The sequence below is a fragment of the Burkholderia diffusa genome (genome assembly GCF_902499115.1).
Lineage (GTDB): Bacteria > Pseudomonadota > Gammaproteobacteria > Burkholderiales > Burkholderiaceae > Burkholderia > Burkholderia diffusa.
On the sequence record NZ_CABVPN010000021.1, the window covers coordinates 54,396 to 144,310 of the forward strand.

Here is an 89,915-nt window from a genome sequence, read left to right on the forward strand (position 1 = left end):
ACCGGATGCACCCAGTTCGACCAGTGCTGCACGTCAGGACATGCAGCGCCGGCCCGGAACGTCAGTTCACCTGCAATTGACCACCGCGGCCAAGGCCGCCCTTGACGTCCTGCGCCTTGTAGCTGCGCAGCGCGACGACCATCTTGTTCCACGCGTCGATAAACGCGACGACCGTCGCCTTGCCTTCCGGCGTCGTCGAGAAGCCGGCGAGACCGCCGCCCACGCCACCGCCCAGGCCGCCCAGCGCCGCGCCGTAGTTGGTCGCCGTCGAGCTGCCTTCCGACGCCGCGATCTGCACGGCCGAGCGCACGTCGAACAGCGTCAGCGTCACGACCGACGCCTTCGTCTGCAGATGCCCGGCCACCGCCGCGATCGCGCTGTTGCCGATCAGCCCGCCGATCATGCTGCCGATGCCGCCGATCGGCGAATCGTTGATCACGATCTGCGGCTCCATGTAGTAGTCGGCCGCGACGCGCTGGCCCTTGTGCTGCTTCGAACCCGCACGGTATTCGCCCGAGTTGCGCTGCAGCTGCGTGATGCGCGACAGGCGCGCATCGCTCTTCTGGTTGCCGATCGACGTGATCACGAAGCAGTTCGACTGCTGGACGGCCAGGCGCAACAGCGGGTCGATGCTCGTCACCTTGGTCGCGCTGCCGAACGGGCCCCACCAGTCGGCATTGCGGCCGTCGTCGACCGCGATCGTGCCGAGCGGCGACGCGCAGCGCCGCAGTTGCGAATCCGCACCGGCGCTCGCGCCGCCCGCGGCAGCGCCCGTGACGCCGGCGTTCTGGCCGCCGGGCGTCACCATGCCGCCGCAGCCGGCGACGGACGCGCAAAGCGCTGCAACCAGCGCACCTTGAGTGAGACGTTGGGAAAGGATGGTCTTCATGTCGTTGTCGATCGATAGAGTCGTTGTTCGGCTTATGTGTTCGTGCGAACTTTGATAAGCCCCCCGGCGTGGCGCGCGATGGTGGTCTCCCCGCAGCCGCCTCCGTTGCTTTCGGCCCGGTCAGTAGTACCAGTACGTCTGATGCCAGACGCCGTAGTACGGATAGCCCGAGTACCAGTAGCCGTAATAGACGTCACGCCATTGCGTGCGCCATTTCCAGTCGTCCTCGTCGTCCTTCTTCGCCTTGCGGGCGAGCTCGAGCAGCTTTTTCGATTCCTTGTCGCCGCGGCCCGCGGCGATCGACAGCCACTTGTCCGCTTCGCGCGGATCGGAGCCCATCTCCTCGAGGCCGAACAGGTAGAAACTGCCGAGCGCCTTCTGCGCGTTCAGGTCGCCGCGCTCGGCGGCATCGCGCATCCACTTGAGTGCCTGGTAGCTGTCCTGGCGCACGCCATCGCCGCGGAAATAACGCAGGCCGAGGTCGTAGGCGGCCTTCGGCTGCGTCTTCGCGGCCTGCTTCAATGAAACGATGCGAGGATCCTCGCGATCGTCGGAATCGTCCCTTTTTTGATAGGAGACCTGATCTTTAGGGCGATAGGAACACCCGGTGTCATCGCAGATCCGCACCGTGTTGCCGGTGACGGACGGATCCTGCGCGCACGCGGCCAACAGCAACAACAGCAGCCCCGGTGCCAGAAAACGGCGAACCATTTTTACTTTTCCCTCGATTTATTTGCGCCGCACTGCTTCGCGCTATCTCACCCCGCGAGCGCGTACCCGGCTCGCGCGCGGCGGGGCGAATACAATTCACCCACGCCGACACGCGGTCCACGGCTCTCTCAGGCTCTCTTCGTATCGTTCAGTCACGCGCGGGCTGCCGCTTTTCGCTGGGCCGACCGTTGTCGACACCGGCGCCTCAACCTGACGCGGCAAACAATAGTGACGTGGTGAGCAATAATAATGGAGAAAAATGGCATGTCAAGGTGATTCGCGATTTCAAAGTTTGCGTATCGCGTCACTTTTGAATATGCTCTTCGTCGCTAAAACCAGGAGACCCCGTCGAGATGTCCAATAGCGAGCAGGCCAATGTCGATCTCATTACCGCAACCAAGGTGCGCGATCTGCTGACGCGCAACGGGATTCCGCCGCGCAGTCACAACACGACGATCGCGAACGTGCTGGGCCTCAGTTTCTCGGTCGTCACGCGCAAGATGAAAGGCCTGATCCCGTGGAACCTGTCGCAGTTGCAGGACATCGCGACGCACTTCGGCGTGCCGCCCGCGATCCTGCTCGACGACAAGGGCACACAGCCGGCCGCCGCCGAGATGATCGACGCGACGCTCGTGATCGAGTCGCGCCGTTTCCGCTGCCGCGCGGCGATCTCGGCGAAGGCCAGCAGCCAGGCCGAAACGGATTTCGTCGCGTTGCAGTGGCAGGGCGAATGGATCGTCACCGAACGCCAGCACGCGCGCGAAGGCCGCCTCTATCCGGTCGACGTCATCGAACTGCGCTCGAGCCAGCCGACCGTGTACGCGGCGCGGATCGCGGTGGTCGACGATTCGCGGGACGTCGCCGAGACCGTGTGCGAATACTTCATCGAAAAAGGCGTGAACGCGATTCCGTACCATGACGGCGCGTCGTTCCGCAAGGCGCTGGAAGTCGAGGATTTCGACGGCTACATCCTCGACTGGATGCTCGGCGACCAGACGGCCGCCGAGCTCGTGCGCGGCATCCGCTCGAGCGAGAACGGCGGCGCGCCGATCTTCCTGCTGACCGGCAAGATCTCCACCGGCGAAGCGAGCGAGGACGAGATCGCGCACATCGTGTCGCACTACAACGCGCGCTGCGAGGAAAAGCCGGTGCGCCTGCCGATCCTGTTCGCCGAAGTCGCGCGCGAACTGAAGATCACGCAGCCGGTGGCCACGGCCGCCGCCGCGAGCTGAGACCACGACGAGAACCGGCCACCACACGAACACGAAAAAGGGAAACACATGCGAATTTCGACCCTCTGGATCAAGACCCTGATCACGGCCGGCCTGCTCGGCATGGCCGCCGCGAGCTGGGCCGCGTCGTTCACGTTCACCGTCGACGGCAAGATCGGCCGCAGCAACCAGCCCGGCAAGACGACGTTCGTCTTTACCGAGCAGGCGCTGATGGCACTGCCGCAGCACACGATCGTCACGTCGACGAGCTGGACACCGAAAGCGACCTTCACCGGCCCGCGCCTGTCCGACGTGCTGAAGACCGTCGACGCGCACGGCACGCAGATCGAGTTCCGCTGCATCGACGAATACACGTTCACGATCCCCGTGTCGGACGCCGACAAGTACGGCGTGATCCTCGCACGCACGATGAACGGCAAGGTGCTCGGCAACGACAACTACGGCCCGCTGTGGATCATGTATCCGCGCGACCAGTATCCCGACGAGCTGAAGACGCCGCTCGGCGAAGCCAAGTTCGCATGGCAGATCATCGGCCTGACCGTGAAGTAAACGCGCGACATGATGCGCGGGCGGTGGAAGAACAGAAAGATCATCCTCATCCTGGGATCGTTGTGGATCCTGGGATTCGCCGCATGGGCATTCCTGCTGTGGGACCTGCTCGCGACCTCGGTCAACGAGGGCGTGCTGGAAGGACCGCGCGAAGGCGTGTTCTGGACGGCCGCGCAATACCGGAACGCCTACACGCGCTTCGACCGCCAGTTGATCCTCTACTCGACGCACGTGGACAACGACTTCGACCACGTGCAGATCCAGCTCGACAGCCTGTCGGTGTCGTTCGGGTTCCTGCAGCGGCCGTCAGAAGTGTCCGAATACTGGCTGCGCATCCCGCGCGCGCGCGCGGAAATCGCGGTGCTCGGCGCATTCATGGCGCGCCTGAAGCACGACGTGCCGCTGCTGCGCGACGCACCGAACGATGCGCCGCACGTGATCGACGACGTCAACGCGTACTGGCCGAAGGTCAATGGCCTTGCGAACTACTTCCGCGCGATCGAGATGGCGCAGCGCGATTTCACGTTCCATCAGCTGAAGGAAAAGCAGCGGGCGATCGTGTCGCTCGGCATCATCCTCGGCGTGATCCTCTGCGCGCTGTTCCTGCTGCTGTTCTATACGATGCGCACGCGCGACGACCTGCTCGAACGACAGGACGCCGCGCTCGATGCGGAGCGCAAGGCATCCGATCGCGCGTTCGAGATGATCGAGGCGAAGAACGCGTTCCTCGGGATGGTCAGCCATGAACTGCGCACGCCGCTGCAGGCGATCTGCGGTTCGATCGAGATCCTGCTCGCGCGGCCGCAGTCCGACGCCAACCTGAAGACGATCCGGCGGCTGCAGAATTCCGCGTCGTCGCTCGAAGCGCTGGTCAAGGACCTCACCGATTACATCAAGCTGCGCTCGACCAAGCGCCTCGCCGAAACCGAAACGGTCGGCATGGCATCGCTGCTCGCCGAGGTGCTCGATCCGCTGCGCGCGAAGATCGCGACCAAGCGGATCGCCGTCGCGCAGCGCGTCGAGCCGCACGACCTCGCGATCCGCTCCGATCGCAAGCTGTTGCGTCAGGTGCTGTCGAACCTGATCGAGAATTCGGTGAAATACACCGTCGGCGGATCGATCGACGTATCGATCATGCTCGTCGACGCGCCGGCCGGCCGGCAACTGAAACTCGCCGTGCGGGACACGGGCGCCGGTATCGCGAAGCAGCATCTGTCGAAGATCTTCGAGCCGTTCTACCGCGCGAACGACGCGGTCGGCCTGCATGTGGACGGAATCGGGATGGGGCTCGCGGTCGTGCGCGAGATCGTGACGACGCTGCGCGGCCACGTGGACGTGCGCAGCGTCGTCGGCGAAGGCAGCGAGTTCGTCGTGACGCTGCCGGCCGAGGTGCCGGATGCCAGCGAAACGACCGGCGACGCACCCGCGTGGCCGGCCGCCGCCGCGCATCGCAACCGCCGCGCGCTCGTGGTCGACGACAACGACAACGCGCGCGAAACGCTCGGCGCGATGCTCTCGGCGCTCGGCCTCGACGTCGACCTGTGCGGCACCGGGCAGGAAGGCATCGCCCGTTTCGGCGAGATGCATTACGACCTCGTCGTGCTCGATCTCGAACTGCCGGACGTGAGTGGCTTCGAAGTCGCGCGCCGCATCCGGATGGTCGCGCAACCGGACGACGACGGAAAGTTTCCGTCGATTCTCGGTGTCAGCGCATACGAATCGGCCGCGCTGCGCGAGAACCAGCGGGTGTTCGACGCATTCCTGCCGAAGCCCGTTCACCTGCGCGAACTTGGCGCGCTCCTCGAGAAGCTGCTCGGCTGAGCGTGGCCGCGGTGCGTGACGGGCAGGCCTTCCAGCGGCCCATTGCGCGTTTCCCGCTTACTCGCCGATCAAATGCAGCACGATGTCACGCCGATGCGCGGCGCGACGATGCTCGAACAGATAGATGCCCTGCCACGTGCCGAGCACCATGCGTCCGTGCTCGACCGGGATCGACAGCTGCACTTGCGTAAGCGCCGTGCGCAGATGGGCGGGCATGTCGTCGGGGCCTTCCGTGTCGTGCTCGTAGCGCGTGTCGTCTTCGGGTGCGAGCGTCGCGAAGTAACGTTCGAGATCGCGCTGCACGGACGGATCCGCATTCTCCTGGATCAGCAGCGACGCGGACGTATGGCGGCAGAACACGGTCAGCAGCCCGGTGCGGATGGCCTGCTGATCGACGAATGCGCGCACTTGCGGCGTGAACTCGACGAGGCCGCTGCCGCGCGCGTCGACACCGATATGCGTGATGGCCTGTTGCATGACGACGACCTCAGGCGAGCGCGGCGAAGCCGTCGGCCTCGATCTGCCTGGCATCGGCGGGGCGCACGACGCGCGCGACTTCGACCCCGTCGCGCAGGAATACCAGCGTCGGCCACAGCTTCACGCCGAACGAACGGCCGAGCGGCCGACCCGGGCCATCCTCGATCTTCAGGTGCCGCACGGCCGGATGCGCGGAGAACGACGCGACGATCGCAGGCTGCGCGCCCGCGCAGATTCCGCACCAGTTCGTGCCGAATTCGATGACGGTCGCACCGGCCAGTGCGTCGACTTCCGCGCGCGTCGGCGCGTTGGCGGTGTAGCGTTGCTCGATGTCCATCGGGCCCCTCGTGTGCAATTGCGGAACGTGGCCGCGGCGCGCCGGCGTGGGCGGCACATGCGACCTTCGATTTCCTACTCTAGCGGAAAAGCACGCGCGATGCCGAGGGCGCCCGCGCCGTGCGGATGACATGACAAGAATCGGAGCGCCGCGCGGCGGCGACGCGATCAGCATGCGAACTGATCCCGTCAACGAAGGACCGACCATGAACGCTGCGCATCGCATCACTGAACCGAACATCCTCTATTTCGGCACGCCCGTCGTGCTGATCAGCACGTTGAATCCGGACGGCACGGCCAATCTTGCGCCGATGTCGTCCGCGTTCTGGCTCGGCTGGCGCTGCATGCTCGGGCTCGCCGCCAGCTCGCAGACCACGCACAACCTGATGCGCACCGGCGAATGCGTGCTGAACCTGCCGTCGGCGGCGCAGGCGCAGGCCGTCGACCGCATCGCGCGCACGACGGGCACGCATCCGGTGCCCGAGTCGAAGCAGGCACGCGGCTACGTGTACGAACCGGACAAGTTCGGCACCGCCGGGCTCACCGAAACGGCCTCGCAGACCATCGCACCGCCGCGCGCGCTCGAATGTCCGGTGCATCTGGAAGCGGTGGTCGCCGCCACGCACGGCATCGGCGACGAAGCACCCGACCTGCGCGGCCACATCCGCGTGTTCGAGGTGCGCATCCAGCGCGTTCACGTACATCCCGACCTGCTGATGGACGGTCATCCGGACCGCATCGATCCGGACAAATGGTCGCCGCTGATCATGAGTTTTCAGAAGTTCTATGGCCTCGCGCCGCATCAGGTGCATGCGTCACGGCTCGCCGAGATTCCGGAGCGCGCCTATCGCAGCCCCGACATCGACCGCGCGCGCGAAGCGGGCATGTCGATCGGATAAGATACTGGCCGATTGACCCATGACCGAACCGACGGAGTGTTTCAGTGATTCAACCGACCCAAGTATTCAAGGACAACCTCGCGCAACTGCCGGCCATCGAAGGTGTCGCGCGCATCGATCTCGTCGGCGCGAACGGCGACGTGGTCGCCAGCATCGAGAATCAGCCGGGCAAGCAGGGCTCGCTCGCGGTGTACAACTACCTGAAGCAGGTATTCGGCACGCTCGACGCGAAGGCCGCCGAGCACGGCCTCGCCGTGTTCGCGGAGCACACCGCCGACGCGCGTAACCGCCCGGGCGCACACCCGAACGTCGATCGTCTGCTGGCGATCGTCGACGGCGGCGAGGCGCTGCGGATCGACGTGGTCGCGAAGGCTTGAATGCCCGGCGACGGGCACGCACGCAAACGGTCGATGCCCGTTCTTTCCCGAAGACCCTCCACATGCGTCGCATGACTGTCCAGCCGATTGCCCGTCGCGTCGCATCGATCGCCGCCCTCGCGTGTGTCGCGCTCGGCGGCGCGGCGTCCGCCGAGACGCTGCGCACGGCTTCCGATATCGCCGGCGCGTCTCTGGTTCCGCTCGGCGCGCTGCCGCACTCGCCGGAGAACGGCACGCTCGACGCGTTCTGTGCGCAATATCGTGCGAAGACCGCAACCGCGGCCGGCCGCGACGTAGCGAAGCTCGGCTGGATCGTGACGTCGGAAGCGCCGCTCGGCCGCTACACGGTCGTCACGTTCGCGAGCGGTTTCAAGCCGGGCACAAGCGCGATCTGTTACGCGCGCAACGCAAATGTCGGCGTCTTCGACGGCACGACGCTCGTCGCGCTCGGCTATACGGCACGCTCGGCCGGCTGGCAGCTCGGCTCGGTCGAGTTGCTGGAAAGCGGCGCGCTGCTCGTCTGGGGTGGCGATGGCCCGTCGGCGCCCGTCGGCGAGTTGCGCGAAGCGCATGGCGGCTTGCGGCTGACCGCGGTCGCCGCCGAACGCACGTACTGCCACGGCCGTGCAGTCGTGCCCAACGTGTACGGCAAGCCACTCGACGCGGCCCGCAAGATCCTGATCTCGCGTGGCTGGCAGCCGCTGCGTCCGCGCGAGAGGCCGGACCCGCTGGACGGCGCGGCCACGCTCGCGAAGCACGGGATCATCGAAGCCGAAGCGTGCTCGGGCACCGGCATGGGGTATTGCGCGCTGCGGTATCGGAGCGCGGCCGGCGTGCTCGGTGTGACGACGGCCGGCGGCGAGCCGGACACGCCGTCGGCGAATACCGTGATCGATTATCAGGTGGCTTGCAGGAAACAGTGATCGGCGCGGTGGCGTTCGCTTGATTCATCGCTCCCGGCCGCCCGTCGCTCGGGCGGCCGGCGCTGCCGCGTCAGCAATCGTCAGCGATTCGCGCCGAGCGCCACGCGCAGCCGCTCCATCAGCCGCGTGTAGTGCCGCACCACATCGGCCTTGTCCGTCACGTTCGCGGTCGAGAACCGCTCGGACCACGCGGCCTTCCACTCATACGTGCCGTGCACGCTGCGGTCGCCGTCCGGCGACTGGATCAGCGAGCGAATCCGCGCGTCGCGCCCCGGCCCCGTATGCATCTCGAACAACGCGTGGATGAACGTGTGATACGCGTCGTACACGTCGTCGTCGAACAGGTAGCGGTAGATGTGAAACGTGCGGTCGAGTTCGCGCTTCGCGCGGATCACGTCGTCCGGCGAGATGTCTTTCCAGTAGCCGATCCACGTATAGAAGCACAGCAGCGCATTGAGCTGCGGCGCGACCGTGTCGTACAGCGTGAGCCGCTTCTCGATCAGCCGCTGGTTGGTCCACTGCACGAGCTCGAGCCGCTTCAGCCGGCGCGCGACGAGCCAGCCGAGACACGCGACCGACAACGGCGTCAGCACGCCGAGCACGAGCTTGACGATTTCCAGCGAATTCCACGGATCGTTGAATGGCTGCATGAATGGCCCGACAAGAAAGACGCACCGCCCGGCGGATCGCATCGCGCTGCGCGCGTATTCGTCGATCCCTTCGCGGTTGACCGTTAGTTGCTTGCGCATCGAAGTCGCACCGTGATGCTGCCGGCGCGCGGCGAGGCGGCTCGTCCCCCAGTGTATCGGCCAAATGTCACCGGCCGGTGACGATTCGCCGGGTCGTCGTCAAGCGCCCGTGCCGCGTCACGTCGGCAGCGCCGACGTGAGCTTGACCTTCTGCATCGGAATGTCGGTCTTCACGCTCAGCACGCCCGGGATGCGCGTCAGGTATTCCATCTGGAAGCGCCGGTAGTCGTCGATGTCGGCCGCCACCACGCGCAGCAGGAAATCGCAGTCGCCGGCCATCAGGTGGCATTCGACCACTTCCGGCATCTGCTGGACGGCCTCCGCGAAGCGGTTCACGGATTCGGCGTCCTGTCCCTTCAGCCACACGCGCGTGAAGATCGTCAGCCCCTTGCCGACCTTCGCCGGGTTCAGCACGGCCACGTATTTCTCGATCACGCCCGCTTCCTCGAGCAGCCGCACGCGCCGCAGGCATGGTGACGGCGACAGCCCGACCTCGTGCGCGAGTTCCACGTTTTGCATGCGGCCGTCGCGTTGCAGCGCGCTCAGGATCCGCCGGTCGATAGCGTCAAGCTTCATTGGCATCAAATTCCAAAAAAATCGCAAATCACTCGCTCAATGCCAAATTCTCGAGAATATCGATCCGCAACGCAACCCGATTCGAGTCAAAAAAGCAGACAATCCTCCTCCCCGTAGGAGGAGTAATGAGCAGTAGCGTTTCAACGTCGTCCGGGCTTCGCGACAAGCCCGCCTATGTCGCCGAGATGGGCCGCGGATTGCGCGCGGCGTTGCCCGTCATGCTGGGTTTCGTGCCGTTCGCGCTGGTGCTCGGCGCGCAGGCCGCGCAAAAAGGGCTGAGCCTGTTCGAGGTCCCGATGATGACGGGCCTGAATTTCGGCGGCGGCTCCGAATTCGCGGCGATCCATCTGTGGACGTCGCCGCCGCACATTGCGCTGATCGTCGCGATGTCGTTCCTCGTGAATTCGCGCCACATCCTGATGGGCGCGGCGTTCGCGCCGTACATCCGGCGCCTGCCGCGCCGCCGCGCGTTCGCCGCGCTGTTCTTCATGTGCGACGAAAGCTGGGCGATGTCGCTCGCCGACGCGCGTTCGCGCTCCGCCACGCACATCAGCGTTCCCTATTACGCGGGCGTGTGCGCCGGGCTGTACCTGACGTGGATCTCGATGACGACGCTCGGCGCGGCGGTCGGCCCGACGATCGGCAACGTCGAGCAGTACGGCTTCGACATGGCGTTCACGGCCGTGTTTCTGGTGCTGCTGCGCGGGATGTGGAAAGGCATGCGCGCGAGCCGTCCGTGGTTCGTGAGCCTCGTCGTCGCGGCCGCCACGCACCTGGCCGTGCCCGGCGCGTGGTACGTCCCGGCCGGCGCGTGCGCGGGACTGATCGCCGCGCTGCTGTGGGAGCCGCGCGATGCTGCCTGATTTCGCGACGGTCGCGACCATCGTGCTGATGGCGTCGACGACCTACCTGTCGCGCGTGCTCGGCTACGTGCTGCTGCGCAACCGCACGCTGAGCCCGAGGATGGCGTCGGTGATGGAGAACGTGCCCGGTTGCGTGCTGATCTCGGTGATCGCGCCGGCCTTCGTGTCGACGCGCCCGGCCGATCTGCTCGCACTCGCCGTCACGCTGATCGCGGCGACCCGCCTGTCGATCCTGCCGACCGTCATCGTCGGGGTCGTATCGGCCGGCCTGCTGCGGCATCTGCTCGGGTAATCGGCTAACGCGGTTCCGAGCGCCGCGCGGGCGGCACCTCGAACCGGAAAACGGGCGCGCCATGCGCCCGTTTTCGCATCCGCGCGCCGGCCGCGGCGCTGCCTGACACGGCACGCGTCACGACGGGATGCTAGCCTTGCGGCTGTACCCGCGATGCCTTCCCCCTCATTGCCTGCCTGCGAGGATCATCCCGATGCAAGAAACCCGCCCGCTGTTCGACCGCGTCCTGCTCACCAACGACGACGGAATCGACGCCCCCGGCCTTGAAGTGCTCGAACAGGTCGCCACGCAACTGGCACGTGAAGTCTGGATCGTCGCCCCGGCGGAAGACCAGAGCGGCACGTCGCACTCGTTGAGCCTGCACGAACCGCTGCGCGTGCATCGCAAGGGCGAGCGCCGCTTCGCCGTGCGCGGCACGCCGGGCGATTGCGTCGCGATCGCGGTCAGCCACCTGATGAAGGACGCGCGGCCCGACGTCGTGCTGTCCGGCGTGAATCGCGGCGCGAACCTCGGCACCGAAACGGTGTTCTCGGGCACCGTCGGCGCAGCGATGACGAGCATGCTGGTCGGCGTGCCGGCGATCGCGCTGAGCCAGGCCTTCCGCGACCGCAACGCGGTGCCGTGGCATACGGCGCTCACGCATGCACCGGACGTGATTCGCCGGCTGGTCGCGGCCGGCTGGGACAGCGACGCGTGCCTCAACGTGAATTTCCCGGCGCGGCCGGCCGACAACGTGCGCGGCTTGAAGGTGACGAACCAGGGCACCGGCACGCTGCAGGGCGTCGAAATCGTATCGGGGCGCGATCCGCGCGACATCGAGTATCACTGGCTTAAACTGGCGCGCGCACCGCGCGACGACGATGCGGATTCGGAAACGGTCGCGCTCGACGAAGGCTACATCGCGGTCACGCCGCTGAAATTCGAACGCACGCACGACCAGGCGCTCGCGCGGCTGCGGTCGAGCCTCGGCTGACCTCGGGGGTGATACCGGCTGGCGGATTCGCCGCCGGGCCGCCTCACCGCACCGGCCGCATCACCTGTCCCCCGGGTCACGTCAGGTTCAATCCCCCGTCGAGCATCACGATCTCGCCCGTCACGTAATCGGACGCGACGAGCATCGCGACCGTCTGCGCGACGTCGTCCGGCGTCGCCGCGCGGCGCATCGGCGCGTGCTCGCGCCAGAGCTGCTGCGCGGCGGTCCAGTCGGCGGTCAGCGGCGTATCGACGAGCCCCGGCGCCACCGCATTGACGCGAATCGCCGGCGCGAGCGTGCGCGCCAGCAAGCGCGTCGTGTGATTGAGCGCGGCCTTCGCCGCCGCGTACGGAATCGACGCGCCCTTCGGCCGCACGCCGGCATGCGAGCTGACGTTGATCACGCACCCGGCGCGCCCGCTCGACGCCGCTTCGAGCAGCGCGGGCTGCGCTTCGGCGACGAGCCGGAACGGCGCAATCACGTTGATTTCGTGCATCTCGTGCCACACGTCGGGCGTCGCGGCGGCGAGATCGTCGTGCGGAATCACGCGGCTGACGCCCGCGTTGTTGACCAGCACGTCGAGGCGGCCGTGCACCGCCACCGCGTCGCGGATCAGCCGCACGCGCTGCGCATCGTCGGCGAGATCCGCCTGCACGTAGGCCGCGCCGAGTTCGCGCGCCATCGCGCGACCGGTTGCAGCGGAATTGCGCGAATGCAGGATCACCGCATAACCGTCCGCCGCCAGTCGTCGCGCGATGGCCGCGCCGATCCCCGACGTCGATCCGGTGACGAGCGCGACGGGCCGCTGCACGCGCGACCCGCGCGGCTCGGTGACGGTTTCGGTTTCAGGTTCCGTTTCGGAGATGGGGGCATTCATCGGCGGATGCGGCGCGTCCATGGCGTGGAATCCTGTCAGTGGCGTTCCCGCATCATAAGCATGACGACGGCCGATGCGGATGCGTGGCGTCTACGGCCGTTTCGGCAGCTCGACGAAATCCTCGAGCTCGCCGGCGATGTAAAGCCGCTTGCCGATTCTCGGGTATTCGCAGACGTCGTGTTCGAGGCGCTGGCCGAGGATGAACAGTTCCAGCGGCACGTCGCCGGTGTTCTGCAACGCGTGTGCATCGCCGCCGCGCGGAAAGCCGAGAAAGTCGCCCGGCCCGATTTCGCACGTGCGTTCGCCGATCGTGACCGTGCCGGTGCCGGACAGCACGTACACGCATTCTTCCTCGTACAGGTGGCGGTGATACTCGGCCGATTCGTGGCCGGGCATCAGCGTGAGCAGGTGCGCGCCGATTTGCGTGAGGCCGGTCAGGTCGCTGAGCTGTCGTTTGAGGCGAACGGCGTTGGGATTGAGCGAATGCACCGCGCGGGTCGGTTCCATTTTCGCGATGTCGGCGGCTTTCAGCAGTTCCCGGGGAGGTGTCGTGGACATGGGGATCTCGTCAGCGTCAATGCAGCGGTTGAACGCGCCGCCCGGGCGGGCGCGGCGAGCATGCCGCGCTATTGTCCGACATTTTCACGCGGACGAGATCACCGGCATGCGCGTCGTCTACCGCGACCTGGCGACGCCGATCAGCCCGCGTGCACGCCGCGCAGCTTCGTCAGCAACGCGATGAGGCGATCGATGTGTTCGTCCTCCGTGCGCCACGACGACACGCTGATCCGGAACGCCGGCCGCCCCTGCCACACCGTCTGCCCGAACCATACGTCGCCCGAATCCTGCGCGGCCTGCAGGATCGCGATCGTCTCATCGTCGGTGCCGGCGCGCACGAGCACCTGATTCAGCACGACGCGGTTCAGCACGTCGTAACCGGCCGCGCGCAGACCGTCGGCGACGCGCTGGGCTTGCGCGCAATGCCGTTCGACCAGCGTCGCCACGCCGGCGCGGCCGAGCGCGCGCAGCGCGGCCCATACCGGAATGCCGCGCGCCCGCCGCGAGAACTCGAGGTTGAGGTTCTTCTGCGCGTCCTGCGCGCCGCTCAGGTAAACGGCATCGCTGTTCATCGCGGTCGCGAGCGCGGCCGCGTCGCGGCAGATGACCATCGCGCCGTCGTACGGCGTGTTGAGCCACTTGTGGCCGTCGGTGGTCCAGCTGTCCGCGCCGTCGATGCCGTTGGTCAGCGCGCGCTTCGACGACGCGCGCGCCCACAGCCCGAACGCACCATCCACGTGCACCCACGCGCCGGCGGCCTGCGCGCGCGGAATCAGCGCCGCAAACGGATCGAACTCGCCGGTGTTCACTTCGCCGGCCTGCACGCAGAGGATCGTCATGTCGTCGAGCGGCGGCAATTGCGCGGGATCGATGCGGCCGTGCGGGTCGACCGGCGCGACGATCAGGCGCTTCATCCCGAAGCCGAGCACCCGCAGCGCCTTCTTCACCGTGATGTGCGCAAGCTCGGAGAGCACGACCTTCACCTCGGGCGCGCCGATCAGGCCTTCTTCGTCGACGTCCCAGCCCTTGCGCGCGAGCAGCGCACGCCGCGCCGCAACCAGCGCAACCAGCGTGCAGGCCGTCGCGCTCGTGCCGAAGCCGACCGCGCTGTCTTCGGGCAGCCCGAGCACGTCGACGACCCAGCGCGCGGCCTGCCGCTCGATCGTCGCGGCCACCGGCGAATTCGCGAACGACGACGCGCACTGGTCCCACGCAAGCATCAGTCGCTCGGCCGCCGCCGCGGCCGGCAGCGTCGCGCCGATCACGAAGCCGAAGTAGTTCGGGCCGTTCGATGCGACGGTCGCAGGCGTGCCGCGCTCGTCGAGCAGGCGCAGCACGTCGTCGGCCGGGTAGCCCGTATCGGGCAGCGGTTCGTCGAAGGCCGCAAGTCCGGCGAGCGCTGCCGCATCGGGATAGGCGCGCCGTTCCCCGGTCGCGGCGAGATACGCGTGCGCGCGCCGGTCGGCGTCGGCCAGCAGGGCGAGTTCGTCCATGTCGTTTGCCTCTGGGAAGGTCAGAGTTGCAGGAGATCGCGGCCCAACTGATGCAGCGCATCGTCGATCCGCTTGTAGTACGTGAACTTGCCGACGCGCGTCGCCCGCACGAGCCCGGCATCCGCGAGGATGCGCATGTGGCGCGTGGTCGTCGCCGGCGCGATGCCGAGCTTCTCGGTGATGTACGTGCAGCACACGCCGAGCTCGTCGAAGTCGCCATGCGGCTGCGGCGGGAAATGCTTGCGCGGCTGCTTGAGCCAGCGCATCACGGCCAGACGGCTTTCGTTGGCCAGTGCGCTGATGCGGGTGACGTCGTCCATGGTTCGGCCTCGTTTAACGTTTCGAATATTAGCTAAATGACGAAACGTGGGCAACTGCTTCCGGGATTTCCGCGTTCGCTGTCGCGCTCGAAGCCGGGTCGCCCGCTACCGCGCCGCATCCGACGTCACCGCCCGGCCAACGCGCGGTCGATCATCTCGCCGATCCGCCGCGCGAGCGCGTCCATCCGCTCGGCCGGCACGCCGCCGTAGCCGAGCACGAGCCCGTTGTAGCCGTGCGCCGTGCCCGGCATGCAGAACGACGACAGCGCCCGCAGGATCAGCCCGTGCGCCTGCGCGACGCGGCTCAGCGCCGTGTCCGCCAGCGGCACGTCGAGCCGCGCCGACAGATGCATGCCGCCCGCGCCTCCCGATACCGTCAGCCGCGTGCTCAATCGCCGCGCCAGCGCGTCGTGCAGCGCGTCGCGCCGCTCGGCATACACGCGGCGCATGCGCCGCAGATGCCGCGTGAAATGCCCGGCCTCGATGAAATCCGCGAGCGCGCGCTGCTCGACCGCGCGGCCCTGCAACATCAGCGCGCCCGCCGCGTCGCGCAGCGGCTGCGCAAGCACGGGCGGCACGACCATGAAGCCGAGCCGCAACGCGGGAAACATCACCTTGCTGAACGTGCCGAGGTAGATCACCGGCGCATCGTCCGCGAGCCCCTGCACGGCCGCGTGCGGCGTGCCGTGGTGGCGAAACTCGCTGTCGTAGTCGTCCTCGACGATCCATGCGCCGGCCGCGCGCGCCCGCGCGACGAGCGCGAGCCGCCGTTCGAGGCTCATCACCGCGCCGAGCGGATACTGGTGCGACGGCGTGATGTAGACGAGCTTCGGCGGACGATCGCGCCAGTCGTCCGGATGCGGCGCCAGCCCCTGCGCATCGACGCCGATCGGCTCGACGCGCAGGTCGGCCGCGAGAAACGCGTTGCGCGCACCGTGGTAGCCGGGGTTCTCGATCCATGCGACGTCGCCCGCGTCCGCCAGCGCGCGGGCGCACAGGTCGAGCGCGCCCTGCGTGCCGTCGGTGACGATCACCTGCGCGGCGTCGCAACGCACGCCGCGCGATGCGCGCAAATAACCGGCGATCGCGTCGCGCAGCACCGCGTCGCCTTCCACGGACTGATAGCCGAGCTGCGCCGGCCCCGCCGTGCGCCATGCGCGTTCGACGCAGCGCCGCCACTGCGCGAGCGGGAATTCGTCGACGGCCGGCACGCCCGGCATGAACGGCAGCGATTCGTCGAGGCCGCTCGTCGCGCGCTCGGCCTGCGCGACGCGCCGCGACAGCATCGCCGCATCGCCGGCGGGCGCCGCAGCGGCGATCCGCGACCCGCACAAACCCATCCGGGCGACTACCGTGCCCTGCCGCGTGCCGGTCACGAAACCTTCCGACGCGAGCCGCTCGTACGCGTACAGCACCGAGTTGCGCGCGATGCCGAGTTCGTCGGCCAGCGTGCGCGAGGCGGCAAGCCGCGCGCCTTCGGCGATCCGGCCGCTCAGGATCGCGTCGCGCAGACACGCGTACAGCCGCTGCTGCTGCGACATCCGCGCGGCAGCGTGCGGCCCCGCCTCGCGCTCGAAGGTCGACAGCAGCACCGCGTAATCCATCGTGGCTCCAGAATGTGGGAATGTCATGGGTCTACACATGGTGCCACGAACTTTCTATCGTGGATGTCCGTTCTCGTTTCCGGCCGCGCCGGCAACGCCTCATTTCATCCATCCTCGAAAGGTTCGCGACCATGAACGCTACCAACACCGGCATGATCGTCCGCCCCGTGCGGGAAGACGATCTCGACAACTGGCTGCCGCTGTGGGACGGCTACAACCGCTTCTACGGCCGCTTCGGCGACACCGCGCTGCCACGCGAGATCACACAGCTCACGTGGTCGCGCTTCTTCGACGGCTACGAGCCCGTGCATGCGCGTGTCGCGGAACGCGACGGCCGGCTCGTCGGGCTCGTGCATTTCCTGTATCACCGGAGCACGACGCTGATCGGGCCAACCTGCTATCTGCAGGATCTTTTCACGCTCGAGAGCGAACGCGGCAAGGGTGTGGGCCGCGCGTTGATCGAAGCCGTGTACGACGCCGCGCAGGCGCAACGCGCCGAACGCGTGTACTGGCAAACGCACGAGACGAATCACACCGCGATGCGGCTCTACGACACCGTCGCGGAAAAAACCGGATTCGTGATCTACCGGAAGGTCTTGCCACGTTGATCATGCCGCACGCGGCGGCGGCTTCACGCCAGCGGCCGCGCCTTGATCCACAGGAACAGCGGCACGCGCGACCACTGCTTCAGCGTGTCCGGGTCGACGCGGTCAGGCGGCGGCAGCGATCAGCCCGCGAAATGCTTCGACAACCCGTCGCGCGCCGCAGCCGATTTCCAGAGCGTGGCCGCCGCCGCGGCCGGTTTCCGTTTCCGGCGGCGGCGTTCTACAGTTACGAGAGACGACACGCGGCGCCGCCCACTTTCTCGTTCGGTTCGCGTGCGCCGATACGCACCCGATTCCGAGGAATGTCCATGCCGAGTATCGTCGCCGGTCCCGCCCATCTTCCGCCGAGCCCCGTCGCCGCCGAAACGCGCATGGTGCACGACGTCGCCACGCTGCAACCGTCGGACTATCGTTCGGCCGACGGTGCATCGTGGGTCATCGCCACCCTCACGCCGTCCCCGGACAGCGGCGACAACGTGACCGGCACGACCTACTTCGATACCGCGAAACAGCAAACCGTCGCGGTGCCCGACGCGCGCCGGCGTTATGCGAACCGCGGCACCTGGCAGGTCGTCGCGAGTTCGAGCCCGTCGGTGCCCGCCACCGGCCGCTACGACTGGCTGACGCTCACATGGCTGCCGATCAACCGACGGCCGCTGCCGCAAACGCCCGAGCATCTGTATTCGCCGTTCATTCACGGCGGCACGATCGTCTACCGGTGGAATCCGGCCGCGCAAGGCGGCGAGCAATTCGGCAACGTGCGGATGATCTTTCCGGAGTGGCTGGAGCAGGTGGCGGACGTGCTGCGCGGCGCGCCCGGCGCCGTCGCAAAGGCAGCGGCCGCCGCGTCCGCATCGGCGCTCGATCGCGTGAAGCAGGACGGCAACCCGATGGCCGCCGTGCTCGACTTCGGCGCCGCGCTGCATGAGGAACCGGCCGACCGGATCGCCGCACGCCTGCCAGCATTGCTGCGCGCGAACGACCTGCACGAAGTGTCGGCGATCGTGTTCCAGTGCATCGCCGCATCGCGCGAAGCGGACCGGCCGCGCTTCGTCGAAGCGATCAGCGGGTCGATCTTCTCGATCGACGACAGCGCGCGCCTGCTCGCGATCGCCTACGGCGCGTTCGCGGCCGGCAGGGCGAAGCCGCGTCCGTTCAGCGATGCCGCGCAGGCCGCGCGTATCAACGACGTGTTCGCGGCGTTGAAGCAGCGGACGTCGACACTCGGCGTGCCGGTCGGTCAGGGGTCGCCGTGGTACGAGTTCTTCACCGCGTACCGGCTCGGCGGCGCGTCGCCTGGCTCCGGCGGAAACAGGCAGTAATTGCCGGTGCCGCGCGATCGTCAGTCGACCTGATGCTTCGAGACGCTTCGACGAAAGCAACGTCATCCTGATTGCTGGTACTCGGCATGCAATTCGCGGGCGCAGGGCGGCGCATGTCGCGAGCGCTAACGGGAACCCGCGTGCGTCGCACAGGGTCGAAACGCCACATGACCGGCAACGGTGTCGCCTTCACCGGTCGATCCACGATCCCCCCACCCCTTTTCTTCCCATGTTGAGCATCGGTCCCTTCTCGATCCGCGTCGTCGCGGTAGCCGCCGCCGCGCTGCTGGCGTGGCTCGTCGCCCGCTTCATCCAGCGCCGCCCGCCCGACGGCCAGCACAAGACCGCGTCGAGCCTGATCCTCGACGTGCTGCTGATCGGGCTGGTCGCCGCACGCATCGGCTACGTCGTGCAATGGTGGCGCGAATACGCAGCGACGCCACGGTCCATCATCGCGCTCGGCGACGGCGGCTTCGACTGGCGCATCGGCGTCGCCGCCGCGCTCGTGTTCGCCGTGTGGCGGCTCCGTCGCCTGCCCGCCCTGCGCCGCCCGGTGGCAGCCGGCATCGTCGCGGGTCTCGCCGCATGGGGTATCGCTCAAGGCACGCTCGCGACGCTGCAGCGCACCGCGCCGCCGTTCGCCGCGATGCAGCTCGAAGCGCTCGATTCGACGCCCGTGCTGCCGCAACGCTTTGCCGGCAAGCCGGTCGTCGTGAACCTGTGGGCAACGTGGTGCGCGCCTTGCAGGCGCGAGATGCCGATCCTCGAACAAGCGCAGCGCGAGCATCCCGGCATCACGGTGCTGATGCTCAACCAGGGGGAAAACGCGCAGGCGGTGCGCGCGTTCCTCGAACAGCAGGGGCTACGCTTCGACAACGTGCTGCTCGATCCGCCGTTGCGTGCGATGCATGCGTACGGGTCGCACGGGCTGCCCACGACGCTGTTCTTCGATGCGAAGGGCGAACTCGTCGAATCGCACATGGGTGAGATCACCGCCGCGCGGTTGAAGGACGCGGTGGCGCAGCGCTTCGGTCAGTGATCCCGTCGGCAGCCTGCGCGAGGCCATGATCGATCGTCGATGGCAGCGCGTTCCCGCTGCCGCGGCTGACCCGCCCCACGACAGGTCGATACACCGACAGCCGCCCGCCACGCTTACGGCCTCGACAACACCATCACGCGCCCCGACACGCGCTGAAGCTTCAACCAGCCCGTATCGGCCGTGAACCGAAGCTGCTGCAACGGAAAATCGAATCCCGCCCTCTGCGCGGCGCTGACCACCGCGTCGGCGATCCAGCGGATCAGTTCCTTTCCTTCGTCGGTTGTCTGGTGACCGTTCTGGACGCCGTAGAAATAGCGATTCCCTGCGTTGACCTCGTTCTGCAGTTGCATCCAGTGCCCCGGAAGGCCCGGCAGGGTTCTGAACAGGTCCGCCACGCGCTGCGTCGTCAGGCCGCGCGCCCACAACGCGCCATTCACTGCGGGCCGCGCCAGGTTGTGACGGTCTGCGTCCTGAGCCTGCCCCTTGATCTCGCCTTTCAGAATATCGGGTTTCGTCATCGCACTGTCCTCTTAAGGGCCCGGCAAGCGGGCCAATTGAATAAAAGCCGCCGAATATCGAGCGCGCGCGCTCCGTGCACGATACCTCTAATCTCGAAATTAATCGCCTGTCAGGTGTATCAGGCGAGCGCATCGCAACATCGAAGGAATAAATCAGCCCGCTCCGACGGGCACCGAAGCCCGATCCTCCGGCGATTCCGGCCCGCGCACCCATTCATTGTTCAAATAAGCGTGACGCGCAGCGATATCATTTCGCGGATATTCAGAACCATATCCGATTAAATGATCATCATTAAATCAAACTGTTTCGATCTCCGATTTTCTGGACAATTTCCATTCCCGGCCGAATATTTTTTTATTTATTTTTCGCCATGCTGGCCGCGTCGCGTTTGAAACGGCAAACGTTTGCGCGACGCACAAAACGCCTTATCCACCGACCTTCAGGAGGCAAGCATGGCCGACTCTCAAACGTCCTCGAATCGCGCCGGCGAGTTTTCGATTCCGCCGAACACCGACTTCCGCGCGATTTTCTTTGCGAATGCCGCCGAGCAGCAGCACATCAAGCTGTTCATCGGTGACAGCAAGGAACCCGCCGCCTATCACAAGCTGACAACGCGCGACGGCCCGCGCGAAGCCACGCTGAATTCCGGCAACGGCAAGCTCCGCTTCGAAGTGACGGTGAACGGCAAGCCGTCGGCCACCGACGCCCGCCTCGCGCCGATCAACGGCAAGAAATCGGACGGCTCGCCGTTCACGGTCAACTTCGGAATCGTCGTGTCGGAAGACGGTCACGACAGCGACTACAACGACGGCATCGTCGTGCTGCAATGGCCGATCGGCTGACGGACCAACGCTGACGAAGATTCGCGGCGCGGCATGTCCGGCGCGCCGCCTTCCGGATCGCAATGACGACGGAGCCCACCGCGCATTGCGATCCGTGCGGGCCGCCATCGGTTGCCCGCGCGCTGCGCCACGCGCGACACGGCGAAATCCGATCGCCGGCCGCGTCACGCAAGACAATTCATCAAAACGAGGACGACATGACACAACCCTTTACCCACGACGACCTGTATGCGCTTCTGCAGCTCGCCGGCAACGACGCAACCGCCGTACAGGCGAACGGCGACCAGGCGGTGCTCGACCGGATGCGTCAGTTCATGACCGCGCAGCTCATGGAAAAATTGCCGCAATACGACGTGTTCGTCGACATCGCGACCATCCCGTACAGCTTCGACGTCGGCAGCTGGCAGAACAAGGTGAAGGCCGACGCGGCGGGCCAGGTGATCGCGTGCACGGTGACGTGGGCCGGCGCGCCCGGTGTACTGCCCGGCGCGGCGGCGAAATTCGGCGTCGGCGCGGTCGTCAATTACTTCTCGAAGGCGACGCCGCAACCCGCGCAGCCGGAACCCACGACGACCGGCGGCGGCGAGCGCGACGGCATCTTCAACCTGCCGCCGAACATCGCGTTCGGCGTAACGGCGCTGGTCAATTCGGCCGCGCAGCAGACGATCGAAGTCTATGTCGACGACAACCCGAAGCCGGCCGCGACGTTCCAGGGCGCCGGCACGCAGGACGCGAACCTGAACACGCAGATCGTGAACTCGGGCAAGGGGAAGGTGCGCGTGGTCGTGATGGCGAACGGCAAGCCGTCGAAGATCGGCTCGCGCCAGGTCGACATCTTCAAGAAAACCTACTTCGGGCTGGTCGGCTCGGAAGACGGCACGGACGGCGACTACAACGACGGCATCGCGATCCTGAACTGGCCGCTCGGCTAAGCAGCGCGATCCTGTCGAACTTCGCCACGCCGTCCGGCGTGGCGACCGCATCGACGCTGCCCGACGGCGCGGGCAGCACGACCGCATTCGCCGCCTGCGGCCGGCATCGCGAACCGTGCATCTGCGAGCGGCGTACGGTCGAGGTCGAGGTCGTAGCACGGGCATCCCACGAGCCCGTTTCCGCGGGAAACCACACCGCCGCAACGCGCTGGCCGCGAAACCGGAGATCGCGTGGCGCCACCCATGCGTTCGCGCGAAAACCCGCATGGCGTGTACAGTCGAGGGCTGCCGACGCGCGAGCGCATGCCCGTCCGACCATGACGGACGCCGGCACCCGTCGCGCGCTTGCCCGCTCAACCCGGAATCCCGTCATGTTTCTCGATCATCTTCATCCCGAACGCTGGACGTTCCTGTGGAACGCGTTGTCCACACTCTCGCTCAGGCTCTGCGCCGCCCTCGCGCTGCTCGTCGCGGGCTGGTGGCTGTCGAAACGCATCGGCCGCTGGCTGAACCGGCTGCTCGCGAACAAGGAGCGCGTCGACGACACGCTGCGGCCGATCCTCTGCGACGTCGCCGTGTGGGGCATCCGCATCGTCGCGATCGTCGGCGCGCTGTCGCAGCTCGGCATCGAAACCGCGAGCGTCGTCGCGGTGCTCGGCGCGGCCGGCCTCGCGATCGGGCTCGCGTTGCAGGGCACGATGCAGAACATCGCGGCCGGCATCATGCTGTTGCTGCTGCGGCCATTCAAGGTGGGCGACTTCATCGACGGCGGCGCGAGCGTCGCCGGGACGGTGGACGAGGTCGGGCTCTTCATGACGCGGCTGACGAAGCCGGACGGCATCTGCGAATACGTGCCGAACAGCGCGCTGTGGGGCAGCGCGATCCGCAACTACACGCGCAATCCGACGCGCCGTCTCGATCTCGAAGTGGAAGTGTCCGTGCACGACGACATCGATCGCGCACTCGACGCGCTGCGTGCGCTGGCCGAGGCCGACCCCGACGTCCTGCAGGAGCCCGCACCGGACGTGATGGTGATGCGTTTCGACGACAGCACGGCGATCGCGAACATGCGCGTATGGACGCACACCGACACGTTCTGGGCGCTGCGCTGGCGCCTCGCGCGCCAGGTACGCAAGACGCTTGCCGATGCGGACTGCGTACTGCCCATCCGCACGCGCGAGCTGCACATCGTGCACGACGCCGAACAGCAGCGCCGGGCCGACCCGCGCCGCGTGCAGGCATCGTGACGCGCGTCGCGACGCAACCGGGCGCACGACGGCGCAAGCCGCGCCGTGCGCCCCGCCCGCGTCACATCCGGACGATATCGAGCAGCGCCTTCTTGCCGCTCCTGTACGTGAACACCGAGATCGCGCCATGCTTCAAATCGCCTTGCGGCGTGAAGCTCGTTTCGCCGATCACACCACGATAATCGGTCGCCGGCATGGCGGCGAGCACCTTCGCCGGATCCGTCGAGTTCGCGCGCTTCATCGCGTCGACGATGATGTACACCGCGTCGTACGAGAACGGCGCATACACCTGCATCGGCTGGTGATAGCGCGCGTCGTAACGCTTCACGAACGCCGCGCCGCCCGGCATCTTCTCGAGCGCGATGCCGGCTTCCGAGCACACGACGTTGTCCGATGCCGGGCCCGCGAGCTTCGGCAGGTCGGTCGAGCACACGCCATCGCCGGCGAGGATCCTGGCGCGAATGCCGAGCTGGCGCGCCTGCTTCGCGAGCGGGCCGCCGGTCGCATCCATCCCGCCGTACATGATCGCGTCGGGGTTCTCGCCCTTGATCTTCGTGAGGATCGCGCGGAAGTCGATCGCCTTGTCGTTGGTCGCGTCGCGCGAGATGACCTTCATCCCGGCCGACTTCGCCGCCTTCTCGAACTCGGTCGCCAGGCCCTGCCCGTAGGCGGTCGAATCGTCGACCACGGCCACCGTCCTGATGCCCATGTTCTTCGCCGCATACATCGCCAGCGCGGGCCCCTGCTGCGCATCGGTCGCGACCACGCGATAGGTCGTCTTGAAGCCCTGCTGCGTGTACGTCGGGTTGGTCGCGGCCTGCGAGATCTGCACGACGCCGCCATCGCGATAGACGCGCGACGCCGGGATCGACGTGCCCGAGTTGTGATGGCCGACGACGCCGACCACCTTGTCGTCGACGAGCCGCTGCGCGACCTGCGTCGCGGTGCGCGGGTCGCCTGCGTCGTCCTGCGCGTCGAGCTGCAGCGTGACCTTCCTGCCGCCGATCACGAGCCCCTTCGCGTTGATCTCCTCGACCGCGAGCCGCGCACCGTTCTCGCTGTCCTTGCCGAGGTGCGCGATCGCACCGGTCAGCGGCGCGACGTGCCCGATGCGCACGACGTCGTCCGCGTGCGCGGACAACGCAGGCAATGCGCACGCCAGCGCGGCCACGGTCGCGCATGCCGTTTTCTTCCGATGTCGATTCATGTTCGTCTCCTTCCTTGTCGCTCTTGGTTCGTGATCAGGACCGTCGTTGATTGCAGGCGAAGCGATGCGGTCACGCGCGCCCTTCGAAGCCGAGCAGCACGTTCACCGCGTTGATACCGATTTCCTCGACCATGTAGCCGCCTTCCATCACGAACAGCGTCGGCAGGTTCAGGCGCGCGAGCGCTTCGCCGATCCGCAGGTAGTCGGGCGAGCGCAGCTTGAAATGGCTGATCGGATCGTGCTCGAACGTATCGACGCCGAGCGACACGACGAGCAGGTCGGGCGCGTGCTGCGCGATCGCGGCGGCGGCCTGGCCGAGCGCCGTCGCATAGGTGTCCCACTGCGTGCCCTTCGACAGCGGCAGGTTCAGGTTGAAGCCTTCGCCCGCGCCCGCGCCGCGCTCGTCCGCGTAGCCGGAGAAGTACGGGTACGACACGGCCGGCTCGCCGTGCAGCGACGCGAACAGCACGTCCGAACGCGCGTAGAAGATGTCCTGCGTGCCGTTGCCGTGGTGGAAGTCGACGTCGAGCACGGCGACGCGCGCGGCACCGCTCGCGATGCCGTGCTGCGCGGCGATCGCCGCGTTGTTCAGGTAGCAGTAGCCGCCCATGTACTCGCGGCCCGCATGGTGGCCGGGCGGGCGGCACAGCGCGAACGCCGCGCGCGCACCGCCGTTCGACAGCAGGTCGGTGCCGGTGAGCGCCGAGTTCGCGCTCGCGCTCACCGCGTCCCACGTGCCGGCGTTGATCGGTGCTCCGGCATCCATCGCGAAGAAGCCGAGCTTGCCGTCGATGAAGTCGGGCAGCGTCGCGGCCGACGGCATCGCGCGCACCGGCCATACGAGCGGCAGCGCCTGGCAGGTGCGGCCGGTCGCGGTCCATTCGTCCCATGCGCCGGCGAGGAAGTCGACATAGCGCGCGCTGTGCGCGCCGGCATAGCACGCGCGGTCGAACGCGCGCGGCGCGATCACGTCACCGAGACCGGACGCGCGGACCTGCGCGAGCACCGTCTCGGCGCGAAGGGGGTTCTCGAACGAATCGGTGATCGCGCCGTCCTTCAGTTCGACGCCGCGATGCAGATGGTGATCGCTGCTGTAGACCGTGAGCATGGTTGACCGTTGCATTGAATGCTTCAAGGGGATGGCAACAGTCTATTGACGCCGGCCGGCAATAACTTTGCTTTTCGCCTCCCCGTTTCATACAATTTTGAGAAAACCGCCTACGGAGACCCTGGAATGAGCAAAAATCGCGCTTCGGTGGAACTGGACGGCGTCGATCGCGCGATGCTCCGCCTGCTGCAGGAAGACGGCGCGCTCTCCAACGCGACGCTCGGCGAACGGCTGTCGCTGAGCGTCACGCCGTGCTGGCGGCGGCGCAAGCGGCTCGAGGACGAAGGCGTGATCACCGGCTACCAGGCGAACCTGGACCGCCGCGCGCTCGGGATGAACGTGTTCGCGTTCGTGCAGGTCACGTTCAACATGCATTCGGACCAGGATTCGGACCACTTCGAGGACGTGATGCGGCGTCACGACGAAGTGACGTCGTGCCACAAGATCACCGGCGCGGCCGACTACATCCTGCAGGTCGTCGCCGCCGATCTGGACGCGTATGCGGAATTCGTCGAACGCGTGCTGAGGAAGCAGGCCGGCGTGTCGTCGATCCAGTCGAGCCTCGCGCTGCGCGAGGTCAAGTTCTCGTCGCGCGTGCCGGTGCCGGATGCGTGATCGAATCGTTCAAGCGCCCGTTCGCGGGCATCCACCGTCGAACCTCATCCCATGGAGCGCTACCGTATGAAGCATTTCATTTCTTCCGCGTCGATTGCCGCCATGATCGCCTGCGCGTTTGCATTGGCCGCGTGCGCGAATGAGCCGGTTTATCCGCTCCCGCCCGATGTCGCCGGCCACGACACACAGGCCTCGCAAACGGCGCAAACAGCCCAGGCCGCGCCGCCGGTCGTCGGCGGCGATCGCGACGCGCACGGCTGCATCGGCTCGGCCGGCTACGCATGGTGCGAGCGAACGCAGCAATGCGAGCGTCCGTGGGAACTCGCGAAGGCGCAAGGCTTCGCGAATTCGGCGCTGGGGTACGACCAGTTCTGCCGGAGCGGTTCGTCCAAGTGATGAAGTGATCGGAAACGGATCGCGGTGCAACGCCGCGGTCCGGATGCAGTATCGATATCGCGCGCGTCGCGCCCCGTCCGTTCCCGCCATTTTTCCGGTTCCGCGCACCGTCATTCCGGAAACCCGGACACGCAAGAAACCCCACGAAAACAAGGATATTCCGCGCGTGCGACACGGGAATCGAGTTCGGTTATATTACGCGCCCCTTGCCATCCCGCCCCCGCGGAACGCATGGTGCGCGGCCTCTTTCGACGCAGCCTGAAGCGCCGTCCGGCGAGGCCTGCAGCACGGGCTTGCGCACGCGTGGCGCGAACGTGAAGCATGCGATTGCGTGAGCGCATGAAGCCGATCCGAAGGTGTCCTTCGCAACGGCTTCGCGTGCGCAAATGCAACGGCGAACGCGGCCGGTCCGGAGTTCCGGATTCGCGGTCCGGATATCCGGATGCGCGGGCCGAGCGCGAATCCGCATCGGCCGGGCGGCATGGCAAACCGATACATCCAAGTTGAAGAAGGGATCTGTTGTGATCAAAACGTTACGGGTAATACTGTCGGCGCTCGCGCTGTGCGTCGCCGCGTCGTCCGCGCACGCGGCCGATACGAAGAAGGTCGACGTCCTGCTGGTAGGCGGCGGCATCATGAGCTCGACGCTCGGCGTGTGGCTGCACGAGCTTCAGCCCGACTGGTCGATGACGATGGTCGAACGCCTCGACGGCGTCGCGCTGGAAAGCTCGAACGGCTGGAACAACGCGGGCACCGGCCACTCGGCGCTTGCGGAGCTGAACTACACGCCGGAGAAGGCGGACGGCAGGATCGACATCTCCAAGGCCATCGAGATCAACGAGTCGTTCCAGATCTCGCGCCAGTTCTGGGCGTGGCAGGTCAAGCAGGGCGTGCTGAAGAATCCGCACTCGTTCATCAACTCGACGCCGCACATGAGCTTCGTGTGGGGCGACGACAACGTCCGCTTCCTGAAGAAGCGCTACGACGCGCTGCAGGCGAGCCCGCTGTTCCGCGGCATGCAGTATTCGGAAGACTACGACCAGATCAAGCAGTGGGTGCCGCTGATGATGGAAGGCCGCGACCGCAAGCAGAAGGTCGCCGCGACGTGGACGCCGATCGGCACCGACGTGAACTTCGGCGAGATCACGCGCCAGTTCGTCGGCTACCTGAAGACGCAGCCGAACTTCACGCTGTCGCTGTCGAGCGAAGTGCGCGAGATCACGCGCAACGCCGACGGCACGTGGCACGTGTCGTGGGTGAAGCTGCATTCGGATGAACCGCCGCAGGCCGTCGACGCGAAGTTCGTGTTCATCGGCGCGGGCGGCGGTGCGCTGCACCTGCTGCAGGCGTCGGGCATCCCCGAGGCGAAGGACTACGGCGCGTTCCCGGTCGGCGGCTCGTTCCTCGTGACCGACAACCCCGAGGTCGTGAAGCGCCACCTCGCGAAGGCGTACGGCAAGGCGTCGGTCGGCTCGCCGCCGATGTCGGTGCCGCACCTCGACACGCGCATCATCGACGGCAAGAAGATCATCCTGTTCGGGCCGTTCGCGACGTTCTCGACCAAGTTCCTGAAGAACGGCTCGTACTTCGACCTCGCGAAGAGCACCAACCTGCACAACGTCGCGCCGATGATGCGCGTGGGCGTCGACGAATTCCCGCTCGTCCAGTACCTCGCGGGCCAGTTGATGCTGTCCGACGACGACCGCTTCAACGCGCTGAAGGAATATTTCCCGGACGCGAAGAAGGAAGACTGGCGCCTGTGGCAGGCCGGCCAGCGCGTGCAGATCATCAAGCGCGACCCGAAGAAGGGCGGCGTGCTGAAGCTCGGCACCGAGATCGTCAGCTCGCAGGACGGCAGCATCGCGGGCCTGCTCGGCGCATCGCCGGGCGCATCGACGGCCGCGCCGATCATGCTGAACCTGATGCAGAAGGTGTTCAAGGACAAGGTCGCGACGCCCGAATGGCAGCAGAAGATTCGCCAGATCGTGCCGAGCTACGGCACCAAGCTGAACGACAGCCCGGCGAAGGTCGTCGAGGAATGGACGTACACGAGCGACGTGCTGCAGCTCTCGCCGCCGCCGAAGATCGACCTGACGGCGCCGTCGCAGGCGACGGGCGCCGCCCCGGCGCGCCCCGCAAAGGCGTCGGCCGACATGGCGCTGTAACGCGTCCGGGTGCCGCGCGGCACCGCGGAGCACCGTTGCGCCGCACGACACGGCCGCCCTCCGGGGCGGCCGTTTTTCGTCATGGCGGCGATCGGGGCCTGTTTTCCGGAAACAACGGGCGCTGAATGCGCGCTGTCCTTGCAGGCATCGCCCGCAGCCGGTCGCCCGCAGCCGGTCGTCCGCAGCCGGTCGCCCGCAGCCGGTCGCCCGCAACCGGTCGTCCGCAACCGGCCTCTCGCAGCCGATCGTCCGCATTCGCCTCCTCGCTTCCGCTAGAATTGCGGCACGCGCGACCCCGTCGCCGCCCGATCCATCATCCGCATCGACGCAATCTAAGCGACGCCCGATGCGGCCCGCGCCCGAGCCGCGCGAGCGCCGCACGCCGTTGCCGCGCCCGCCGGGCGCCACATCAACCGAATTCAGTTGGAGAAAGACCTTGTTTACCTGCCGAAACCAGAGCTGCGGCACGCAGTGGGAACAGTCCGACGTCGTCATCAAGGACGAAGGCCAGGGGCTGCTGTTCCGCTGCCCGCTGTGCGGCGCGCGCAACTACCTCGAACGTTTCGAAGATGACGAAGGCAACGTCGTCTACGAACAGATGGAAGGCCGCCCCTACCTCGGAGACGTGGAATGACCCAGCCGACCGCCACGCCGTTCAGCGCACTGCCGCTGACGCCCGCCTCGCTCGCGAACCTCGCGCAGCTCGGCTATGTCGACATGACGCCGATCCAGGCCGCGAGCCTGCCGATCGCGCTGGCCGGCCAGGACCTCATCGCGCAGGCGAAGACGGGCAGCGGCAAGACCGCCGCGTTCTCGCTCGCGCTGCTGGCGCGCCTCGACGCGCGCCGCTTCGACGTGCAGGCGATGATCCTGTGCCCGACGCGCGAGCTCGCCGACCAGGTCGCGCAGGAAGTGCGCCGCCTCGCGCGCGCCGAAGAAAACGTGAAGGTGCTGACGCTGTGCGGCGGCACGCCGATGCGGCCGCAGGCGCAGAGCCTCGAGCATGGCGCGCATATCGTCGTCGGCACGCCGGGCCGCATCATGGATCACCTCGACCGCGGCAACCTGAAGCTCGACGCGCTGAACACGCTCGTGCTCGACGAAGCCGACCGGATGCTCGACATGGGCTTCTTCGACGACATCGCGAAGGTCGCGCGGATGTGCCCGACGACGCGCCAGACGCTGCTGTTCTCGGCGACCTATCCGGACGGCATCGCGAAGCTGAGCCAGCAGTTCCTGCGCAATCCGAAGGAAGTGAAGCTCGCCGAGCGCCACGACGACAGCAAGATCCGCCAGCGCTTCTATGAGGTGACCGAGAACGAGCGGCTGCACGCGGTCGGCCAGTTGCTGAACCACTACCGGCCCGTGAGCACGATCGCGTTCTGCAACACCAAGCAGCAATGCCGCGACCTGCTCGACGTGCTGCACGCACAGGGCTTCCACGCGCTCGCGCTGCACGGCGAGCTCGAACAGCGCGAACGCGACCAGGTGCTGATCCAGTTCGCGAACCGCAGCTGCTCGGTGCTGGTCGCGACCGACGTCGCCGCGCGCGGGCTCGACATCGCGCAGCTGGAGGCGGTGATCAACGTCGACGTGACGCCCGACCCCGAAGTGCACGTGCACCGCATCGGCCGCACCGGCCGCGCGGACCAGGCAGGCTGGGCGCTGAGCCTCGCCAGCATGGACGAGATGGGGCGCGTCGGCGCGATCGAGCAGGCGCAGAAGCGCGAAGTCGAATGGTATCCGCTCGCGGAACTGAAGCCGGCCGGCAACGACACGCTGCTGCCGCCGATGGAAACGCTGCAGATCCTCGGCGGCCGCAAGGACAAGATCCGGCCGGGCGACGTGCTCGGCGCGCTGACCGGCGACGCGGGGTTCGACGGCAAGCAGATCGGCAAGATCAACGTGACCGAGTTCTCGACCTACGTCGCGATCGAGCGTGGCGTCGCGCACGACGCGCTGCGCAAGCTCAATGCGGGAAAGATCAAGGGCAAGCGCGTCAAGGTCCGGTTGATGGACGAGGAATGACGGCGTGATGCCGGCGCGGGCCGCAACGCTTACGCGGCGCGCCCGCCCAGCATCGCCAGATACTGCTGTACCGCTCCCCATTCCCCGCCGATCCGGCAGAGCACGACAAGTTCGGCGCCCGGCACGTTGCCCGCGAGTTTCCGGTATGCGATGTTCGGCGCCGCGATCCGGCTGAGCGGCGCCGGCACCAGCGCCACGCCGAGGCCGGCCCCCGCCAGCGCCAGCGCCAGCACGAACAGCGTGCTGCTCACCTTGTGCACGATGCGCGGCGCCCGGCCGAGCACCCGCCGCAGGATCGCCAGCTGCCCTTCGTCGTCACCGTCCGCCGCATAGAAAATGAACGGTTCGTCCGCCAACGCTGCTTCGCGAGCGGCTGCCGGTCGCGCCCCCTTCCCGGCTCGGTTGCGTGCCGTCCGCCGCGCCAGCTTCGTATCGAAAACAGCCACGTCGGGCCTCGAAGCGAGCGCGCATCGCCGACTGTCGACGCACGAATATCGAGATTTTTATCAAAAGATCAGCAGGGTTCGTCGCGCGCAGGCCGGACTCGCTTGACCAAATCATCAAATCGGCCTGATTCCAGGTTGCTTGTGCGTCGCACCATACCAAATACCTGCCGCGCCCTTCATACCGCCAAACCAGGAATGTCGGGATTTTTGCAGCGCACACATTCCGGTTGCAGCCCGTTCCTGGCACTGCCCTTGCTCAGTCATTCACACCGGCCCCTTGCGCGACACCCTCCGTGCGCAGACAACCGGTTCGAACGATCCCAATCAAGGAGACATGACCATGGCGTTACTGGAACGGTCGGCGTGGTACGACATTGCCCGCTCGACGAACTGGACCCCCCGATATGTTACGGAGTCCGACCTTTTCCCCGAGATCATGACTGGCGCGCAAGGCATTCCGATGGAAACGTGGGAAGCCTACGACGAGCCGTACAAGACTTCCTATTCCGAATACGTCCGCATTCAGCGCGAAAAGGATGCCGGCGCCTATTCCGTGAAGGCCGCGCTGGAGCGCAGCCGCATGTTCGAGGAGGCCGATCCCGGCTGGCTGTCGATCCTGAAGTCGCACTACGGCGCCATCGCGCTCGGCGAATACGCCGCCATGAGCGCGGAAGCGCGCATGGCCCGCTTCGGCCGCGCCCCCGGCATGCGCAACATGGCGACGTTCGGCATGCTGGACGAAAACCGCCACGGGCAACTGCAGCTGTATTTCCCGCACGATTACTGCCACAAGGACCGTCAGTTCGACTGGGCCCACAAGGCCTACCACACGAACGAGTGGGGTGCGATCGCCGCGCGCAGCACGTTCGACGACCTGTTCATGTCGCGCAGTGCGCTCGAGATCGCCGTGATGCTGACGTTCGCGTTCGAAACCGGCTTCACCAACATGCAGTTCCTGGGCCTCGCCGCGGACGCCGCCGAAGCCGGCGATTTCACGTTCGCGAGCCTGATCTCGAGCATCCAGACCGACGAATCGCGCCATGCGCAGATCGGCGGCCCCGCGCTGCAGATCCTGATCGCGAACGGCCGCAAGGAAGAGGCGCAGAAGCTCGTCGACGTCGCCATCGCCCGCGCATGGCGTCTCTTCTGCCTGCTGACCGGCACCTCGATGGACTACGCGACGCCGCTGCATCACCGCAAGCAATCGTTCAAGGAGTTCATGCGCGAGTGGATCGTCGGCCAGTTCGAACGCACGCTGATCGATCTCGGCCTCGACCTGCCGTGGTACTGGGATCAGATGATCAACGAGTTCGACTACCAGCATCACGCGTACCAGATGGGCATCTGGTTCTGGCGGCCGACCATCTGGTGGAACCCCGCCGCCGGCATGACGCCGGATTGCCGCGACTGGCTCGAAGAGAAGTATCCCGGCTGGAACGACACGTTCGGCAAGGCCTGGGACGTCATCATCGACAACCTGGTCGCGGGCCGGACGCACCTGACGATGCCGGAAACCCTGCCGATCGTCTGCAACATGAGCCAGTTGCCGATCTGCGCGATTCCCGGCAACGGCTGGAACGTGAAGGACTACCCGCTCGACTACAACGGCCGCACCTATCACTTCAACTCCGAAATCGACCGCTGGGTCTTCCAGCAGGATCCGCTGCGCTATCGCGATCACATGACGCTCGTCGATCGCTTCCTCGCCGGGCATATCCAGCCGCCCGACCTGATGGGCGCGCTCAAGTACATGAGCCTCGCCCCCGGCGAGAGCGGCGACGACGCACATCGGTACGCGTGGGTCGAGGCCTACCGCAATCGCGGCAATCAACAGAAAGCCGCGTAAGACGGCCGATCAATGGAGGACGACATGGCACTTTTTCCCGTGATTTCCAATTTCCAGTACGACTTCCTGCTGCAACTCGTGGCGGTCGATACCGACAACACCATGGACGAGGTCGCGGCCGCGGCCGCGCATCACTCGGTCGGCCGGCGCGTCGCGCCGCGGCCGGACAAGGTCGTGAGGGTGCGGCGCCAGGGCAGCGAGACGTTCTTCCCGCGCGACGCGCGGCTCGGCGAGACGGACATCCGGCCGATGGAAGCGCTCGAGTTTATTTTCTGCGACGCGTGAGGCCGACATGACATTTCACAAAGCATGCACGCTCGACGAGCTGTGGGAAGGCGACATGACCGAAGTCGAGGTCGAAGGGCACGTGATCGTGCTGGTCCGCCCCGAAGGGGGCGAGCCGCGCGCGTTCCAGGGCATCTGTCCGCACCAGGACATTCCGCTCGCGGAAGGCAAGTTCGACGGCCGCGTGCTGATGTGCCGCGCACATCAATGGACCTTCGATGCGAATACGGGCAAGGGCATCAATCCCGGCGACTGCCGGCTCGCGGAATATGCCGTGAAACTCGACGGGGACGACATCCTCGTTGCCGTGGAGGGCGTCGAACCGCTCTTCGCCCATTCCTGACCTGACGTAGGACACACCATGAGTCACGACAACACGGCGGACGCCTATCGCAACAACCGCGTCGGCCCCATCCTGCGCGCGAGCAGCATCACGGCCGGCGTCATCGAAGCCGCCCAGGAAGACAACCCGGACAAGGAGATCCGCATCGACGACAAGCTCGCCTACGTGCGCATCGACACCGACGGCGAACTGGTCCTGCGCCGCGCGACCCTGGAGGCCGCGCTCGGCCGGCCATTCAAGATGTCGGAACTGGAAATCAACCTCAGCTCGTTCGCGGGCCGCATCGAGACGACGGACGACTACGTCCGCTTCTATTACGAAAAGACGCTCTGACCGGAGACCAGCATGACGCAACCCGAAATCCTGAAGCCGCTCAAGACGTGGAGCCATCTGGCCGCGCGGCGGCGCAAGCCGAGCGAATACGAGATCGTCTCGACCAACCTCCATTACACGACCGACAACCCCGACGCGCCGTTCGAACTGGACCCCAACTTCGGGATGGCGCAGTGGTTCAAGCGATACCGCAACGCGTCGCCGCTGCAACACGCCGACTGGAACGCGTTCCGCGATCCCGACGAGCTGGTCTATCGCACCTACAACATGCTGCAGGACGGCCAGGAGACATACGTCTTCGGTCTGCTCGACCAGTTCTCGTCGCGCGGCCATGACACGATGCTCGGGCGCGACTGGGCGGAACACCTCGCGCATCTGTATACCCCCGCGCGCTACCTGTTCCACGCGCTGCAGATGGGCTCCGCCTATCTGACGCAGCTCGCGCCCGCGTCGACGATCTCCAACTGCGCCGCCTACCAGACGGCCGACTCCCTGCGCTGGCTCACGCATACCGCGTATCGGACCAGGGAGCTGTCGCAGGCCTTTCCCGATCTCGGCTTCGCGAGCGACGAACGTCGCATCTGGGAACAGAGCCCCGCATGGCAGGGCTGGCGGCGGCTCGTCGAGGAAGCGCTCGTCGCATGGGACTGGGCCGAGAGCTTCGTCGCACTGAACCTGGTCGCACGGCCCGCCATCGACGAGACCGTGCTGCGCACGCTCGGCCAGACCGCCCGCCACAACGGCGATACGCTGCTCGGCCTGCTGACCGATGCACAACTGGCCGACGCGCAACGGCATCGCCGCTGGGCAGGCGAGCTCGTGCGCATGGCGCTGGAACAGGACGGCAACCGCGCGGTGCTCGCTGCCTGGATCGACAAGTGGGCGCCGCTCGCGGATGCCGCCATCGACGCGTATTGCGATGCACTGCCCGACGCGCAGGATGCGGCAGCGCGTGCGCGCGCGGCGGTCGGCGAATTCCGGCGCGGCATCGGCCTGTGACCGCTGGATGAACCCGGGGCCGGCCCGTGCCGGCCCCCCGTAACGCGGAACCTGAAGATGGAACATCAGATCACGATTGAAGGCGGCGCGACATTCGCCGTCGACGCGTCGGAAGACGCGCTGCTGCGCGGCGCATTGCGTGCCGGCGTGGGACTGCCGCACGAATGCAGCGTGGGCGGCTGTGGCGCCTGCCGCTTCGAGCTCGTGTCCGGCGCGATGGACACGCTGTGGCCGGACGCACCGGGCCTCTCCGAACGCGATCGCAAGCGCGGCAAGCGGCTCGCATGCCAGTCGCGCCCGACCGGCGACTGCACGATCCGCGTGCGCTGCGACGACAGCTACCTGCCCGTCGTCACCCCGTCGCGCCGGGAGGCGGAACTGGTCGCGCGTCGCAGCGTGACGCCGGACATGAGCGAATTCACGTTCCGCGCCCCGGGCGAGGCGGCGTTCCGCGCCGGCCAGTATGCACTCCTCTATCCGCCTTCGGCACAAGGCGCGCGCGCCTATTCGATGTCGAATCTGCCGAACGGCGACGGCCTCTGGCAGTTCGTCATCCGGCGCCTGCCCGGCGGCGCGGGCAGCAACGCGCTGTTCGACCGTATCGCCATCGGCGAGCGCGTGCTGCTCGACGGGCCTTACGGGCACGCCTACCTGCGCGACGACGACGCCCGCGACATCGTCTGCATCGCCGGCGGCTCGGGGCTCGCACCGATGCTGTCGATCGCACGCGGCGCGCTGGCGCAACCGGGATCCCCACGTGTCCACTTCTTCTACGGCGCGCGCTCGCAGGCGGATCTCGGCGCCGCGGCGGAACTCGATGCGCTGGCGCACGAACGACTGTCGGTTTCTGTCGTGCTGTCCGCCCCGGATGCGTCGCAGCCATGGCACGGTGCGACGGGCTTCGTCCACGACGAGGCCGAGCGCGGGCTCGCGCAACCGCTCGACCGCTACCGCTTCTACTTCGCGGGCCCGCCGCCCATGATCGAGGCCGTGCAAGACCTGCTGATGCTCCGGCACAAGGTCCCCTTCGCGCAGCTCCACTTCGATCGATTCGTCTGACCCCCGTTGCATGCGGGCCGCCCGGGCGGGCCGCATGCATTCCTCTGCGAATTTCCCGCGCGTAGTTTCACCAATCGCCACGACGACACGCACCCGCTAAGCTGACCCGGGCGATTCGGTCGCAATGCGTGCCGGCATGCATGTTCCCGTGCGCCACATGCATCACCAGCACAGGGGAGCACCGGCCGAACCGGCCGCAAGCGAGGCAAGCATGTCAAGGAGCGAAATGCACGACGGCAAACCGGGTTCCGCGCCCCGGCATCGCGCGGGACATTCTCCGCGCGATGCCGGGCATCCGGAGATTCGCGTACCCGCCATCCACGACCTCGCAAAGCGTCTGCGATTCGCGCCCCAGCAAGGCAGGATCTGGCTCGACGACCAGCGCATGATGCTGATGCACATCAGTTCGTTCGGCGCGCTGCGCCAGGAGCTGATCGAGAGCCTCGGCAAGGAAACCGCACGCGGCCTCATCACCCGCATCGGCTACCAGGCCGGCACGCACGATGCCGCCATGGCGCGCAAGGTGCGAGCCGGCTTCAACACCTACGACGACTTCCTGGCCGGCCCGCAGCTCGTCTCGCTCGAAGGGATCGTCCACTGCGAACCGATCGCGCTCGACATCGATGTCGAGCGCGGCCACTATTTCGGCGACTTCTATCTGATCGATTCGTCGGAGGCGGAGGCGCACATCGCGAGTTACGGAATCGGCAACGACGCCGTCTGCTGGATGCTGATCGGCTATGCGTGCGGCTATACCAGCTCGTTCATGGGCCGGCCGATCCTGTGGCGGGAAATCGAATGCCGCGGGATGGGGCATGCAAAATGCCGCGTCGTCGGCAAGCCGGTCGAGGAATGGGACGATCCGCAGGACGATCTGCGCTTCCTGCAGATCGGCGATTTCGTCAAATGGTCGCTCGAGCCGCAGACCATGCCGCCGGCCGCCAGCCGGATCGCCGAGCGGATCGCGCGCGCGCCCGAAAACAGTTTCGGCGTCGTCGGCATCTCGGCCGGCTTCAACACCGTGTGCCACATGGTCAACAAGGTGGCACCCACGGAGGCCACCGTGCTGTTTCTCGGCGAAAGCGGGGTTGGCAAGGAGGTGTTCGCGAACAACCTGCATCGGCTCAGCAAGCGGGCCGAGAAGCCGTTCGTGGCCGTCAACTGCGCGTCGATTCCGGAACACCTGATGGAATCCGAACTGTTCGGCGTCGAACGCGGCGGCTATACCGGCGCGACCTCGTCGCGGCCCGGCCGGTTCGAGCGGGCCGACGGTGGCACGCTCTTTCTCGATGAAATCGGCACGCTCAGCTTCACCGCGCAGGGCAAGCTGTTGCGCGCGCTTCAGCAGGGCGAGCTGGAGCGCGTCGGCGACACACGGACGCGCAAGATCGACGTGCGCGTGATCGCCGCAACGAACGTCAACCTGCGGGAAGCCGTCAAGGCCGGGCAATTCCGCGAGGATCTCTTTTTCCGCCTCAACGTGTTTCCGATCCAGGTGCCGCCGCTACGCGAACGGCGCGACGACATCCCGCTGATGATGAACTGGTTCCTTCAGCGGCTCGCCAAGAAGCACGACAAGCACATCACCGGTTTTCGCGAGCGCGCGGTCGACGCGATGTTCAACTATGACTGGCCCGGCAACGTGCGCGAACTGGAGAACATGATCGAACGCGCGGTGATTCTCGCCGAGGACGGCGGTGCGCTCGACCTATGCCACCTGTTCACGACCGGCGAGGAAATCGACGTGTCGTCGTTCATTCTGAAACGCAGTGGCAACATCGCCTTGATGGACGAGCCGGTCGAGACGGCCCTGGCCCCGGCCTCGACCGGCCCCGGCGCCCGCCCCGGGCTCGCCGAAACCGAGGTGGCGATGCTGCGCGCCGCGATCGCCGAGGCAAACGGCAACCTCTCGCTGGCAGCGCGTGTGCTCGGCATCAGCCGGCCGACACTGGCCTACCGGTTGCGCAAGTACGGCATCGCCGCCGAATGACCCGACAAGCGCCGGGCGACGCGGCATCGATGCGCGTCGCCCGGCGTCCGGTCAGAAGCGCTTCTGATATCCGACGACCGCGTTGATTTGCGAGTGCGTTGCGACGATGGGCACCGCGGTGTTCGGCTGGCTGCCGTTCGACAACGTCTTTTGCAGGCCGACCGATAGTGCGAAGCTGACGAGATCGTCCTTGTCGAACGCGTAGGACGCGCCCGCGCTCAGGTGCGTCGTCGGAATCGCCGGTACGACGGCCAGCAACGTGTCGTTCGGTACGGCCTCCTGCGCGTACTGGAACCCCGCACGCAGCGTCAGCTTCGCGTTGTAGCGATATTCCGCGCCGACCGCGAAGACGTTGATGTCGCGATAATTCTGCGGGATCGACAGGTTCAGGTTCGCGCCGGTTCCGGCCTGCGTGAAGCTCATGTTCAGGTCCTTCATCACGCTCGACCAGAACACGCGCTGGTAGTCGGCCGAAACCGACCACTGGTCGTTGAAGCGGTGGCTGATACCTATCGTGAACTGGGCCGGCATCTGGAAATCCTTCACGACGATGTCGCCGCTCAGCGGAATATTGCCCGCGACCGAACTGACGGCGGTCAGATTCGCATGTCCGGCGCGCAGATCGCCCACGGCGGTCTTGAAGCTGTACGCCATGCCGACCCGCGTGTCGGGCGTCAGCAGATACGTGAGGCCCAGCTTGCCGCCGACACCCCAGGCGTCGGCTCCGCCGCCGACGATGCCGCTGTGCGAAAACCCGACGTAGCCGCCCGACAGGCCGGGCACGCTCAGCAGCGCCGGCACCAGCGACCCGGACACGCGGCGCTGCGCGGCCAGCGTGCCGATCTGGGACACGTCGAGCAGCGATCCCAGGTTGAGCGAAGTCCAGACGACGTCCAGCGACGCCCCGACCGTCAACCGGTCGTTCACGTTGTACGCCGCGGACAGCGGGACGCGCAGCACCAGCAGCCGCGAAAACTGGTCGAGCCCGGTATCGACGTTGTTGGTCGCCGTCCGCGACAGGAAACTGCTGCCGCCGAATTGCGTACCGAGCCCGCCTTCGGCGAACGCGCCGATGCCGAACGCATAGTTCGCGCGGCGATAGACGACGGCCAGTTGCGGCGCGAAATACGGCCCGTTGTTGTTGCCGTGATTGCCCGACGTGGCGCCCTCGCCGGTCGACGCGTTCTTCACGTGAATGTTGGTCGTGACCACGTCGAGCCCGAGGTCCACATAGCGCCCCTCGGTCATCAGGCCGAGCGTGGCCGGGTTCAGCATCATCGCCGCCCCGCCGACGTCGTAGGCCACGCCGGTCCCGCCCATCGCGCGCGAGACCGGACCGTAGCCTTCGAGATTGAACACGTCGGTCGCACGCGCATGCGTGCCCCATGCCGCGGCGCATGCCACGACTGCCAATCGAACATACATGCCTTTCACGGACGTCTCCTTACCCATTTATAATTAAATAGTGCTAATCGTTTAGAAAGCTGCTATCCATCGCTTGAAATTGCGCCCGGCTCGCGATCAGCGGGATCTCGCCGGCCTCCGTCCGGCAATCCGCACGATCACGACATGCGATTCCTCGTGCCCCACCCAACCTGCCGCGCGCCGTCGCGCGGCATACCGTCGTCGGCGCGGATCGATCAGTCCGTCGACTCGCTGAAATGATCGATCACCAGCCGGTTGAACCGCGCCGCATGCTCGATCTGCGTCCAGTGTCCGCAGTTGCCGAACACGTGCAGTTGCGCGTTCGGCAGCAGTTCCAGCAGCCTCATCGAGCTGTCGAGCGGAATCACGCGATCCTCGCGGCCATGGACGATCAGTGTGTCGTGCGGCAGCGCGCGCAGTTTCACCTCGTCGCTCGCGAGCGCATCGACCCAGCGCTGGCGCGGCACCGGAAACATGTTCGCGAACGCCTCCTGGTAGCCGGGCCGCACGCTCGCGTCGTAGCGCAGCTTCGCGAGCTCGTCGTTCACGAGCGTGCGATCGAACGCGAAGATGTCCAGCAGGCCGCGCATGTTCGCGATCGACGGCGTGTAGCCCCACACCGCGTCGAGCCCTTCGGTCAGCGTGAAGCGCGTGCCGGCCGCGCCCATCAGCACGAGCCGGCCGACACGCTCCGGCGCGCGGATCGCCAGCGCGAGCGCCAGCGCGCCGCCGAACGAATTGCCGATCACGTGCGCGCGCTCGACGCCGAGCGCATCGAGCAGGCCGACCGCGTGGTCGACCCAGTGATCCATCGAATACACGTAATCGCGCGGCCGCTCGGTTTCGCCGAATCCGGCCATGTCCGGTGCGATCACGCGAAACTGCTCGGCGAGCGCGGGCATCGTGAGCCGCCAGTTCGCGTAGGCCGTGACACCCGGCCCCGAACCGTGGATCAGCAGCACGGGCGGCCCGTCGCCGACGTCGTGATAGTTGGTGTCGAGGCCGCCCGCGACGATCCGGCGGCCCAGTTCGGGATTGGTTGACATGACGTCCTCCAGTCGATTTCGATGGTGCGCGGCGCGTCAGCGCCCGCGCTTCTTCGCGCTCTGCCCGCCGATCCCGAAGTGCCCCTTCGGCATCTCGGTGATGATCACGCGCACCGATTCGAGCGGTGCGTCGAGCGAGCGATGGATGGCTTCGGTGACTTCGGCGATCAGGCGTTCCTTCTTGTCGTCGTCGCGGCCTTCCAGGATGTACAGATGTGCTACCGGCACGATGGCCTCCCTTTGCGTTCGGAACGTTCAGATGAATCGCAGGCCGACCGACCCGATGTCCTGCACGCGCAGCGTCACGTTGTCGCCGGCCGCGACGGCCACCGCCTCCGTGATGCCGCCCGACAGGATCAGGCTGCCCGCCGGAATCGCTTCGCCGCGCGCGCCCAGGTGATTCGCGAGCATCGCGATCGCGGCGGCCGGATGCCCGAGCACGGCCGCACCGGCGCCGAACGCGACCGGCAGCCCGTTCTTCTCGAGCACGATGCCGAGCGTGCGCAGGTCGACGCCGTCCACAGCCAGCGGCCGGCCGCCCGCGACGAAGCGCGCGGCCGACGTGTTGTCGGCCACCACGCTCTTCAGGTCGAACTTGAAGTCGCGGTAGCGGCTGTCGATCACCTCGATGCCGGCGACGACGAAGTCCGTCGCGGCGAGTACCGCGCCGACATGGCAGCCCGGCCCCTTCAGTTCGGCCTTCGTCACGAATGCGATCTCCGGCTCCACCTTCGGATGAATCAGCGCGGACGTATCGCACTCGCCGCCGTCGGGCAGGTCATGAACGTCGGTCAGGAAGCCGAACACGGGCGTGTCCACCCCCATCTGCCGCATCTTCGCGTGCGACGTCAGGCCGGCCTTGTAGCCGACGATCCGCGCGCCGCGCGCAAGCTGCCGGCGGCGGATCGCATCCTGCACCGCGTACGCGTCGTCCCAGTCCATCTCCGGATGACGGTCGGTGATCTTCGGCGTGTCGCGCGCCTCGCGCATGCAGTCGTCGAGATGCGCGGCCAGCGACTCGATCGTGTCGGTCGTCAGATTCATGCGGCCTCCCGCTTCGGTTGCGCCGCGCGCGCCTTCGCGAGCGTCAGCGCGGTGTCCTCGATCATGTCCTCCTGCCCGCCGACCATGCCGCGCCGGCCGAGCTCGACGAGGATGTCGCGCGCCGGAATCCCGTACTTCTCGCCCGCGCGCTTCGCGAACAGCAGGAACGAGCCGTACACGCCCGCATAGCCGAGCGTCAGCGCGTCGCGGTCGATGCGGATCGGGAAGTCCATCATCGGCACGACGAGATCCTCGGCGACGTCCTGGATCTTCCACACGTCGATGCCGGTCTCGATGCCCATCCGCTCGCAGACGGCGACGAACACTTCCAGCGGCGTGTTGCCCGCGCCGGCGCCGAGCCCCGCCGCCGCGCCGTCGATCCGGGTCGCACCGGCCTCGATCGCGGCGATCGAGTTCGCGACGCCCATCGCGAGGTTGTGGTGGCCGTGGAAGCCCAGTTCCGTTTCAGGCAGCAGCGCGTCGCGCACGGCTGCCAGGCGGGCCTTCACGTCGTCGGGCAGCATGTAGCCGGCCGAATCGGTGATGTAGATGCAGTTCGCGCCGTACGACTCCATCAGCTTCGCCTGCTTCACCAGCCCGTCGGGGCTGTTCATGTGGCTCATCATCAGGAAGCCGACGGTATCCATGTCGAGCTTGCGCGCCATCGCGATGTGCTGCTCGGAGACGTCCGCCTCGGTGCAGTGCGTCGCGACGCGAATCGTATGCACGCCGAGCGCGTGCGCCTCCTTCAGGTGGTCGACGGTGCCGATGCCCGGCAGCAGCAGCGCCGACACCTTCGCGCGCTTGAGCAGCGGGATCACCGCGCCGAGGTATTCCGCGTCGGTATGCGCGGGAAAGCCGTAGTTGACCGACGAGCCGCCGAGGCCGTCGCCGTGCGTGACTTCGATCAGCGGCACGCCGGCCGCGTCGAGCCCGCTCGCGATCGAGCGCATCTGGTCGAGCGTCATCTGGTGACGCTTCGGATGCATGCCGTCACGCAGCGTCATGTCGTGGACGGTGATTCGTTTGCCTTTGAGATTCATTGCCGTTCCTTTCTTGTCCGGTCGTGGAAGTCGCGTCTGCCGGCGTCAGGCCGCCTGGGCGGCCGATGCCAGCGTGAGGCGTCCGGCCAGCAGTTCCTCGGCGAACATCTCGGCGGTGCGCGCGGCGGCGGCCGTCATGATGTCGAGGTTGCCCGCGTATTTCGGCAGGTAGTCGCCGAGACCTTCGACCTCGAGATAGACCGACACGCGGTTGCCGTCGAACACCGGCCCGTTGACGAGCCGGTAGCCGGGCACGTAGCGCTGCACGTCGGCGATCATCGCGTGCACCGATTCGACGATGCGCGCTTCGTCGGGCGCGGTTTCGGTCAGGCAGTGCACGGTGTCGCGCATGATGAGCGGCGGGTCGGCCGGGTTGATCACGATGATCGCCTTGCCCTCGTTCGCGCCGCCGACCTGCGCGACGGCCGCGGCCGTGGTGCGCGTGAATTCGTCGATGTTCTTGCGCGTGCCGGGGCCGACCGAGCGCGACGACACGGTCGCGACGATCTCGCCGTACGCGACCGGCTGCACGCGGGAGATCGCGCGCACCATCGGAATCGTCGCCTGGCCGCCGCACGTGACCATGTTCACGTTCATCTCGCCGGAGCCGATGTGATCCATCAGGTTGACGGGCGGCACGCAGTACGGGCCGATCGCGGCCGGCGTCAGGTCGATCATCAGCACGCCGAGCGCGTTCAGCTTGCGGCTGTTTTCCGCGTGGACGTATGCGCTCGTCGCGTCGAACGCGATCTGCACGCCGTCGGCCTGCACATGCGGCAGCAGGCCGTCGACGCCGTCCGAGGTGGTCTTGAGGCCGAGTTCGCGCGCGCGCTTCAGGCCATCGGAATCGGGATCGATGCCGACCATCCACACGGGTTCGAGCACGGGGCTACGCATCAGTTTGGCGAGCAGGTCGGTGCCGATGTTGCCGGGACCGATCAGCGCGCAACGGATCTTTCGGGTCATGGGGGATTCCTCGTTTGCGTGGAAAGGGGAACGGGCGGCGCTCACGCGAACCGCACCGAACACGCGCCGATCCCGCCGATCGACACGCGGAAGTTGTCGCCGCGCCCGACCGGCGCCATCGCTGCGAGCGCGCCGGACAGAATCACTTCGCCGGCCTTCAGCGGGATGCCGAGGCGGCCGAGCGTGTTGGCGAGCCATGCGACGGCATTGACCGGCGAGCCGAGCGCGGCCGCGCCGGCGCCGGTGCCGATCACGTCGCCGTTCTTCTCGAGCACCATGCCGCAGGTCGACAGATCGACGCTGCGCGTGCTCACCGCCCGGTCGCCGAGCACGAACACGCCGCACGACGCGTTGTCGGCCACCGTGTCGCCGATGCGGATCTTCCAGTCGCGGATGCGCGAGTCGACGATCTCGAAGCACGGCATCACGCACTCGGTCGCGGCGAGCACCATCGCGTTCGTCACGCCCGGGCCGAGCAGGTCGCGCTTCAGCACGAACGCGATCTCGCCTTCGGCCTTCGGCTGGATCAGCGTGTCGAGCGCGATGCATTCGCCCTCGCCGTACACCATGCCCGACAGCAGGTAGCCGAAGTCGGGCTGGTAGACGCCGAGCATGTCCATCACCGCCTTCGACGTGACGCCGATCTTCTTGCCGATGACGGTCTCGCCGGCATCCAGGCGGCGCTGCACGAAGCGCTGCTGGATCCGGTACGCGTCGTCGACCGACAGGTCCTCGTGCTGCGACGTCAGCGGCGCGATGGGCTCGCGCGACGTCATCGCGTCGTACAGCCGGTCGCCCAGCGTGGTAATCAACGTGGAGTCCATAAGAGTTTTCCGGTCATTAACAGAGGGTCAGAGCTTGATGCAGACGTTGCGGAGCTCCGTGTAGAACTCGAGCGAATGCACGCCGCCCTCGCGGCCGATGCCCGATTGCTTCGCGCCGCCGAACGCGGTACGCAGGTCACGCAGGAACCATGAATTGACCCACGCGATGCCGACGTCGATCGACGCCGCGACGCGGTGCGCGCGCGACAGGTTGGTCGTCCAGATCGCGGTCGACAGCCCATACGCATTCGCGTTCGCGCGGCCGATCACCTCGGCTTCGGAATCGAACGGCATCACGAGCGTGCACGGCCCGAAGATCTCGTCGCGCGCGATCGGCGAATCGTCGCCGAGGCCGGTCCAGATCGTCGGCTGCACCCACGCGCCGCCGCGCAGGTCCTCCGGCATGTCGGGCACGCCACCACCCGTCACGACCGTCGCGCCGAGTTCGGCCGCCTTGCGGTAATACGACAGCACCTTGTCGCGATGCTCCTGGCTGATGAGCGGGCCGAGGCCGGTCGTGTCCGCTTCCGGGCGGCCGGGCCGCAGCCGTTCGGCACCGGCCTTCAGCGCGGCGACGAAACGCTCGAACAGCGGACGCTCGACATACACACGCTCGGTGCCGAGGCACACCTGCCCCGCGTTCGCGAAGCACGAGCGCAACGTGCCCTCGACGGCCGCATCGAAATCGCAATCGGCGAACACGATCGCCGCGTTCTTGCCGCCCATCTCGAGGCTGACGGGCCGCGCGCCGTCGGCCGCGGCCTTCATGATCGCCGCGCCGGTGCGCGTCTCGCCGGTGAACGTGATCGCGTTCACACCCGGATGGGTCGTCAGGAATTCGCCGGCCGAGCCGGGCCCGAAGCCGTGCACGACGTTGTAGACGCCGCGCGGCACGCCGGCCGCGTTCATCACCTCGCCGAGCAGCGCGGCCGTCTGCGGCGTCTCCTCCGACGGTTTCACGACCACCGTATTGCCGCACGCGAGCGCGGGCCCGACCTTCCACGTCATCAGCAGCAGCGGCAGATTCCACGGGCAGATCACGCCGACCACGCCGACCGGCCGGCGGATCGCGTAGTTGAGCGCGCCCGCGCCGTCCGGCGTCGCCATCTCGAAGGTTTCGCCGGGCACGTTCTTCACCACGTCGGCGAACACCTTGAAGTTCGCGGCGCCGCGCGGGATGTCGATATGGCTCGCGAGGCTCACCGGCTTGCCGGTGTCGGCCACTTCGGCTTCGAGGAAATCGTCGAAGCGGCGCGTGATGCCGTCAGCCACCGCATACAGGAGCTCGACGCGCTGCGCGACGGTCAGGCCGCCCCACGGGCCGGCCAGCGCCGCGCGTGCGGCCTGTACCGCCGCGTCGACATCCGCGCGGCTCGCTTCGGCGACGCGCGCGATCACCGCGTTGTCGAGCGGCGAGCGCTTGTCGAACCAGCGTTCGCCCGCGCGATAGTCGCCATCGATGAAGTTGCGGACGAGCCGCGGTTCCGGCTGCCCGCCGGCGGGGCCGCGTGTCGCGGCGATGGGTTCGGTGTCGTACATGATGTGTGTGCCGATAGTCGTCAATCCGTGGGTTCGTGGAGCGCGTTTGCGTGCCGTGCGTCATGGCCCGCCGAAGCCGGCCGCATCGAGCCCCGCGTTCGCGCATTGCTCGTCCTGCGCCTCGCTGCCGCCCGATACGCCGATGCCGCCGATCAACGCGCCGTCTTCGACGATCGGCAACCCGCCGCCGAATGCGACGAAGCGCGGCCGCAGCACGAGGCCCTGCCGCACCGCGTCCGAGTGCGACGCCAATGCGGCGTGCCACGCGCCGGTGGGCAGACCGAAGCTCGCGGCCGTGTACGCCTTGTCGTTCGCGATATCGATCGAATGCAACGGTGCGCCGGGCATGCGGACGAATGCCGCGAGCAGTCCGGCCGCATCGACGACCGCGACGTTGACGCGCACGCCGAGCCGTTCGGCGGCCTCGGCCGCCGCCTGCGCCGCGCGCGCCGCGGCGGGCCACGCGATCGTGCGCGTGTCGATGCTCCGCTTCGTGTCGTTTCGATCCATGACGCTGGGCTCCTTGCGGCTCAGGTGTAGACGGTCGTGAATGCTTCGTTCAGCTCGCCGGAGTGGAAGAAGATCCCGCGCCCGAGCTCCTCCTCGGTCCACGTCGTGACCGGGCGATCGGGTTGCGCGAGATAACCCAGCCCCGCGAACGTCTCGTTGCGGTTGCCGCTCGGATCGAAGAAATAGATGGTGGTGCCGCGCGTGATGCCGTGCCGCGTAGGCGCGACATCGATCTTCACCTTGTTCTTCGCCATGACGTCGGCCGACTTCAGCACGTCGGCCCAGTCGTCGAGGAAGAACGCGATGTGATGCAGGCCGTTGCTCGGGCCGCCGACGAACGCGATGTCGTGCGGCGTCGTGCTGCGGAACATCCACGTCGCGGCCCGGATCGTGTTGCCGGGGCCGACCATCACCTGTTCCGCCAGATGGAAGTCGAGACACTCGGCCATGAAGCGCGTGTTCTCCTCGACACGGTTCACGCCGGTTTCGGGGTTCAGTTCGCACATCAGCAGGCAGTGGTCGAGCCAGTGCACGGCCGAGCCCGGAACATCGTCGGGCCACGGATCGGGGTTCAGCGAGCCGACCGCGGTGCCCACCAACTCCTTCTTCGCGAACAGCCGCAGTTCGTGCCCGCTCGGCAGCAGGAACCGCAATTGACGGCCGACCGCCGGCAGCGCGCCTTCGGGCAGCATCTCGGTCGCGATCCCGTATGCCTCGATACGCTGCTGGAACGCGTCCAGGTCGGCGTCGTGCTCGACCTTGTACGCGGCGTGCTTGAGCCCCGCCTGGTCGGACGGCGACAGGATCAGCGAATACTTGTCCCATTCGTCCCAGCATTTCAGATAGACGTTGCCCGCCGCGTCGCGCATCGTCTCCTGCATGCCGAGCACGCGCACGTAATGACGCAGCGCCGCTTCCATGTCCATCACCTTCAGACTGACATGACCAATACGCATCACACCCATGATGTGTCTCCTCCTGGTTTCCTGGTTACTTGTCGATCGTCGGCGCGCCGGCACGGGCCGCGCCGCAGAAGAACGGCTTTTTCAGTCGGCCAGCCACTTCCAGTTCCACGTCGCCGTCCGGCACCACACGGCACGCGAGCGCATAGCCGTCGTTCTCCTCTTCAGCGCTGACGTGTGCCCGGCTGACCGGCCCGAGCTTGCGCACCGCGCCGCGCAGCACGCGCACCTTGCACACGCCGCACCCGCCGTTCAGGCAGCCGACCGGAATGCCGCGGCGGCCGAGCTTCGCCATGCCGGCCAGCAACGACTCGCCCGACACGCACGCATAGCGCTCGTCGGTCTGCGCGATCCTGACCGTCCCGCATACGCGACCCGCATCCATGTCACACCCGCCGGAACAGCGGGCTGCGCGTCTGTTGCGCGTCGGCCGCCGAGATGAACTTCTCGTGATAGATGTCGCGCTCGAACAGGCGCCCCTGCATCAGCGTCGTGATGCACGCGTCGATCATCGCGGGCGGGCCGCACAGGTATGCCTGGTGCCCCGAGAAGTCGCCGTCGAAATGCGCCTTCGCGACGTCGTGCACGAACCCTTGCGCGACGTCGCCGCCGGCATCCGGCGCGCCTTCGGACAGCGCCGGCACGTACGTGAAGTTCGGGTGGCGTTCGGCGAGCGCGCGGAATTCGTCGTGGTAGTACAGCTCCTTCGCGTTGCGCTGGCCGTAGACCAGCGTGATCGGCGCGGTGACGCCGCTGGCGAGCAGGTCCGCGATCATCGAGCGCGGGCTCGACAGCCCCGATCCGCCAGCCATGAAGATCATCGGCCGCGCGGCCGAGCGACGCACGAAGAAGCGCCCGTACGGGCCCGACAGCCGCATGCGGTCGCCGGTGGCCAGCTGCTCGTGCAGGTAGCCGGTGCCGAGCCCGCCCGGCACCTGCCGCACGTTCAGCTCGATCTCGCCGGTGGCCGCGACGTCGGCCGGCGCGTTCGCGATCGAGAACGCGCGGCTCTGCCCGAGACCGGGAATCTCCAGCTGCACGTACTGGCCCGCCTGGAAATGCATCGGCTGCGACAGCTTCAGTCGGATCGACTTGATGGTCGGCGTGAGCTGCTCGATGCGCGTCACTTCAGCCGCGAAGTCCTTGACCGGAATGATTTCCGCGTCCGGTTCCTCGTCGACATCGGCCTCGATCACGGTGTCGGCCTGCAGCGTCGCGCAGCACGCGAGCGCCTTGCCTTCCTCGCGCTCGAAATCCATCAGCGCGAACGGGTTCGCGTCGCCGAGATCGGTCTCGCCGTCGAGCACCGCGACCTTGCAGGTGCCGCACAGGCCGTGACAGCACGCATGCGGAATGTAGATGCCCTGGCGCAGCGCGGCATCGAGCATCGTCTGTCCTTCCTCGACCTCGATCGTGACGCCCAGCGGCTCGATGGTAAGTTGGTGGCTCATGATGGTTCGCTCGTCCGCGTGGCGGTCAGAAGCTCGCGCCGCCGAGGCCGTCGAGGCCCGGCGTGCGGAAGCTGATCAGGTCCTTGTGCCCGAGGCCGTTGTCGGCCAGGCTCTTCGCTGCGTCGGGCGTCCACGGCTCACCGGAGCGAAACCACTCGACGCGGCCCCAGTCGATCTTCGCGAAGTCGGGGTGATAGCCGTAGATGGGCGGCAGCACCTTGTCGGCGAGCGCGCCGAACGGCATGTCGGACGGCAGCGGCAGGCAGAACGGCGCCGGGAACATCAGGTGGTCTTCCCAGCACACGTAGAGCAGCGGCGCCGGAAACTTCTCGACCGCGTCCTTCACCGGGAAGTCGTAGGGTTTGAGCGCGATGACGGTCATGCTTGTCTCCTGTCGGCCGGCGTTTGCGCATTCGCGCGTACGCCGGTCTCGTTCAAGGTTGTGTATCGATCAGTTGCTCGTGGCCTGGCCGCGCCAGGCCGCGAAGTTCTTCTGGTCTTCCGAGCCGTCGAAATCGAGGTTGTCGCGGCCCATCTGCACTTCGTAGTAATCGAGCACCGCGGCGAGCGGATTGAAGCCTTCCGCGCTCGGGTCCGCATCGGGCGGGAAGCAGTTGCCCTGATAGATCTGGTGCACGGGCAACCATGCCTGCACGTACTTCTGCGGCTCGTGGTCGAAGATTTCCTTGCAGTGATCGCTGCAGAAATGGAACTTGTTGCCGAGGTAGTTCGACTCGCGCGCGCCGATCTTCGTCGGGTTGCCGGGCTCGGTGAACAGCATCGGGATCTGGCAGGTCTGGCACAGCATCGGCAGCGTCTTCATGTAGAAGCGGTTGCCGGCCTTCGCCTGCTCTCCCCAGTAGTCGAAGCGCGGGCGGTAATAGCGGTCGAACGAGTCGGGGTACTTCGCGGACAGCCACGCCATCTCGTCCTCGGTCGGCACCCACGTGTGGAACGCCGACGCCGCGTTGAAGCCGTAGAATGTCGACCATGCCTGGTGGCTGATGTGGTCCTTGCCTTCGCAGGCGTCCTGCCAGCCCTTCGGCTCGCGAATGCCGTAGCGCGCGAGATCCTTGAACAGCGCGCCGCCGTTCTGCTCCGCGTACATCTCCCACGACTCGCGCCAGCTCATCACGCGCTTCGGCTGCATGTAGTCCATCATCATCGCGACCAGCGTGAGCAGCCGGTAGCCGCGCCAGAACCACTTGTCGATCCAGCGCTGCACGATCGGCACGTTGTCCGGGTCCTGCTCGAGCAGGAACTTGATGCACTCGATGCCGAGCGTCATGTGACGCGATTCGTCCGACTGCGCGGAAAAGCCGAACGTGACGGTGGACATGTCGCCGTTGTACGCGGCGCCCGACATGAACGGCACGAACAGCAGGTTCGTCAGCACGTATTCGAACGAGAAGCTGACCGCCGTCAGGAACTCGAACGGCCCCGACGAATACGCGTCCTCGAAGAACGACTTCGGCACCGACAGGTACCAGACTCGGTCGAACCAGTGGTTCGAATGATGGAAGCCGTTGAAGAACTTGTTGTACGTCGACATCGCGTGCGTTTCGGTCTGGTAGTGCCGCAACTCGTCGATCGACTGCATCTGGCACGCGATGCGCGCGCCCTCGCCGGTGAAGTGCCGGCCGACGTGCGCGAAACCGCGATGCGCGAGATATTCAAGCGGCGTCACGCCCTGGATGAACAGCTTCAGCGCGTTGATGTAGCGCGCGTCGGTCACGCCGAGGAACGCGTTGTTCTGCGTGAACGCATCGAGCACCGCGTACAGCTTCTTCTCCTTCTCGCCCTGGTATTTCCAGTACGCATCCATCGTCAGGCGGAACGGGTCGACCCACTTGTCCCAGTCGTGGATCTTGATGCCTTCGTAACGGTCGTACGGGAAGACCTTGTCCATCGGCTGGTAAGTCGTCTCCCAGCCTAGGCCGCGCGTCATCGCCGCGTAGCGGTCCTTCAGGCCGAGCTTTTTCTTGAGCGTTGGCGTGTCCATTCGTGTCTCCGGTGTTGTCGGTGCGTGTTGCGCGGCGTTCAGTGCGACCAGCTCAGCGTGAACTGGTCGTCGTCTTCGTCGATGTGGCCGGACAGCGTGATCAGGTTCACCTGCAGCTGCTGCAGGTCGAAGCGCGTGCCGGTCAGTTCCTCGATCGTTTCGCGGCGGATCGTCAGCCGGTCCGGCGCGTCGATCTTGACCATCCCGGGCGACTCGACCACCACCGCGTGCGGGTTGTCGGCGACGATCGCGTCGACGATCGGTCTGGAGTCCTCATTTGTCTGAAAGGCGATGAATACGTTCGACATGCTGGCTTTCCTTGGATTGAGGGGATATGCGCGGCGTCAGAGCGCGAGGCCGAGCTTTGCGACGCGTGCATGGAACTGCTCGCGCACTTCGTCGAGCGCTGCCCGGCCGGCATCCTGCAACGCGCGCGCCGCGACCGGTGCGAGCGCCGCGTCGGCCCGTGCGGACCAGTCTCGGGTCCAGCGGGCGAGCAGCGCGCGGTTGTCGTCGGATTCGGCGGCCATGGTCTTCACCACCGCGTCGATCCAGCGATTCGATTCGGCGTGCCATTCCGGCATGAACGCGGTGAGCATCGCGACCGCCGAGCCGCCCGCGAGCGCGATCCGTTCGTCGATGAAGCGGTCGTAGACGAGCGGATACAGCAGGCCGTCGAGCGCGAGGTTCTGCGCAACGAAAAGCTCGACCGGGTCGGCCACGACCAGCGTGTCCTCCACATAGCGGCGCAGCGGCTGCCATGCGGCGTCGTTCGTCCAGCTGGCCTTGGCCGCATCGAGCACGTCGGGCTCGGCCATCGCGAGCGCGAGGCGCGTCAGGTACTGCGCGACGCCGAGGTTGTCCATGGCATGGAACATCGCGGGCGCGGTGAACGCGGTACCGTAGCCGAGCGCGCAGATCTGCGCGTTGTTCATGTTCGCGCCCCACGCGGCATGGCGCAGCGGCACCAGCACGTCGAGCGCCTGCGCGGCCACGTCGTCGCGCATCAGGCCAATCATCCGGCGCGATTCGACGAACTCGAAGTTCGACTCCATCGCGTCCTGCTGGCGCGCGCGCGTCGTCGCCCACGACGCGTAGTAGAACTGGCGCGGATCCTTCAATGCGTACCAGTTCGCCATCCGTATCGCCGAACGCGACGGATCGAAGATCTCGTGGTCCGGGTCCCAGGTCGGCCGGTAATGGAAGTTCGCCTGGGGCTGCGCGCCCATCATGCCTTCCTGGTAGCGCGTCGCCGTCTTGTCGCCGCCGATGTTCTGCGCGACATGCGCGAAGGTGTGCCGGAGCGGCTTGATGTCGACTGTCTTCAGCTCGATGGTCACTTCTTGCTCCTCAAGGTCATGGGTTCGCTTCGACGTCGAGCCGCGTCACCTGCTGTTCGCGGCAGAACGCGTCGAAGGCGGCAGGAGACAACGTCAGCTCGACGAACAGATCCGGCTCGCCGCCGAGCGAAAACTCGAATTCGACGAAGCCGCGCACGTTCGTGCCGGTCACGCGTGCGCACTTGCGGCCAGGGTCGAGCGGGGAAAGATCGGTCGGGTGCTGATTCATGATCGGTGTCGCCTCCATGCCGCACTTCAATGCAGCATCCGTGCCACGTGCGGGCACGCGCTCAAAAAATCTCGATAATTGAGGGAAAGCCCTGACGCGAAGTTCAAATTCGCGATCCACAATGGCGGTTAACCAGAACGGAAATCGCTCGCCGGCGACCGCGCCCGAACCCATATCTGGTGGTGCCTTTCATCATTTGAGCAACACCGTCGAACGCATTTGACGAAATGATCAAATCGATCCGCCCGCCGCGGCGCTGCTGGCGAAAATCTTGAAAATCACGAGAAATCTCGACGGAGGAGACACGATGCGGCCCAGCCTGCCCCCCTTGCCGCCGGACACCGACCTGCGCAAGCTGATCCATTTTTCGGCGAGCGACGGTCGCATCTGGCTGGCCGGTCAGCGGATGGTGCTGCTGCATGCCGGCGCGCTGGCGACGCTGCGCCAGGAACTGATGGAAAGCGTCGGTCCGGCACAGACGCGACGCTTCTTCACGCGGGTCGGCTTCGCCGCCGGAGAACGGGACGCCGCGCTCGCCCGCGAAATTCGCAGCGGCGCGTCGTTGTTCGACATGTTCCATGTCGGCCCGCAACTGCACATGCTCGAAGGCGCCGTTCAGGTCACGCCGTTGCGCTTCGAGGCCGATCCCGCGACGGGCGCGTTCTATTGCGAGTACCGCTGGGAACATTCATGGGAGGCCGACGTGCACCGCCGCACGTTCGGGCCGCAGCCCGAACCCGTCTGCTGGATGCTGATCGGCTATGCGACCGGCTACACCAGCGCGTTCATCGGCCGGACGATCCTGTTCAAGGAAACGACCTGCGTCGGCATGCACGACCCGCACTGCACGATCGTCGGCAAGCCAGCCGAGGAATGGCCGGATGCCGACGAGATCTCGTCGTGGTTCAAGGCCGACTCGCTGATCAACACGATCCGCGACCTGCAGACCGAAGTGGAATCGCTGCGCCTCGAGATCGCGCCGGACGACAGCCGGACCCGGCTCGTCGGGCGTTCCGACGCATTTCGTGCAGCCTATGCGCTGCTCGAAACGGCCGCGCCGACCAAGGTCGCCGTGTTGCTCACCGGCGAAACGGGCGTCGGCAAGGAACGCTTCGCGCGTGCGCTGCACGGCCTCAGCCCGCGCGCGCAGAAGCCGTTCGTCGCGATCAACTGCGCGGCCATTCCGCATGCGCTGATCGAGTCCGAACTGTTCGGTGCGGAGAAAGGCGCGTTCACGGGCTCGCAAGCCGCGCGCGCCGGCCGCTTCGAGCGCGCGGACGGCGGCACGCTGTTTCTCGACGAGATCGGCGAGCTGCCGCTCGACGTGCAGGCAAAGCTGCTGCGCGTGCTTCAGGAGGGCGAGGTCGAGCGGCTCGGCGCGACCGAGGGCCGGAAGGTGGATGTCCGCGTCGTCGCGGCGACCAACCGCGATCTCGAGCAGGCCGTGCGCGACGGCACCTTTCGCGCCGATCTCTATTACCGGATCAACGTCTACCCCGTGCTGATTCCGCCGCTGCGCGACCGGCAGGACGACATCGCGCCGCTCGCCGACGCAATGCTCGAACGCTTCGCGGCCGTGCACGGCAAGCCGACGCCGACGCTGACCGACTACGCCTACGACACGCTGCGCGGCTACCGCTGGCCCGGCAACGTGCGCGAGCTCGAGAACCTGATCGAGCGCGCGGTGATCCTGTCGCGCCCGAACCGTCCGGTCGACGCGAAGGACCTGTTCCCCGGCGTCGGTGCGCCCGGTGGCGCGACGGTCGATCGGGCCGGGCAGATCCGGCCGGCGGCCGCGATGTCGATCGACTGCGGCGCCATCCTCGACCAGTTGCAGGGCGGCGGCGGACTCGACGGCCTCGAGCGGGCGCTGCTGCACGAGGCCGTCGACCGCGCGAACGGCAACCTGTCGGCCGCCGCGCGCCTGCTCGGCCTGACGCGCGCGCAACTCAGCTATCGGCTCAACCGCAAACAGGATCATGAGGAGGCGTGACATGAACACCATCCTGCCCGCCCATCCGTTCGACGACCCGCCGCCTGCGCACGAGACGGCCGACGCCGACGCCGCCGAGCCGCATGCCCGCACGCTCAGCGAGCATGCGTATCACCAGCTCCGGCAACACATCATCGAGGGACATCACCCGCCCGGCACGAAGCTGCGCGTCGAGCATCTGAAGGACGTGTACGGCGTCGGCGCGGGCACGCTGCGCGAGGCGCTCACGCGGCTCGTCAGCGATGCGCTGGTCGTCGCCGAAGGGCAGCGCGGGTTTCGCGTGACGCCGATGTCGGTCGACGATCTCGAAGCCATCACGCGGCTGCGCATTCATATCGAGGTCGATGCGCTGCGCGACTCCGTGCGGCGCGGCGACGACGCATGGGCGCAACGCGTGCGGCAGAGTTTCGACATGCTGTCGGCCTGGGAGCAGCCGGTGTCCATCGAAAACCGCGCCGCATGGGAAGCGTGCAACCGGCGCTTTCACGAAGCGCTGATTTCGGCGGCCGCGACGCCCTGGACGTACCTGATCCTGCGCATGCTGTCGCAGCAAAGCGAACGCTATCGGCGCGTGTGCATCGGGCTCGGCGATTCGAAGCGCGACGTGCATGCGGAGCACACATGCCTGTTCGAGGCCGCGATGCGCCGCGCCGATGCGCGCGCGGCACTCGCGCTCGAGGATCATATCGGCACGACGCTCGCCGTGGTACGCAACGCGCCGCCCGGCACCTTGCCGTTCTAGCCACCGTTGCGCGGACGCTGCGCTCACGCCAGCTCGGGATACCCGTGCGCGGCCGCGTCCCGCGCGAGCCGGGCAATCGTGTCGTAGGCACTCGGCGGCAGACGCTCGAAACCCTTCAGCCGCAGTGCGTTCGCCCGCGCCGGATCGACCGAGACCGCGTGATCGAGCGCATCCTGCAACGCGCCTGCCAGCGTTGCGTCCAGCGCCTTCGACGCAATCAACGGCAAGCCCGGCGCCGACGCCGTCATGCCGATGATCCGGACGTCGTTCAACAACTCGGGCAGTGCGTCACGCACATACGCGAACGTCACGCAGTCGATCGCCGCGCAATCGGCAACGCCTGCCGCCAGCGCGCGCAGCACGTTCAGGTGCGAGCCGAACGACACGACCGAACTGAAGAAACGCCCGTCATGCGCATGCGGCGCGACCGCATGCCGGAACGCGTTCATCCCGCTGTGTGAATCCGCGCCGTTGAATGCTGCCCGCAATCCGCGACAGGCAGTCAGCGTCGTCGCGCCGCCCGCGTACACGCGCGCCGACACCACCAGCACACTGCTGTAGCGCGCGCCGTCGCAGCCGGGCGCATCGAATGCCGGTGTCGCGATCAGGTGCACGGCATCGCGCAATCCGAGCATCCGGTATGGATAACCGCATGTCTGCGACAACAGCAAGTCGTTGCGGTGCCACAGCGCATGCAGATCCCCGAACGGCTCGTCGAGCAGCGCGACGCCGGCAGGCCCGCCGGCACGCGCGAACGCATCGAGCGCGTCACGCAGCAACGCGCGCCACAGTGCGGCGTGGCGCGGCGTCACGTTGTACATCGGCAGTCCGGCGATCCATGGGCTCATGCGTGCATTCTACGCATCGGCGATGCGTTGGAGAAAGCCCGTTCGCCCGGGGTTCGCGCCGGTCCGGCACGCGCAGGGGCGGTCAATGCTTATCTGCCGCGCAACGATAAGCAAATGCGAATTGCTTGGTTGGCCTGACTACGCGAGCCGGTTAGCGTTCCAGTGTCGCGACACCGTCGCAAGCCGCTGTAGCGGCCGACCGCGAGCCGCGCCCCGTGTCTGTCAACAGCGTCGCGGCCCACGCCGGCGCGATCGTCCGCTACCCGTTACCCGTATAGCACCCGAATCACCCGCTTCATCCCGCCCCAGCACCATGGCCGAATACTTCGACGTCGACCACGCGCGCGCGATCGCCGCACTCAACGCCCGCTTCACTGCCCGCACCGAGTGGCCGACGTGGCTGCTGGTCGTCGCGATCTACGGCGGCTGGCTCGCCGTGCTGCTGTTCGTACGCGCCGAGCGCCTGTCGCTCGCCGCCGCGACGCCGCCGCTGATCCTGCTCGGCGCGTGGCACCTGTCGCTGCAGCACGAGCTGCTGCACGGCCATCCGACGCGTTCCGCGTTCGTGAACCGGCTGCTCGGCTACCCGCCGCTGACGATCTGGTATCCGTACACGCTCTATCGCGACACGCACCTCGACCATCACCGCGACGAGGACCTGACCGTGCCGGGCGTCGATCCGGAAACGAACTACGTGTCGCGCGAGCGGTGGGCGCGGCTGCCGCGCTGGCGTCGCATGCTGACGGTTGCGCGCACCACCTTCGCCGGACGCCTCGTGTTCGGGCCGCCGACGAGCGTCGCCGCGATGTTCGCCGACGCATTCGCCGCGTTCCGGCGCGGCGACTTCCGCCATCTGCGGATGTGGATCACGCACGCCGCCTGCGTGGTCGCGCTGCTCGCATGGCTGCAGTGGGCAATCGGCGTGCCGTGGTGGTATTACCTGCTGGCCATCACGTGGCCCGCGCTGTCGCTCGCGATGATCCGTTCGCTGTACGAGCATCGCGCCGCGCGGCACCCGAAGGCGCGCATCGCGATCAACGAAGCCGGCTTCGCGATGCGGCTGCTGTACCTGAACAACAACTATCACCTCGTGCATCACGACCTGCCGACGCTGCCGTGGTACGACCTGCCGCGCGCGTACCGGATGCGGCGCGATGCGTATGCGGAGAAATGCGGCGGCTTCGTGATCCGCGGCGGCTATCGCGAATTGCTGGCGCGCCATGCGTGGACGCCAACCGACACGCCCGTGCATCCGTTCGACCAGGGCACGGCGTCGCTGTCGACGGGCAGTGGTGCGAAGGTCGCCGCCGTCGACGGGTATCTTCAGATCAGTACGTAGTGCTTGAGTGAGTCGCGCTTCGCCGTGAAGGCGTCCGATGCGACGACGCCCGCGCAATGCAGCACGGCCGCCCCGACGCGCATTTCTTACGAAAAGCCGACAACACCGATCTTCATCGGCAAATTGCCAATTTCGGCGGCAATGCCCAGAATGACGGATCGTCCGGGGCCTCCGACAATCATTCGCCCCGGCTCAGCCGCCCGGCCGCGCGCCGCACTCCTCTACGACGATGCAACCGAACACCTCGCCCGGCGCGATCCGCTCGATCGGCAACGACTGGTCCGTCTCCGCGGTGACCGCGGGCTTTCTCGCGGTGCTGATTTCCTACGCGGGCCCGCTCGCGATCTTCTTTCAGGCGTCGCAGGCCGCGCATGTCTCCAACGAGATGGTGGCGTCGTGGGTCTGGGCGATCTCGATCGGCGCGGGCGTGTCGGGCCTCTTCGCGAGCTGGAAACTGAAGGTGCCGATCGTGACCGCATGGTCAGCGCCCGGCACCGCGCTGCTCGTCGGCCTCTTTCCGCAGCTGACGCTGAACCAGGCCGTCGGCGCGTACATCACGGCCGCGCTGATCATCCTCGTGATCGGCATCACCGGCTATTTCGACCGGCTCGTGCGCCACATTCCGCGCGGCATCGCGTGCGGGATGATGGCGGGGATCCTGCTGCCGTTCGGCATGCATGCGTTCTCCGCCGCGACCGCGCAGCCGGTGCTCGGGTTCGGGATGATCGCGGCATACGTGATCTTCAAGCGCCTGCTGCCGCGCTACAGCATCGTGCTCGTGCTGCTGACGGGCGCCGCGCTCGCGACGCTGCTCGGGATGGCGCATCTCGGCAACGTGTCGCCGAGCATCGCGCGGCCGATCTTCATCGCGCCCGAATGGACGCTCGGCACCACGCTCAGCCTCGCGCTGCCGCTCGTCGTCGTCAGTCTCACCGGCCAGTTCCTGCCGGGGATGACGATCCTGCGCGTGTCGGGCTATCACACGCCCGCGCGGCCGATCATCACCGCAACCAGCGCGATGTCGCTCGTCGTCGCGTGCTTCGGCGGGATCACGATCGTCGTCGCGGCGATCACCGCGGCGCTATGCACCGGCAAGGATTCGCACGAGGATCCGGACCGGCGTTATATCGCGGGCATCGCGAACGGCGTGATCTACCTGATCGGCGGGCTCTTCGCGGGGACGATCGTCACGCTGTTCTTTGCACTGCCGAAGGCGTTCGTCGCGATCCTCGCGGGGCTCGCGCTGATCGGTGCGATCGGCGCGAACGTGCACGGGATCTTCGAGGACGAGGCGCATCGCGAGGCATCGGTGATCACGTTCCTCGCGACCGCATCGGGAATGACGTGGCTCGGGCTCGGGTCCGCGTTCTGGGGGATCGTGATCGGGTCGGTCGCGTATGCGGTGACGAGCTGGGCGCGGCGGCAAACGTAACGCGCGGCGTGCGCCCGCTCAGCCGCCGCGTCGCTCACCGCGCATGCTCGCGCACCAGCTTGGCGAATGCCTCCGCCGGTGTCGTCGCGCCATACACCCGCTCCGACACGCCGGCCTCGACATCGATCTGCCCCGCGTTGTGCGCGTCATAGAGATCGACGATCAGTTGCGCATGACGCTCGCTGAGCCCGGCGCGCAACAGCGTCGCGGTCCATGAGTCGCGCGGCAGTTCGCGCGCGACGATCTCGTGGTCCGCGACCGCGCCGAGCGCATCCGCGATGTCCCGCACGCTCACCCGCCGCGGCCCTTCGATGCTGACGATACGCGGCCGGTTGCCGGTTTCGGCGGAATCGAGCAGCAGCCGCGCCGCCGCGACACCGACATCGGGCGCCCAGACCGTCGGAAACACCTTGTCGACCGGATGGTGAAAGCTCGGCAGCACGCCGGTTGCGAGTGCGACGGGCAGCACGCGGGCCCAGTTCTGCAGGTGTTCGGCCGAGCGCAGCAGCGTGAGCCGCGTCGGGACCGTCCTCAGCCTTTCCTCCAGACGATGAAAGAGCCGCGTGATGCCCGTGTTGCCGTCGCGCTCGGCGCCGTAGTCCGACAGCGCGAGCAGCGTCGGCGGCGGATTCGCGACGAGCGCGCCGGTCACGAGGTCGATCGTCCGCTCCATCGTTGCCGCCGGGTCGCTGTCGGCGATCGGCACCGGGCACAACATCTGCACGGCTTGCGCGCCATCGATCGCCGCGGCGACCGCGCGGGCGTCCGCCAGATCGGCGATCGCGACGTCGCAGCCGAGTTGCGCGAAGCGTTCGCGCCGGCGTGCGTCGCGCAGCACCGCGCGCACGGGATGACCTGCCTGGCGCAAGGTCGTTACAGTCGACAGTCCGACGTTGCCTGATGCTCCGAAGATCACGAACACGATCCGCTCCCGGGGGATGATGGTGCAGTGATTGTCGGCGCTCACAGCCGACGTGACGCGCACGGACGGATGATCGGAACAGGAACGGATGACGGATTACACGGTTGCCGAGTGTGTCCGCCGCGTCGCCTGCTCCGCCAGATCATGGGCTCGCCGATCGTCGGCCCCCGCGCGGTCCAATCCGGCACAGCGGCCGATCAACGGTCCTCGCCGTCATAAGCGAGCCGCAGCCCGCCACGCGCCCCGGAACGCGCGACCTCCGCCGGCGTCACGCCCAGCACGCGATTCATCCAGTTCGCCATGTGGCTCTGATGCGCAAACCCGGCTTCGAGCGCGATCTGGCTGATGCTGAGCCGGCCTTCGAGCAGCAGCGCCTTCGCACGCTCGACCCGGCGCCGCACCACGTACTGATGCACCGGCATCCCGAGCGTCTCGCGAAAGAGCACCTTGAAATGCGGCACGCTGATCGACACGAGCGCCGCGAGCTCGGCCAGCGTCATGCGGCGTTCGAGGTTGGCCTCGACATAGTCGATCACGCGCGCCGCCGCTTTCGGCGCAAGCATACGCCGGCGCTCGCGAAACACCGGCTGGCTGTCGGCCAGCCGCGCGACGAGCGCCGTGCACAGGCTCTCCGCATAGAGCGGATCCGACGCGTCTTCCGCTTCGAGTTCGGCGGCCATCGCCCACGCGATGTGCTGCAGGCGCGGATCGCGCACCTGCAGCCGCCGGCGAATCTGCGCCTGCGACGGCTTCAGCTCGAGTTGCTCGAACGTGCGCCGCACGAACGTGTCGCTGAGTGCGACGTGCAGGATCCGGCAGTCGGCACTGTCGGTCCACTGGCCCGGCAGGCCGGCGGGAATCACGTCGATGTCGCCGTGGGCCTGGATGCGCGACACGCGTTCGCCGTCGCACACGCAATCTGCGCGCACGGGCGAGCCGATATGCACGCCGATGCGGTGATGATCCGTGGCCGGAATCCGGTACGTACCGGCGCGAATCTCCAGCAGCGACGCGCCGAAGCCGCGCCAGCCGAGCCCGCGGCTGGAGCGCAGGCTGACCGGCACGCCGTTGTCAGCCGGCGCGGCGAGAATCGGATCGCTCATGGTTCCCCTCCACCAGATCGGGTGTCGAACGCGCATTGTGACGCTTTTCCGGGCCGCTTGCCGGGCGCGCACCGCCATTCCCGCGCCCGGCAGAAAAAGATCATCCGTTCCTGCTCCGCCGCATCCTTGCCTGCGCGCGGACGGGCGCCGCGACGATTACGATGGCCTCATCCGACACCTACGGAGACCGTCATGCCCCATTCCTGCCCACGACGCGCGGCGTTCATCCTCGCTTCGCCGTCCCGTGCGGCTCGCCGTCCTGCCGGCCCCGCTCCCCGCGACAACCGGACCACCCTCGCCGCGCGGTGCCTGCGCATGATCGGCTGGTACCGCCTCGAACGGCTGCTCGCGTCGATTCCCGACAGCAACGACGACTTCGGGATCGTTTGACCGACGGAACGCACGGCTCGCACACGCCGCCCGCGTCCCCGACGTGCGCCTACTTGCGCCGCCGCTCGTGCGGCGCCACCGTCGCGCCGTCGATCACCGGGGCGCCCTGCTTGATCAGGAAGTCGCGAAACAGCCCCGTCACCTGCGAGATCCGCCGGTCGGCGAGCGTGACCACATACCATTCGCGCTCGATCGGGTTGCCCGGAAACGGCAGTTGCCCGAGCAGCCCGGTGCGCAACTCGAGTGCACACGCGTGCAACGACAGGAACGCGACGCCGAGCCCTGCTTCGGCCATCTGCTTGATCGCCTCGTTGCTCGACAGTTCGGAGCCCACATGGAAGCGATGGCCGGCCGTCTTGAACAGGCTCTCGACGGTCGAGCGCGTGCCCGCACCGCGTTCGCGCACGAGCAGGTGCGCGGATTCGAGATCCTTCAGCGCGACGCGCTTGCGCTGCATCAGCGGATGGCCGGGCGCCGCGACGAACACCATCGGATGCTTCGCGAACTCGACCGCGTGCGTGCGCAGCTCCCTCGGCGCGCTGCCCATCACCGCGAGATCGATTTCATGCGTCGCGAGCATGCGGATGATGTCGTCGCGATTGCCGACCTTGAAATAGGTCTTCACGTGCGGGCGCGTCGCGGTGAATTTCACCAGCAGCGGCGGAATCAGATACTCGGCCGTCGTAATCGCGCCGATCCGCAGCGTGCCGCCGAGGTCGCCCGTCAGCGCGGCCACTTCGTCGCCGGCCTCGCTCCACAGATACAGGATCTCGCGCGCATAGCGCGCCACGATTTCACCGGCCGCGGTCAGCTGCACGCCGCGCCCCACCCGCTGCAGCAGCGCAGCGCCCACCGCCTCCTCGAGCAGGCGAACCTGCAGCGACACGGCCGGCTGCGTCAGGTTCAGCTCCTCGGCCGCGCGAGATACGCTACCGAGCCGCGCAATCATGTCCAGCGCCTTCAGCTGCCGGAACGTCGCGGCCTTTCCTATAAGTGAATACATATGAGTTGCTTATAAACATTAAATTGTTCGCGTAGGTTCAAAACTATATCGTCAGTTCTTGAGCAATGTCATCCGAATCGTCATCAGCGGGAGCCACAACATGGACCACATCACGCCTACCCTTGCCACGGATCGCGCACCGCGCGTGCCGCGCATCGTGATCGTCGGCGGCGGCGCCGGCGGCCTGCAGCTCGCCACGCGCCTCGGCGACACGGTCGGCCGCCGCGGGCAAGCCGACGTCGTGCTCGTCGACCGCTACCCGACGCACTTCTGGAAGCCGCTGCTGCACGAAGCCGCATCCGGCCATCGCGATCCGGCCTCGCACTCGATCGAATACGCGGCGCAGGCGAAGCGCCACGGCTTCCGCTTCGTGCAGGGCGCGCTGCAGCGGGTCGACCGCGCGGCACGCACGGCGACCATCGCCCCGGTTCAGGACGCGGACGGCACGGAGATCCTGCCGCAACGCGAGCTCGGCTACGACGATCTGGTGCTGGCCGTCGGCAGCGTGACGAACTTCTTCAACGTGCCGGGCGCCGCGCGTCACGCGCTGCCGCTCGAAAACCTCGACCAGGCCGAGGATTTCCGCCGCAAGTTCCTCGCCGCCTGCACGAAGGCGAACCACCTGGCCGAGCAGCAGCCGGCGCGGCGCGCGGCACCGATCTGCATCAACGTGATAGGCGCGGGCGCGACGGGTGTCGAACTGGCCGCGGCGCTGCGTCATGCGATCCAGCAGCTGACGACGTATCGCTTCAAGGCACTGGTGTCGGCGCGCGACGTACACATCCGGCTGATCGAAGGCGGCCCGCGCATCCTGCCGGCGCTCGACGAAAGGCTGTCGGCCAGGATGCAGGCGCAACTGCGCACGATGAACGTCGACGTGCTGACGGATACGCGCGTCGCGGAAGTCGGCGCGGACGCGGTCATGACCGCGACCGGCGAGCGGCTTGCGAGCGACATCACGATCTGGGCGGCCGGCGTCGCGGGCCCCGCGATGCTGCGGGAACTCGGCGACATCGCGCTCAACCGGTCGAACCAGGTGATCGTGACCGACACGCTGCAGACGCCCGACGATCCGCACGTGTATGCGTTCGGCGATTGTGCCGCGTGCCCGTCGGCCGATGCGAGCGGTTTCCTACCGCCGCGCGCACAGGTTGCGCACCAGCAGGCCGTGTACCTCGGCGATGCGCTCGCGCGGCGCCTCGCCGGCAAGCCGACGCCGGGCTTCACGTTCCGCGACGCGGGCACCGTCGTGTCGCTCGGCCGGGCAGGAGCCGTGTATCAGGCCGACCTCGGCGTGCGTTCGCGCTCGCTGATCGTCGACGGGTTCGCCGCGATCGGGCTGTACAAGTTCCTGTACCGCAAGCATCTGTTCAGCGTGTACGGTCTGAAGCGCGCGCTGTTTCAGTCGCTGAGCCACTGGCTGCAAAGGCTCAACCAGCCGTCGATCAAGCTGCACTGATCGCCGACTGCCACACGGCATCGCAAGACGGCGTATCGGGCGCACCTCGCCCGATACGCCGTTTTCTTGTCTGCACGGATCCGGTGCATTCGTTGCGTGCGCACGTTTGGTGCATCACATGGAAGCCCGTCGATACGATGCAAATCATCCGCAAAACATGGGATCGGGCGCATCCCGCGCCGGTGTTGGCTCACCGCCCCACTCATTAGTCGAATCGTATGAGTCGACTATAAATATTAATTGGTTGAAATTTCAGGATCGACGCTAAGGTGTGGGGCATTCCCGTCCGCGAACGGATCGTCACGTCTCAGGAGAGGAATCACCGTGGTCATCGAAGCCATCGTCACCCGTCTCGACGCCGCATTCGCGCAGATCGAAGCGACACCGGATTCGCACGAATCGCGCAACCAGCGCGATGCGATCATCCAGTGGCTCGACAGCGCGTCGGAGCAAGGATATCGACTCGGTCTCGTCACGACGCTGCCTGCCGCCCGGCTCAGCGACATGTTCGAAGGCCAGTTCGGCCGCGCGAACCTCGACCGCTTCTCGGTCGTCGTGACCGACGCTCATCAGCAGGACTCCGTATCAAGCCAGCATCCGTTCGACATCGCGCTGCAGGCGCTGGGCGTGCCGCCCGAGCGCGCGGTGGCCGTCGCGAGCAGCGAACCGGAACGCCGCGAAGCCGAGACGTTCGGCCTGTCGCGTTGCGTGCGCATCACCGACACGATGCGCTCGATCGCATCGGCAGGCCTGCACTGACCTGAGCACCTGCATACGGGACGGCTCGCGCGGGACGTGTATCGCAACGGCGCGCGAGTCATCGTGAAGATGCTGTTAAACAAGCGCGCGACGGATTTCCAGACGGCGTGCGACGGCGAGAAGCTCGCCGCCGGAAGCCGCTTCTACGATTACACCGGATTGAAGCGCTGTGACGGATAGCCTCGACGCGTCGTCAGTCCACCGGGTAATCGAGATCGTGCCAGCGCTTCGCCGATTTCCCGCCCGAGCCAAGATGACCGCCGGGGAAGCGCATGACCGCAATCGCGTGAAGCGCTTTCTCGTCGAGCGCGGCGTCGCCGCAACTGCGCCTGACCTTGAGATCGCGGACACGCCCGTGCTCGTCGAGCCAGACACGCACGATCACGCGCCTTCTCGACGTGCCGTTCTGCACGCCGCGTGACAGCAGACGGTCCATCAGCGACATGGGTTTCTCCGTGATGCTCGAACGCTTCGGTTATCGATACGCGCCGGCCTGCGTGCAGCGTCAGTGCTGGATGGCCACGCTTTTGTGCGTCGCCCGCACGGCCTTCGGCTTCGCAACGACGGGCGCCTTCGGATCGATGCCGACCGCATGCTCGACCTTGCGGGTCTTCGCGGGTGCCGCGTGCGCCTTCGACACGGGTTTCGCGTCGGCATGCGCCGCGACCGGCGCATTCGACCGCGAAGAACCGGGTTGCCGCCCCGGCTTCACGGCCGCCGCACCGCTCGCGGCCACGGGTGAATGCTTGACCTGGTGCGCGTATTCCTTGACGTCGTGGTCGCTCATCCACGATTCCGTATAGGCCGCCGACGCGGGCTGTGACAGGTTGAGATACGCGACCGATGCGACGAGAAAGGCACGAACATGCGTGCGACGATTGAATGCGGTAATGACGAATGCTCCTTGCGAACTGGCTCGACGCCCTCTATCGGCGCCGTCGTGGCGGCACGATAAATGAGCGCATTCAGCATCGCAAGCGTCTGACGGGGATCCAAACGATTCTTGACGTTTGAATGATCGATCCTGTGCGCGAGACCACTCACGCACCGCGTTCGACCGCGTCGGACATGCCGATGTCACGCGTGCGGCATCGGCAACCTGCCGAACTCGGGCCCGCCGACGGTGTCGAACGTGCATCGCCGGAGAATCGCATGAAACGCGCCGCCCCTTTCGCCATCCTGACCCTGCTTGCCGCCGTCAGCTTGCCGGCGGTCGCCGGCACCGCCACGGACAATGCCACCGCGCCGGTTGCGCAGCAAGCGAGAAACTGCGTGCCGTCCTCGACGTCCGCCGGCGCAGCGCCCGGCTCCCGCGCGGCGTCGAAGGCGCCACCGATCCGCATCTGCGTCGGCGATTCCGATACGCAACTGAACCTGCCGTGGTTCCTGACCGACGTCCTCACCGCCATGGACACGCATCAATCGCCTCGCGACCTGCTCCACAAGATGCGCAACGACTTCTGAAGCGCGGTCGCCAGATGTGACGCGCGATGCAAATATTTCTCGCCAAGCATCAATCTCGATATTGCGCTATTTTTTGAATAACAATATTTCGTAATCGCGCGTAACACGCCTTATACTTGCCGCGCACCATCCTCGTGCCAAGAGACGGTGTCTTCTGTCCCGGCTGCACATCGATGCGGCCGGGTTTTTTTTGGGTGTGCGATACCGACATACATCCGTTGTCGATGTATGTTACGAAAGAGCGCCTCGAATCCTGTGCTCCCGCCGCGATGTCGCTTCGTGCGTTTCGCGAGCGTAGAATCGATTTGCGTCCCGATATGGGCGCGAGCCGCGGTGCCCCGGCCAGGCACGGCGAATGCCTCGCGCCAATTCATCGACCGGTTCGACCTGCATTCACATGCGCACAACAACAAGTACGACCCGAGGACCATCCGCGCTCGCACCGCGCCCGAAACCCGCGTTCCAGCGCAGCGGTGCGTGGTCGCACATCGTCTTCCCGGTTGCCCTGATCGTCTGCATCCTCGTGTTCGTGCTGGCGCTCGTCGTTGCAGGGCGTCTGGCGCGAGACTCGATTGCACGGCACGAAAGCGACGTCGCGAACGACATCGTGATATCGGTCGACCGCATCCTCGACGGGATTCGCACGCGGCATCCGGATGAGTTGAACGCGCTGGTCGGGCGGCCCTGCACGACGATCTTCAGGACGCTCGCCGAAGTGGGCACTCACCTGCGCTATCTTCGGGCCGTCGGGCTGGCGAACAGCGGTCGCGTCACCTGCTCATCGGCGCTGGGCGCGATCAACGTCCCGCTCGAAGCCTACATTCACGCGCCAGCGCCGGGGATGACGGCCATCACGCTGCTTCGGCAAACGCCGTTTCAGCGTGACGTTCCGGTGCTGGTGGCGTTTCGCGCGACCGCGCCCGACTCCGGCGTCCTTTATCTGGTCGAAGGCGACTATGTGGCAGACGTGCTCGCGCACGGAACCCGCTTCGGGGCGGAAACGGCCACCCTGTCGATCGAGGGCGCGGGAAGCATCGATCGGCATGGTACGTTCGTCCCGTCACTCAGCGCGGCGCCGGCCACGGGCAGCAAGATTGCGTCGAACGCGTGGCCATTCACAGTCTCCGTCAGCTCGGCGGAACCCTACGTTTCGCAGGTGCAGCGGCGCTACCGGCTCATCTGCCTGACGATCGCGCTGCTGGTCAACGGCCTCGTCGCGGCCACGTACCTGCTCGCGATGGCGCCGCGCCGGCTGTTGCTGAAGGCCGTTCGCAATGCGCTGAAGCGCAACGAATTTCATGTCGTCTACCAGCCGATCGTCGACGTCGAAACGCGCAGGACTGTCGGCGTCGAGGCGCTGCTGCGCTGGCACCATCCGAAATGGGGAGCCATCAGTCCGGCCGTGTTCGTGCCGCAGGTCGAATCAAGTGCGGTCCTGCCGAAGGTGACCGAGTTCGTGCTTCGGAGGGCCGTATCGGAACTGACCGCACTCGCGCCGTCGGTACCGCTACGCATCGCGATCAACGTCGCGCCGAAGGATCTTGAACGCGCGCGCTTCGTGTCCGTCGTCGAAGACACGATCGGCAGGCTTCCACAAGGCAGCACGCTGGTCCTCGAAGTGACCGAGCGCATCCTGCTCGAGAAGAATCCGCGCACCACCGAGATATTCGCCACACTGCGCGCGAAAGGCGCGAAGTTCGCGATCGACGACTTCGGCACGCATCACAGCAACCTCGACATGCTGTCGCGCTTTCCGTTCGACTACGTGAAGATCGACCGACAGTTCATCTCGCAGCTCACGACGGGCAACGCGAAACTGATCGAAGGAATCGCGGCGGTCGCCCACCACTACGGCCTGAAGATCATTGCCGAGGGCGTGGAGACGGAAGAGCAGCATCGCGCGCTGCATGCGGTCGGGATTCAGTACGCGCAGGGCTATCTGTATCAGCGTCCACGGCGAGCGGAACACCTGAAGCGGAATTTCGCGCCGATGCCGGCTTGAATGCCGCATCGGCGCTAAACGCCCGGTCGGCGAATACGTGACGCACACGCGTCGTCCGGTCCGCACGCGACGCCGGCTGCCGCACGCGGTCGATGCGCTGCGTGGCGGGTCGCGCGGCGGCTTCCTGCCACCTGATGCCATCGATCCGCCCTTCGGCGGGAACCGCGCGAGAGGCGCTAAAATCCGCCGCCTGGGCATCCACGACGAGCAAGCGTTTTGACGGAGTTCGAGCAAGGTTTCATCCTCACCCGCCACTGGCGGGACACCGCATCCGGCATCGAGATCGAGTTCTGGCTGGCAACCGAACACGGTCCGCGCCGCGTGCGGCTGCGCCCGCAGGAAGCCGTCGCGTTCGTGCCGGTCGAGCAGCAGGCGCTCGCCGAACGCACGCTCGCCGGCGAACGCGATGCCGAACTGCGCCCGCTCGCGCTGCGCGACTTCCGCCAGCGCGCGGTGGCCGGCCTCTATTGCCGCCGCTACCGCCACCTGTCCGGACTCCAGAAACGCCTCGCCGCGGCCGGTGTCGACGTCTACGAAGCCGACGTGCAGCCGCCCGACCGCTACGCGATGGAGCGCTTCATTACCGCACCGGTGCTGTTTCGCGGCACGGCCGGCCACGACGGCACGCTGACCGACGCCGAACTGAAACCCGCGACCGGCTATCGGCCGACACTGCGCTGCGTGTCGCTCGACATCGAGACGAGCGTCCACGGCGAGCTCTATTCGATCGCGCTCGATGGCTGCGGACAACGGCAGGTCTACATGCTCGGCCCGCCGAACGGCGACGCGTCGGCCGTCGACTTCCGTCTCGACTACTGTGACAGCCGGGCCGAAATCCTCACACGCCTCAACGAATGGTTCGATGAATACGATCCCGATGCGGTGATCGGCTGGAACCTCGTGCAGTTCGACCTGCGCATCCTGCATGCGCACGCGGAACAATACGGCGTGCCGCTGAAGCTCGGCCGCGGCGGCAGCGTGCTCGAGTGGCGCGCGCACGGCCAGCAGCCCGACCATTTCTTCGCGGGCGCGGCCGGCCGCCTGATCCTCGACGGCATCGACATGCTGAAATCGGCGACGTGGACGTTCCCGTCGTTCAGCCTCGAATACGTGTCGCAGTCGCTGCTCGGCGAAGGCAAGTCGATCGACAATCCGTATCAGCGGATGGACGAGATCCAGCGCCGCTTCGATCACGACAGGCCCGCGCTCGCGCGCTACAACCTGAAGGATTGCGAACTCGTCACGCGCATCTTCGACAAGGCCGACCTGCTGTCCTTCGCGCTCGAACGCGCGACCGTCACGGGCCTCGCGGCCGATCGCACCGGCGGTTCGGTCGCCGCGTTCACGCACCTTTACCTGCCGCGCATGCACCGGCTCGGCTACGTCGCACCGAACCTCGGTGACGTGACGGGCCAGAACAGTCCCGGCGGCTTCGTGATGGATTCGCGGCCCGGCCTGTACGACTCGGTGCTCGTGTTCGACTACAAGAGCCTTTATCCGTCGATCATCCGCACGTTCCTGATCGATCCGGCCGGGTTGATCGAGGGGCTCGCGCATCCGGGCGACGACACGTCGGTGCCGGGCTTTCTCGGCGCGCGCTTCTCGCGCACCGCGCATTGCCTGCCCGACATCGTGCGGCGCGTGTCCGAAGGCCGCGACGAAGCGAAACGCCAGCGCAACGCGCCGCTGTCGCAGGCGCTGAAGATCATCATGAATTCGTTCTACGGCGTGCTCGGCTCGACCGGCTGCCGGTTCTTCGATCCCCGCCTCGCGTCGTCGATCACGATGCGCGGCCACGAGATCATGCATCGCACGCGCGAGCTGATCGAGGCGCAGGGCTACGAAGTCATCTACGGCGATACCGATTCGACCTTCGTCTGGCTGGGGCGCGAGCACGACGACGACGCAGCCGCCGCCAAGGGCCGCGCGCTCGTCGAGCACGTGAACCGCTGGTGGCAAGCGCACCTGCGCGACCGCTTCAGGCTGGAGAGCGCGCTCGAACTGCAGTACGAACGGCATTACCGGCGCTTCCTGATGCCGACCGTGCGCGGTGCGGAAGAAGGCAGCAAGAAGCGCTATGCGGGCCTCGCGCTCGCGGCGAACGGCGGCGAGGACCTCGTGTTCAAGGGGCTCGAAACGGTGCGCACCGACTGGACGCCGCTCGCGCAGGCATTCCAGCGCGAGCTCTACCGGCGCGTGTTCAAGCGCGAACCGTATCAGGACTTCATTCGCGACTACGTGCGCCGCACGCTCGCCGGCGAATACGACGCGCAACTCATCTATCGCAAGCGCGTGCGCCGGCCGTTGAGCGAATACCAGCGCAACGTGCCGCCGCACGTGCGCGCCGCGCGGATCGCCGACGAATTCAACCAGGCGCGCGGCCGGCCGCTGCAGTACCAGCGCGGCGGCTGGATCAGCTACGTGATGACGACGGCCGGCCCGGAGCCGCTCGAGACGATGCGCTCGCCGATCGACTACGCGTTCTACGTGAGCCGTCAGTTGCAGCCGGTCGCCGATGCGATCCTGCCGTTCCTGCGCGACGATTTCGAACGCGTGATTTCCGGGCAGGGGCAGTTGTTCGGCGACTGACGACACGCGGTACTGCGCTGGCCAATATCTTCATACGGTTGCGTTCGCAACCGCTTCGCATCCTGTTGGGCCTCGGGTTGCGCACGCCTTGATCGGCATTCAGGCCGGCCCGCTCGCCGGCCGACACCGCGATACCGTAAGCACTCGCCGCGACGGCAGCGTGCGACTTCACCGTGAGTTCGCCGACGGCTGCGAAACTCGGGCGCGACCACGACGAACTGATCGACGCGATCGCGCGACGCGATGCCGACGCCGCCGAACGCGCCGCGCACGAGCACACGATGCTGTTCCAGAAGCGCTTCCTCGACTACATGAAGCAGAACATGACGGAATCGATGGCCGTGCTGTAACGCCGCACGCCGGAAGGAGTGCGTCCGTCCGGCTAAAATACCGGCCTGCCGCGCCCCCTGCCGCGGCCGGAGGACATTCATCATGACCGCACGTCGCGGTGCCGCGGTCGCCATCGCGCCCGGTCACGAGACAGCCAGCCTGTCGAAAGCCCAGAAAACGTTCAATACGCTCGTCAAGCACATCGAAAAGCGGCGCGAGCGGCTCGGCGCGTGGGAAGCCGTGATGCCGGCGTTCCAGAAGAAGTTCGTCGACGCGCTGTTGCCGCTCGAACAGGAAGCGACGGCGCTGCGGATCCGGCTGATTCATCTGCTCGACGACACGTTCCTGCAGAAAGGCTTAAGCAAGGCCGAACAGCGCACGCTGTCCGACCTGATCGCCGACATGGCGCGCGATTTGCTGAATGTGAGCGACGACGCGGCGCTGAAGATCATTTACAACCGGCACGCCGAATCCGGGCAGGTCAGCAACGCAGCGGCCGAGCCCGAGCCAACAGAAACGGAGCGGGAGCCCCAACCGCAATCGCAACCTGCTGACGATCTGGACTCACTGTCGCCGGACGAGCTGGCCGAACGGATGCAAGCCGAACTCGACGCACAGTTCGAGCGCGACATGGCCGCTCACGCGGCCCGCGAGGCCCAGCGCGCGAAGCGCAAGAAAGCGCCGAAGCAATCGGCCGCGCAGGCCCGCGTCGAAGCCGAGCAGGCCGAATCGAGCAAGTCGATCCGCGAGATCTATCGCAAGCTCGCGAGCGCGCTGCATCCCGATCGCGAAACCGATCCGCTGGAACAACAACGCAAGACCGTGCTGATGCAGCGGGTCAACCGCGCTTACGAGAAGGGCAACCTGCTGCAGCTGCTGGAGCTGCAGCTGGAGATCGAACAGATCGACCGGCGCGCGATCGACGGCCTCAGCGAAGCGCGGCTCACGCGCTACAACGGCATCCTGGAGGAACAACTGCGCGAACTCGATCAGGAGATCGTGCACGTCGAGAACGATTTCCGGCGGACCTACGGCATCGCGTCGTCGAACAAGGTCGCGCCCGATACGGTCCTGCGCATGCTCGCGCGCGACATCGCCGGCATGCAGCGCAGCAACCAGGACCTGGCCGTCGCGCTGCGCGAGTTCGAGGATCCGGATCAGGTCAGGAGCTGGCTGAAGGACATGAAGCGCCGGAGCGCATCGTCGCGCTTCGACGAGGATTCGTATTGAGCCGGCAAGCGCGGGCAAACGCGCGATGCGCACGCCGCGCCCTTCACTGCGGCTCGCCGATCCCGCCCATCAGCATCATCAACTGCTCACGCAGCCACCGACTGCCCTGATCCTGATCGGCGCTGCGGTGCCAGTAGCAGAAGTATTCGAGCCCCGGCATCTCGAACGGCAGTTCGAGAATCCGCGCCGGGTAACGCTGCAGCAGCCTGAGCGGCGCCGTCAGCACGAGATCGCCGCGCATCGCGATCAGCGGCGCGACCATGTAGTGCTGCACCCGCATCTGGATGTTGCGGCGCAGCCCGAGCCGCGTCAGCTCCGCATCGACGTGCCCGCTGCCCTTGCGGCGGCTCGACACGTGGATGTGCCCCATCGACAGGTAGTCGTCCATGGTCAGCGCGTCGCCCTTGAACGGGTGATCGTCGCGGATCATGCATGCGTAGCGGTCGCGCACGAGCAGCGCCTGATGCAGGTGCGGGTCGCCGATCAGCGGCGCGTCGATCGCGATGTCGACGGAACCGTTCGCGAGCGCGGTCGCCACTTCGCGGCGGTCCATCGTGTAGCTGCGCACGTGCATGCCGGGCGCATGCGTCTGCAGCAGTTCACCGAGCGCGGGCAGCAGCAGCGCCTCGGTCAGGTCGCTCATGCTGAGCCGGAACACGCGCTCGGACGAAGCGGGATCGAAAACGTCGCCTTCGTGCGCGCTCGAATCGAGCAGCTGCAGCGCCTCGCGCACGCGGCCGACGATGTTCTCGGCCATCGGCGTCGGCATCATCCCGGCCGGCGTGCTGACGAACAGCGGGTCGTTCAGCGTCTTGCGCAGCCGCGCCAGCGCGTTGCTGACGGCCGGCTGCGTGAGGTTCAGCACCTCGGCCGCGCGCGTCAGGTTGCGCTTGTTGTAGATCGCCTCGAATACGACGAACAGGTTCAGATCAATCTTCGAAAGACGCATCGCCGGATCTCCTTGCCGGCATCTTAATACGGCGTGCGTCTCCCGCTCGTCCACGTCGCGTCCCCGCGCGGCGCGCGGCTCAGCCGCGCGGCGGCCGCGTCAGGTACGGCTCGGTCGAACCGCGCACGGCGTCCTTGATCTCCATGCGCGCGATCGCCTGCAGGTGCACCTCGTCCGGGCCGTCCGCGAAGCGCAGCGCGCGGCCCCAGGTCCACAGATCGGCGAGCGGCGTGTCGGGACTCAGGCCCATCGCGCCGAACACCTGCATCGCGCGGTCGCACACGTCCGTGTATACGGTCGGCACGAGCGCCTTGATCATCGAGATTTCCTTGCGCGCCGCCTTCGCGCCGACCTTGTCGATCATCCATGCGGCCTTCAGCACCAGGAGGCGCGCCTGGTCGATCTCGATGCGCGAGCGCGCGATCCATTCGCCGATCGTGCCGTGCCGGTTCAGCGGCTTGCCGAACGCCTCGCGCGACTGCGCGCGGTCGATCATCAGTTCCAGCGCGAGCTCGGCCGCGCCGATCGAACGCATGCAGTGGTGTATCCGGCCCGGCCCGAGGCGCGCCTGTGCGAGCGCGAAACCGCTGCCTTCCTCGCCGAGGAGGTTGCGCGCCGGCACGCGCACGTTGTCGAACGTGATCTCGCAGTGCCCTTCGGGCGCGTAGTGATTGACCACCGTGATGTTGCGCACGACCGTCACGCCCGGCGTGTCGCGCGGCACCAGGATCATGCTCTGCTGCTGGTGCGATTCCGCGTCGGGATCGGTCTTGCCCATCACGATGAAGATCCGGCAGTTCGGATGCGCTGCGTTCGTGATGAACCACTTGCGGCCGTTGATCACGTATTCGTCGCCCACGCGCTCGATGCGGGTCGTGATGTTGGTCGCGTCCGACGACGCGACGTCGGGCTCCGTCATCGCGAACGCCGAACGGATCTCGCCGCGCAAGAGCGGCAGCAGCCACTGTTCGCGCTGCTCGGGCGTCGCGAACATGTGCAGCAGCTCCATGTTGCCGGTGTCCGGCGCGTTGCAGTTGAACACCTCCGACGCCCAGCCCACGCGCCCCATGATCTCGGCGAGCGGCGCGTATTCGAGGTTCGTCAGCCCGGTGCCCGGCTCGTCCTCCTTCAGGTGCGGCAGGAACAGGTTCCACAGCCCTTCGGCCTTCGCGCGCTCCTTCAGCGCCTCCATGAACGACACGGGATACTGCCCCGCATGCACTTCCTCGTTCCACTGACGGATGCGCGGCACGATGTGCGCGTCCATGAACGCACGCACGCGTTCGCGCAGTTCTTCCACTTTCGGGGTGTAGCCAAAGTCCATGATCGACTCCTCGTGATTCCGTTTGTCCGTTCGTTTCGCTCAGAAGGCCGAGACACCGCCGTCGACGGCGACGGCCTGCCCGGTCAGATAGGTGTTTTCCTTCGCGCACAGCGTGAGCATCGTCGCGACGATTTCCTCGGGACGGCCGAGCCGTTTCATCGGCGAGCCCTGTGCGAGAAAATCCTGGCGATCGCCGATGTCGCTGTCGGTCACCATCGGCGTCGTGCTATAGAACGGGCACACCGCGTTCACACGAATGCCATGCCGCGCGTATTCGAGCGCGGCCGTCTTCGTGAGCCCGACCACGGCGTGTTTCGACGCCGCGTACGCGGCCAGCTTCGGTGCGCCGCCGAGCCCGGCCATCGACGCGACGTTCAGGATCACGCCTTCGCGCTGCGCGAGCATCTGGCGAATCTGGTGCTTCATCCCGAAGAACACGCCCTTCGCGTTCACCGCGAAGCTCAGATCGAGATCCGCTTCCTCGGTATCGATCAGCGCCTTCAGCGGCGGCGCGATGCCCGCGTTGTTGATGCCGACGTCGAGCCGGCCGAAGCGCTCGACCGCCGCCTTCACCAACGCAGCGACCTCTGCTTCGATGCGCACGTCGCAGCGCCGCGCGATCACGTCGGCGCCGGCCGCCAGTAGCGGCCCGGCCACGCGTTCGAGCGCCGCCTCGTTCAGGTCGCCGAGCGCGAGCCGCGCGCCCATCGCGGCCAGCTCGCTCGCGAGCAGCGCGCCGAAGCCGCTCGCGGCGCCGGTGATCATCACGGCCTGCCCGGCGTAGCTGTCGAGTTTCATCGCGCGCTCAGATCGTCAGGCCGCCGTCGACGACGATGCACTCGCCGTTCGTGTAGCTCGCCGCGTCCGACACGAGATACAGCACGGTGCCAGCCATCTCGCGAGGCTCCGCGTGGCGGCGCAGCGGAATCTTCGCCATCCAGGTGTCGTAGATGTCCTTGTCGGCGAACAGCGCGCCCGCGAACTTCGTCTTCGTGAGGCCCGGCAGCAGCGCGTTCACGCGGATGCCGAACGGCCCGCATTCCTTCGCGAACGCCTTCGTCATGTTGACGACCGCGGCCTTCGTGATCGAGTAGATGCCCTGACGGTCGCCCGGCTGCAGCGCGTTCACCGACGCGGTGTTGACGATCGCGCCGCCGCCCTGCGCCTTCATCATCTTGCCGGCCTCGACCGACATGAAGAAGTAGCCGCGGATGTTCACGTCGACGGTCTTTTCATACGCGGCGAGATCGGTATCGAGGATGTGCCCGAAATACGGATTCGCGGCCGCGTTGTTCACGAGGATGTCGAGCCGGCCATGCTTGCCGCGGATCGATTCGAACGTCGCGGCGATGTCCTCCAGCCGCCCGACGTGACAGGCCAGCGCTTCGGCGCGGCCGCCCGCCGCGACGATCGCGTCCGCGACCGCCTGGCAGTCGTCGAGCTTGCGGCTCGACACGATCACGTGCGCGCCCTGCTCCGCGAGCAGCTTCGCGATTTCCTCGCCGATGCCGCGGCTCGCGCCCGTCACCAGCGCGATCTTGCCCGTCAGATCGAACAGATTCGTTGCCATGTTGCTGTGCTCCTCCATTGATTGTTGTTCGTGCGGCCGCGCGGCGATGTCCGCGATGTCAGCGATGCGCGCCGATCACGTCGACCGCCATTTCGGCCAGCCGGCCAGCCATCGCGCCCACGCGCAGCGCCTGCTCGCTCGACGCGTTGCCCTGCAGCGCGCGCGCCTTCACGCCCTGCGCGATCGACGCGAGCCGGAAGAAACTGAACGCGAGATAGAAATGCCAGTCGCGGATCGGCTCGATCCCGCGCAGTTCGCAGTAGCGCGCGACGATCGCCGCTTCGTCGGGAATGCCGAGTTCGGCACGATCCTGGCCCGCGAGCCCGCGCACCTGGTCGCCCGGCGGCAGCCGCAGGCACATGCAGAAATACGCGAGATCGGCGAGCGGATTGCCGAGCGTCGACAGCTCCCAGTCGAGCACGGCCTGCACGCGATAGTCGTCGCGCGCGAACATCAGGTTGTCGATCCGGAAATCGCCGTGCACCAGCGCGGGCCGACCGGTGTCCTCAGGGCAGGCCTTCGGCAGCCAGTCGATCAGCGTCTCCATCGCGTCGAGGCGCTCCGTTTCCGCCGCGCGATACTGCTTCGTCCACACGCCGATCTGGCGCTCGAAGTAGTTGCCGGGGCGCCCGAAGTCGGCGAGGCCCACCGCGTCGACGTCCACGTCGTGCAGGGCGGCCAGCGTGCGCAGCAGCGCGTCGTAGCAGATCGCACGATCGGCCTTCGGCAACTCCGGCAGTGCCGGATCCCAGAAGATCCGGCCGTCCTCGAAGCTCATCACGTAGAACAGGCTGCCGATCACGTCGCGGTCTTCGCAGAGGTGATACGGACGCGCGACCGGCACGGCGGTGCCCGACAGCGCGCTCAGCACGCGGAATTCGCGATCGACCGCATGCGCGGATTTCAACAACTCGCCGGGCGGCTGGCGGCGCAGCACGTAGCGACCGCTCTTCGCATGCAGCAGGAAGGTCGGGTTCGACTGGCCGCCGGCAAACTTCTCCATGTCGAGCGGGCCTTCGAAACCCGGCACGTGCGCTTCCAGATAGCGCGTGAGGCGAGCTACGTCGAGGGGCTGGGAAGGGTTCGTCATCGTCGCGATCGTTCGTAGGGTCAGCCGTAGGTGCGCCACGCATGTCGTTCGGTATCCTCGAGATGTGGAATGCCGTTGAACGACGCCAGGTGGAACGCGTCGGCGTTGAAGAAAAACTGCGAAAGACTGCTGTTGCGGATCTGCAGGTTCAGCGCGATCGCGCTCGACGGCGGTGCGGCGAGCACCTGCTGCACGGTCACTGCGATCGGGCCGCCGGAACTCACCGCGAGCACGCGCTGGCTGCCGCCCTCGCGGATCGCGGCGCGGGCGTCGGCGACGCGTTGCTGGAAATGCGCCCAGGTTTCGGGCGCGGTGTCGCCCAGCTTGTCGTCGGACCACAGGTGCAGCACCTGCCGCAGCGCGCGAAAGTGCTCCTTCATCGAGCCGGCCGCGAGCCGCGCGATCTCCGGATAGTCGCTCGCCGCGGCCGCGAACAGCCCGTGGAAGTCGTATTCGTTCAGGCCGGGATGGCGGTCGACCTGCGCGCCTTCGCCGCCCATCCCGCGCAGGATCGCATCGACAGTCTGCGCATGCCGGTTCATCGTGCCGCAGATCACCCGGTCGAACGTCAGGCCCTGCTGCGCGAAGTATTCGCCGAGCCAGACGCCCTGCTGCTCACCGGCCGCGGACAGCCGGTCGTAATCGTCCGTGCCGAACGACGCCTGCCCGTGCCGCACCAGAAAAAGTTCAGCCATTGCGTGCCCGCCTGAGGGGAAACCGAAGGCCCAGCATAGCGACCGGGGGCACATTTTTGAAATTTATTTCCTGAATCGCCCGCTATTCATCGCATGAATTCCACGTATTCATACAGCGCGCTTGTGCCGGCTTTCGCCCGACTCCCCGCCGCGGCACGCGAATTGCGGCAGGAGCCACCGTCATGTCATCACGTTCAGGAGGGGTGCGATGCTCGGTACGATCCTTATCATCGTTCTGATTCTGCTGCTCATCGGAGCATTTCCGGCGTGGCCGCACAGCCGAAGCTGGGGCTACTGGCCATCGGGCTCGGTCGGGCTGATCGTCGTCATCGTCGTGATACTGGTGCTGCTGGGTCGCATTTGAGTGTGACGACGCGTACCTGTTGCGCAGGCACGCGTCGTTCGATCGCGCTGCCGTGGCTTCTTTACAAAAGCCGGCGATGAATGCCAACCCGGCAACGGCACGAACCCGCCCGGGCGCCGTCGTTCCTGCCGTATCTCGGCGGCGCGCGCACGCCGCACAACGACGCGCATGCGCGGGGTGTTCTTCGGGTTATCCAGCGAACACTTGCTTCACGAATCGACAGCAAACTGAGGCGCCGAATGAGCACGCCCACCCTGCGCCCGAGCGCTTCGGCCGCAGCCGCGCGGCTCGGCGTATCGGTCGAGGCGCTGCGGTTCCACGGGCCGCACGGCCTCGTCGCGCCGGCGCGAATGTCGGCGGGCTACCGGGCAGTCAGGCCGTTCACCCGAGCGCGTCGACCCGGCCGCCGTCGGTTGATGCAGGCTTTCGGTCGACCGTCATGACAATTCCCGCTGCCCGACCTTTGACCGCCATACCGCGTTCATGGATCATTCGCTTCGAGCCATGGAATCCACCCGCCCACGCTCCTCGACCATGCCCCCTGCCATTTGCCTGCGCCCGGCGACCGCCGCCGACCTGCCCTTCCTGCTGAGGCTCCGCCGACTCACGATGACCGAGCATCTGCAACGCGTCGGCGCACCCACCGACGACAACGCGCACGATCAGCGCATCCGCTCGAACTTCGAGGACGCGATGATCATCTGCGACGGCGCCGATGCAATCGGTTTGCTGAAGGTCACGCGCTCCGCCGACGAATGGCACGTTCACCAGATCCAGATCCTCCCGTCGCGACAGCGACAAGGCATCGGCGAAGCCGTGCTGCGCGAGCTGCTGATCGAAGCCGCACGCGAGCACGTGCCCGTATCGCTCGGCGTGCTGCGCGGCAACCCGGCGCGGCGCCTCTACGAGCGGCTCGGCTTCACCCTCGCGTCGGAAACGGAGACGAGCGCGAGCCTGATCTGGCGCGCCTGAACCGTGGCGTGCCGCGCCTCGCCCATCAAGGCGTCCACCGATAGACGGTGATGCTGTTCCCCTTCACGTTGTTCTTCGTCACCACGTATTCCCCGTTCGAGCGGCGATACGCGCGCACGCTGTACATCGCGTCGATCGCGCTGCTGGTATCCACGGTCGCGGGGCTCGCGTTGACGAGCGTCGTGTCGAGATTGCCGGTGTCGAGGTTGAATGCGTCGATGTTCGGCCACAGCGGCCCACTGCTGCTGAACCAGTAGCCGACGAACAGATGGTTGCCGGCCGCGTCGATCGACTTCGCGCCGCTATGCGGCAGCGTGATGACCGGATTCGGCTTCGTCGTGTTGCCGGCGTTCCAGCCGTGATACACCTCGATGCGCGTGCCGATCGACGTCCAGTCGGTACTCCCGACCACACCCTGCGCGAGCACCATCGTGTCGCTGTCGGCGAGATAGACGATGCGCGTCAGCGGCTGGATGCTGGCCGGCACGGGCGTGGGTACGCCCGCCCCCCACGAAGGCTTGCCGCTCGCGTCGAAACCGTTCAGCGGATAGTGATAAATGGCGCCGGTCTTGTCGAGGCCGGCCCAGACGCCGCCCTTGCTGTCGAGGCTGAAGCCGGCCGACACGCGCCGGGTCGTGTTGAACGCGGGCCCGGGGATCGATCCGTCCGGAATCGCGACGTAGCCGTTGGCCGCGTTGAAGTGGAAGAAGTAGTAGACCGGCGGATTCTGCCCCGCTGCAACGAGGATCCGGTTCGCGCCAACGGACGTCAGCAGCCCGAAGTGCTCGTCGCGCTGGGTATCGCTCATGTTGATGCGCGGGTCCGACGGATACGTGAACGGATCGACGGTGTTCGCGACGAAGGTGCCGCCCGCCGTGCCACTGTAGACGTGCGTGCCGCTGTAGAACAGCACGCCGTCGGTGACCGGATCCGGTGCGGCGATGCCCTCGAAGTTGAGCGACTGCAGCGTCCACCGCAGGCTGCCGGCGCTGCTGTACGCGTGAATGTCGGTCGCGCCGTTGCGGCCGAGATCCCAGCTGCCGCCCCACGGGTTGTTGAGCACATACAGGTTGCCGCCCGTATCCTTGCCGATGCCGGCGATGCGGGTGAAGCGCTTCGCGCCGACCTGCCCCTTGATACCCGTCGTCGTGTCGAGATAGCCGCCGGGCACGCCGAACGTGCCGGCCAGCGCGGGTCGGCCCGAGACGGAATAGCGCTTGATGTTCATGTCGGGGCCTTCGTCGCCGATCATCAGCTGCCCCGCCGCCGCATCGAAATAGAGCGCCGACGGCTGCGACCCGGCGGCCAGCCGGATCGTGTTCAGCAGCGCGCCGGCCGGACTGAATTCGACGACCGAGCCTGCGCTCTTCTGCGCGACCCAGATGTTCCCCGCACCGTCGACCGCGAGCGCGCCGGGTGCCGACACGCCGATGTCACGCTGCCACACGCCGTCGGTCGTGAACACCCGCACGCGATTGCCGTAGAAATCGCTCGCATAGAGCAGCGAGCCGGCCGTGGCGAGCCCGGTGACGACGTCGATGCGCGGCTGGTTGGTCGCCGCGGTGACCTGAATCAGCTTGTCGCGGAATCGCGTGGCACGGTTGTAGCGCCCGACCGCGCCGCTGCCGTATCCGCTGCCGGGCTGCAGCGCGACGAACAGCGACGTCGCATTGCCCGTGATCGCGCTGCCCTGGAACTCGGAATGCGTGCCGATCGAACCGACGCTCTTGCCGTTCTGGTAGATCGCGACGCCGCCCTCATCCTCGTCCCACATCGACGCCGTGTAGATCACGCCTTCGGGCGCGACCCACATCGAGCGCGCGACGTTGCCGACGTGCGCGGCGAGCGTGCCGTAGGTATTCGCGATCCAGTCGGTGGTGTTACCCGCGTTTGCGGCCGGCGCGATCGCGGCGATCGCGGCGGCGAGCAGCACGGCCTGAATCGATTTTCTGGCGACCATGGCTGATGCTCTCCTGAATGGTGGCGTCATTCACGTGAGGGGGCAGCCGGGTGGTTTGAAAATCGGCAATGCGTAAATACTTCCGCTAAATCACCCGGTGCAGTCGGTATTACATCGCGCGTGCGCTCGATAATCGGCAACGCCGAGAATAGCGTCATATAAATCGAAAAAAAATTGCGCGCTGCTCGCGCCGGCCAGGCGGACGACTGCGCGAGAGTGAACGACCACTTGTGCGTTCGCGTGTGCTATCGGGGCAGTACGGCTTTCGATGCCGGGAATATCGCCGCGGTTTCGAATGCCGCGTATCGGCAATGGCGGAAGGTTTTTCGGCGAATCTGGACAATCGCCGGATACGGGTAAAGACGGGTAAAGGAATGACCGCTGGCGGGTATTGCGCCGGCCCGAGTCCGTGTCGAATCCGGGCCGGCGCATATCATTTACAACAGGGTAATCACGCGGACGTCGCCGTCTCCCGTACCTTCACCGGCTCGATTTCGCCACCGCCGTCCGAATCCGAGTCGGCGCGCGGTTCGCCGAGCTGGCCTTCCCACTTCGCGACCACCGCAGCCGCGATCGAATTGCCGACGGCGTTGGTCGCCGAGCGGCCCATGTCGAGGAACATGTCGACGCCCATGATCAGCAGCAGCCCGGCTTCCGGCAGATGGAACTGGTTGAGCGTCGCCGCGATCACGACGAGCGACGCGCGCGGCACGCCCGCCATCCCCTTCGACGTCACCATCAGCATCAGCAGCATCGTGATCTGCGTACCGAGCGGCAGGTCGATCCCGTACACCTGCGAGATGAACAGCACCGCGAACGTGCAGTACATCATCGAGCCGTCGAGGTTGAACGAATACCCGATCGGCAGCACGAAGCTCGAGATCCTGCGATTCACGCCGAACCGGTCGAGCGCGTCGAGCAGCTTCGGATACGCGGCTTCGGAACTCGCCGTCGCGAACGACAGCAGGAACGGCTCGCGAATCAGGCGAATCAGCGTGAACGCGCGCTTGCCGAGGAACGCCACGCCGGCGAGCGTCAGCACGCCCCACAGCAGCGCAAGCGCCAGATAGAAGCTCGCCATGAACTTCGCGAACGTGAGCAGGATGCCGAGCCCTTCCGTCGTGATCGTCGACGCCAGCGCGGCAAACACGGCGACCGGCGCGAACCACATCACCGCGCCCGTCACCTTCAGCATGACCTGCGCGAGATCGTCGATCACGCCGGTCAGGCGCTTCCCGGCGTCACCAAGCGCGGACAGCGCGGTACCGAAGAAGATCGAGAACACGACGATCTGCAGGATCTCGTTGTTCGCCATCGCCTCGGCGATCGATTTCGGCACCAGGTGGACGACGAAGTCCTTCAGCGTGAATGCGCCCGTCTTCAGGTTCAGCGCCGCGTCGGCGGCAGGCAACGGCAGGCTCAGGTGGCTGCCCGGCTTCAGGATCGTCGCGGTCACGAGGCCGAGCACCAGCGACGTGAACGACGCGATGAAGAACCAGCCGAACGCCTTCACGCCCACGCGGCCGACCGACCCGCTGTCGCCCATCTGCGCGATGCCGACCGTCAGCGTCGCGAACACCAGCGGCGCGATGATCATCTTGATCAGCCGCAGGAACACGTCGGACAGCAGCGACACGTAGCCGGCGACTTCCTTGGCCATTTTCGGGTCGGGAAACGCGCTATGACAGGCGTAGCCCACGGCAATGCCAAGCACCATCGCGATGACGATGTACTTGGTGATGTTGTGCTTCTTCTTCATTAGCAATCCAAATTACAGAACTTGTGCTTCCAACGACAGGGAGATCGCCGGCATCGACATGGGAACGGTGGACCGCGAGCGCGGCGCGCGCCGCTTCGAGTGCCGGTGCCCGTCCGTGGGCATGGCCACGGCGAACAGGGGGGGCATTCTATCGCAAACGCCGGACAATCTTTCAAATCTGAAAGCGACAAGCGATGCGCGGCGCGGGAAAGGAGGCGAGGCCGGCCTTCGCCGGCCGGGGCCGGGGCCGGGGACGGGCGGACCGCGACGGCGGGTCTGGTCTTCGGGCACCGTCGTGCCCGGCCGTCAGCTCAGCCTTGCGCCGAACGTCGGCAGACCCGGCCGGCGCCGCGTCACGCGTGCGACGCGCCGGGTCGCGGCATGAACCGGCACAGGCACAGCGGCACCACGACCAGCGCCGCGCCCGCGAGAAACGTGGTCGATGCGCCGAAACGCATCCACAGTGCGCCGGCGATGCTGCTCGCGAGCAGCATGCAGACGCCGCTCACCAGGTTGAACACGCCGAACGCGGTGCCGCGCAGCGTGGCCGGCGAGGTTTCCGACACCATCGCGGCGAGAATGCCCTGCGTGAAGCCCATGTGCAGCCCCCACACGGCCACGCCGGCGAACATCGAGATCGTCGACGTGCCGATGCCGAGCAGCAGATCGGCCGCGATCAGCAACACCATGCCGGCCGCGAGCAGCACGCGGCGATCGAGCCGGTCCGACAGGATGCCGACCGGCCAGGCCGACAGCGCATAGGTGACGCTCATCGCGACCATCACGGCCGGAATCCATGCCGCGTCGAGCCCCGTCTGCTGCGCACGCAGCACCAGGAACGCCTCGCTGAAGCGCGCGAGCGTAAACGTCGCGCCGGCCGCGACGACGAACCAGTAGCTGCGGGGAAACTCGCGCAGCGCGTTCCAGCGCAGCGGCGAGCGAAAGCGCCGGTCCGGTTTCGACTGCTCGGGCTCCTGTACGCCGAAGACGATCAATGCGATCGCGACGAAGGCCGGCACCACGGCAAACCAGAGCACGGTCCGGATACGGTCGCCGAACCACAGCATCAGCGCGATCGCGAGCATCGGGCCGAGAATCGCGCCGACGGTATCCATCGACTGACGCAGGCCGAAGCACGCGCCGCGAATTTCGGGCGGCGCGATGTCGGCCACCAGCGCGTCGCGCGGCGCGCCGCGAATCCCCTTGCCGACGCGGTCGAGCAGACGGGCCGTCACCACGACGGCCGGCGTGGACGCCAGCGGAAACAACGGCTTGGTCAACGCCGCGAGCCCGTAGCCCACCAGCAGCAGCCCCTTGCGGCGCCCGAGCCAGTCGCTGATCGCACCGGAGAACACCTTGACGATCATCGCCGTCGCTTCGGCCGCCCCCTCGAGGACGCCGAGCGCGGCGACGCTCATGCCCATCGTCGACACCAGGTAGATCGGCAACAGCGCATGGATCAGCTCGGACGACAGGTCCATGAAGAGGCTCACGAGACCCAGGGCCCACACGGTCCGCGGAATCGCAGGTTTGCTGGCAATCGGTGACGGGGCGCTCATGATGTGTTCAGTCGGTCGTTTCCCGCGTCAGTTTCGCATGCCGCCGCGCGCGGTCGTTCACGATTTGATGACGCCGGTGATCCGTCATCTTCTTCCAGCCGCGCGCTTCGTCGCGCGTCCGCAGGCATGCCACGCAGTAGCCGGTGCGACCGTCGAACGAACACACGTCGACACAAGGGGACTTGACCGCCATGCTTTATCGTCCTCGCGTCGCGGGCACGACTTCGACGGTGACGTGCGACAGGTTCCTGAATCGCTGCAGCACGCCGTGATAGAAGCGCGCATCCCGATCCGGATCGGTGGTCGTCACCGACACCACCGCACTCATGTGCCCCGGCCCGAGCCGCCACACATGCAGGTCGGCGACGCGGTCTCCAGTGCCTTCGATGGCGCCACGCACCTTGTCCGTCAGACGGCGATCGGAATTCATGTCGAGCAGGATGCCGCCCGTGTCGCGCATCAGGCCGTACGACCAGTTCGCGATCACCATCGCGCCGATGATGCCGGCCAGCGGATCCATCCAGACCCAGCCGAACGCACGCGCGAGCAGCAGCCCGACGATCGTCAGCACGGAAACCGCGGCATCGGCGATCACGTGGATGTAGGCGGAGCGGATGTTGTGATCGCGCGCCGCCGCCGCGGATGCGCCATGATCGTGCTCCTCGAACGCCAGTTCGTGTTCGCGACCGTTCAAGCGGACGATCGCCTTGAATTCGTGCGGTTCGGGAATGGCTTCGGTCGACTCCAGATAACCATCGCGGCTTTGCATCGCGAACATCTGGCGCGTGCCGTCCGGGCGGATCGTCGTCACCGACACGGCGCTCGCATCGACGCGCTTCGTCTCGTGTGTCGCCGGCGCGACGCGGAAAACCGGCGGGACGCCCTCCTCGAACACCGACACGACGAATATGCCCTGCTGGTCGAAGATCCGGTGCGCTTCCTCTTCGTTGTCGTGCGCATGATCGTCGTGATCGCCATGACCATGCCCGTGATGATGGCCGTGGCCGTGGCCGTGGCCGTGGCCGTGGCCGTGGCTATGGCCATGATGATCGCCGCTCAGCAGCCAGACGCTCGCAATGTTGACGAGCAAGCCGGCAACCGCGATTGGAATCGCCTCGTCGAAATGGATCGGAACGGGCGCCAGCAAACGCGCGACCGCTTCGTACCCGATCAGCAGCGCGATCATCGCGAGCACGATCGCGCTCGTGAAACCCGCGAGGTCGCCGAGCTTGCCCGTGCCGAACACGAAGCGCGGATCGTTCGCATGCTTGCGCGCATACGTATAGGCGAACGCGGCGATCAGCATCGCGCCCGCGTGCGTCGACATGTGCAGGCCGTCCGCGATCAGCGCCAGCGAGCCGAAAAGCGACCCGCCGACGATCTCGGCCACCATCATCGCCGCGCACAGCGCGATGACCATCCAGGTCCTGCGTTCGTTCTGCTCGTGCGCCGCGCCAAGAAAAATGTGGTCGTGCCCTGCGCCGAAGGCGTCATCGCTGAAATTGCTCATTCCGCCTCCGTTTACTTGAAGTAGCTGTGTACGACTTCGATCAGCTGCTCGGTCGCGCTGCCTTCGTCGTCGTGCCCCTCGGCGTCGACCAGATGGCTGCGGATGTGATCCTCGAGCACGACTGCGAGCAGGCCGTTCATCGCGCCGCGGCCGCTCGTGATGAGGCGGAGGATTTCGTTGCAACCGCGCTCGTCCTCGAGCGCGCGTTCGATCGCTTCGACCTGTCCCTTGATGCGGCGGACACGGTTCAGCAGCTTCTGCTTGTCCTTGATGGTGTGGCTCATGGTGGTTCCTTCATATACCGGGGGGGACTATATCTGAAATCGCATTTCCATATAGGGGGGAGGGGTATATATCGGGCCGATGAAAGGTCTAGCCGGAAAGCGGCGCCCGGTGCTCGAACGGACCTGCACCGTGCTCGCTTCGGCCCACTGCGCGCGGATCTGCAACAAGCCGGGCCACGATGAAGCGGGCATGGGTGCGACGCGACTCAGCGACTGCGTCAAAAAAGTTTGTAGAGTGAATAACAATTGGATAGAGTTCACTACATGAACACTATTTCTACGTGGTCGCTCCTCGTGCTGACCCTTCCGACCGAAAACGCGACGGCCCGCATGCGCTTCTGGCGCGCGCTGAAGGCAAAGGGCTGTGCGGTGTTGCGCGACGGTATCTACCTGCTGCCGTACAGCGAAGAGCATGAGGAGACGCTGCGCGACCTCGCGGGGGCGATTGCCGAAAGTGGCGGCACGGCTCATCTGTTACGGGCGCCGAGCCTGGACGCATCGCAGGAACTGGAATTCCGCGCGCTCTTCGATCGCGGGGAGGATGACGCCGCCTTCATCCAGACCCTTGCGGATGCCCGCAAGACCCTCGCCGGTAAGTCGGCCACGGAATTGACACGTTTGCTGCGGCGCGTGCGCAAGGATTTCGACGCCATCCGCGCGATCGACTATTTCCCGGGCGACTCGGCCACCCGTGCCGAAGTTGCCCTGCAGGATTTCGTCGCACTGATCGACACCGTGCTGTCGCCGGGGGAGCCGCACGCCGCGGACCGCGCGATCCGCCCGCTCGCGATCGACGAATATCAGGGCCGCACCTGGGCGACGCGGCAGCGGATGTGGGTCGATCGCGTCGCCAGCGCGTGGCTGATCCAGCGCTTCATCGACGCACGCGCCCGCTTCATCTGGCTCGCATCGCCTGCCGATTGTCCGGCTGACGCGCTGGGCTTCGATTTCGACGGTGCGACGTTCACGCACGTCGGCAAGCGCGTAACGTTCGAGGTGCTGCTGGCCAGTTTCGGACTCGACAACGACCCTGCGCTCGCGCGGCTCGCCGAAATCGTGCACGCGCTCGACGTCGGCGGCCCCGCAGCGCCCGAGGCGATCGGCTTCGAGGCCGTGATGGCCGGCACGCGCCAGCGCACGGAGAACGACGATCAATTGCTCGAGCAGATGAGCGCCGTGCTCGACGCCCTGCACGCGCATTTCTCGTCGAGCGGAAAGAACGAGACCGGAGCCAGGTCATGACCACTGCCATCGCCACGACCGAACCGACCTATTCGCTCGGCGAGCTGGTCGCCTACATGTTGCGCCTCGGCACGTTCGGCTTCGGCGGGCCGGTTGCGCTTGCGGGCTACATGCGTCGCGACCTGGTCGAGCGCCGGGGCTGGATCACGGAAGCCGACTACAAGGAAGGACTCACGCTGGCCCAGCTCGCGCCGGGGCCGATGGCGGCCCAGCTCGCGATCTATCTCGGTTTCGTTCACTACCGCATCCTCGGTGCGACACTCGTCGGCTTCGCATTCGTGCTGCCGTCGTTCCTCATGGTGCTCGCGCTCGGGTTCGCGTACGCGCATTTCGGCGGGCTGTCCTGGATGCAGGCCGTCTTCTACGGCGTCGGCGCCGCGGTGGTCGGCATCATCGCGATGAGCGCGTACAAGCTCACGACGAAAACGGTCGGCCGCGACAAGCTGCTCTGGGCGATCTTCGCGACGCTCGCCGCCGTGACCTTCATCACGGAATCGGAAATCGCGTGGCTGTTCCTCGTCGCGGGCCTGGTCGGCTGGCTGTGGCGCGCTCCGCCCAAGTGGCTGCACCGGGGCGGGCTGAATGCGGTTGCCGCCGCCAACCTGCCGGCGGCCAGCGGAATGCTGAGCGGCATCGATCTGCCGCAGCTCGTTCAGATCGGCGCGTTCTTCATGAAGGCAGGCACGTTCGTGTTCGGCTCCGGGCTTGCAATCGTGCCGTTCCTCTACGGCGGCGTCGTCACCGAACATCACTGGCTCAACGACAAGCAGTTCGTCGATGCGGTCGCGGTCGCGATGATTACGCCCGGCCCCGTCGTGATCACCGTCGGCTTCATCGGGTATCTCGTGGCGGGCTTGCCCGGCGCGTGCGTCGCGGCGCTCGGCACGTTCCTGCCCTGCTATCTGTTCACCGTGATTCCCGCGCCGTACGTGAAGAAGTACGGGCACCGCCCGGGCGTCAAGGCGTTCGTGGACGGAATCACCGCCGCAGCCGTCGGGGCGATCACGGGCTCCGTGCTCGTCATCGCGAAACGCTCGATCGTCGACTTGCCGACCGCACTGCTCGCCCTCGCTACCGTGCTGCTGCTGTGGCGTTTCAAGAAGCTGCAGGAGCCGGTCATCGTCATGGCTGCCGCGCTCGTCGGGCTGGTGGCCTACCCGCTGCTCCATCATTGAGCCGCACTGCGGGGAGACGGCCGTGACGCATTGGACGACATTCGTCCGGCATACAGGAGGCGCGCCATGCATGAAGTGGATTACGCGCGAACGGCCGAAGGTCGACCGCATCGCATGCCCGTGGCAAATTGCGCGATTCATCGACGATGCGCTTTACGCGTGGTGCCGGCGTGATGCGCACACCTGGCAGCCGGCGCGCGTCCACGCTCGTCGAGTTCGTCGAAATCGATCCGGCTACGGACTGTGTCGGCTCGCGGCACGGCCGTCGAGCGTCAACGCGAGCCGATTGCCGCCAGCACGTGTGGACTCTCAGTAAAGGTGTCTTAGGCACCCTAGACAAATCAAGGACTTGGACATCTTTTTTGAGAAATCTGCACGCCTCTCGTCTCAGAAAAGATGTCCGCGGCCTCGGGAATTTTCGGAAAAGTCGCCCTTGGGAATGTCACGGCCCTGCCTAGGTGTCTCGACGGAGCTTGGCGACCAGCAGCGCCATGAATAAGGGTTTCGGCGGCCAGTGCAGTCGGTACTCTTTGTGCAATAAATGTGCAGTAGTGTGCGGCGGGTACTCTGCCATGAAACATGACCTGTTCCCAAATTCAACGCCGCCCTCAATTTCGACCAGTTCATGGCGTCTTTGAGAAACTCAGATAGTGTCGCGCCGATCGTCTCGGCGCGACGCTTCGCGTCCGCCCTGCATATCGATATGCAAACAGTCGCACGGCTGGCCCGTGTACATCGCAATACGGTGAGCCGCTTGGCTGGTTCCGAAAGCGTGCAAAAGTACCTTAGAGACGCACTCCAGGTCATCCGAGCTGCAACCGATATTTCCGGAGACGTACGAAGCAAGTTGCTTTGATATCGCAATGAACCGCTGCCGACTTTTGGCTACAAGACTGCCGAGCAGTTGATATCGGAGGGACGCACTAAGGACCTGCTGTGTTACGTCACGTCGCTCGAGGCCGGTCCGGCTGGATAGGGTCGATGCACACTTTGCAGATCTGCAAATTCACGGCTACGTGGCATTAGAAAACAGCGAGCGGGACTTACCGGATTGGGCGTGATACCGCGGTATGCTCGTGCCCCACCTCCGCGATGCCCGCTTGACGAGTGGCCACTTTCTTTTTCGCGCACACTTAACAGTCGGTCTACTCGGAAATTGTGTGTCTCGGACCAGCGCACTACGAGCGTAGTTCGTGGACCTTCATATCAGCTGTAGCGCGCAATACGACAGCGTCGTGACCCTGCGCCTGTATCCGGCAGGTATCGGCGCATCTATGGTCATTGGCGCGAGGAGCGCGCACGACCGCTTCCTGACGTCTATGGGAATGCTGATCCGCACAATATGCGAAACGAAAAGAACGTGCACTGGATGCGCGGAACCGGTAGCCCAATCCGCTCGCATCAAAGCTCCATGGAGTTGTATCCGCTTACCTTCACATCGGCAACATCCCATCCAAGAACGCCGATTGGCCACGTGCCGATTCTCCATTGTTCGGCTTGAGCACAGGAAGAAGCCGGAAGTGGCCTTTCCTGCACTCACCATATTGGATGTGACCGCCTAGTGTCCTGTTCCGTTGTTAACTGGTCTATGTTCACGTAGCATGTTGACGTCAACGGAACGGGAGACGTCA

At 66.6% G+C, this 89,915-nt stretch carries 94 protein-coding genes and 1 pseudogene; 44 read left to right on the top strand and 51 right to left on the bottom strand.

Features of this window, described 5'->3' with window-relative positions:
- Positions 1-61: 61 nt before the first annotated feature.
- A complete protein-coding gene (locus tag BTE28158_RS21410; RefSeq protein WP_151047113.1) occupies positions 62-889 on the bottom strand; it encodes a hypothetical protein in 828 nt (275 codons plus the stop codon).
- Positions 890-1,009: 120 nt separating this feature from the next.
- Entirely contained in the window at positions 1,010-1,600 is a 591-nt protein-coding gene (locus BTE28158_RS21415; RefSeq protein ID WP_151047115.1) for a tetratricopeptide repeat protein, read from the bottom strand.
- Positions 1,601-1,953: 353 nt separating this feature from the next.
- On the opposite strand from BTE28158_RS21415, the gene BTE28158_RS21420 reads away from it, so the two are divergent.
- From BTE28158_RS21420 to atsR, 3 genes are read left to right on the top strand one after another with little or no spacing between them, the layout of a single operon-like run.
- The gene (locus tag BTE28158_RS21420; RefSeq protein ID WP_151047117.1) at positions 1,954-2,832 is read left to right on the top strand and encodes a response regulator; all 879 of its coding nucleotides are present in this window, start codon (positions 1,954-1,956) and stop codon (positions 2,830-2,832) included.
- A gap of 48 nt (positions 2,833-2,880) precedes the next feature.
- Positions 2,881-3,381 (top strand): putative pterin-binding protein, encoded by a 501-nt coding sequence (locus tag BTE28158_RS21425; RefSeq protein ID WP_059605050.1) that lies wholly within the window; start codon positions 2,881-2,883, stop codon positions 3,379-3,381.
- Positions 3,382-3,390: 9 nt separating this feature from the next.
- Positions 3,391-5,202, top strand: coding sequence for a hybrid sensor histidine kinase/response regulator AtsR (gene atsR, locus BTE28158_RS21430; protein ID WP_151047119.1), 1,812 nt, complete (start codon positions 3,391-3,393; stop codon positions 5,200-5,202).
- A gap of 57 nt (positions 5,203-5,259) precedes the next feature.
- On the opposite strand, the gene BTE28158_RS21435 is transcribed toward atsR, so the two are convergent.
- Together BTE28158_RS21435 and BTE28158_RS21440 are read right to left on the bottom strand one after the other, a co-directional pair.
- On the bottom strand, positions 5,260-5,679 hold the full coding sequence (locus tag BTE28158_RS21435; protein WP_059605044.1) for a secondary thiamine-phosphate synthase enzyme YjbQ: 420 nt from the start codon (positions 5,677-5,679) through the stop codon (positions 5,260-5,262).
- 10 nt (positions 5,680-5,689) lie between these two features.
- Positions 5,690-6,016 carry a thioredoxin family protein gene (locus BTE28158_RS21440; protein WP_124903189.1) on the bottom strand — a complete coding sequence of 109 codons (327 nt, stop codon included), beginning with the start codon at positions 6,014-6,016 and terminating at the stop codon, positions 5,690-5,692.
- Positions 6,017-6,221: 205 nt separating this feature from the next.
- Between BTE28158_RS21440 and BTE28158_RS21445 the strand changes: the two genes are divergently transcribed.
- From BTE28158_RS21445 to BTE28158_RS21455, 3 genes are all read left to right on the top strand, one after another.
- Positions 6,222-6,914 carry a flavin reductase family protein gene (locus BTE28158_RS21445; protein WP_059605040.1) on the top strand — a complete coding sequence of 231 codons (693 nt, stop codon included), beginning with the start codon at positions 6,222-6,224 and terminating at the stop codon, positions 6,912-6,914.
- Between the two features lie 44 nt (positions 6,915-6,958).
- A complete protein-coding gene (locus tag BTE28158_RS21450) occupies positions 6,959-7,291 on the top strand; it encodes a DUF2322 family protein (RefSeq protein WP_124627670.1) in 333 nt (110 codons plus the stop codon).
- Between the two features lie 62 nt (positions 7,292-7,353).
- Entirely contained in the window at positions 7,354-8,214 is an 861-nt protein-coding gene (locus BTE28158_RS21455) for a protein kinase family protein (RefSeq protein ID WP_151047121.1), read from the top strand.
- An 80-nt stretch (positions 8,215-8,294) separates the two neighbouring features.
- On the opposite strand, the gene BTE28158_RS21460 is transcribed toward BTE28158_RS21455, so the two are convergent.
- Together BTE28158_RS21460 and BTE28158_RS21465 are read right to left on the bottom strand one after the other, a co-directional pair.
- Positions 8,295-8,864, bottom strand: a complete 570-nt coding sequence (locus tag BTE28158_RS21460; protein WP_151047123.1) for a hypothetical protein — start codon at positions 8,862-8,864, stop codon at positions 8,295-8,297.
- A gap of 216 nt (positions 8,865-9,080) precedes the next feature.
- Complete coding sequence (locus BTE28158_RS21465; RefSeq protein ID WP_006486309.1) at positions 9,081-9,539, bottom strand: Lrp/AsnC family transcriptional regulator; 459 nt, start codon at positions 9,537-9,539, stop codon at positions 9,081-9,083.
- A gap of 125 nt (positions 9,540-9,664) precedes the next feature.
- Between BTE28158_RS21465 and BTE28158_RS21470 the strand changes: the two genes are divergently transcribed.
- The 3 genes from BTE28158_RS21470 (at position 9,665) to surE (ending at position 11,667) form a co-directional block, all read left to right on the top strand.
- Positions 9,665-10,402, top strand: coding sequence for an AzlC family ABC transporter permease (locus tag BTE28158_RS21470; RefSeq protein ID WP_059605028.1), 738 nt, complete (start codon positions 9,665-9,667; stop codon positions 10,400-10,402).
- Positions 10,392-10,694, top strand: a complete 303-nt coding sequence (locus BTE28158_RS21475; protein ID WP_162999222.1) for an AzlD family protein — start codon at positions 10,392-10,394, stop codon at positions 10,692-10,694. The genes BTE28158_RS21470 and BTE28158_RS21475 overlap by 11 nt, the downstream gene beginning before the upstream one ends.
- Before the next feature lie 193 nt (positions 10,695-10,887).
- The gene (gene surE / locus BTE28158_RS21480) at positions 10,888-11,667 is read left to right on the top strand and encodes a 5'/3'-nucleotidase SurE (protein WP_151047125.1); all 780 of its coding nucleotides are present in this window, start codon (positions 10,888-10,890) and stop codon (positions 11,665-11,667) included.
- Positions 11,668-11,743: 76 nt separating this feature from the next.
- On the opposite strand, the gene BTE28158_RS21485 is transcribed toward surE, so the two are convergent.
- From BTE28158_RS21485 to pdxR, 5 genes are all read right to left on the bottom strand, one after another.
- Complete coding sequence (locus BTE28158_RS21485) at positions 11,744-12,565, bottom strand: SDR family NAD(P)-dependent oxidoreductase (RefSeq protein ID WP_124903197.1); 822 nt, start codon at positions 12,563-12,565, stop codon at positions 11,744-11,746.
- Between the two features lie 69 nt (positions 12,566-12,634).
- Positions 12,635-13,102 carry a cupin domain-containing protein gene (locus BTE28158_RS21490; protein WP_124627681.1) on the bottom strand — a complete coding sequence of 156 codons (468 nt, stop codon included), beginning with the start codon at positions 13,100-13,102 and terminating at the stop codon, positions 12,635-12,637.
- Positions 13,103-13,242: 140 nt separating this feature from the next.
- A complete protein-coding gene (locus BTE28158_RS21495; protein ID WP_151047127.1) occupies positions 13,243-14,595 on the bottom strand; it encodes a pyridoxal phosphate-dependent decarboxylase family protein in 1,353 nt (450 codons plus the stop codon).
- Positions 14,596-14,615: 20 nt separating this feature from the next.
- Positions 14,616-14,915: an ArsR/SmtB family transcription factor gene (locus tag BTE28158_RS21500; RefSeq protein ID WP_059605012.1), complete on the bottom strand. Its 300-nt coding sequence runs from the start codon at positions 14,913-14,915 to the stop codon at positions 14,616-14,618.
- Positions 14,916-15,040: 125 nt separating this feature from the next.
- Entirely contained in the window at positions 15,041-16,519 is a 1,479-nt protein-coding gene (gene pdxR, locus BTE28158_RS21505) for a MocR-like pyridoxine biosynthesis transcription factor PdxR (protein WP_151047129.1), read from the bottom strand.
- A 131-nt stretch (positions 16,520-16,650) separates the two neighbouring features.
- Here pdxR and BTE28158_RS21510 point away from each other — a divergent pair, with 131 nt between their 5' ends.
- A complete protein-coding gene (locus BTE28158_RS21510) occupies positions 16,651-17,127 on the top strand; it encodes a GNAT family N-acetyltransferase (protein WP_151047131.1) in 477 nt (158 codons plus the stop codon).
- A 23-nt stretch (positions 17,128-17,150) separates the two neighbouring features.
- Here the strand turns inward: BTE28158_RS21510 and BTE28158_RS32555 are convergent.
- Positions 17,151-17,279 (bottom strand): annotated as a pseudogene (locus BTE28158_RS32555) (class I SAM-dependent methyltransferase); the annotation flags it as partial.
- A gap of 153 nt (positions 17,280-17,432) precedes the next feature.
- On the opposite strand from BTE28158_RS32555, the gene BTE28158_RS21515 reads away from it, so the two are divergent.
- Both BTE28158_RS21515 and BTE28158_RS21520 read left to right on the top strand, forming a co-directional pair.
- On the top strand, positions 17,433-18,446 hold the full coding sequence (locus tag BTE28158_RS21515) for a hypothetical protein (protein WP_151047133.1): 1,014 nt from the start codon (positions 17,433-17,435) through the stop codon (positions 18,444-18,446).
- Between the two features lie 229 nt (positions 18,447-18,675).
- Complete coding sequence (locus BTE28158_RS21520) at positions 18,676-19,485, top strand: TlpA disulfide reductase family protein (RefSeq protein WP_059605003.1); 810 nt, start codon at positions 18,676-18,678, stop codon at positions 19,483-19,485.
- Between the two features lie 113 nt (positions 19,486-19,598).
- On the opposite strand, the gene BTE28158_RS21525 is transcribed toward BTE28158_RS21520, so the two are convergent.
- A complete protein-coding gene (locus tag BTE28158_RS21525) occupies positions 19,599-20,003 on the bottom strand; it encodes a hypothetical protein (protein WP_059605000.1) in 405 nt (134 codons plus the stop codon).
- Between the two features lie 453 nt (positions 20,004-20,456).
- Here BTE28158_RS21525 and BTE28158_RS21530 point away from each other — a divergent pair, with 453 nt between their 5' ends.
- The 3 genes from BTE28158_RS21530 to BTE28158_RS21540 all read left to right on the top strand — a co-directional run bounded on the left by BTE28158_RS21530 (position 20,457) and on the right by BTE28158_RS21540 (position 23,025).
- Positions 20,457-20,846, top strand: a complete 390-nt coding sequence (locus BTE28158_RS21530) for a fucose-binding lectin II (protein ID WP_059604998.1) — start codon at positions 20,457-20,459, stop codon at positions 20,844-20,846.
- 197 nt (positions 20,847-21,043) lie between these two features.
- Complete coding sequence (locus BTE28158_RS21535) at positions 21,044-21,778, top strand: fucose-binding lectin II (protein WP_151047135.1); 735 nt, start codon at positions 21,044-21,046, stop codon at positions 21,776-21,778.
- A 371-nt stretch (positions 21,779-22,149) separates the two neighbouring features.
- Complete coding sequence (locus BTE28158_RS21540) at positions 22,150-23,025, top strand: mechanosensitive ion channel family protein (RefSeq protein ID WP_151047137.1); 876 nt, start codon at positions 22,150-22,152, stop codon at positions 23,023-23,025.
- A gap of 61 nt (positions 23,026-23,086) precedes the next feature.
- Here the strand turns inward: BTE28158_RS21540 and BTE28158_RS21545 are convergent, their stop codons facing one another.
- Entirely contained in the window at positions 23,087-24,232 is a 1,146-nt protein-coding gene (locus BTE28158_RS21545) for a branched-chain amino acid ABC transporter substrate-binding protein (RefSeq protein ID WP_151047139.1), read from the bottom strand.
- Between the two features lie 70 nt (positions 24,233-24,302).
- The gene (locus tag BTE28158_RS21550) at positions 24,303-25,340 is read right to left on the bottom strand and encodes a histone deacetylase family protein (protein WP_151047217.1); all 1,038 of its coding nucleotides are present in this window, start codon (positions 25,338-25,340) and stop codon (positions 24,303-24,305) included.
- 126 nt (positions 25,341-25,466) lie between these two features.
- Between BTE28158_RS21550 and BTE28158_RS21555 the strand changes: the two genes are divergently transcribed.
- From BTE28158_RS21555 to dbpA, 5 genes are all read left to right on the top strand, one after another.
- Positions 25,467-25,955, top strand: a complete 489-nt coding sequence (locus tag BTE28158_RS21555; protein ID WP_124627701.1) for an Lrp/AsnC family transcriptional regulator — start codon at positions 25,467-25,469, stop codon at positions 25,953-25,955.
- Positions 25,956-26,021: 66 nt separating this feature from the next.
- Complete coding sequence (locus BTE28158_RS21560) at positions 26,022-26,351, top strand: hypothetical protein (protein ID WP_124627703.1); 330 nt, start codon at positions 26,022-26,024, stop codon at positions 26,349-26,351.
- A gap of 503 nt (positions 26,352-26,854) precedes the next feature.
- A complete protein-coding gene (gene mqo / locus BTE28158_RS21565; protein ID WP_174920075.1) occupies positions 26,855-28,516 on the top strand; it encodes a malate dehydrogenase (quinone) in 1,662 nt (553 codons plus the stop codon).
- Between the two features lie 436 nt (positions 28,517-28,952).
- A complete protein-coding gene (locus BTE28158_RS21570) occupies positions 28,953-29,150 on the top strand; it encodes a hypothetical protein (protein ID WP_059604979.1) in 198 nt (65 codons plus the stop codon).
- Positions 29,147-30,544 (top strand): ATP-dependent RNA helicase DbpA, encoded by a 1,398-nt coding sequence (gene dbpA, locus BTE28158_RS21575; RefSeq protein WP_151047143.1) that lies wholly within the window; start codon positions 29,147-29,149, stop codon positions 30,542-30,544. The genes BTE28158_RS21570 and dbpA overlap by 4 nt, the downstream gene beginning before the upstream one ends.
- Before the next feature lie 29 nt (positions 30,545-30,573).
- Here the strand turns inward: dbpA and BTE28158_RS21580 are convergent, their stop codons facing one another.
- Positions 30,574-30,990: a LysR substrate-binding domain-containing protein gene (locus tag BTE28158_RS21580; RefSeq protein ID WP_244108014.1), complete on the bottom strand. Its 417-nt coding sequence runs from the start codon at positions 30,988-30,990 to the stop codon at positions 30,574-30,576.
- 340 nt (positions 30,991-31,330) lie between these two features.
- Between BTE28158_RS21580 and BTE28158_RS21585 the strand changes: the two genes are divergently transcribed.
- The 7 genes from BTE28158_RS21585 to BTE28158_RS21615 all read left to right on the top strand — a co-directional run bounded on the left by BTE28158_RS21585 (position 31,331) and on the right by BTE28158_RS21615 (position 37,845).
- Positions 31,331-32,836 (top strand): ferritin family protein, encoded by a 1,506-nt coding sequence (locus tag BTE28158_RS21585; protein ID WP_059604973.1) that lies wholly within the window; start codon positions 31,331-31,333, stop codon positions 32,834-32,836.
- Between the two features lie 24 nt (positions 32,837-32,860).
- The gene (locus tag BTE28158_RS21590) at positions 32,861-33,121 is read left to right on the top strand and encodes a toluene-4-monooxygenase system B family protein (RefSeq protein ID WP_059605196.1); all 261 of its coding nucleotides are present in this window, start codon (positions 32,861-32,863) and stop codon (positions 33,119-33,121) included.
- A gap of 7 nt (positions 33,122-33,128) precedes the next feature.
- Positions 33,129-33,464, top strand: a complete 336-nt coding sequence (locus BTE28158_RS21595; RefSeq protein WP_059604970.1) for a monooxygenase system ferredoxin subunit — start codon at positions 33,129-33,131, stop codon at positions 33,462-33,464.
- A gap of 18 nt (positions 33,465-33,482) precedes the next feature.
- Positions 33,483-33,797 (top strand): MmoB/DmpM family protein, encoded by a 315-nt coding sequence (locus BTE28158_RS21600; RefSeq protein ID WP_059604967.1) that lies wholly within the window; start codon positions 33,483-33,485, stop codon positions 33,795-33,797.
- Positions 33,798-33,809: 12 nt separating this feature from the next.
- Positions 33,810-34,796, top strand: coding sequence for an aromatic/alkene monooxygenase hydroxylase subunit beta (locus BTE28158_RS21605; protein ID WP_151047145.1), 987 nt, complete (start codon positions 33,810-33,812; stop codon positions 34,794-34,796).
- 57 nt (positions 34,797-34,853) lie between these two features.
- Positions 34,854-35,855 (top strand): 2Fe-2S iron-sulfur cluster-binding protein, encoded by a 1,002-nt coding sequence (locus tag BTE28158_RS21610; protein ID WP_059604960.1) that lies wholly within the window; start codon positions 34,854-34,856, stop codon positions 35,853-35,855.
- A 211-nt stretch (positions 35,856-36,066) separates the two neighbouring features.
- Positions 36,067-37,845, top strand: a complete 1,779-nt coding sequence (locus BTE28158_RS21615) for a sigma-54-dependent Fis family transcriptional regulator (protein ID WP_239007158.1) — start codon at positions 36,067-36,069, stop codon at positions 37,843-37,845.
- Between the two features lie 51 nt (positions 37,846-37,896).
- Here the strand turns inward: BTE28158_RS21615 and BTE28158_RS21620 are convergent, their stop codons facing one another.
- The 17 genes from BTE28158_RS21620 to BTE28158_RS32560 all read right to left on the bottom strand — a co-directional run bounded on the left by BTE28158_RS21620 (position 37,897) and on the right by BTE28158_RS32560 (position 52,400).
- Positions 37,897-39,279, bottom strand: a complete 1,383-nt coding sequence (locus BTE28158_RS21620) for an OmpP1/FadL family transporter (protein ID WP_151047147.1) — start codon at positions 39,277-39,279, stop codon at positions 37,897-37,899.
- Between the two features lie 206 nt (positions 39,280-39,485).
- Positions 39,486-40,316, bottom strand: coding sequence for an alpha/beta fold hydrolase (locus BTE28158_RS21625; RefSeq protein ID WP_151047149.1), 831 nt, complete (start codon positions 40,314-40,316; stop codon positions 39,486-39,488).
- Positions 40,317-40,352: 36 nt separating this feature from the next.
- Positions 40,353-40,547: a 2-hydroxymuconate tautomerase gene (gene thmT, locus BTE28158_RS21630; protein WP_260437172.1), complete on the bottom strand. Its 195-nt coding sequence runs from the start codon at positions 40,545-40,547 to the stop codon at positions 40,353-40,355.
- A gap of 24 nt (positions 40,548-40,571) precedes the next feature.
- On the bottom strand, positions 40,572-41,360 hold the full coding sequence (dmpH, locus tag BTE28158_RS21635) for a 2-oxo-3-hexenedioate decarboxylase (RefSeq protein ID WP_151047151.1): 789 nt from the start codon (positions 41,358-41,360) through the stop codon (positions 40,572-40,574).
- Entirely contained in the window at positions 41,357-42,403 is a 1,047-nt protein-coding gene (gene dmpG, locus BTE28158_RS21640) for a 4-hydroxy-2-oxovalerate aldolase (RefSeq protein WP_151047153.1), read from the bottom strand. The genes dmpH and dmpG overlap by 4 nt, the downstream gene beginning before the upstream one ends.
- Before the next feature lie 45 nt (positions 42,404-42,448).
- The gene (locus BTE28158_RS21645; protein WP_124627719.1) at positions 42,449-43,369 is read right to left on the bottom strand and encodes an acetaldehyde dehydrogenase (acetylating); all 921 of its coding nucleotides are present in this window, start codon (positions 43,367-43,369) and stop codon (positions 42,449-42,451) included.
- A 41-nt stretch (positions 43,370-43,410) separates the two neighbouring features.
- Positions 43,411-44,193, bottom strand: coding sequence for a 2-oxopent-4-enoate hydratase (gene dmpE, locus BTE28158_RS21650; protein ID WP_059604944.1), 783 nt, complete (start codon positions 44,191-44,193; stop codon positions 43,411-43,413).
- Between the two features lie 27 nt (positions 44,194-44,220).
- Entirely contained in the window at positions 44,221-45,732 is a 1,512-nt protein-coding gene (locus BTE28158_RS21655; protein ID WP_151047221.1) for a 2-hydroxymuconic semialdehyde dehydrogenase, read from the bottom strand.
- Positions 45,733-45,792: 60 nt separating this feature from the next.
- Positions 45,793-46,242 (bottom strand): GlcG/HbpS family heme-binding protein, encoded by a 450-nt coding sequence (locus tag BTE28158_RS21660; protein WP_151047155.1) that lies wholly within the window; start codon positions 46,240-46,242, stop codon positions 45,793-45,795.
- A 20-nt stretch (positions 46,243-46,262) separates the two neighbouring features.
- Positions 46,263-47,207: a catechol 2,3-dioxygenase gene (locus tag BTE28158_RS21665; RefSeq protein ID WP_151047157.1), complete on the bottom strand. Its 945-nt coding sequence runs from the start codon at positions 47,205-47,207 to the stop codon at positions 46,263-46,265.
- Between the two features lie 25 nt (positions 47,208-47,232).
- The gene (locus tag BTE28158_RS21670; protein ID WP_059604931.1) at positions 47,233-47,589 is read right to left on the bottom strand and encodes a 2Fe-2S iron-sulfur cluster-binding protein; all 357 of its coding nucleotides are present in this window, start codon (positions 47,587-47,589) and stop codon (positions 47,233-47,235) included.
- A 1-nt stretch (position 47,590) separates the two neighbouring features.
- Positions 47,591-48,655, bottom strand: a complete 1,065-nt coding sequence (locus BTE28158_RS21675; protein ID WP_124627727.1) for an NADH:ubiquinone reductase (Na(+)-transporting) subunit F — start codon at positions 48,653-48,655, stop codon at positions 47,591-47,593.
- Positions 48,656-48,680: 25 nt separating this feature from the next.
- On the bottom strand, positions 48,681-49,037 hold the full coding sequence (locus tag BTE28158_RS21680; RefSeq protein WP_151047159.1) for a phenol hydroxylase subunit P4: 357 nt from the start codon (positions 49,035-49,037) through the stop codon (positions 48,681-48,683).
- Between the two features lie 69 nt (positions 49,038-49,106).
- A complete protein-coding gene (locus BTE28158_RS21685; protein ID WP_151047161.1) occupies positions 49,107-50,657 on the bottom strand; it encodes an aromatic/alkene/methane monooxygenase hydroxylase/oxygenase subunit alpha in 1,551 nt (516 codons plus the stop codon).
- A gap of 38 nt (positions 50,658-50,695) precedes the next feature.
- On the bottom strand, positions 50,696-50,965 hold the full coding sequence (locus BTE28158_RS21690; protein ID WP_059604920.1) for an MmoB/DmpM family protein: 270 nt from the start codon (positions 50,963-50,965) through the stop codon (positions 50,696-50,698).
- 36 nt (positions 50,966-51,001) lie between these two features.
- Positions 51,002-51,997, bottom strand: coding sequence for a ferritin family protein (locus BTE28158_RS21695; protein WP_124903239.1), 996 nt, complete (start codon positions 51,995-51,997; stop codon positions 51,002-51,004).
- 16 nt (positions 51,998-52,013) lie between these two features.
- The gene (locus tag BTE28158_RS32560) at positions 52,014-52,400 is read right to left on the bottom strand and encodes a phenol hydroxylase subunit (protein ID WP_239007159.1); all 387 of its coding nucleotides are present in this window, start codon (positions 52,398-52,400) and stop codon (positions 52,014-52,016) included.
- 133 nt (positions 52,401-52,533) lie between these two features.
- Between BTE28158_RS32560 and BTE28158_RS21705 the strand changes: the two genes are divergently transcribed.
- Positions 52,534-54,219, top strand: coding sequence for a sigma-54-dependent Fis family transcriptional regulator (locus BTE28158_RS21705; RefSeq protein WP_151047163.1), 1,686 nt, complete (start codon positions 52,534-52,536; stop codon positions 54,217-54,219).
- A gap of 1 nt (position 54,220) precedes the next feature.
- Positions 54,221-54,961 (top strand): GntR family transcriptional regulator, encoded by a 741-nt coding sequence (locus BTE28158_RS21710; protein ID WP_151047165.1) that lies wholly within the window; start codon positions 54,221-54,223, stop codon positions 54,959-54,961.
- Between the two features lie 23 nt (positions 54,962-54,984).
- On the opposite strand, the gene BTE28158_RS21715 is transcribed toward BTE28158_RS21710, so the two are convergent.
- Complete coding sequence (locus BTE28158_RS21715; RefSeq protein ID WP_151047167.1) at positions 54,985-55,809, bottom strand: phosphate/phosphite/phosphonate ABC transporter substrate-binding protein; 825 nt, start codon at positions 55,807-55,809, stop codon at positions 54,985-54,987.
- Between the two features lie 313 nt (positions 55,810-56,122).
- Here BTE28158_RS21715 and BTE28158_RS21720 point away from each other — a divergent pair, with 313 nt between their 5' ends.
- Positions 56,123-57,148 carry a fatty acid desaturase gene (locus tag BTE28158_RS21720; protein ID WP_151047169.1) on the top strand — a complete coding sequence of 342 codons (1,026 nt, stop codon included), beginning with the start codon at positions 56,123-56,125 and terminating at the stop codon, positions 57,146-57,148.
- A gap of 229 nt (positions 57,149-57,377) precedes the next feature.
- Positions 57,378-58,580, top strand: coding sequence for a benzoate/H(+) symporter BenE family transporter (locus BTE28158_RS21725; RefSeq protein WP_151047171.1), 1,203 nt, complete (start codon positions 57,378-57,380; stop codon positions 58,578-58,580).
- Positions 58,581-58,614: 34 nt separating this feature from the next.
- On the opposite strand, the gene BTE28158_RS21730 is transcribed toward BTE28158_RS21725, so the two are convergent.
- Both BTE28158_RS21730 and BTE28158_RS21735 read right to left on the bottom strand, forming a co-directional pair.
- Positions 58,615-59,502 carry an NmrA family NAD(P)-binding protein gene (locus tag BTE28158_RS21730; RefSeq protein ID WP_151047173.1) on the bottom strand — a complete coding sequence of 296 codons (888 nt, stop codon included), beginning with the start codon at positions 59,500-59,502 and terminating at the stop codon, positions 58,615-58,617.
- Between the two features lie 197 nt (positions 59,503-59,699).
- Positions 59,700-60,605, bottom strand: a complete 906-nt coding sequence (locus tag BTE28158_RS21735; RefSeq protein WP_151047175.1) for an AraC family transcriptional regulator — start codon at positions 60,603-60,605, stop codon at positions 59,700-59,702.
- A 192-nt stretch (positions 60,606-60,797) separates the two neighbouring features.
- On the opposite strand from BTE28158_RS21735, the gene BTE28158_RS21740 reads away from it, so the two are divergent.
- Positions 60,798-60,995 carry a hypothetical protein gene (locus tag BTE28158_RS21740; RefSeq protein WP_151047177.1) on the top strand — a complete coding sequence of 66 codons (198 nt, stop codon included), beginning with the start codon at positions 60,798-60,800 and terminating at the stop codon, positions 60,993-60,995.
- Between the two features lie 49 nt (positions 60,996-61,044).
- Here BTE28158_RS21740 and BTE28158_RS21745 read toward each other — a convergent pair whose 3' ends face one another.
- Entirely contained in the window at positions 61,045-61,998 is a 954-nt protein-coding gene (locus BTE28158_RS21745; protein WP_124627743.1) for a LysR family transcriptional regulator, read from the bottom strand.
- A 100-nt stretch (positions 61,999-62,098) separates the two neighbouring features.
- On the opposite strand from BTE28158_RS21745, the gene BTE28158_RS21750 reads away from it, so the two are divergent.
- Together BTE28158_RS21750 and BTE28158_RS21755 are read left to right on the top strand one after the other, a co-directional pair.
- Positions 62,099-63,457, top strand: coding sequence for an NAD(P)/FAD-dependent oxidoreductase (locus BTE28158_RS21750; protein WP_151047179.1), 1,359 nt, complete (start codon positions 62,099-62,101; stop codon positions 63,455-63,457).
- Between the two features lie 324 nt (positions 63,458-63,781).
- Positions 63,782-64,216, top strand: a complete 435-nt coding sequence (locus BTE28158_RS21755) for an HAD family hydrolase (RefSeq protein WP_059604883.1) — start codon at positions 63,782-63,784, stop codon at positions 64,214-64,216.
- A 193-nt stretch (positions 64,217-64,409) separates the two neighbouring features.
- Here BTE28158_RS21755 and BTE28158_RS21760 read toward each other — a convergent pair whose 3' ends face one another.
- Both BTE28158_RS21760 and BTE28158_RS21765 read right to left on the bottom strand, forming a co-directional pair.
- Positions 64,410-64,661 (bottom strand): energy transducer TonB family protein, encoded by a 252-nt coding sequence (locus tag BTE28158_RS21760; protein ID WP_059447486.1) that lies wholly within the window; start codon positions 64,659-64,661, stop codon positions 64,410-64,412.
- 60 nt (positions 64,662-64,721) lie between these two features.
- Positions 64,722-65,003, bottom strand: a complete 282-nt coding sequence (locus tag BTE28158_RS21765; RefSeq protein WP_151047181.1) for a transcriptional regulator — start codon at positions 65,001-65,003, stop codon at positions 64,722-64,724.
- A gap of 365 nt (positions 65,004-65,368) precedes the next feature.
- On the opposite strand from BTE28158_RS21765, the gene BTE28158_RS21770 reads away from it, so the two are divergent.
- From BTE28158_RS21770 to BTE28158_RS21790, 5 genes are all read left to right on the top strand, one after another.
- Positions 65,369-65,680, top strand: coding sequence for a hypothetical protein (locus tag BTE28158_RS21770; RefSeq protein WP_059605184.1), 312 nt, complete (start codon positions 65,369-65,371; stop codon positions 65,678-65,680).
- Positions 65,681-66,035: 355 nt separating this feature from the next.
- On the top strand, positions 66,036-67,682 hold the full coding sequence (locus BTE28158_RS21775) for an EAL domain-containing protein (protein ID WP_151047183.1): 1,647 nt from the start codon (positions 66,036-66,038) through the stop codon (positions 67,680-67,682).
- 216 nt (positions 67,683-67,898) lie between these two features.
- Positions 67,899-70,271 carry a DNA polymerase II gene (locus BTE28158_RS21780; RefSeq protein WP_151047185.1) on the top strand — a complete coding sequence of 791 codons (2,373 nt, stop codon included), beginning with the start codon at positions 67,899-67,901 and terminating at the stop codon, positions 70,269-70,271.
- Positions 70,272-70,444: 173 nt separating this feature from the next.
- The gene (locus tag BTE28158_RS21785) at positions 70,445-70,621 is read left to right on the top strand and encodes an FCD domain-containing protein (protein ID WP_244108013.1); all 177 of its coding nucleotides are present in this window, start codon (positions 70,445-70,447) and stop codon (positions 70,619-70,621) included.
- Between the two features lie 82 nt (positions 70,622-70,703).
- The gene (locus BTE28158_RS21790; protein ID WP_151047187.1) at positions 70,704-71,831 is read left to right on the top strand and encodes a J domain-containing protein; all 1,128 of its coding nucleotides are present in this window, start codon (positions 70,704-70,706) and stop codon (positions 71,829-71,831) included.
- A 43-nt stretch (positions 71,832-71,874) separates the two neighbouring features.
- Here BTE28158_RS21790 and BTE28158_RS21795 read toward each other — a convergent pair whose 3' ends face one another.
- From BTE28158_RS21795 to BTE28158_RS21820, 6 genes are all read right to left on the bottom strand, one after another.
- Positions 71,875-72,780 carry a LysR family transcriptional regulator gene (locus BTE28158_RS21795; protein WP_151047189.1) on the bottom strand — a complete coding sequence of 302 codons (906 nt, stop codon included), beginning with the start codon at positions 72,778-72,780 and terminating at the stop codon, positions 71,875-71,877.
- Positions 72,781-72,859: 79 nt separating this feature from the next.
- A complete protein-coding gene (locus tag BTE28158_RS21800; protein ID WP_124627757.1) occupies positions 72,860-74,104 on the bottom strand; it encodes an acyl-CoA dehydrogenase family protein in 1,245 nt (414 codons plus the stop codon).
- 39 nt (positions 74,105-74,143) lie between these two features.
- The gene (locus BTE28158_RS21805; protein ID WP_151047191.1) at positions 74,144-74,902 is read right to left on the bottom strand and encodes an SDR family NAD(P)-dependent oxidoreductase; all 759 of its coding nucleotides are present in this window, start codon (positions 74,900-74,902) and stop codon (positions 74,144-74,146) included.
- A 7-nt stretch (positions 74,903-74,909) separates the two neighbouring features.
- Positions 74,910-75,674 (bottom strand): SDR family oxidoreductase, encoded by a 765-nt coding sequence (locus BTE28158_RS21810; protein ID WP_059605181.1) that lies wholly within the window; start codon positions 75,672-75,674, stop codon positions 74,910-74,912.
- 58 nt (positions 75,675-75,732) lie between these two features.
- Positions 75,733-76,764: a phosphotransferase gene (locus tag BTE28158_RS21815; protein WP_059604855.1), complete on the bottom strand. Its 1,032-nt coding sequence runs from the start codon at positions 76,762-76,764 to the stop codon at positions 75,733-75,735.
- A gap of 20 nt (positions 76,765-76,784) precedes the next feature.
- The gene (locus BTE28158_RS21820) at positions 76,785-77,459 is read right to left on the bottom strand and encodes a histidine phosphatase family protein (RefSeq protein WP_151047193.1); all 675 of its coding nucleotides are present in this window, start codon (positions 77,457-77,459) and stop codon (positions 76,785-76,787) included.
- A 208-nt stretch (positions 77,460-77,667) separates the two neighbouring features.
- Here BTE28158_RS21820 and BTE28158_RS21825 point away from each other — a divergent pair, with 208 nt between their 5' ends.
- Together BTE28158_RS21825 and BTE28158_RS21830 are read left to right on the top strand one after the other, a co-directional pair.
- Positions 77,668-77,823, top strand: coding sequence for a DUF3309 family protein (locus BTE28158_RS21825; protein ID WP_011881216.1), 156 nt, complete (start codon positions 77,668-77,670; stop codon positions 77,821-77,823).
- Between the two features lie 534 nt (positions 77,824-78,357).
- Entirely contained in the window at positions 78,358-78,795 is a 438-nt protein-coding gene (locus BTE28158_RS21830; RefSeq protein WP_151047195.1) for a GNAT family N-acetyltransferase, read from the top strand.
- Positions 78,796-78,820: 25 nt separating this feature from the next.
- On the opposite strand, the gene BTE28158_RS21835 is transcribed toward BTE28158_RS21830, so the two are convergent.
- From BTE28158_RS21835 to BTE28158_RS21860, 6 genes are all read right to left on the bottom strand, one after another.
- Positions 78,821-80,755, bottom strand: a complete 1,935-nt coding sequence (locus tag BTE28158_RS21835; protein WP_151047197.1) for an SMP-30/gluconolactonase/LRE family protein — start codon at positions 80,753-80,755, stop codon at positions 78,821-78,823.
- A 451-nt stretch (positions 80,756-81,206) separates the two neighbouring features.
- Entirely contained in the window at positions 81,207-82,514 is a 1,308-nt protein-coding gene (locus BTE28158_RS21840) for a dicarboxylate/amino acid:cation symporter (protein WP_151047199.1), read from the bottom strand.
- Positions 82,515-82,867: 353 nt separating this feature from the next.
- Complete coding sequence (locus tag BTE28158_RS21845) at positions 82,868-84,073, bottom strand: MFS transporter (protein WP_151047201.1); 1,206 nt, start codon at positions 84,071-84,073, stop codon at positions 82,868-82,870.
- Between the two features lie 7 nt (positions 84,074-84,080).
- Positions 84,081-84,266: a DUF1289 domain-containing protein gene (locus BTE28158_RS21850; protein WP_059508013.1), complete on the bottom strand. Its 186-nt coding sequence runs from the start codon at positions 84,264-84,266 to the stop codon at positions 84,081-84,083.
- 3 nt (positions 84,267-84,269) lie between these two features.
- The gene (gene dmeF, locus BTE28158_RS21855) at positions 84,270-85,583 is read right to left on the bottom strand and encodes a CDF family Co(II)/Ni(II) efflux transporter DmeF (RefSeq protein ID WP_151047203.1); all 1,314 of its coding nucleotides are present in this window, start codon (positions 85,581-85,583) and stop codon (positions 84,270-84,272) included.
- An 11-nt stretch (positions 85,584-85,594) separates the two neighbouring features.
- Complete coding sequence (locus BTE28158_RS21860) at positions 85,595-85,867, bottom strand: metal/formaldehyde-sensitive transcriptional repressor (RefSeq protein ID WP_059447469.1); 273 nt, start codon at positions 85,865-85,867, stop codon at positions 85,595-85,597.
- A gap of 264 nt (positions 85,868-86,131) precedes the next feature.
- On the opposite strand from BTE28158_RS21860, the gene BTE28158_RS21865 reads away from it, so the two are divergent.
- The 3 genes from BTE28158_RS21865 to BTE28158_RS32825 all read left to right on the top strand — a co-directional run bounded on the left by BTE28158_RS21865 (position 86,132) and on the right by BTE28158_RS32825 (position 88,600).
- Positions 86,132-87,109, top strand: a complete 978-nt coding sequence (locus tag BTE28158_RS21865) for a chromate resistance protein ChrB domain-containing protein (RefSeq protein WP_124627773.1) — start codon at positions 86,132-86,134, stop codon at positions 87,107-87,109.
- Entirely contained in the window at positions 87,106-88,284 is a 1,179-nt protein-coding gene (locus BTE28158_RS21870) for a chromate transporter (protein WP_151047205.1), read from the top strand. Before BTE28158_RS21865 ends, BTE28158_RS21870 begins: the two co-directional genes overlap by 4 nt.
- 70 nt (positions 88,285-88,354) lie before the next feature.
- The gene (locus BTE28158_RS32825; protein WP_174920077.1) at positions 88,355-88,600 is read left to right on the top strand and encodes a chromate resistance protein ChrB domain-containing protein; all 246 of its coding nucleotides are present in this window, start codon (positions 88,355-88,357) and stop codon (positions 88,598-88,600) included.
- Positions 88,601-89,915 lie beyond the last annotated feature (1,315 nt).

Excerpts from the sequence above, each read along its gene's own strand:
- BTE28158_RS21840 (WP_151047199.1), bottom strand. The coding sequence starts at position 82,514 with ATGAAGAAGAAGCACAACATCACCAAGTACATCGTCATCGCGATGGTG.
- BTE28158_RS21870 (WP_151047205.1), top strand. The coding sequence starts at position 87,106 with ATGACCACTGCCATCGCCACGACCGAACCGACCTATTCGCTCGGCGAG.
- BTE28158_RS21690 (WP_059604920.1), bottom strand. The coding sequence starts at position 50,965 with ATGTCGAACGTATTCATCGCCTTTCAGACAAATGAGGACTCCAGACCG.
- BTE28158_RS21860 (WP_059447469.1), bottom strand. The coding sequence starts at position 85,867 with ATGAGCCACACCATCAAGGACAAGCAGAAGCTGCTGAACCGTGTCCGC.
- BTE28158_RS21835 (WP_151047197.1), bottom strand. The coding sequence starts at position 80,755 with ATGGTCGCCAGAAAATCGATTCAGGCCGTGCTGCTCGCCGCCGCGATC.
- BTE28158_RS21410 (WP_151047113.1), bottom strand. The coding sequence starts at position 889 with ATGAAGACCATCCTTTCCCAACGTCTCACTCAAGGTGCGCTGGTTGCA.
- BTE28158_RS21535 (WP_151047135.1), top strand. The coding sequence starts at position 21,044 with ATGACACAACCCTTTACCCACGACGACCTGTATGCGCTTCTGCAGCTC.
- BTE28158_RS21435 (WP_059605044.1), bottom strand. The coding sequence starts at position 5,679 with ATGCAACAGGCCATCACGCATATCGGTGTCGACGCGCGCGGCAGCGGC.
- dmpG (WP_151047153.1), bottom strand. The coding sequence starts at position 42,403 with ATGAATCTCAAAGGCAAACGAATCACCGTCCACGACATGACGCTGCGT.
- BTE28158_RS21425 (WP_059605050.1), top strand. The coding sequence starts at position 2,881 with ATGCGAATTTCGACCCTCTGGATCAAGACCCTGATCACGGCCGGCCTG.
- BTE28158_RS21440 (WP_124903189.1), bottom strand. The coding sequence starts at position 6,016 with ATGGACATCGAGCAACGCTACACCGCCAACGCGCCGACGCGCGCGGAA.
- BTE28158_RS21475 (WP_162999222.1), top strand. The coding sequence starts at position 10,392 with ATGCTGCCTGATTTCGCGACGGTCGCGACCATCGTGCTGATGGCGTCG.
- BTE28158_RS21710 (WP_151047165.1), top strand. The coding sequence starts at position 54,221 with ATGAACACCATCCTGCCCGCCCATCCGTTCGACGACCCGCCGCCTGCG.
- dmpE (WP_059604944.1), bottom strand. The coding sequence starts at position 44,193 with ATGGACTCCACGTTGATTACCACGCTGGGCGACCGGCTGTACGACGCG.
- BTE28158_RS21865 (WP_124627773.1), top strand. The coding sequence starts at position 86,132 with ATGAACACTATTTCTACGTGGTCGCTCCTCGTGCTGACCCTTCCGACC.
- BTE28158_RS21720 (WP_151047169.1), top strand. The coding sequence starts at position 56,123 with ATGGCCGAATACTTCGACGTCGACCACGCGCGCGCGATCGCCGCACTC.
- BTE28158_RS21685 (WP_151047161.1), bottom strand. The coding sequence starts at position 50,657 with ATGGACACGCCAACGCTCAAGAAAAAGCTCGGCCTGAAGGACCGCTAC.
- BTE28158_RS21715 (WP_151047167.1), bottom strand. The coding sequence starts at position 55,809 with ATGAGCCCATGGATCGCCGGACTGCCGATGTACAACGTGACGCCGCGC.
- BTE28158_RS21610 (WP_059604960.1), top strand. The coding sequence starts at position 34,854 with ATGGAACATCAGATCACGATTGAAGGCGGCGCGACATTCGCCGTCGAC.
- BTE28158_RS21825 (WP_011881216.1), top strand. The coding sequence starts at position 77,668 with ATGCTCGGTACGATCCTTATCATCGTTCTGATTCTGCTGCTCATCGGA.
- BTE28158_RS21675 (WP_124627727.1), bottom strand. The coding sequence starts at position 48,655 with ATGAGCCACCAACTTACCATCGAGCCGCTGGGCGTCACGATCGAGGTC.
- BTE28158_RS21420 (WP_151047117.1), top strand. The coding sequence starts at position 1,954 with ATGTCCAATAGCGAGCAGGCCAATGTCGATCTCATTACCGCAACCAAG.
- BTE28158_RS21555 (WP_124627701.1), top strand. The coding sequence starts at position 25,467 with ATGAGCAAAAATCGCGCTTCGGTGGAACTGGACGGCGTCGATCGCGCG.
- BTE28158_RS21820 (WP_151047193.1), bottom strand. The coding sequence starts at position 77,459 with ATGGCTGAACTTTTTCTGGTGCGGCACGGGCAGGCGTCGTTCGGCACG.
- BTE28158_RS21585 (WP_059604973.1), top strand. The coding sequence starts at position 31,331 with ATGGCGTTACTGGAACGGTCGGCGTGGTACGACATTGCCCGCTCGACG.
- BTE28158_RS21490 (WP_124627681.1), bottom strand. The coding sequence starts at position 13,102 with ATGTCCACGACACCTCCCCGGGAACTGCTGAAAGCCGCCGACATCGCG.
- BTE28158_RS21830 (WP_151047195.1), top strand. The coding sequence starts at position 78,358 with ATGCCCCCTGCCATTTGCCTGCGCCCGGCGACCGCCGCCGACCTGCCC.
- BTE28158_RS21525 (WP_059605000.1), bottom strand. The coding sequence starts at position 20,003 with ATGACGAAACCCGATATTCTGAAAGGCGAGATCAAGGGGCAGGCTCAG.
- BTE28158_RS21510 (WP_151047131.1), top strand. The coding sequence starts at position 16,651 with ATGAACGCTACCAACACCGGCATGATCGTCCGCCCCGTGCGGGAAGAC.
- BTE28158_RS21455 (WP_151047121.1), top strand. The coding sequence starts at position 7,354 with ATGCGTCGCATGACTGTCCAGCCGATTGCCCGTCGCGTCGCATCGATC.
- BTE28158_RS21770 (WP_059605184.1), top strand. The coding sequence starts at position 65,369 with ATGAAACGCGCCGCCCCTTTCGCCATCCTGACCCTGCTTGCCGCCGTC.
- surE (WP_151047125.1), top strand. The coding sequence starts at position 10,888 with ATGCAAGAAACCCGCCCGCTGTTCGACCGCGTCCTGCTCACCAACGAC.
- BTE28158_RS21495 (WP_151047127.1), bottom strand. The coding sequence starts at position 14,595 with ATGGACGAACTCGCCCTGCTGGCCGACGCCGACCGGCGCGCGCACGCG.
- BTE28158_RS21810 (WP_059605181.1), bottom strand. The coding sequence starts at position 75,674 with ATGGCAACGAATCTGTTCGATCTGACGGGCAAGATCGCGCTGGTGACG.
- BTE28158_RS32560 (WP_239007159.1), bottom strand. The coding sequence starts at position 52,400 with ATGGGTTCGGGCGCGGTCGCCGGCGAGCGATTTCCGTTCTGGTTAACC.
- BTE28158_RS21625 (WP_151047149.1), bottom strand. The coding sequence starts at position 40,316 with ATGTCAACCAATCCCGAACTGGGCCGCCGGATCGTCGCGGGCGGCCTC.
- BTE28158_RS21790 (WP_151047187.1), top strand. The coding sequence starts at position 70,704 with ATGACCGCACGTCGCGGTGCCGCGGTCGCCATCGCGCCCGGTCACGAG.
- BTE28158_RS21750 (WP_151047179.1), top strand. The coding sequence starts at position 62,099 with ATGGACCACATCACGCCTACCCTTGCCACGGATCGCGCACCGCGCGTG.
- BTE28158_RS21775 (WP_151047183.1), top strand. The coding sequence starts at position 66,036 with ATGCCTCGCGCCAATTCATCGACCGGTTCGACCTGCATTCACATGCGC.
- BTE28158_RS21530 (WP_059604998.1), top strand. The coding sequence starts at position 20,457 with ATGGCCGACTCTCAAACGTCCTCGAATCGCGCCGGCGAGTTTTCGATT.
- dmpH (WP_151047151.1), bottom strand. The coding sequence starts at position 41,360 with ATGAATCTGACGACCGACACGATCGAGTCGCTGGCCGCGCATCTCGAC.
- BTE28158_RS21805 (WP_151047191.1), bottom strand. The coding sequence starts at position 74,902 with ATGAAACTCGACAGCTACGCCGGGCAGGCCGTGATGATCACCGGCGCC.
- BTE28158_RS21665 (WP_151047157.1), bottom strand. The coding sequence starts at position 47,207 with ATGGGTGTGATGCGTATTGGTCATGTCAGTCTGAAGGTGATGGACATG.
- BTE28158_RS21415 (WP_151047115.1), bottom strand. The coding sequence starts at position 1,600 with ATGGTTCGCCGTTTTCTGGCACCGGGGCTGCTGTTGTTGCTGTTGGCC.
- BTE28158_RS32825 (WP_174920077.1), top strand. The coding sequence starts at position 88,355 with ATGAAGTGGATTACGCGCGAACGGCCGAAGGTCGACCGCATCGCATGC.
- BTE28158_RS21550 (WP_151047217.1), bottom strand. The coding sequence starts at position 25,340 with ATGCTCACGGTCTACAGCAGCGATCACCATCTGCATCGCGGCGTCGAA.
- BTE28158_RS21735 (WP_151047175.1), bottom strand. The coding sequence starts at position 60,605 with ATGAGCGATCCGATTCTCGCCGCGCCGGCTGACAACGGCGTGCCGGTC.
- BTE28158_RS21460 (WP_151047123.1), bottom strand. The coding sequence starts at position 8,864 with ATGCAGCCATTCAACGATCCGTGGAATTCGCTGGAAATCGTCAAGCTC.
- BTE28158_RS21465 (WP_006486309.1), bottom strand. The coding sequence starts at position 9,539 with ATGAAGCTTGACGCTATCGACCGGCGGATCCTGAGCGCGCTGCAACGC.
- BTE28158_RS21725 (WP_151047171.1), top strand. The coding sequence starts at position 57,378 with ATGCAACCGAACACCTCGCCCGGCGCGATCCGCTCGATCGGCAACGAC.
- pdxR (WP_151047129.1), bottom strand. The coding sequence starts at position 16,519 with ATGGATTACGCGGTGCTGCTGTCGACCTTCGAGCGCGAGGCGGGGCCG.
- BTE28158_RS21845 (WP_151047201.1), bottom strand. The coding sequence starts at position 84,073 with ATGAGCGCCCCGTCACCGATTGCCAGCAAACCTGCGATTCCGCGGACC.
- BTE28158_RS21470 (WP_059605028.1), top strand. The coding sequence starts at position 9,665 with ATGAGCAGTAGCGTTTCAACGTCGTCCGGGCTTCGCGACAAGCCCGCC.
- BTE28158_RS21605 (WP_151047145.1), top strand. The coding sequence starts at position 33,810 with ATGACGCAACCCGAAATCCTGAAGCCGCTCAAGACGTGGAGCCATCTG.
- dmeF (WP_151047203.1), bottom strand. The coding sequence starts at position 85,583 with ATGAGCAATTTCAGCGATGACGCCTTCGGCGCAGGGCACGACCACATT.
- dbpA (WP_151047143.1), top strand. The coding sequence starts at position 29,147 with ATGACCCAGCCGACCGCCACGCCGTTCAGCGCACTGCCGCTGACGCCC.
- BTE28158_RS21590 (WP_059605196.1), top strand. The coding sequence starts at position 32,861 with ATGGCACTTTTTCCCGTGATTTCCAATTTCCAGTACGACTTCCTGCTG.
- BTE28158_RS21660 (WP_151047155.1), bottom strand. The coding sequence starts at position 46,242 with ATGGATCGAAACGACACGAAGCGGAGCATCGACACGCGCACGATCGCG.
- BTE28158_RS21600 (WP_059604967.1), top strand. The coding sequence starts at position 33,483 with ATGAGTCACGACAACACGGCGGACGCCTATCGCAACAACCGCGTCGGC.
- BTE28158_RS21540 (WP_151047137.1), top strand. The coding sequence starts at position 22,150 with ATGTTTCTCGATCATCTTCATCCCGAACGCTGGACGTTCCTGTGGAAC.
- BTE28158_RS21485 (WP_124903197.1), bottom strand. The coding sequence starts at position 12,565 with ATGGACGCGCCGCATCCGCCGATGAATGCCCCCATCTCCGAAACGGAA.
- BTE28158_RS21740 (WP_151047177.1), top strand. The coding sequence starts at position 60,798 with ATGCCCCATTCCTGCCCACGACGCGCGGCGTTCATCCTCGCTTCGCCG.
- BTE28158_RS21645 (WP_124627719.1), bottom strand. The coding sequence starts at position 43,369 with ATGACCCGAAAGATCCGTTGCGCGCTGATCGGTCCCGGCAACATCGGC.
- BTE28158_RS21815 (WP_059604855.1), bottom strand. The coding sequence starts at position 76,764 with ATGACGAACCCTTCCCAGCCCCTCGACGTAGCTCGCCTCACGCGCTAT.
- BTE28158_RS21795 (WP_151047189.1), bottom strand. The coding sequence starts at position 72,780 with ATGCGTCTTTCGAAGATTGATCTGAACCTGTTCGTCGTATTCGAGGCG.
- BTE28158_RS21515 (WP_151047133.1), top strand. The coding sequence starts at position 17,433 with ATGCCGAGTATCGTCGCCGGTCCCGCCCATCTTCCGCCGAGCCCCGTC.
- BTE28158_RS21615 (WP_239007158.1), top strand. The coding sequence starts at position 36,067 with ATGTCAAGGAGCGAAATGCACGACGGCAAACCGGGTTCCGCGCCCCGG.
- BTE28158_RS21745 (WP_124627743.1), bottom strand. The coding sequence starts at position 61,998 with ATGTATTCACTTATAGGAAAGGCCGCGACGTTCCGGCAGCTGAAGGCG.
- atsR (WP_151047119.1), top strand. The coding sequence starts at position 3,391 with ATGATGCGCGGGCGGTGGAAGAACAGAAAGATCATCCTCATCCTGGGA.
- BTE28158_RS21800 (WP_124627757.1), bottom strand. The coding sequence starts at position 74,104 with ATGGACTTTGGCTACACCCCGAAAGTGGAAGAACTGCGCGAACGCGTG.
- BTE28158_RS21445 (WP_059605040.1), top strand. The coding sequence starts at position 6,222 with ATGAACGCTGCGCATCGCATCACTGAACCGAACATCCTCTATTTCGGC.
- BTE28158_RS21500 (WP_059605012.1), bottom strand. The coding sequence starts at position 14,915 with ATGGACGACGTCACCCGCATCAGCGCACTGGCCAACGAAAGCCGTCTG.
- BTE28158_RS21655 (WP_151047221.1), bottom strand. The coding sequence starts at position 45,732 with ATGTACGACACCGAACCCATCGCCGCGACACGCGGCCCCGCCGGCGGG.
- BTE28158_RS21705 (WP_151047163.1), top strand. The coding sequence starts at position 52,534 with ATGCGGCCCAGCCTGCCCCCCTTGCCGCCGGACACCGACCTGCGCAAG.
- BTE28158_RS21670 (WP_059604931.1), bottom strand. The coding sequence starts at position 47,589 with ATGGATGCGGGTCGCGTATGCGGGACGGTCAGGATCGCGCAGACCGAC.
- BTE28158_RS21760 (WP_059447486.1), bottom strand. The coding sequence starts at position 64,661 with ATGTCGCTGATGGACCGTCTGCTGTCACGCGGCGTGCAGAACGGCACG.
- BTE28158_RS21765 (WP_151047181.1), bottom strand. The coding sequence starts at position 65,003 with ATGAGCGACCACGACGTCAAGGAATACGCGCACCAGGTCAAGCATTCA.
- BTE28158_RS21680 (WP_151047159.1), bottom strand. The coding sequence starts at position 49,037 with ATGACCGTCATCGCGCTCAAACCCTACGACTTCCCGGTGAAGGACGCG.
- BTE28158_RS21595 (WP_059604970.1), top strand. The coding sequence starts at position 33,129 with ATGACATTTCACAAAGCATGCACGCTCGACGAGCTGTGGGAAGGCGAC.
- BTE28158_RS21545 (WP_151047139.1), bottom strand. The coding sequence starts at position 24,232 with ATGAATCGACATCGGAAGAAAACGGCATGCGCGACCGTGGCCGCGCTG.
- BTE28158_RS21850 (WP_059508013.1), bottom strand. The coding sequence starts at position 84,266 with ATGGCGGTCAAGTCCCCTTGTGTCGACGTGTGTTCGTTCGACGGTCGC.
- BTE28158_RS21560 (WP_124627703.1), top strand. The coding sequence starts at position 26,022 with ATGAAGCATTTCATTTCTTCCGCGTCGATTGCCGCCATGATCGCCTGC.
- BTE28158_RS21520 (WP_059605003.1), top strand. The coding sequence starts at position 18,676 with ATGTTGAGCATCGGTCCCTTCTCGATCCGCGTCGTCGCGGTAGCCGCC.